We start from the raw sequence: 113,600 nt of genomic DNA, 5'->3' as shown, positions 1-113,600 counted from the left end.
CCCCGCCGAAACCGATGAACACCCAGGCGGGGGCCCCCTGCCAAAGGGCCACCCCGCTCTCGGCGGCGATCTCCACGCCGTACAGGCTAAAGACGCCGTCCTCCACCCGGATCATCCCGTCGGGCCGCCCCTCCCCCACGATCCGCAGCCTGCCGCCGCTCCGGCGCAGGTAGGCCGATTGGTGGGGATTCTCCATCAAAATCTGGTGGGGGCCGCAGTCGATGGTGATCTCCCCCGACAAGTCGGCGGTGTCCAGGTACCACTCCTCCTCCCCCAAGACCAAATCCCTTTGCAGGGCAAAGGTGCCGCCGCTCACCCGGTGCTCCTCATACCACACCTGAAACCGCCCGTACTCCCCCGCAGCCGGCGCGGCGGCCAACGCCGTCACCTCCCCAGCCGAAAGGAGGAGCAACAGGGCCGCCATCAGGCCGGCCAGTCCCCTCTTTTTCATCCCTCTGTCTCCTTCTCCTCAAAAACTCTCAAAGGCGGTGACACCGTGTCCCCTTCTCGCCGCGGCGCCCTCGCAAGCGCCGCCCTTCTGCTGGCCCTGGCGCTGATGGGCGGGCTGTTCGCCCTGGCCTATCGCTTTGACAACAAGTACACCTCTCCCCTGGCCACCGGCAGTGTGCAGGGGGCGCAGCCGCTGGACGCAGCCGCCCTGCAGGCAGGGGAGCTGGCGGTCCTCACCGGCGGGTGGGAGCTCTACGACGGGCTCTACACCCCGCAGGAACTGGCCGCCGGCCAGGGGGGAACGCCGGAGCAGACCTATATCGGCCAGTACCCCGACTTCTCCCGCCGGCAGGCAGAGCGCAGCCCGTACGGCGCGGCCACCTACCGGCTGATCCTCACCGGGGCCCAGTCGCTGCCCGCCCTCTCCCTGCAGGTGCAGGAGGTCTTTTCGGCCAGCCGCATCTGGGTGGACGGGGTGCTGCTCTGGCAGCAGGGGCGGCCCGAGAGGGAGGGCTACCGGCCCGGGCTGCAAAACGCCCTGCTCACCTTCTCCCCGGGGGCGCGCACCGAAATTGTGGTGGAGGCGGCCAATTACAGCCACTATTACAGCGGCCTCTACTACCCGCCCCTGCTGGGGACGCCGGAGGCCGTCTCCTCGGCCCTGGCCGGACAGCTGCTCTTTTACGGGGCGATCTCCCTGGGCGCCGTGACCCTGGCCCTCTTCTCCCTGGCGGTCTGGGCGGTGGACCGGCGGGAACGCCACTTCCTCGCCTTTGGCAGCTTCTGCATCCTTTTCGGTCTGCATGCGGCCTACCCCCTCCTCCACTGGCTGGGTGGGCTGGGCGGCCGCTGGCCCTATGTGTTGGAAGACGCGGCCTTCTTTGGGGCGGCCTTCTGCCTGTGCACTCTGGTGTCCCAGCTGTCCCACCTGGAAAAGAGCCGGGTCCAGCGGTGGTTGGCCGAGCCCCTCACCCTCTTCTTCTCCCTCTTTTCGGCCGTCTGCAACGCCTTCATACTGCCGCGGGCGCCGGGCTTTCTCCCCCTCTACGGCGCGCTGATCGACCTCTGCCGACTCGGGGTGGGAAGTTGTCTCATTATAACATCCTTCCAGGGGGTCCGCAAACAGCGCCCCTCGGGCTGGCTGGTCTACCTCGGCTGCTGTTGTTACGGGGTTTCCCTCTGGCAGAGCGCGGTCCAGGCCAACCGCTTTGAACCCATCCGCGGCGGCTGGCCGGTGGAGTACGGCGGCCTGGGGTTGGTGGTGCTGTTGGCAGCGGCCATGGTGCGGGAAAATGTCCGCATTGCCCGGCAAAACCGCGCCCTCACCGCCCACCTGGAGGAGACGGTGGCCCAGCGCACCCGCCAGCTCACCGAACTGCAAAACCAGCGGCGGCGCTTTCTGGCCGACCTGGCCCACGACATCAAGGGGCCGGCAGCAGCCATCGCCACCTATGTCTCTCTCATCCGCCAGGGCGAGGGGGACAGCGACCGGGAACTGGGGAAATACCTGGACATCATCGGCCAGAAAAGCGGCGAAGTGTCCCAGCGACTGGGGGACCTGCAGCGCTACACCGCCCAGGAACCCCCCTCCGGCGGGCGGCAGCGGGTGGAGTTGGCCCTCTATCTGCGCCAGCTCCACCAGTCCCTGCGGCCGGACACCGACGCCTCGGCCATCCACTTCACCCTCGCCCCACCGCCGGAGGGGGTCTTTGTGCTGGCCTTTCCCGACCGGCTGACCCGGGCGCTGGAAAACCTGGTCTACAACGCCATCGACTTCACCCCGGCAGAGGGGACCATCGCCCTTTGCGCGGGGGTGCGGGGGGAGAGCGCCTGGATCGCGGTGCGCGACAGCGGCCAGGGGGTAAAAAGCGGCGATCTGCCCCATCTCTTTGAGCGGCACTTCTCCACCCGGCAGGACAAGAACAGCCGGGGGCTGGGCCTCTTTATCGCCCGGGAATCCCTCCTCGAGATGGGGGGCGACCTCACCGCCGATTCCCGCCCGGGGGAGGGGACCACCTTCACCCTCACCCTGCCCCTCTGGCAGCCGCCGGAATAGGAGCGTCTCCCTTCCTCCCTGAAAATACCGGTGGCCGTCCCGCCCCCACAGCCGTCTCTCTCACCCGGCCAGGCCACCCCCCTGGGAAATGGGAGGCGGTGACGCGCCAGGGCCCTTCCCCATCTCCCCTCTCCGCCAACCGCCAGCGCCCGTGCAGAGGGACACAAAAGAGACGCCGCCACCCGGCAATCCGGGCAGCGGCGTCTCTTTTTGTTTGGGGTGCTGTTTTCCATTGGGCTGCCGCCCCACCGCCAGGCAATTTTCAGCGGGGGGAAGCCCTTCTGTTTCAAAGGTCGATGCAAGGCCCTTTCCAGAGGGCGGGAGGAATCCTCTCTCCATCGCCCGCGGCGCGGGCCTCGGCCAGCAAACTCCGGTAAAAGGCGGCGGCCGCGGCGCGGCGCTGGGCGGCCATAGCCCGGCCGCACGGGGTGTAGAGCCTGTCGCCAAGCCCCTCCAGCTTGCGGCGGTACTCCCGGAAAAAAGAGGGGGCCTTCTCCCCCTGTCCGTCGGAGACACGGCCGTCCGGCCGCAGGGTGTAGAGGGGCTGGCCCATCTGTCCCTGGCAGAGCAGGGTGCGGGCCACCCCCATGGCCCCGGAACTGTCGATCTTGTCGGCGTCGAAGAGGATTTTGGCCTCCAGGCTCTCAGGCGGGGCGCTGCTGCGAAAGCGGTGGGTGCGGATGCAGTCCCCCACCCGCCCGGCAAAGGCAGGCGGAAAGCCCTTTTCCCGCAAAAAGCGGGCGGCCTGTGCCGCACCGGCGCCGGCGTGGTCGACCCGGCTGTCGGCAAACTGCGCCGGGCGGCCGATGTCGTGTAGCAGGCAGGCAGCCGCCAGCACCTCCCGGTCACAATCCGGCTCGGTGGCGGCGATCTCCAGGGCCAGGTGCAGCACCCGGTAGACGTGCTCCCGGTCGTGGGCGCTGTCCTCCGTGCAGGCGAGCATCTTCCCTTCAATCAGGTCGTACTGTGCGCGCGTCAAACCCTTTTTCCCCCTCTCTCACAGTCCCCGCAGATGGCGGTAGATGGCCTCCTCGCCCCCCAGGTCGTCGTAGTCACCGGTGAGTGCGCCCGGGTGATGATAGCGCATCCCCGCCCGCTCGTCCGCCTCAAGGCGATCCAAAAGGGCCGCCTCCCCCCGGTCCCTCAGGAAGCGGAGAAAGGCCCTGTTGCGGGGTCTCTGCAACATCAACTCCCCGCAGGGAAACTGCTCGCACTGCCAGCAGCCGTCCAGCCCCCTCTCCAGGCAGCACCGGCGAAGGGTGCAGCCCGTCTCCTGCGGACAGCCCTCTCCCCGGCAGCCGCGGCAGTCCCCCACCTCGCAGAGGCAGCAGGCCAGCCCACAGCAGGCAAACGACTTTTCTCTCTCCATCCCTTGCTCTCCCCTCTCCCATTTAAAAGGGGGCACGGCTGCCAAGCCGCACCCCACTCCCCCCTCCCGAGAAGGGGAAGGCCTCCTCTTTGCCGGCTCTTACGCCGCGCTGCCCCTGCTGCGGGGGGCCAACTGGGGCCGAAACGCCCCTCCCGCCTGCCGGGCGGCGGGCTGGGGCCGGCGGGCGGGCCGACGGCGGCGAGCCGGGCGCAGCAGGCTGCTCCAGCAGAGAAGGGCCACCGAGGCCAGGCAGGTGAAGAAGGCCTGTCCCACCGAGAAGAACCCGGCATCGAGGGCGCCGGCAGCAAAGAAGAGGGCGGCGATGGCCAGCCCGGTAAAGATGGATTTATATGATTTCATACGTCTCTCTCCTTCTTGTAAGCAAAGGGAATGTACAAGTTTCTTGTGTGGTCTCAGTGTACCGCAAGAAACTTGTGTTGTCAATAGAAAATTCAAATTTCTTGTACTTTTTCCTTGACCACAGCCGGGGCGCATGTTAGAATATGAACAAAAGGAGGGCTTAACAGTGGGCATTGGCAAACAGATACGGGCCGGGCGGGAACGCCTCGGCCTCACCCAGGGCGAACTGGCCAAACAGCTTGGCATCACCAAATCCGCCGTGGGAAATTACGAAAATGAAGTCAGTCACCCCAAGGAACCTGTACTCTACAAGCTGTTTCAGGTCCTGGGGTGCGACGCCAACTACCTCTTTGCCGGGCACTACCCCGCCGGTCCCGCAGGGGTGCAGGCAGCCCTCACCGCAGAGGAGGAATCCCTGCTCACAGGCTACCGCCAGCTGGACGATTACAGCCGCGAACTGGTGGAGACCATCCTGCAAAAAGAGGTGGCGCGCTGCCGCCGGGCCAAAACCGCCGCCCGCCGGGCCAGCACCAAGGTCATCCCCTTTTACGCCCTGCCGGTCTCGGCCGGCACCGGTGTCTACCTGGACTCCAGCGACACCGAAGATCTGGAGGTCCCCCTGACCCCCGCCTCGGCCCGGGCCGACTTTGCCCTGCGGGTCTGCGGCGACAGCATGATGCCCGACTACCTGGACGGCGACATCCTGCTGGTGCGCCAGCAGGAGGCGGTGCCGGTGGGGGAGCTGGGGGTCTTCACCCTGGACGGCGAGGGCTACTTCAAACGCTTTGGGGGCGACCGGCTGATCTCCCTCAACCCCGACTACCCGGACATCTTCCTGGCCCGGTTCGAGCAGGTCTCCTGCAGCGGCCAGGTGGTGGGAAAACTCTGATTTCTCCCCTCTGCAAAAAGAAAAAACGCCCGCCCTCTTTCCCCTGTCTGGGAAAAAGGGCGGGCGTTTTTTTGCGCTCTCTACCGCCCGTCCCGCCGCACGTAGGGCACCAACTTCTGCAGCCGGGGCCAGGCGTACTCCAAAAACCGGCGGGTGGCGGCGCACCAGCGGTACTCCCCCAAGCCGTCTGGGGTCTCCCGCTCCCGGCGGCAGCCGCCCCCACAGAGGGGCCGCCAGCGACAGCCGCCGCAGCGGGGCGGCAGGGGCAGCGGGGCGGTGAACTCCCCCGAGGGGGGCGAGCGCAACAGGTCTGAAAGATCGTCTCTGCCGATCTCCCCCAGCTTCCACTGGGGGAGGACGTAGAAGTCGCAGGGGTAGACCGACCCGTCGGACTCCACCACCAGCTGGTTGGCGCAGCGCCCGCAGAGGCCGCACTCCTCCGGCGGGCGGCCGGCGGCCAGCCCCAGCAGGTTTTCAAAGTAGCGCACATTGACATACCGCCCCCGCCGCAGGTCGCTGTGCCAGAGGTCGAAGATGCGGCAGAGAAAGTCTCCATACTGCTTTTGGGTCAGGGCCTGGGGGCCGGCAGCCGGCTGGCCCAGGGGGGCCATACAGGGGATAAACTGCAGGTAGTCAAACCCCTGCTCTCGGTAAAAGTCCCAGACCCTGTCGGCCTGGCGGGCCACCGCCGGGGTCACCACCGTCAGGATATTCACCTCGGCCCCCGCCTCGCGCAGCAGCTTGTGGGCGGAAAGCACCCGGCGAAAGGTGCCCTCTCCCCGGCTGTCCCGGCGAAAGGCGTCGTGGCTGGCCCGGGTGCCGTCCAGGGAGAGGCCCACCAAAAACCGCTCCTGGGCCAAAAAGGCCGCCCACTCGGCGTCGATGGAGCAGCCGTTGGTCTGAATGGCGTTCTCCACCCGCAGCCCCTCGCGCGAAAACGCCCTCTGCAGATCCACCGCCCGGCGAAAAAAGTCCAGTCCGGCCAGGGTGGGCTCTCCCCCCTGAAAGGCAAACCGGCAGGCCCCCTCCGCGGCAGCCATCCCCTTTTGGATCACCGCCGCCAGGGTCTCTTCCGACATCCGCTGGCCACTGGGGCAGCCCCCCTTTTCGGCCAGATCGGCGTAAAAGCAGTAGCTGCAGCGCAGGTCGCAGGCGTCGGAGGCGGGCTTGATGAGCATACTCACAGCGGGCACGGCGCACTTCCCCCTCTCTTCTAAAGGGGCCCCGCCAAAGGGCCCCGTCACTCCCGCCGGGCGGGAGGGTTTGTCCTGTCTTGCCGCCGGGCGCCAGGCGCCCTGTTTCCCCGCCCACCGGACAGCCGGTTGCCGCGGGACCGCGGCTTTTTTCATTATAGCGAATTCTCCCCCCGCTGAAAATGACAGCTGTCTATTTTTCTTTTCCAAATTATTTTTGCAAAGTAAGCTTGACATATTTTGCAAAGTAAGCTATACTAAAAATGCAAAGCGAGCTTTGCTAACCAAAAAAGGAGGGCTGCCTGTGAAGAGCATTATCCGCCAGCTGCGCCGGGAGCGCAAACTCTCGCAGGAGGAGTTGGCCGCCGCCGTGGGCACCACCCGGCAGACCATCACCTCCATTGAGGTGGGAAAGTACACCGCCTCTCTGCCGCTGGCCTACAAGATCGCCCACTACTTTGGACTGACCATCGAAGAGGTTTTCGACTTTTCAGACTGGGAGGAGAATTAAAATGGAAAAGAAACTCGAACGGATGCGCGCGACCCTGCGCCGCCGACTGGCCTTTTTTGCCGTGGGCAGCGGCTGCATCGTGCTGCTGGCCGTGCTGGCGGCGACCCGGTCTCTGTCCCCCCTCGTCGGCGACACCCATTACACCGACTTCTTCGCCGGCTTTCAGACGGGCATGCTCCTCGGGCTGGAGGCGGTGGCCATCTTCTTTGTGGTGCGCTACCTCCTCGCCCTGCGCGACGACGCCCGGCTCACCGCCCTGCTGCTGGAAGAGCAGGACGAGCGCACCCAGTACGTGGAGCAGATGGCCGGCCGGTACAGCTGGCGGTGGATGACCATCCTGCTGCTGGCGGCGGCAGTGGTGGCGGGCTATTTCAGCATCGGGGCCTTTGTGGCACTGATCTGCGCCGCCCTGGCCGAGGCCCTGCTCACCGGCATCCTCCGCTTTCACTTCGACCGGCAGACCGGCGGGACCGACTGATTTTTAGCCGCCGCACAAAAAGAGGGGACCGGGGCGAAAAGCCCCGGTCCCCTCTCGCCGTTTCCCCATCTCAAAAGGTCGGCTCTAGTAATTTCCCTGCTCTTTGGCCCGCTCCATCAGCGCGTCGATGCGCTCTTTCGAGTAGCCCGCCCGCTGCAGGATGTCGCGGGTATGGTTGAGGCTCAACTTGACGGTGGGCTCCTTCTCAATGGCCCAGAGCACCTCGTCGAGCATGTCGTTGAGGGCTTCCCTCTCCCCCTCTTTGACCAGCATCTTCACAAAGCTGGGGAAGTTCTCCTCCCAGTAGAGGACCGGCTGGTAGCGGGGGCGCTTCTCAAAATCGCCGTTCACAACACCGCCTTTCAGCCCGTAGCGCGCCTCGTAGCGAATCAGCCGCTGGCGCAGCCGGTCGGCCACCTCCCGCATCTCGGGGGTGCCGCCGCCATACAGCAGGTTCTCGGTCTCCTGCGGGTCGGCTGCCATGTCAAAGAGCTGCTCGTCGTCGCCGTAGGAGTAGACATATTTGTACCGCTCATCCCGCAGCATGCACCAGCGCTTGCTCCCCTGCTGGTGCTCCACGTACTGGTAGCGCCGGTCCTTGACCCCCTCGCCAAAGACGCTCTCCCCCGGCAGGTCGTAGACGTCGGGGTATTCGGCTCCGGCGGCGTCCAGGAAGGTGGGCAGCACGTCGTTGAGATCGACAAAGCGGGGATCTCTCTCTCCCGCCGCCACCTTTTGGGGCCAGTGGACGATGAAGGGGATCTTGCAGGATGCGTCGTAGGGGAGGAACTTCTGGTAGGTGCCCAGGTCCCCCAGCATCTCGCCGTGGTCGCTGGTAAAGAGGATCAGGGTGTCATCGTAGAGGTCCAGCTCCTTGAGTTTCTCCACGATCCGCCCCACCTGAAAGTCCACGTAGGAGATGGCCGCCGCGTACATCTCCCGCATCCGCTGCACCGCCTCAGGGGTGGGCAGGTCGCCCAGGGTCTTGTTCTCCTCGGCCAGCAGGCCCAAGGGGGTCTTGGGGACAGAGGGGGCCGGCAGCTTGCCGGCGTACATCTCGGCCCACTCGTCGGGGATGTGCAGGGGCGGATGAGGGTGGATAAAACCGGTCCAGAGGAGGAAGGGCCGCCGCCCCCGCTGTTCGTCTAAGTACTGGATCGAGCGGTCGGCCACCCAGTGGGAGCCGTGCAGCTCTTCGGGCATGAGGGCCCGCTGGGGCTGCATGTAGAGGCAGTGGCGCACCCCGTTGATGCTCTGCAGGTTGCCGTAGCCCTTCTCCTTCAAAAAGAGCATGTAGTCGTCGGCCTCCCTGTCGGGGGGGACCTCGTCCATGTTGAAGAAGTGGTCAAAGCCGTTCATCCGCCGCTCGGGCTGAAAGTGCATCTTCCCCACGGCGCAGGTGTCGTAGCCGTTGTCCGAGAGGATCTGGGGGAAGGTGGGCAGATAGTAGGGCAGGGGCTTGGCCTCGGCCCCGAAGTAGTTGTCGTCAAAGCCGTGGTGGCGGTCGGTGAGCCCGGTGAGCAGGTTGTGCCGGGCGGGGATGCAGACCGGGTTGGGGGAGTAGGCGTTTTCGTACACCCTCCCCTCGGCGGCCAGGGCGTCGATGTTGGGCGTCTGCATAAAGTCGGCCCCATAGCAGCCCAGGTAGTCGCTGCGCAGCTGATCGCAGGTGATGAGGAGGATGTTGGGACGCCGGTCCTCCTGGTTGACTCGGTAACGCATGGTAACCATCCTTTCCATTGATTCGGATCCGCCGGCCGGGCCGGTTGGGCGCGGAGAGGCGGTCTTCGCGGGAAGCGGGTGGGGGGCGGCATACCTCCCCAGCTTTGTCTCTATTATAACTTCCAGCTCTTGGGTGGAAAACGACACCTGTCATTTTTGCCGCAAAAATTTGCCGGTCGCCCGGGGCAAAGGGCCCAGCAACGACAGGGGGAACTTGTCCGGTATTTCTTGTATAAATCGGTCGCCTGTGCTAATCTGATGGAGAGAGAAATACCTTGATGAAAGGCGGTGAAAGAGATGGGCGAACCGCTGGGGCGCTGGCCTTGGGCGGCCAATCTCTTCTCCCCCCTCCCCCCCGAGGAGAAGGGAAAGATCACCCTGGTGGAGCGGGCCGCCCGCCAGACCCTGATCGAGAAGGACAGCTTTGCCCCGCCCGATCTGTTTCTGGTGGTCAAAGGGGTGTGCGAGCTGTACAGCGCCTTCTCCCTGGCGGGGGACAACGACCTGGGCTACCGCATCTGCGCCAACCAGTTTATCGGCCTGTCGGAGATCGTCAGCCCTGTCCCCATGAAGCGGACAGCGGCGGTGGTGGCCAAGACCCCTCTCTGCGCCCTGCGCATCCGAGGGGAGGACTTCCTCCACTGGAGCCAGGTCTGCCTGCCGGTCTACAACGCCGTGATCTTTGAGAGCCTAGAGCAAAAGCACCGCATGCAGACGCTCTACCGCAACTGCTCGGTCACCAACTCGGTGCTGGCCGGGGCCTACTACCTGGACTACCTCTACGGGGTCTATCTGGGCTGCTATCCCCAGGGCTACCAGGGTCCAGTGCGGCTGTGGGAGACCCAGTCCGAGATCGCCCAGTCCATCCGCCGGGACCCCCGCTCGGTGGCCCGCATCATCCAAAAGCTGCGGGAAACCGGCTGCATAGGGGTGGAGCGGGGAAAGGTGGTCATCACCTCGGCCCAGCGGCAGACCCTGCGCCGCTTCATTGAGGAGCGCTCCCTCTAAAAGGGGAAGCGCTCCCTTTTGCAAAAAAGCCGACAGCTGTCCTATTTTTGGAAGAGCTGTCCTGCTATACTGAAAAAAGCCCGTCTGCGGACGGGAACGCGAAAGGAGCGCGAAGGCAACATGACCCTCTTTGAAGAGATCGCCCAGAGCCGGGGCAAACGGCTGTTGGTGGGGGGCCACCGGGGACACCTCTCCCAGGTGCGGGAAAACACCCTCGAAAACTTTGCGGAAGTGGTGGAACTGGGCCTCTCCCACATCGAAATCGACGTGCAGCTCTCCAAGGACCAGGTGGCCATGGTCTATCACGACCTGGACCTGGGCGAGCGCTCCCCCCTGCGCGGGCGGGTGGCCGACTACACCGCGGCCCAACTGAAAGCGGCCTTCTCCATCAACACCCTAGACGAGTGCCTGGCCTGGTGCCGGCAGCGGGAGCTGCCTGCCGCCCTGGAGATCAAATGCGATCTGCTGCAGATGGCCCCCACCATGCCCCGCCTGGCCGAGGAGATCGCCCGGTCGGTCCGGGCGCACGACTTTGCCGAGTACAGCTTCGTCTTCGGCACCGACTACGCCACCCTGCGCCGGATCAAACGGCTGCTGCCAAAAGTCCACCTGGGGCTGATCGTCCCCTTTGTCCCCGTCGACCCGGTTCGGCTGATGGAGGAAATGGAGGCCGAGATCTACCTCTGCTACATCGACAACCTCTGCCCTCAACTGGTGGCGCAGCTGCACCGGGCGGGCTACCTGGTGGACGGTTCGGTCATCAACAGCGAGGGGCGGCTGCGCCAAGCCCTGGCCCTGGGGGTCGACCTGATCGAGTCGGATCACCCGGAGGAGATACTCCCCCTCTGCCGGCAGCTGGAGGCGCAGGCAAACAGGTAAAAAAGGCGGGCCCGCCGCAAGGGGGGTCCGCTTTTTGGTGTGAGTGGCCCTCCTCTTCCAGAAAGCGGAAAAACCACAAGCATCAAAAGCACACCCTTCCCTTTTTCTTTTTCAAAATAGACATTTGTCATATTTCCCCTCAAAATCGCCGTGCTATACTGAATTTAGTAGCAGCCGGATGCACCCGTTTTCCAGAGGGGATGCCGGCTTTGGATACAACTTTCAAAAGGAGTGTGTATGATGAAAAAGATTGGAGCTGTTTCGCTGGCCTGCCTGTTGGCGGCCTCCGCCCTCCTCTCCGGTTGCGGTAAGTCCGACGACAAGGGGGGCGCCTCCTCCAGCGAGGGGAGCAAGTACAAGAGCATTGGCTACGTCTGCAGCGCGCTGGGTGACAAGTCCTTTACCGACCTGTCCTGGTCGGGCATCCAGCGGACTGCCAGCGATCTGGGAATGACCGCCAAGGCCATCGAGTGGGGAACTGACAAGTCCAAAATGGAACCCTGCATCCGCGATGCCGCCGAGAGCTATGACATCGTCCTCTTCAACGGCAACGAGTACGTGGAGATCCTGCAGCGCATCCACGCCGACTACCCTGACGTGAAGTTCATCGCCACCGACATGACCCCGACTCTGGAGTGGGACATCCCCAACCTCTTCGGCGTCAACTCCAAACAGCACCAGGGCGACTTCCTGGCCGGGGCTCTGGCCCAGAAGATGTCCAAGACCGGCACCATCGGCCTGGTCGCAGGCACCGACACCGTCTCGATCAACGATTTTATCATCGGCTACGTGCAGGGTTCCCTGCAAGCCAATCCCAGCGGCAAGGTGGCGCACTCCTTCATCGGCAGCTACACCGACACCGCTAAAGCCAAGGAGCTGGCCCTGGTGCAGATCAACCAGTCCAAGGCCGACATCATCCACCAGGTGGCCGGCGGCGCTGGGCTGGGCGTCTTTGAGGCCTGCAAGGAGAACGGCATCTGGGGCATCGGCGTGGACGCCGACCAGCGCGAGTTCTTCATCGAAAGCAAGGCCGATCTGGCCGACGTCATCCTCACCTCGATGATGAAGCGCAACGACATGTCCATGGAAAAGGCCATCCGCGACACCGTGGCCGGCACCGCCGAATACGGCAAGCTGAACATGTGGGGCGTGGCCGAGGGCGTCACCGTCCTGGCCAAGAACGACTTCTACAAGGCCAACGTTCCCCAGGAGACCCAGGATTACATCGACGATCTGGAAAAGAAGATCGCCTCGGGCGAGTTGGTGGTCAAGACCGTCTACGGCATGGAACAGGACGAGTTCGTCTCCATCCGCGACAGCGTCAAGCCGTAAATGCCCTCTAAACCCTCCCCTTTTCCATTGAAAAAAGGACTTCGGATTTTTTCCGAAGTCCTTTTTCTCTGTGCGGCGTCAGCCGTTGCCCTGCGCATCGGCCCGCTCCATCAGTGCGTCGATGCGCTCTTTCGAGTAGCCCGCCCGCAACAGGATGTCCCGGGCGTGGGTCTGCGCCGGCTTGGAGGTGGGCTCCTTTTGGATGGCCCAGAGCACCTCGTCGAGCATGTCGTCCAGCTCCTCTCGCTCCCCCTCCCTGACCAGGGAGCGGACAAAGGGCGGGAAGTTCTCCTCCCAGTAGAGGACCGGCTGGTAGCGGGGACGCGTCTCAAAGTCCCCGTTCACAATGCCGCCTCTCAGCCCGTAGCGCGCCTCGTAGCGAATCAGCCGCTGGCGCAGCCGGTCGGCCACCTCCCGCATCTCGGGGGTGCCGCCGCCATACAGCAGGTTCTCGGTCTCCTGCGGGTCGGCTGCCATGTCAAAGAGCTGCTCGTCGTCGCCGTAGGAGTAGACATATTTGTACCGCTCATCCCGCAGCATGCACCAGCGCTTGCTCCCCTGCTGGTGCTCCACGTACTGGTAGCGCCGGTCCTTGACCCCCTCGCCAAAGACGCTCTCCCCCGGCAGGTCGTAGATGTCGGGGTATTCGGCCCCGGCGGCGTCCAGGAAGGTGGGCAGCAAGTCGTAGAGGTCGACAAAGCGGGAATCCCTCTCCCCGGCCCTCACCCGCTGCGGCCAGCGCAGGACAAAGGGAACTTTGCAAGAGGCGTCGTAGGGGAGGAATTTCTGATAGGTGCCCAGGTCCCCCAGCATCTCGCCGTGGTCGCTGGTGAAGAGGATCAGGGTGTCATCGTAGAGGTCCAACTCCTTGAGTTTCTCCACGATCCGCCCCACCTGATGGTCACAGTAGGAGACACAGGCGGCGTAGAGTTCCCGCATCCGCTGCAGGGAGGCCTCGTCGGCCAGGTCTCCCAGGGTCTTGTTCTCCTCGGCCAATCGGCCCAGGGGGGTCTTGGGGACCGCCGGGGCCGGCAGCTTGCCCGCGTACATTTCAGCCCACCCGTCGGGCGCGTCAAAGGGCGGATGGGGGTGGATAAAGCTGGTCCAGAGGAGGAAGGGCCGCCGCCCCCGCTGCTCGTCTAAGTACTGGATCGAGCGGTCGGCCACCCAGTGGGAGCCGTGCAGCGCCTCGGGCAGCAGGCTGCGCTGGGGCTGCATGTAGAGGCAGTGGCGTACCCCGTGAAAACTCTGCACCCGGCCATACCCCTGCTCTTTGAGAAATTGCAGATAGCTGTCGGCCTCCCGGGAGGAGGGGCCCTCCTCCATGGCGAAAAAGTGGTCGAACCCGCTGGATCGCCGCTCGGGCTGAAAGTGCATCTTCCCCACGGCGCAGGTGTCGTAGCCGCTGTCCGAGAGGATCTGGGGGAAGGTGGGCAACTTGTAGGAGAGAGGCGGGGCGTCGGGGGCCCAGCGGTTGTCGTAAAACTGGTGGTGCCGGCAGCCCAGACCGGTGAGCAGCCCCATGCGGGCGGGGATGCAGACCGGGTTGGGGGAGTAGGCGTTTTCGTACACCCGCCCCTCGACGGCCAGGGCGTCGATGTTGGGCGTCTGCATAAAGTCAGCCCCATAGCAGCCCAGGTAGTCGCTGCGCAGCTGATCGCAGGTGATGAGGAGGATGTTGGGACGCCGGTCCTCCCGGTTGGCGCGAAAGCGCATAAACGTTCATCCTTTCCATTGTATTGGCCCACCGCCTGTGCTATCTTAAAAGACAGGAGTACAGGAGAATGGAGGCGGCAAGCGGTGACACATTTGCTGGAGCAGTGGCCCCAGGCGGTCCCCTTTTTTGAGGGGCTGCCCCAGGAGGAGCAGGAGAAGATCGAACTGTGCCAGATCGGCCCGGGGGAACTCCTCATCGAGAAGGACAGCTTTGCCCCGCCCGACCTGTTCTTTCTGGTTCGGGGGGTGTGCGAGCACTTTCGCGCCTTCGCCGAGAGCGGCGACAACGATCTGACGGGCATCCGTCTCTTCGCCGGGCAGTTTATCGGGGTGGCGGAGATTCTCTCCCCCCAACCCATGAAGCGGCGCAACCAGGTGCGCGCCAAAACCCGGGTCTCGGCCCTGCGCATCCGCGGACGGGACTTTCTCCACTGGAGCCAGATCTGCCTGCCGGTCTACAACGCCATCCTCCTCTACATCATCGAGCAAAAGCACGACGACCAGCGCCTCTACCGGGAGTGCAATGTCAACAACTCCCTGCTGGCGGGGGCTCGCTACATCAGCTTTCTCTACTCCATCTACCGCGACTGCTGCGAGCCCGACGAGGAGGGGGCGATCCGCATCCTCGAAACCCGTTCGGAGATTGGCCGCTACATCGGCCGCGATCCCCGCTCGGTGGACCGCATCATCCAAAAGCTGCGGGAAAAGGGATATGTGGGGGGCTCCCACCGCAAGATCACCGTCACCGAGGAGCAGCACCAGCGGCTTCTCGAATTGGTGGAGGAGCTGACCCTCTGACGGGACACCCCCATTATAGCCGCCGCCAGAGAGGGGGGAAACGACAGCTGTCGCATTCCTCTCCCACCGGCAAAGCAGGGGCGGCAAGGGGGGCTCTTTTTCGAATCGGGCAAAGGGGCGGCAGCTGACAGCACCATATCTGGGTGATTTCACTGAAAAATCGAAAATCCGTTTGTTTTTTTGGGGGAAGCGACAATTGTCGTTTCCCCTTTTTGGCGGCCATGCTACACTGATTTCAGCAAATGGGGACACAGAATTCGCCGACAGGGCCCGTCTGGCGAGCGCCCGCCCCCTCCGACAAACCCAACACTTTGAGACATGAGAAAAAGGAGCGACATCGCAATGAAAAAGACTGGAGCCATCGCCCTGGCGTGCCTGTTGACCGCCTCCGCCCTGCTCACCGGCTGCGGCCAGTCCGGCGAGGGGGGAGATACCTCCTCCGCCAGCGGCAGCGAATACAAAAGCGTGGGCTACGTCTGCGCCCAGCTGGGGGACAAATCCTTCAACGACCTCTCCTGGTCGGGAATACAGAAAGCCGCCCAGGAGATCGACCTGAGCGCCAAGTGCATCGAGTACGGAACCGACAAGGCCAAAATGGAGCCGGCTGTCCGCGATGCAGCCGAGAGCTACGACATCGTGGTGATGAACGGAAACGAGTTCTATGAGATCCTCGACCGCATCCACACCGAGTACCCCGACACCAAGTTCATCGTCACCGACCTGACCCCCACCACCGAGATAAACATCCCCAACGTCTTCGCCGTCATGAGCAAGCAGCACGAGGGCGAGTTCCTGGCCGGCGCCCTGGCCCAGAAGATGTCCAAAACTGGCACCGTCGGGCTGGTGGCCGGGGCCGACAACACCCCCATCAACAACTTCATCATCGGCTACATCCAGGGCTCCCTCGAGGCCAACCCCAGCGGCAAGGTGGCCAACTCCTTCATCGGCGGCTTCACCGACACCGCCAAGGCCAAAGAGCTGGCCCTGGTGCAGGCCAACCAGATGAACGCCGACGTGATCCACCAGGTGGCCGGCGGCGCCGGACTGGGCGTCTTTGAGGCCTGCAAGGACGAGGGCATCTGGGGCATTGGCGTGGACGCCGACCAGCGCGAGTTCTTCATCGACACCAAGCCGGAGATCGCCGATGTGATCCTCACCTCCATGACCAAACGCAACGACATCACCATGGCCAAGGCCATCAAAGACACCGTCGACGGCACCGCCGAGTACGGCAAGCTCTACAAGTGGGGCCTCAAGGAGGGGATCACCGTCCTCGCCGAGAACGACTACTACAAGGCCCAGGTCCCCCAGGAGACCCAGGACTACATCGGCGGCCTCTCCGACAAGATCGCCTCGGGCGAGATTGAGGTGAAGATGGTCTACGGAATGGATCAGGACGAATACGTCACCTTCCGCGACAGCGTCAAGCCGTAAGTCCCCTTTTCAACTGCCTCTTCCAAAAAATCCATAGAGGGCGGCGGCGCCCGGCTTCCTCAAGGCCGGGCGCCGCCGCTTGCCGTCTCCCCGGCAAAGGGAGAACGCGAAGCCGCCCCCGGCCGGCGATTGCGGCGGGGGGGAGAATGTGTTAAAATGTCTTTATAAGCGGTCTCGTGCCGCCCCCGGCTGGTGCCCGGGGCCATCTCTCCGCCCCGCGGGCGGACCTTTGGGAGGTGTACCGTGAAACTGCAAGAGTCGGGTGAAAACTACCTGGAGACCATCCTGCTCCTCCGCCAGCGGCAGGGGCATGTCCGCTCCATCGACGTGGCCACCGAACTGGGCTTCTCCAAACCCAGTATCAGCCGGGCCATCGGCATTCTCAAATCCGCCGGCTACGTGCAGGTGGGGGAGGGGGGCAACATCCTTCTCACCGAGGCGGGACAGCAAAAGGCCGAAGCGGTCTATGAGCGCCATCGGCTGATCTCCCGCTATCTGGCCCTCACCCTCGGCGTCCCGGCAGAGATCGCCGACGCCGACGCCTGCCGCATCGAGCACATCATCAGTCAGGAGTCCTTCGATCAGATCAAGGCCTTCGTCGCCCGGGAGGAGGGCGAAGGGCATTGACTTTCCCCTCCATCCCCAGAGAGGGGGCCTTTCCCGCCGGGAAAAGGCCCCCTCTTTTTTTCTATCAGGTCTGACCGGCCCAGCCCCTGGCGCGGTAGAGCGCTCGCAGCGCCCCCACCGCCTGGAGCGTCTCCTCCCGGCCGCCAAAGCCGGTGAGTCGGAAAAAGCCCTCGCCGTTTTTCCCGAACCCTGCACCGGGCACCCCGGCCACCCCCGCCTCGCGCAGGAGCAGGTCAAAAAATTCCCAAGAGCCCATCCCCGCGGGGCAGGCCATCCAGATATAGGGGGAACAGATGCCGCCGGTAAACCAGACCCCCAACTCCCGCAGGGCGGCGGCGATCAGGGCCGCATTCTCCCGGTAAAAGGCGGTGGCCTCGCCAGTCTGCCGCCGCCCCTCGGGGGTAAAGACTGCGGCGGCCCCCCGCTGCACCACATAGGAGACACCGTTAAACTTGGTGGTCTGGCGGCGCAGCCACATCCGGTTGAGGGACATTCCCTCCCGTTCCAGGGCCCGGGGCACCACGGTATAGCCGCAGCGCATCCCGGTGAAGCCGGCGGTCTTGGAAAACGAGCTGATCTCGATGGCGCACTCCTTGGCCCCCTCCACCTCGTAGATGCTGTGGGGCAACTCCCCCACCACAAAGCTCTCATAGGCCGCGTCGAAGAGGAGGACAGCCCCCTGGGCCCGGGCCCAGTTCACCCACTCCTGTAACATCGGGCGGGTGTAGACCGCGCCGGTGGGGTTTCCCGGAGAGCAGAGATAGACGAGATCGGCCCTCAAAGAGGGATCGGGCAGGGGGAGAAAGGCGTTTTCCTCCCGCCCGTCCAATAAGAGGATCTTGCGCCCATCCATGATGTTGGTGTCCAGGTAGACCGGGTAGACCGGGTCGGGGATAAGGGCGGTATTTTCCCTGGAGAAGAGGTCGAGGATGTTCCCCAGGTCGCTGTTGGCCCCGTCGCTTACAAATATCTCCTCCCGATCCAGGTCGACCCCAAATTCGGCGTAGTGCCCCCGAATGCCCTCCCGCAAAAAGTCGTACCCCTGCTCGGGCCCGTACCCGCGAAAGGTCTCGGCCGCCGCCATCTCCTCCACCGCCCTGCCGAGGGCACCGATGACCGCTGGGCAGAGGGGCAGGGTCACGTCCCCCACCCCCAGGCGGTAGATGGGCCTGTTCGGATGGCGCTGCCTCTCCTCCGCCACCTTTTTGGCGACGGTGGAAAAGAGGTAGTTCGGCTGCAATTTGCGATAATTTTCATTGCATTTCAACGGTATCCCCCCTCTGTTTTGGCAAGGTGATCTCTCCCCGGTCTACCGCGCCCCCTCCCCCCGCTCCAGAGCGGCTTTCACAAAGGCGCGGAAGACGGGGTGCGGCCGGTTGGGCCGGCTCTTGAATTCGGGGTGGTACTGCACCCCCACAAAGAAGCGGTTGCGGGGGATCTCCACCGCCTCCACCAACCGCCCGTCGGGCGAGGTGCCGGCGACCCGCATCCCCCCTTCTTCAAAGGCGGCGCGAAAGCGGCTGCCAAACTCATAGCGGTGGCGGTGGCGCTCTGAAACGGCGGCTTCACCGTAAGCGGCCCGCAGGGCCGACCCCTCGGCCAGCAGGCAGGGATAGGCCCCCAGGCGCATGGTCCCCCCTTTGGAGACGACCCCCTGTTGGTCGGGCATCAGGTCGATGACCGGGTAGGGGGTGTCGGGGTCAAACTCGCTGGAGTCAGCCCCCGCCCATCCCAGGGCGTGGCGGGCAAATTCGATGACCGCCACCTGCATCCCCAGGCAGATGCCCAGGTAGGGGACGTCGTTTTCCCGGGCGTACCGGCAGGCGGCGATCTTCCCCTCCACCCCCCGGTCTCCAAACCCGCCGGGCACCAGCACCCCGCGGCAGCCCTTTAACAGGGTGCCGGCAGTGTCGCCGGTCACCTCCTCGGCCTCGATCCAGCGAATCTTCACCCCCACCCCGAGGGCACAGCCCGCATGCCGCAGCGCCTCGGCCACCGAGAGATAGGCGTCGTGCAGCCGAACGTATTTGCCCACCAGGGCGATTTCCACCTCGCCCTCGCAGGCGCCGATCTGCCGCAGCATCGCCTCCCACTCCGCCAGGTTGCAGGGGGGCAATCCCTCCAGTCCCAGCCCCCGCAGCACGATGTCGGAAAAGTGCTGCTCCTCCAACATTCCGGGGGCCTGGTAGAGCACCGGCAGGGTGACATTTTCAATGACGCAGTCGGGCTCCACATTGCAAAAGAGGGCGATCTTCTCCCGCACCTCCTCGCCGATGGGCCCATCGGAGCGGGTGACGATGATGTCGGGGCGGATGCCCAGGCTCATGAGCTCCTTTACCGAGTGCTGGGTCGGCTTGGACTTGTACTCCTCCGACCCGGGGATATAGGGCACCAGGGTCACGTGGATGAAAAGGCAGTTCCCCGGCCCCTGCTCCTGCCCCACCTGGCGGATGGCCTCCAAAAAGGGCAGGCTCTCGATGTCGCCGGCGGTGCCGCCGATTTCGGTGATCACCACGTCGGCGCCGCCGCCCTCCCCCACCGAATAGATAAACTCCTTGATCTCGCCGGTGATGTGGGGGATGACCTGCACCGTCTCGCCCAGGTATTCCCCCCGCCGCTCCTTTTGCAACACGTTCCAGTAGACCTTGCCGGTGGTGAGGTTGGAGAACCGGTTGAGGTTCTCGTCGATAAAGCGCTCGTAGTGGCCCAGGTCCAGGTCGGTCTCGGCCCCGTCCTCGGTGACAAAGACCTCGCCGTGCTGGTAAGGGCTCATGGTTCCCGGGTCCACGTTGATGTAGGGGTCCAGCTTCTGGGCCATGACCTTGAGCCCCCGGCTCTTGAGCAGCCTGCCCAGCGAGGCCGCCGTGATCCCCTTGCCCAGTCCCGACACCACTCCGCCGGTGACAAATACGTATTTTCTCTGTCTCTGACCCATCTCTCTTCCTCCCGTTGACTCTTCAGCCGCTCTCTTTCACCACTCCAGCTGGCCCCCAAACACCGTTTCTGCCGGCCCGCTCAAATAGCATTCCCTCTCTCCCCAACAAACTTGCAACCGGCCCCCGGGCAGCGAGACGGTGATCTCCTCCCCCCGGGGGCAGTGGCCCGCGGCAACGGCAGCCACCGCCGCCGCACAGGCCCCGGTCCCGCAGGACAGGGTCTCGCCGCTGCCCCGCTCGTAAACCCGCATTTTAATGGCGCGCTCGCCCAGCGGCTGCACAAACTCCACATTCACCCCTTCGGGGAAGAGGCCGCTCCCCTCAAACAGGGGGCCCAGGGCCTCCAGGTCCAGCTCCTCCACCCTGTCGACAAAGACCACACAGTGGGGGTTCCCCATGCTCACACAGGTGATCCGCCAGTGCCGCCCCCCGATCTTGACCGGGGCGTTCACCACCCGCTCCCCCTGCAGCAGCACCGGCACCGCCGCCGGGCGCAGATCGGGCGGGCCCATTCCCACAGTGGCCCCGCGCACCGCTCCCCCCGCCACCGCCAGCTGCAGGGACTTGACGCCGCTGCCGGTCTCGATGCGCAGATCGGTCCGTTTGCAGCGCCCGCTGTCATAGAGGTATTTTCCCACACAGCGCACCCCGTTGCCACACATCTTCCCCTCGCTGCCATCGGCGTTGAAGATGCGCATCCTCGCATCGGCCACCCCGCTTGGAAGGATGAGGATGACCCCGTCGCCCCCCACCCCGAAATGCCGGTCGGCAAAGCGGCGGGCCAGCCCCGCCGGGTCGGCGACCGGCTGGGCGAAACAGTCAAAGTAGAGGTAGTCGTTGCCGCACCCCTCCATCTTGACAAACTGGTATTTCATCGGCGGGTCTCTCCTTCCTCATTCTCCCTCGTAGGTCTGCAGCACCCGGCGGGCCACCTCAGCCCGGGTGAGGCGCATGTCCATGGCCTGCTTTTCAAGGTAGCGGTGGGCCTGGGGCTCGCTCATCTGCAAGTACTGAATCAGGGCGCACTTGGCCCGGTCCACCAGCCGGATTTCGTCGATCCTCTTCTGCAGCTGCACATTCTCCCGGCGCAGGGTACAAAGCCGCTGACGGGCGATCTGGGCCATCTGCACCGCCTGGAAAAACAGCGGCTGGCTCATGGGTTTGGGCACGGTGAACACCCCGCAGCGGCCCACCCGTTCCCCCATCTCGCCAGCGCGGTCCCGGCCGACGATCAGCACCACGCCGGCATCGGTTCTGGCGGCGCAGTCGCAGCAAAACCGCTCCCCCGTCTCATCCTGCAAAGGGGCGTTGCAGAGGATCAAATCAAAGGTCTGCCGGGCGATGAGCTGCCGCGCCCTCACCCCCGTCTGGGCGCTCATCACCTGGCTGTAACCCGCCTGTTTCAGCAGTCCCGGCAGCGGGCCGCCCTCGCCGGCGGGCTGTACCAACAGGGCCGTCATCATCCCTCACTCCCCCTCTCCCTCGCGCAAATCGCCTTCTAGCCGGGCTGACGGCTCTCCAACAGGTGACGGATGAGCCCCTGGGGAAGAACCTCCCGCACAAAGGCGCTCTCCCTGGCCGCCCGCACAGCAGCGTCCAGGTCTTGGGGCAGGGGGCGCACCCCCTGTAAAACCTCCGCCGGGGCGGTGTAGAGATTGCAATCGCAGGGGGGACAGAGGGGCTTTCTCTCCCGCACCCCCTCAGCCCCGGCCCGCAGCAACAGCGCAAAGGCCAGATAGGGGTTGCAGGCCGGATCGGGGGAGCGCAGCTCCATGCGGGCATAGGGACCTGCGGCCGCCGGAATGCGGATGAGTTGAGAGCGGTTTTGGTGCGACCAGGAGAGGTAGCCCGGCGCCTCGCAGCAACCCAGCCGCGCGTAGGACTGGGGCAGGGGATTTAAAAAGGCGGTGATCTCCTCCACCCGCTCGAGGATGCCGGCCAAAAAGGCCTCCGCCTCCCAGCTGTGGCCCTGCCCCTGGGCCCGAAAGAGGTTGACCCCGTCCCGGTGCAGCGAGAGGTTGACGTGCAGCCCGCTGCCGCTGGCGCCGGGCAGCGGCTTGGGGTCAAAGCTGGCGCAGAGGCCGTTTTGCGCCGCCACCACCTGCACCACCGAGCGAAAGGTGGTGAGGTCGTCGGCCGCCCGCAGAGGGTCGTCGTATTTGAAGTCCACCTCGTTTTGCCCCGGCCCCTGTTCGTGGTGGGAGCTCTCCGGAAGGATGCCCATTTCCTCCAGCGTCAGACAGATCTCCCGGCGAATGTCCTCCCCCCGGTCGAGGGGGGCCATGTCCAGGTACCCCGCCCGGTCAAAGGGGATGTCGGTGGGCTCGCCGTCCTCCCCCTGCAAAAAGAGGTAGAACTCACATTCGGCCCCCACCTTGGCGGTGTATCCCATCTCGGCCAACACCCCCTCAGCCTGTCGGAGCAGGTGGCGCCCATCCCCGGCGAACGGCCGTCCGTCCGGGTGGCGGATGTCGCAAAAAAACCGCGCCACCCGCCCCTGCTGCGGCCGCCAGGGCAGAACGGCCATGGTCTCCGGGTCGGGGAAGAGGAAGAGGTCTGACTCCTCCACCTGCAAAAACCCCTGCACCGCCGAGGCGTCAAAGGAGATGCCGCAGGAAAAGGCCCTCTCCAGTTGGTTGGCCATGATGGCGATGTTTTTCGGCCTCCCGTAGACATCGCAAAACGCCAGCCGAATAAACTTGACGTCGTTTTCCTCCACAAATTGAAGAATCTCTCCCACGGTGTAATCCACTGCCACGCCGTCCTTTCCCCTGTTTGGCGGCCGGGAATTTCCCCGCCGGCCCTGCACCCGCCCTCGTCCTGGGCGGCGCAAAAGCCGGTGTTCCTCCCCGGTCGCGGCCCCTGTAACCCAAAAAAGCGTCCACCGCAGAAGGGGCCTCGTCCCTTCCACGGTGAACGCCTTTGTTCACTCACTGGTGCAAGTATAGCCGATGAAAAAGCCGGTTGTCAACCCACTTTGCGGGCAGATTGGCCCGAAAGACCCAAAAATTTATGCGCCCCTGCCAAGTTCTCCCTCCCCCGCCAGACCGCCTTTCCCCCTCCCCCGCCGGAAAACACCGCAAATTGGGTGTTGACATCTGCCCCGGTCGGGGGTATACTGACCGGCATGGAGAAACAGCAAAGGCGCTGCGGGCCCCTCGGGGCCGGCGGCGCTTTTTTTGTTTGGTTCTCAAAGTGGCGGGGCAGAGGCCCGGCTCCAACAGCACCCCAATACCCGCGGCCGCACCCGCCAGAGAGGCGCAGCTGCGGGGGAGAAACGGCCGGGCGGTACGACCCGCCCAGATAGGAGGGACTGACTGTGAACACTGTGAAAGAGAGTTTTGGCAGCATGGTCTTTGGCGACGAGGCGATGCGGGATCGGCTCCCCCGGGAGACCTACCTGGCCCTGCGGCGCACCATTCGGGAGGGGCGCAGCTTGGGGCGGGAAAACCGTGCCCTGGCCGACGTGGTGGCCAGCGCCATGAAGGACTGGGCGGTGGAGAAGGGGGCCACCCACTACACCCACTGGTTTCAGCCCATGACCGGCATCACCGCCGAAAAGCACGAGAGCTTTCTCGCCCCCGCCGGCGAGGGGACAGCCATCCTGGAATTTTCGGGCAAGGAACTGATCCGGGGGGAACCCGACGCTTCCAGTTTTCCCTCAGGGGGGCTGCGGGCCACCTTCGAGGCCCGGGGCTACACCGCCTGGGACCCCACCTCGTACGCCTTCATCAAGGACAACACCCTCTGCATTCCCACCGCCTTCTGCTCCTACGGGGGAGAGGCGCTGGACAAAAAGACCCCCCTCCTGCGCTCGATGGAGGCCCTTTGCCGCCAGGCGGTGCGGGTGCTGCGGCTCTTTGGCGACCAGACCACCCAGCGGGTGAGCACCTCGGTGGGGGTGGAGCAGGAGTACTTCCTGGTGGACGAGCGGCTCTATGACCGGCGGCCCGATCTCAAGTACACCGGCCGCACCCTCTTCGGCGCCAAGGCCCCCAAGGGGCAGGAGTTGGACGACCACTACTTCGGCGCCCTCAAGGACCGGGTCAAGGCCTTTATGGCGCAGCTGGACGCCGAACTCTGGAAGTTGGGGGTCTACGCCAAGACCGAGCACAATGAGGTCGCCCCCTCCCAGCACGAGTTGGCGCCGGTCTACACCACCGCCAACCTCGCCGCCGACCACAACCAGCTGACCATGGAGACCATGAAAAAGGTGGCCCGCCGTCACGGCTTTGTCTGCCTGTTGCACGAAAAGCCCTACGCCGGGGTCAACGGTTCGGGCAAGCACAACAACTGGTCCATCCGCACCGACAGCGGGCAAAACCTGCTGGACCCCGGCGACACCCCGCGGGAAAACGCCCAGTTTCTCCTCTTTCTCTGCGCGGTCATCAAGGGGGTGGACGACTATCAGGACCTGCTGCGGGCCTCGGTGGCCACGGCGGGCAACGACCACCGGCTGGGCGCCAGCGAAGCGCCGCCGTCCATCCTCTCCATCTTCCTGGGCGACGAACTCACCGCTGTTTTGCGGGCCATCGAGAGGGGGGAGCACTACGACGGGGCCGGCCGGGGGGAACTGAAGGTGGGGGTGCACGTGCTGCCCAGAATCCCCCTGGACAACACCGATCGCAACCGCACCTCCCCCTTTGCCTTCACCGGCAATAAGTTCGAGTTTCGCATGCCCGGCAGCGCCCTCTCCATCTCGGGGCCAAACACCATCTTAAACGCCATCGTCACCGAGAGTCTCTCCCAGTTCGCCGATGAACTGGAGGGGGCCGGCGACTTTGATTCGGCCCTGTCCAAATTGCTAGCGCGCACCGTCAAAGAGCACCGGCGCATCCTCTTTTCGGGCAATGGGTACAGCGGCGACTGGGTGGAGGAGGCCCGGCGCCGGGGGCTGTCAAACCTCCCTTCGGCAGCCGACGCCATCCCCTGTTTTTTGCGGGAGAAAAACATCGCCCTGTTGTCCAAACACCACATTTACAGCGAGGTGGAACTGCGCGCCCGGGTGGAAATTCTGCTGGAAAACTACGTCAAGGTGCTCTCCATCGAGGCCCAGACCATGTTGGAGATGGCCCGGCGGGACATCCTCCCCGCCGTCAGCCGCTACACCGCCCAGCTCGCCGCCGCAGTGAGCGCCAAGCGCGCCGTCTCCCCCTCCCTCTCCTGCCGGTGCGAGGAGGAGACCATCGGCCAGCTGGCCGCCCTCAGCGACTGCTTTGCGGGTGCCGTCGCCGCCCTGGAGGAGGCGCTGCAAGGGGCCAAAGAGGGGCCCGATCTCACAGCCCGCGCCCACCGCTGCCGGGAGACGGTCTTCCCCGCCATGCAGAAGTTGCGGGCGGTCACCGACGAGATGGAGACCCTCACCGCCGCCGACTGCTGGCCCTATCCCTCGTACGGGCAGCTCCTCTTTTCCGAGTAGCTCTCCCCAGCCCCTCAGCGCAAAAAAACCGCCCCGGCAGGGCCCATTTTCCGCCCTGCCGGGGCGGTTTTTTCCTTTTTTTGTCCAAATGGGCGCTGTGCGGCGGCGGTTGTGCTATACTGAATGGGAAATCAAACCGCCGGGCCCGTGGCCCGGCGCGAAAGGAGTGCTTTGCCGTGTATTCGACCCTGCTCACCCTCTCCCCCCTCACCGGGGACACCACCACTACCCCCACCGGGCTCTACATCGCCCTGGGGGCGGCGGCCGTCCTCCTCATCGCCCTGGGTGTCTTTGCCGTCCTGCGCCGCCGCCGGGACAAATAGGCCTTGACGCCCCCTGTGGGGTGCGGTATAATACTGCCGTATTGTGCATTTGCACAAAATAAATGTTTCAATCACTTTGCCGAAAAGGGGGGGAGCTGCCGTGGCGCGCATCAAGAAGTGCAGAGAGGTCTGCTTCGTCCCCCGGTGCAGCCAGTTCTCCCCGCCCCATCCCCAGGGGAGCGTCCACCTCAGCGTCGAGGAGTTGGAGGCGCTTCGCCTGTCGGATTTGGAAGGGCTCGACCAGCAGCTCGCCGCCGCACAGATGGGCGTCTCCCGCGGCACCTACCAGCGCATCCTCACCGCCGCCAGGCGGCGGGTGGCCGAGGCGGTGGTGGGGGGGAAGGCCCTGCTCATCGGCGGCGGCAGCTACCGGCTGCGCTGTCGGGCGCTGGAGGGCCAGCCCCACCCCTGTTGCAATCTGTGCGGCAACACGGCAAAAGAAGATGGAGAGGAATGATTTGATGGCAGAGCAATGCACCCACGACTGCAGCAGCTGTTCCCAGTCCTGCTCCTCGAGAGAGCAGGCGGGTCCCGCCAGCTTTTTGGAGAAGCCCCACGAGTTGTCCTCGGTCAAACACATAGTGGCGGTGGCCAGCGGCAAGGGGGGCGTGGGCAAGTCCTTCGTCACCTCGATGCTGGCTGTCGGCCTGGCCCGGCGCGGCTACAAGACCGCCGTGCTGGACGCCGACATCACCGGCCCCTCGATCCCCAAGCTCTTTGGCATCCACGAACAGGCCCAGTCCGACGGGCTGGGCATCTACCCCGCCCGCACCGGCGAGGGCACCCAGGTGATCTCCATCAACATGATGCTGGACACCGAGACCACGCCGGTCATCTGGCGGGGGCCGGTCATCGCCGGGGTGGTCAAGCAGTTCTGGACCGACGTCATCTGGCGAGATGTGGACTTTCTCTTTGTGGACATGCCCCCGGGCACCGGCGACGTGCCCCTCACAGTCTTTCAGTCCCTGCCGGTGGACGGCTGCCTGGTGGTCTCCACCCCCCAGGACCTGGTGTCGATGATCGTCTCCAAGGCGGTGAACATGACCTCCGCCATGCACATCCCGGTGCTGGGCCTGTTGGAAAACATGAGCTATCTCGCCTGCCCCGACTGCGGCAAACAGATCGAGCTGTTTGGCCACAGCAAGGCCGAGGCGGTGGCAAACCAGTTCTCCCTGCCCTTCTTGGGCCGGCTGCCCATCGACCCGGCAGTGGCCGCCCTCTGCGACGAGGGCCGCATCGAAGAGGTGCAGCTCCCGGCTCTGGACATCGCCTGCGACGCCGTCGAGGCCCTGATGGGGGGTGAAGAGAAGTGATCATCGCCATCCCCACCCTGGACGGGCAGGTCTCCCACCACTTTGGCAAGACCCGCGACTTCACCCTCTTCACCGTCGAAGATGGAAAGGTCATCTCCACCCGCCAGATCCAAAACCTCATTCACAGCCACGATCTCCTGGGCGACCTGCTCAAGGAAAACGGGGTCGAACTGGTTCTCTGCGGCGGCATGGGCCAGGGGGCCCAAAACAAGCTGACGGCCGAGGGCATCGCCTTCATCGGCGGCTGTGAGGGCCCCATTGAGGCAGTCGTGCAGCGCTACCTCGACGGGCAGCTGCAATATGCCCCCCTCCCCTCCTGCGGCTGCGGCGGCCACCATGAGGGAGACGGCCACCACCACGACAGCTGCCAGGGCGAAGCGGGCGGCTGCCAGGGCGGTTGCCAACACTAGATGATTCTTTTTGCACACAGATAAAAAAAACTCCCCGTGCCCTCTGGCACGGGGAGTTTTATTTTACTCGTATCGAAAAAACTAGATGCCCAGTTCCTTGGCCGCGGCCTGCGCATTCTCGCAGAAGGCGCGCACCTTGTCGATGTCCTTCTTGCCGATGTGGCTCTTTTCGCAGTTGGTCTTGGTCAGAGAATCGACACCCCAAGGCTTGACGGCGCGGACGGCGTCAGCCACGTTGTCCGGCCCCAGGCCGCCGGCGATGATGACCGGGCAGGAGGCCTGCTCGACAATGGCTCTGTCCCAAGCCCAGTCGTGGGTGATACCGGCAGCACCGGTGCCGATGACCCCGGGCACCACCGAGTCGAGAATCAGCATGTCGCAGAACTTGCTGAAGGCGACCGCGCGCGCAATGGCCTCGGGCCCGCTCATGGGAACGGCCTGCATGACCTTCAACCAGGGGTATTTGGCCTTCCAGGCAGCCACCTGCTCAGGGGTGGCGTCGTCCTCGGCGCCGGAGACGTGCAGCACGTCGGGGTGCAGCTTCTCGATGATCTCGATCTGCTCCTCCGGGGTGTCGTCGATGGTCAGGGCAACCTTGACGGCCCGGTCTCCCACGGCGTCAAAGATCGCCTTGCACTTGGCCATGGCCTCGTCTTTGCTCATGCCAGAATTCTTGGCGGTGGGGTTGACACCGATGTGGTCGGCGCCGGCCTCGACACAGGCCAGGGCCTCTTCAGGGGTCTGCATGGAATAAATTTGGGTGATCATAGGGCGTTCCTCCTTCAACTCTCGAACAGATGGCGGTTCTCACTTGTCGCCTCTATTGTACCACCGGGCAAACGGCCTTTGCAATCCGCTTTCTGCCGAAATTGGGGGGCGCAAAGGGGCAAAAAAGGCCGGTCATATCGCCAGTTTCTCCATCTTGCCGGGCAAATCACGGCCTTTTGAGAAAACTGCCAAAAGAGGGGAGTCTTTCCCCCGCAAAATGCAACGGCTGCGCTGCTTGCCCCCTCCTTTTGGGGGATTCGGCCAATTTGTGGGGACAAAATCGTTTTTCCGGTCAAACTGTGGTATAATAACCGCATGGCGGCTATTATACCTGGGGATGGCCAGGCAGATGCGCAAGCTTTGCTTGCTCCCTGCCCCATGGCCAAATACCACTGTGCGTTTTGCGCTTGTGGTATAATAACCGCAAAGCCGCTATGGCCCTGAAGAGGGCCGGGCAGGGGGCGCAACCCTCGTTTGCTCCCTGTCTCATGGCCCCACTGTACGGCTCGCCCCCCTGTGGCATCCCAACTGCAAACGGCCGGGGCGCCGCAGTGGAAAACGGCTTCTGTTCCACCCGCTCCGCCGGCTCTGTCCATCGCCGGCGCCGCCTGTCCCTTGCAAAGGAGGCTCTCTGCTTATGATCTACGCCATAGGATGGCTGGTCGCCATCGTCGTCTTCGCCATTGCCGAGGCGGCAACGGTGGCCCTGGTGTCCATCTGGTTTGCCGCCGGCGCGGTGGCCGGTCTCATCACCTCTCTGTTCACCGAGTCCCTGTGGGTGCAGCTGCTGGTCTTTTTTGTGGTCAGCGGGCTGCTGCTAGCCGCCACCCGCCCCCTGTGCAAAAAATTCTTGAGCGGCCGGGCCCAGCGGACCAACGCCGACATGGTCATCGGCAAAGAGGGAACCATCACCCAGGCCGTGGACAACCTGGCCCCCAGCGGGCGGGTGTTTGTCTGCGGGCAGAGTTGGGCCGCCCGCAGCGAGGGGGGCGAGACCATCCCCCAGGGCGCGGTGGTGCAGGTCTGCCGCCTGGAAGGGGTCCGGCTCTTTGTCCGCCCCGTCGACAGGGAGCCCCAATAACCAAAACGAGGAGGAATCACAATGCAATACATCCTGCTGGCGCTTGTCGCCCTGATCCTGATCATCCTGGTGTCCAACATCCGGGTAGTCCCCCAGGCCAACGCCTATGTCGTCGAGCGCATCGGCGCCTACCGGGAGACCTGGGCCACCGGCCTGCACTTCAAAATCCCCTTTGTGGACCGGGTCGCCAAGAAGGTCTCCCTGAAGGAGAAGGTGGTGGACTTTGCCCCCCAGGCGGTCATCACCAAGGACAACGTCACCATGCAGATCGACACGGTGGTCTTCTTCCAGGTCACCGACCCCAAGCTGTTTACCTACGGTGTCGACAACCCCATGGCCGCCATTGAATTTTTGACCGCCACCACCCTGCGCAACATCATCGGCGATCTGGAGTTGGACAACACCCTCACCTCCCGCGACGTCATCAACACCCGCATCACCACCATCCTCGACGAGGCCACCGACAAATGGGGCATCAAGGTCAACCGGGTGGAGGTCAAAAACATCGTGCCCCCCGCCGAGATTCAGGACGCCATGGAAAAACAGATGAAGGCCGAGCGACAGCGCCGCGAGTCCATCCTGCGGGCCGAGGGCGAGAAGCGCAGCCAGATCCTGGTGGCCGAGGGCGAGAAGGAGTCGGCCATCCTGCGGGCCGAGGCGGTCAAGGAGCAGAAGATTCACGAGGCACAGGGCGAGGCAGAGGCCATCTTGATGGTACAGCGGGCCTACGCCGACAGCCTGCGCCTGCTCAACGAGGCCAATCCCGGCGACAAAGTCATCGCCCTCAAGAGCCTGGAGGCCTTTGAGAAGGTGGCCGATGGGCGGGCCACTAAGATCATCATCCCCTCTGAGATCCAGTCCATGGCCGGGCTGGCCGCCTCTCTGAAAGAACTGGTCATCGACGGCGGGGAGCAGCAGGCCAGATGAGCCGCTGCATCCTGCTGGCCGACGCCACCCGCGGCTGTCACAGCGAGGAGGACGCCCACTTCTTCGTCCGCGCCGCCGCCGAGGCAGGGGTCAACGGCCTGCTCCTTCCCTTTGCCGTCGCCGAACCCCACTACCCCAAACTAAAGGAGGAAGCAGCCGCGCTGGGCATCCTCCTACTGGTGCTCCCCGAAAGGGACGAGCACGCCCAGCGCCTGGCCCAGTTGGGCATGCCCCTCTGGCAGCTGGGGAGAAGCGCCCTGGATGACCTCCCGCTGCTGAAAGCGGCGGGGGCCAGCGGGGCCCCTGTCCTTCTCTGCGCCGAGGACGCCCCCGCCGACCTGCTCCGCCAGGCCCTGGTCGCCCTGCACGGCGCCGGCAGCGGGCCGGTCACTCTGCTGCACGGCTCGCCCGCCTTTCCCGCCCCGCCGGAAGAGGCCAACCTGCGGGCGATGATCGTCCTCAAAGGCCGGTTTCAGGAAGGGGTTGGCTACTACGACGGCACCGGCTACGATGTGGTGCCGGTGATGGCCGCCGCCATGCGGGCCGATGTGGTGGAGTTTCCCCTGGGCCGCCAGTCCGCCCAGGGGATGCGCGACCCCGATCAACTGGCTGCCGCCGTCTATACCCTGCGCCTGGCCGAGCAGGCCCTGGGCAGCGGAGAGCGGTAATTCTCAAAGAGAAAAGAGCTGTTTGAACCGGTTCAAACAGCTCTTTTTTGCACCCTGCAACCAGTCTGCCCTGCCGCCGCCCAACCCCAAAACACAAAAAACGGCCGCCCAACGCGGTCGTTTTTCATTTGACAGACCTGCTGCCGCTATTGTTTGTTTAGGTCCCTGACCGAGCCCTGCTCAATGAGCCGGGTACGCATCACCATCTTCTGTCCCAGGTAACTCTTCTCCGAGGCGATCTTCTCCAAAAGCATCTCGGCTGCCTTCTCCCCCATCTCGTAGGTGGGGCGGGCCACATAGGTAATTTTAGGGGTGGTGTAGTGCACCAGGTCATTTTCGTCAAAACCCAGCAGGGAGATGTCCTCGCCGATGGCCACCTTGGCCTCGTGCAGCACCTCGATACAGCCCTTGCAGATGAGGTTATTGCTGCAGAGAATGGCGGTGATCCCCGCGCCGGCGCGGTTTCTCTCCAATATTTTCTGGGTGGCGCGGCGCCCGTCGGCCACGAACCAGTCTCCCACGTAGACGCTGTCCTCGTCGACGGGGATGCCGTGCTCCTCCATGCAGCTGCGGAATCCCTGCAGCCGTCCCAGGCCGGTGGTGAATTCCAGCGGGCCGGAGATATAGGCGATCTTGCGGTGCCCCTTTTTGATCAGGTAGTCGCAGGCGCGGTGCATCCCGCCCATGTTGTCGATGACCACCTCGTCAAAATCGTCGGCCCCCAGCCCCCTGTCCACCAGCACCACCGGCTTGCGGCCGCCCAGGTAGATGCGCCCATCGGTGCAGGTGATGGCAATGATCCCATCCACCAGAGGGCTGACCACCGAGCGGATGAGCCGCTCTTCATCGGCCACCTTGTCGTCGGTGGAGAAAACACAGATGTTGTACCCCCGGGTCTTGCAGACCTTGTCGACCCCGTAGACGATGGAGGCGTTAAAGGGGTTTTGAATCTCGGGGATGATGACGCCGATCATGTTGGTCTTTCGCTTGACCACCGACACCGCCGCGGCGTTTTGCACATAGTCGTACTCGTCGATGATCTGCTGCACCCGCTGCCGCGTCTCAGGGCTCACCCGATCCTTGCCGTTGAGCACCCGGGAGACGGTGGACACTGCCACCCCCGCCTTCTGTGCGATGTCCTTGATGGTAATCTGCTTGGTCTCCACTCTTCACTCCACCTTTATGGGGCCGAGCCCCTCACATTCCGCCGGCAGCCAACTCCAGAGGCCCGGCAGACAATATCAAAACGTTTCGCCGTCACAAGCGCAAGCGTTTGCTATCTCTTTATACTATACTGTTGGCCGCAAAGATTTGTCAATTCTTTCGCACAAATATTGTATTCTTGCCCGATTTTGCTCTCTCACGGCCCGTATTTTTAGCGGATTGCCCTTGCCTCCTCTTCCCATATCTTGACTTTTTATCTAAAAAGAACTGTGCTTCTTGGCGCATTTTCTGAATTGCGCAAACGCTTCCAACGGGTGTATAATAAAAATGTACCTTACAAACCTCCGTTTGATTCACTAGAAAGGTGTGTTGTGCATGCTCAGCAAAATGATCGTCGGCGACGACGGGAGAACCTACCATATCAAACTCAACGAGGAGGACGTCAAGGGCGCCCAGTACGCCATCCTTCCCGGCGACCCGGGCCGGGTGCCCAAAATTGCCGCCTTTTTGGACAATCCGCGCAAGCTGGGGGAAAACCGGGAATACGTCTCCTACGAGGGCTTTTTAGACGGTGTGAAGGTCATCGTCTGCTCCACCGGCATCGGCGGCCCTTCCGCCGCCATCTGCATCGAAGAGTTGCACCTGTTGGGGGTGCAGAACTTCATTCGCATTGGCACCTGCGGCGGCATCAACCTCGACGTCATGGGCGGCGACGTGGTAGTGGTCACCGGCGCCATCCGCGCCGAGGGCACCTCAAAGGAGTACCTGCCCATCGAATTCCCGGCAGTGGCTGATCTGGACATTGCCTACGCCCTGCGGGAGGGGGCAAAAAAACTGGGCTACCGGGTGCACACCGGGGTGGTGCAGTGCAAAGACTCGTTCTACGGCCAGCACTCCCCTGACAGAATGCCCATCTCCTATGAGCTGCTCAACCGCTGGGAGGCCTGGAAGCGGGCAGGCACCCTGGGCAGCGAGATGGAGTCCGCCGCCCTCTTCACCGTCTGCCAGTCCCTGGGCTGCAAGGCGGGAGCAGTGATGCACGTCATCCAAAACCAGGAGCGGGCCGCCCTGGGGATGGAGAACCCCTATGACCACGACACCGAAAAGGCCATCAAGGCCACCGTCGAGGGCATTCGCTACCTGATTGCCCACCAGTAAATAGCAAAGAGGAGAGCCAGTCGCAAGTCGACTGGCTCTCCTTTTTGCTCCCTGCCCTCCCCCTTCCTCCAGGGAAAAGGGGGCCCGCTCATGATCCTTGACAAAGTAGCGCAGGTTGGTGCGGCCCCTCCGCAAAACGGTGTGCCCCTCCGCTTCAAGGCAGGCGCGCTGCGCCTCGACCCCGCCGGGGTACTTGGGGTTGAGTTCACCTCTGACCTGGAGGGTGTGCCAGTAGGGGGTCTTGTCCCACCGACGCTGAAAACTGGCCCAGGCGGCAATAGAGACAAAGATCCCCGCCGTGACGGGGTCGGTGACGATCTGGGTCCTGGGCACCTCCGCATCCCGGTGCAGCATTGCGTTAAAGTCCCTTTCCTCCTCATTTGCCATCTCATTCTCCCCCTTTGCACCCCCAGCACAGCGCATTCCTCCCCCCTCCGCAATGAGGCGGTTTGAAAATACCCCCTCTTTTTTAGTGCGGCAAAAGGAGGGCGGGCAGCCACTGCCGCCCGCCCTCCTGGTTCACTCGCTTATCTGCACAGAACGCCGGTTTACTCCTGCGCCTGCAGGTCCTTTTCGTCCCGGGTGACCTGCTTGATCCACTTGTCGCCCCGGGTGCGGAAGTAGCCGTAAACGCCCTTGACGGCGTAGTCGCACTTGAGGATAACAAAGACCACCAGGGGGGAGAGCTTGAACCAGAAGGCCCCTGCAAAAGCGATGGGCATGGTGATTCCCCACATGATGATGGTGGTGTAGATGAGGATGTTGGTGGCGTCGCCGCTGCCCACCTGCAATCCAGTGACATAGAGGGACTCATAGGCATAGGCGATCATGAAGATGGCATTGATGACAATCATCTTGTCAGCCATGGCATAGGTCTCGGGGGCAATGTTGTAAAGGGAGAGGATGAAATTTTTGATGACCAGCAGCAGGGCGGTGGTAAATAGGCCCGCCCCCATGGCCAGCACATTGAAGGTTTTTTTCTGCAGCTTGGCCCGCTGGATGTCACCCGAGCCAATGGTCTTGCCAATGATGACCGAAGAGGCGCCCGAGAGCCCGGCAAAGAAGACCGAGCCGATGCGGTGGAGCATCTCGGCCACCGTGTTGGCGGCGATGGTGGTGGTGCCCAGGCGGCCGAAGATGACCGAGTAGGCGGACATGCCGATGGTGAAGATCATCTCGCTGAGGAGGGAGGGGGCAGCGTAGGTCATAAAGTCCTTGAAGAGGAGCTTGTCGCGCTTGACAAAGTCGCTTAGCTTCATCCGCACCTTCTTGTTGATGCAGAGCATGTGTACCAGCACACAGACAAATTCAATCCCGCGGGCCAGCAGGGTGCCGATGGCCACACCGGTGATCCCCATCTCCGGCAGGCCGAACTTGCCGAAGATGAAGCCGTAGTTGAGGAGGATGTTGACCCCGTAGGAGAGCAGGTTGATCAGCAGCGGTGTGCGGGCGTTCTCGGTCGCCCGAACGGAGAGCATATAGCAGTTGCTGACGGCAAACATGGGATAGGTCAGTGCCACGATGCGCAGGTAGTCAATACCCGCGTCAATGACCGCTTTGTCGGTGGAAAACACGCCCATGATAGGGGCCGGGAAGGCAATGACCAAAATGGCCGTCAGCAGAGAGATGAGCACCGAACAGCGAATGCCGATGGCGATGACCCGGCGAATGGCCTTGGTGTCCCCCTTGCCCCAGTACTGGGCAATGAGGATGGCCCCGCCCAGCGTCAGCCCGCGGAAGATACCCGAGACGATGTTAAAGGGCTGGTCGGCAATGGCCGAGGCGGACATGGGAATCTCTCCCAGGGCGCCCAACATGATGCTGTTGAGGGTGGTCACGCTGTACATCAGCGCCGACTGCAGCGCCAGGGGAATGGCCAGGGACAGCACCGAGCCGTAGAAGCCCTGGTCCCGTTCGATCGCGATTTTTCTACTCAAGTTTCTCTCCCTCTCCTATCTCTTCAAAAACTGCCCCGCCCGCCGCCAAGCGGTAAACGGGCAAAAAAAGGGCGCCGGCACCCATTGGGAAACGCGCGCAGGGCCCGTCTCCAGGCCGACATTCATAGTGTACCATATCGGTGAACATTTTCCAACGCCCGCGGACACTCTGTTAAAAGTTTGTACACATTAGTAAAAAAACCAAAAAAATACTGTCATCCTCTCACAAAAATCACCATTGGCCCAGAAAAACCGTTGTGCAAGTTCACTTTCTCGCGGCAGTGCGTCAACGCAGCAGTGCAAAGAAGCGCCTGTTTTCATGCCACGTGCACTGGGCAACAAAAAAACGGCCCTGCGGCCGCCTGGAAATATTTTTTATAAAAGCGCTGTCACACCGCCCGAGCAGCTGAATAGCTGCGCAGCATACCAGTGTAGACTGGGGTGTAGAGAAGCCCCTTTAAATCCGCTGGACGCATCAGGCTAAAGTCCTTTTGAAAGCGCATGGTGCCGCTGTTTTCGAGGACATAGGCCACAAACTGCGAGCAGACAAACCGGCGCTTGCACTGTTTGGCCCAGCCGATGGACATGAAAAACAGCCCCGGATAGTTGTACTTAAAGGTCGACTGGTGGCGCAAAAAGAGGCCGATGATCTCCTGGGCGCGGCGGTACTGCTCCTCGCTCACCTCCAGCCGGTAGACGGTGCAGCGGGTGCCAGGCAGTTCCCGGTAGACGCCGCCGTCCTTCCGTTCGCAGACAAAACCGGCCTCCCAGGGGCGCTCTTTAATGCTGTTGCGGCCAAAGGAGTAGAGGCGGTTCAAACTGGCGTCCATGGCGATGGAGACATGGGTGTATTCCCCCCGGGTGACCGTCTTCAGCACCTTGGAAAAGCGGGTGCCGGTGTGGGTGAACACCAAATAGATGTGGCGTCTGCCCATCGGTGCTTGGTCAGACGGCAGGGCCGGGCGCGCCGGGTAGGCGACAGCCGGGGTGAGATTGACAGACATGGGCATCCCTCTCATGCGTTTTAAAATTGCAACTTGCTCTAAAATACCAGAAACCGCCCCTTCTGACAAGGGGAAAAAGGAATTTTTCACACAATTTTCAGCGGCCCTGCCCCGCCCCCTAGCCCCGCAGCGCAGCCAAGCGGCGGCGGATGGCCGTCAGCGCCTCCTCGGGACCGCGGCAATCCATCACCGAATTTTCGATGGGGCACTGGCCGGTTTTGTCCCGGTTCTCGATAAAGGGGACTTCGGTCTCGCAGTCCAGCTGCATCCCCAGTTCGGCGGCCAGGTCCAGGGCGGGGCGGCTGGCCACAAAGGCGTAGCAGTCCCTCGCGCCGCAGAGGTAGGCCACAAAGACCGCTGCCTTGCCAAAGACCCGGTCGCAGATACAGAGCCCGCCCTCGCCGCCCAGCTGGGCCTCGTAGAGGTCGAGAAGAGGGGCGATCCCGTTTTTGTGGGAGGAGAAGAGCACCCCTTCGCCCTTCCCGCCCACGCACTTGTAATCGCGGTCGATCATCTCCTGTTTGAGCGCTTGCAATATGGTATTCATCCTGCCGCCCGCCTTTCTTTCAACTTTCTTGCGATCGGTGTAAACTGGCCGTACCGCTTTATTGTAATACAACCGCCCTCCCCTTTCAACCGGCAGTTTTCCCCTCATAAAAAGGGGGAGGGGATGGCCGCCCGCCTGAAAAAGGAGTATAATGGACACAAAGACAAGCCGCCGGCCCCGCCGGTGCGCAAATAGAGGGGGACGCCGATTGTGAACCGCAACATCTACAAACAGTACATTGCCATCTTGGAGGGGGAACTGGTACCCGCCCTGGGCTGCACCGAGCCCATTGCCATCGCCCTGGCCGCCGCCAAGGCGCGCCAGGTACTGGGGGAAGAGCCCCAAAAGATCGTGGCCTCCTGCAGCGGCAACATCATCAAAAACGTCAAGGGGGTGGTGGTCCCCAACTCCGGCGGCCTCAAGGGGATCGACACCAGCGCCGTTTTGGGCGCGGTGGGGGGCGATCCCGAGCGGGGGCTGGAGGTGCTGACCGCCGTCACCCCCGCCGACTTGCAGCGGGCCAAAGAACTGCTGGACGCCGGCATCTGCGAGACCGAACTGCTGGAGGGGGTCTCCAACCTACAGATCATCATCGAGGCCAGCGCAGGAGAGCACACCGCAGTGGTGGAAATCTGCTACTCCCACACCAACATCGTCCGGGTCGAGCGCGACGGCGAGGTGCTGGTGGGCGGCGCCGACACCCCGGTGGAAGACCACTTGAGCGAGGCCTACGAACTGCTGGACCTGGCCGACATCTACACCTTTGCCGAGACGGTGGACTTGGACGACGTGCGCAAGGTGATCTCCCGCCAGATCGAATACAACTACGCCATCGCCAAGGAGGGGCTCACCCACCCCTACGGCGCCCAGGTGGGGCGCACCCTGCTCAGCGAATACGGCGATGACGTCAAGGTTCGGGCCCGCGCCTGGGCCGCCGCCGGCAGCGATGCGCGGATGAGCGGCTGCGCCCTGCCGGTGGTCACCAACTCCGGCAGTGGCAACCAGGGAATGACCGTCTGCCTGCCGGTGTTGGCCTACGCCCAGGAGCTGGGCGCCAGCGAGGAAAAGGCTTACCGGGCCCTGGTCCTCTCCAACCTGATCGCCATCTACCAGAAAAAGGGACTGGGCAAGCTCAGCGCCTACTGCGGGGCGGTGTCTGCCGCGGCTGCCGCCGGGGCCGCCATCACCTACCTCTGCGGCGGCGATTTTGAGGCTGTCTGCCGCACGGTGGTCAACACCCTGGCCGACGTGTCGGGGGTGGTCTGCGACGGGGCCAAACCCTCCTGCGCAGCCAAGATCGCCTCGGCGGTGGACGCGGCCATCCTCAGCCACTGCATGTCCCTGCAAAACCGCACCTTTGGCGCCGGTGAGGGGCTGGTGATGAGCACCCCGGAGGAGACGGTGCAAGCCATCGGTCGAATGGGCCGGGTGGGGATGAAATCCACCGACGTGGAGATCCTCAACATCATGATCGGCAAATAGGGGACCCATTCCCCACTGTGTAAAGAGCGGCCCGCCCCGGACTGGGGCGGGCCGCTCTCCCGTCTTCAAGACTCGCTTGTCAGAGGGGTTTCCCCTTTCGCGGCCTTCCCTTGGGGCGAAGCACCTCCCCAGCTGCCAGCCGCGCCTGTTTGCGGTTGTAGCGGGTCACCCACCAGCGGATCTGGTCCAGATCCAGACCGAAAAAGTCGGCGATCTCCCGCCGGGTCATCCCCTCCTTGCGCATGGCGATGATCTCGGTCTCGATCGCCTCCAAATTGGCGTTTTTCCTCTTTTCCATTGGCTCTCCCCCCGTCTGGTTCTATTTTCCTACAATGGAAAGGGCTTGTCTATTGACTGTTTGACCGGCTCTGTCCCCCTTTGTCCGCACAAATTCGACAATAATCGCCAAATTTCGAGAAGGGCATATCCACCTCCCTCCTCTCATCCCCCAACTGCCCGGGGGATGGGTTTGTCCCCCTCCATCCGCCCTGCCGGTGTGGGGAAGTGGAAAACGAGGCGTCTTGTCTCCACCCCTTCACACCCCCTCTTTTTCCCCCTCGCTCCCTGTTTCGCCAACCCAGTCGGCCTTTGGTGCCGCTCCCCTTTGACCGGGTGGCGGCAGAGATGGCGCCCCCCTCTTTTGAGCCGGTGTCGCGGCGCCCCTCTGCACGCCCGCTCCGAAACAAACAAAACGCCCCCTGAAAAGCCGCCTCCAAAGCGCCCCATGTCGCCCCCCTCTCCCGCCCCCGGGTATCGCGCCCGCCCAGGCCGCCAAGTGGGTTGTATCCATTCGCGAAATGGCCCATCCTCCCAAGAGCAGAGACTCGGTCCGCCAAACACCGCTTACCCCATCCCCTTTCAAAAAGGGCCCCGCGCCGCGTGCCAGTTTGTCCTCTCTCCTGAAAAGCATAAAATAATTTTCTTTTAGTAAAATATACTTGACTTTATGTCCAATAAGTTATATGTTAATAACAGGAGAGAGGTGAGCAGATGGGGAAGAATGTAAAGATCAAGGCGGCCCGCGCCCTGCTGGGGCTGTCGCAAAAAGACCTGGCAGAAAAGGTAGGGGTCACCCGACAGACCATCGTCGCCATTGAAAAAGGGGATTACAACCCCACCATCAACCTCTGCCGCGCCATCTGCCGGGCGCTGGGGCAGACGCTGGACCAACTGTTTTGGGAGGAAGAACAATGAGCAAATCATTTCTCTGCGAGGGGCAGTACGATGAGCGGCAGCTGCGGGAACGGGACCGCACCGGCATGCAGACCCTGATCGCCGTCTTTCTCGCCGTGCTGGCCGACGGCCTGGTGCGGGAGGCGGGCCTTAACTGGACCAGTCCCCAGCACTCCGCCTTTTTGATCGTGGTGGGGGGCCAGTCCCTCTTTGGCTGCCTCTGCGCCCTGCGCCAGGTGCTGCCCAAACACCCCGGCTACCACCGCCTGTTCTACTGCGTCATCCCCGTTTTTGTGCTGGGAGCGCTGGCCTTTTTTGCCTGCGACGCCATCTGGGGCAACTTCACCCTCACCGAGGGCGGGCAGCTCGACGGCGGCGCCACCCTGTTGATGGTGTTGTTCTTGGGGGCGCAGTCCCTGCTCTACCGCATCCAGTGGAAGCGGGCCCAGGTCGAGGAAGAGGGGGGAGAACAGTGAGCGGGCGGGAATACGATGAGTACCAGCTGCACTGGCGGCAAAAAATCGCCATGCAGTCCCTTCTCTTGACCCTCTTTCTCATCCTAGCTGACGGCATCGTCCGCACCGGCTGGGGCGAGTGGGCCGAACCGATGGTGGAGGCCCTTCTCCTCATCGTGCTGCCGACCCTCTACTTCCTCACCCTAGCCATCTGCAAAAACGCCTATTTCGGGCGCAGTGGCAGTTGGCTCTCCTGGGTCTACCTGGCCCTGGGGGCCCTCTTCTGGGGGGAGTTTCTCTTCTCCTGGGCCGCCGGGCGGGTCGCCTTTGTTGAAGACGGCCTCCTCTCCATCTCGATCCAACCGCTGGTGATGGGGCTCTTCTTCTGCTATATTGCCGTGCTCGGGCTCATTCGGCGGGGGATCGAGCGGCGGCGGGAACAGCGGGAGGAGTGACCTCCTCTTTCATCAAACCAACAGATCCGGGGCGGAAAACAGCCGTTGTTTTCCGCCCCGGATCTTCTTTTCCCCCTATGTGGGCCACTCCACCGCCTTTAGCCGCAGCCCGCGAAAGGCGGCGTACCGCTCCAGCCAGGCGGCAGTTCCCTCCCTCTCCCCCGGGGAGAGGGGCGAGCCCTTCAACTGGACCGACCAGTTCTTGCCCGACGCCTTTCCCCGCCACCAGCCCACGGCAACGCCGTCTCGCAGCAGGGCCCCGGGATTGCCCACCGTCTTCCAGAGCTGCCCCGCCAGCCCCTCTTCGCAGAGCCAACGGCGTCCCCCGTAGAGGTAGGGGTCGTAGGGGGGCAGCAGCTGTACCCCCCGCGGCGGGGAGGGGCAGTCCCCCGCCGCCAGGGCCAGGGCCGGCCTCCCCAAAAAGGAGACCGGTTCCCCCACCTGTTTTGCCAGGGCCCAGAGCCGTTTTCCCTGCCGGGGGCAGCAGCCCAAAAAGGCCGCAAACTCCCCCTCGGTGGCCGGGCCGTAAAGGGCGAGGAAGCGGCGCGTCAACTCCCTCTGCCCCCCCTCGCCCAAAAGGGTGGAGTCGGCGGGGGGCAGCCGTTTCCGCCCCCAGTCCCCCGGCCAAAAAAGGGGGGACCGCCCCCGTCGGGGCCCCAGCACCAGGTGTCCCTGCAGGGCGCAGGCCCGCAGCAAAAAGGAGACCGCCGCCTCCCCCAGCCGCTGGTTGGGGCCGTAGAGGGAGGGGCTCTCCCACCGCTCCCCCACATCGCCGGGCAGGCGAGGGGCCAACCAATCCGCCAGCTGCCGGTCCAGTTCGGCCTTGCCGGTCACCGGGCCAGGCAGTTCCTCCGCCGCCTGGCAGAGCAGGGGCAGCAGCCGGTCCGCCCCCAGCCCCAGCCGCGCGGCCACCGGGGCAAAGCCGGGGTAGGCATAAATCCACTCCTCCCCTTCCCGGGCACAGAGTGCGCCGAGAAAGAGGCCCCGCTGGGCCGCGGGGAAGAGGTAGGGCGCACCGCGAAAGCTCCAGCAGCGGCAGAGCGTGCCGGAGGCCACCGCCTCCTCCACCCAGCCGGGGGCCAAATCCCCCACCCGGCAGAAGAGGGCGGCCTCCCCCATCCCCGGCGGGCTGTCCTGCACCCCCAGGGGAAGGGCCTGTTCCACCGCCCCCTCCCCAGAAAGGGGCGCGGTCAGGTGGTGGGCGGCCAGCCGCCGGGCCACCGCCTCCGCCCGGGTGATCTCCCTCATCTCTCCGCCCCCTTTCTGCGCCGCAGGGCGCCCAGCCGCGCCTTCTCCTCCGGTGCCACCAGGCGGGAGTCGCGCAGCTTGGAGAGGGTTTGGTTGTGGGTGAAGTCGTCCAGCCGCCCTTCGGTGAGCAGGGGCTCCACCAGCGCGGGAAAGCGGGGCCAGGCGGTGCAAAAAAGCCAGGCCCGGGCCATGTCCACGTAGTATTCCCCCGCAGGGGCGGACGCCGCCAGTTCCACCGCCAGCGGGGCCCACTCCCCCCGCAGCAGATAGGTCATGGCCAGCACCAGTCCCACCCGCACCTCCCAGGGGATGCAGCCGCCCTGCACCAGCCTTTGGCAGAGGGACCAGGTGTACTCCGGCTGGCCGGCCAATCCCTTGCAGGCGGTGCAGAAGCTGTCGCAGAGGGACCAGTTGTGCACCCGGGGGATATACCCCTCCACCGCAGATACCCCTTCGGGCCAGGGCAGGGAGGAGGCGCGGCCCGCCACCAGGGCGGCCACCATCCCCTCCTCGTGGCTGTCGTCCCGGGAGAGGGCGAGAAAGCCCCGCCAGTCCCCCTTTGCGATGGCGCGGGCGCAGGCCTGCAGCACCGGCATCCGCACCCCCAGCAGGGGACACTGGGGGTCGTTTACGATGCGGGCGTTAAAGTCCCGGTAGCCCGGCTCAGCCCGCTCCCTCAAATAGGCCACAAAGGCCCGGTAGTCCTGCGGCTGCCAGCAGTTTCGCGCAAAGGGCGGCTTCTCCACGAACGGTCACTCCCCTCTCATTTTCCCCATTATCCCCCGGTGGGCAGTTGTTGTCAATTCACCCGCAAACAATCGGCAGGGCAACCATCTGACGACACACCCCCATTTGCTTGACCGCTCAGCCACATCGCACGGGGCGGCAAACCAAAAGGGCATACTGCCGGAAAGGGCCCACAAGGTCAACCCCTGCTAGAAATCGGTCCCCCCTTTCGCGCAGGACTGGCTGGCATCGACCGGCGTCACCCCATCTTGGGACTGCGCAAAAATCAACTGCCCCTCTCACTCCGGCGGCCGAACACCCGGTTGGCGTCCCGGGGGGCTGGCCACCCTGACGCCGGTGGCCCCCCCTCCCCCAGCGCGCAAAAAGAGAGCCGGAGGCCGGAAATTTCCGGTCTCCGGCTCTCGCCGTACAGAAGCGCTCTCTATTTGCCTTCCAGCACCTGGGCCATCCGCTCCATGCACTCCTTGACAATGGAGCGGGGGCAGGCCACATTGATGCGCTCCCAGCCAATGCCCTCTTCGCCGAACATGTAACCCTCGTCCAGGGCGACCTTGGCCCGGCGCAGCATCAGCTCCTCCAGCTCCTCCTTGTCCTTGCAGTACTCTCTCAAGTCCAGCCAGACCAGGTAGGTGCCCTCGCAGTCGACCATGGTGGCTTTGGGAAGCCGCTCGGCCACAAACGCTTTGCAGAAGGCGATGTTGCCGTCGATGTAGGCGTTGACCTGGTTGAGCCAATCCTCGCTCTCGTTGTAGGCGGCGATCATGGCGGTGATGCCGAAGGGATTGGCAAATCCCACCGAGTTCTTGTCGCCGATGGTGTGCAGCCACTTCTCCTGGTACTCGGGGTTTTCGATGACGATGTTGGACAGCTGCATCCCCGCCAGGTTGAAGGTCTTGCTGGGGGCGGTGCAGACGATGATCCGGTCTTTGTACTCGGGGCAGGCCTTGAGCAGGGGGATGTGGGTGACCCCCTCCCGCACCAAGTCAAAGTGAATCTCGTCGGAGATGATCCACTTGTCGTACTTCTTGGCGATCTCCACCACCTGTTTCAGCTCGTCCAGGGTCCAGACCCGGCCCACCGGGTTGTGGGGGCTGCAGAGGATCATCCCCTTGACGCCGGGGTCGGCCATCTTCTTGTCCAGGTCCTCGTAGTCCATGGTGTAGCGGCCATCCTGATAGATCAGGGGGTTGTTGACCACCTTGCGGCCGTTGCCGAGGATGCTGTTGGTGAAGGGGTAGTAGACCGGGCGCTGAATGACAATGCCGTCCCCCTCTTCAGACAGGGCCTGGATCAGGTAACAGATGGCGGGCACCACGCCGGGGGAGAAGAAGACGTCCTCGGCCTTGACATCCCACCCGTGGCGGCGCTTGTACCAGCCGGTGACCGCCTCTTTATAGGTGGGGTTGTTGTAGACGGTATAGCCGAAGATCTTGCGGTCGATGCGCTTGTGCAGCGCGTCGATGATGGGGTCGGCGCAGGGGAAATCCATGTCCGCCACCCAGAGGGGCAGGGCGGACTGGTCGTCGCCGGGCATAAACTCCCACTTGGAGCTAAAGGTACCCTTGCGGTCAACGAGCTGGTCCAGATCGTACTTTCTCATCGCACACGTCTCCTTTTTTAGACGGCCGGGCCGCGCCGCCCCCATCTCGAGTGGGGGTGGTTCAGCACCGACAACGTTTAAGCTGCTTAAGTATTACCTGTTTCCATCCTATCGCCGCGGAAAGCGTTTGTCAATCGGTGCAGAGAGAAAACTCATTTTTCGGGGATTTCGCTAAAATCCCGGCGGCTTCTTTCCACATCCTGACGGAAGGAGGCGTTGAGGTGCTCCTGTATCGCCAGGTAGATCCGTAGCTCCCCGTCGGTAAAGTCCGCCAGATTGCGGCAGCTGCGCTGGTAACACTCCCTGTCAAAGCGCTCGTGATTTTCAAAGATGACCCAGCCGTGCTCGGTGAGCCCCAGATTTTGCTCCCGGTTGTTGCGGGCGTTTTTGGCCTGGGTCACCCATCCCTTCTCCCGCAGCCGGCGCACCATCTGCGAGCAGGCACTGGGAGTCTTTTGCAGCCTTGCCGCCAAATCGGTGACGGTGATGCCCGGACTGCGGCCGATGAGGGCGATGGTGTGGCTCTCGGCCTGGTAGAGGGTCTCGCCGCCGTAGCGGTGGGGCATGGCGTCGTACAGTTCCATCAGCTGGCAGCCCTCGTCCAGGGCGTCCAAAAGCTGCAAAAACAGGGCGTAGCGCCCCTCTTCGATCGGCGCCTCCATCCCGCCGCTCATGCCTCGGCCACCAGGGCGGGCAGCTCTTCGAGGCGGGTGATCTCATAGGTCACCGGCACCCCCAGGGAATTGGGCTTGCCCCCAGGGTTATACCAACAGGTGTCGATGCCGGCGTTTTGCCCCCCCATCATGTCGGAGGTGAGGGAGTCCCCCACCAGAAGGGCTGCCGAGCGGTCAAAGCCGGGGATGTGGGCGGCCACGTAGTCAAAGTACTCCCTCTGTGGTTTTTGGTAGCCGGTGTCCTCGGAGACAAAGATGTCGGCGATGTAGGGGGTGATGTCGCTGCCCTGCAACCGGCGGCGCTGGGTGCGGCTGACCCCGTTGGTCACCAGGTAGAGGGGGCAGTGCTGGGAAAGCCGGCGGCAGACGTCGGCCGCCCCGGGGATCGAGCAGCCCTGCTCCCCCAGGGCGTCCATGTAGGTGCGGTTGAAGTCCGCCCCCGAGTGGGGCAGCCCCAGTTCGGCGAAAAGCGCGTCAAATCGCTGGGACTGGAGTTTCTCCTTGCTGACCTCCCCCCGCTCAAACTGCTCCCACAGCCGGCTGTTGATGGCCTGATAGCGCGCCCGCACCGCCTCTGTCAGGGGCACTTCCCACCGCGCAAAGGCGCTCTGCAGGGCAATCTCCTCAGCCCGGTCGAAATCCAGCAGGGTGTTGTCGGCATCCAGCAGAAGAAAGCGGTATTTTGACAATGTTGGTTCCTCCCTTTTCCCCTCGCGGGGCGTCCTTTTTCTCGCACCCATTATACGGGATTTTCTCCCCTCACACAAGCGCGGGGGAAGGAGGGCGGTTAAACCGCCCGAAAACCAGTTCAAATTTTATTCATATTTCATCGTTTTGACCGCCCCTTTCCCTTTTCTTTGCCGCGGCGGCGCAGTATACTAAAAGGCAGAAATCGTCCGGCCGCGAACCGGCGGGGAGAGATCCCCGCCGGGGAACGCGGCCTTTTTGCGGCAGAAGAAAAACGGAGGGGGAAATGGCCATGTCAGAACAACAAGGGGAAGGAGCCGTCGCCAAAACGGTCAAGCGGGTACGGGGGTACCGCTACTCCCTGGTGCTGGAGGGGATCGCCGTGGGCGCCGTCGCCGGGCTGGTGGCCATTCTCTTCCGGCTGGCCATCCAGGGGGCCGACAGTCTGCGGGGCCAGGCCATCGCCTTTTGCCGGGGGCTGGGCGTCTGGGGGACGGCCCTCTGGCTTTTGGCCCTGGCCGGGGCGGCAGGGCTGGTGACCCTCCTTCTGCGGTGGGAGCCCTATATCTCCGGCTCGGGCATCCCCCAGGTGGAGGGGGAGATGGTCGGCCAGCTGCACCAGCGCTGGTGGCGGGTACTGCTGGCCAAGTTTGCCGGCGGGCTGCTCAGCCTGGGGGCCGGCCTCTCCCTGGGGCGGGAGGGCCCCTCCATCCAGCTGGGGGCCATGGCGGGCAAGGGCTTTTCCCGGCTGACCGCCCGCATCCGCACCGAGGAGAAGCTGCTCATGACCTGCGGCGCTTCGGCGGGTCTGGCCGCGGCCTTCAACGCCCCCTTTGCCGGGGTCCTCTTCTCCCTGGAGGAGGTGCACAAGAACTTCTCGCTGGACGTGCTGCTGCCGGCCATGTCCGCCTCCATCACCGCCGACTTCCTGTCCAAAAACATCTTCGGCCTAGAGCCGGTCTTTGACCTGTCGGTGCGGCAGATGCTCCCCATCCGCCACTATTGGGCGGTAGCTTTGCTGGGGGTCGCCCTGGGGCTGCTGGGGGTTCTCTACAACCGCTGCACCTCCCTGGCACAGGACCTCTACGCCCGCGTCCGGCCCGCCTACCTGCGCACCCTGATCCCCTTCTTGCTGGCCGGGGTGCTGGCCTTTGTCGCCCCCCAGCTGCTAGGGGGCGGCCACGCCCTGGTGGAGGGGATCGACCCCACCGCGACCCTGGGGGCGGTGGCCCTCCTCTTTTGCTGCAAATTTCTCTTCTCCATGGCCAGTTTCGGCGCGGGGGTACCGGGGGGCATCTTCCTTCCGCTGTTGGTCCTGGGCTCCCTGGTGGGGGCGGGCTTCTTCGCCGGGCTGGCCCCCTCCCTGGGATTGTCCCCCGAGATGGTGGACAACTTCGTCATCCTGGGGATGGCCGGGTACTTTGCCGCCATCGTCCGCGCGCCGGTGACCGGCATCCTCCTCATCAGCGAGATGACCGGCAGCTTTACCCACCTGCTCACCCTCTCCCTGGTCTCCCTGGTGGCCTACGCCACCGCCGACTTGCTGGGTTGCAAGCCGGTCTATGACCAGCTGCTGGAGCGGCTGCTCAAAAACCGGGGCCGCCCCCTGGAACCCACCGGCGAAAAGGTGCTGGTGGAAGCTCCCGTCTGCATGGGCTCCCCCGCCTGCGGCCGCACCCTCAGCCAGATCGACTGGCCCGCCGGCAGCCTGGTGGTCTCGGTTCGCCGGGGGGAGAGGGAGCTGGTGCCCGGCGGGGCCACCCTCCTCCTGCAGGGGGATCAGCTCTCCCTCCTCTGCGACGAGTCGGACATCCCCGCCGTGCGGGAGGCCATGGCCCGCTGGTGCGAGACCGCCGTCCGGGAGCACTGACCTCCCCCCACGAAGAGAGCCCCCCGACCGGCAAACACCTGCTGGTCGGGGGGCTCTCTTTTTCGGTCATGCCAGGCCCAACCGGTCCCAGACATTCCACCGCTCCAGATCGGCCAGGATGGAGGTGGGAAGCAGTTCCCCCATCTCCTCCCGGGTGGCCCAGCGGGCCTCCTGGTGCTCCTTTGACAGGGCCACCTCGCCCCCCGTCCAGTAGCAGGCGTAACCGAGAAGCACGATCTGCCGGTGGGGGGCCGGGTGGAAGGTGGTGGCGTAGAGCAGCTCTCCCGGCTCGACGGCCAGGCCGCTCTCCTCCTCGATCTCCCGCAGGAGAGCCTCCTCCAACTCCTCTCCAAAGCGAATTTTTCCGCCGGGAAACTCCCAGTTCCCCGGCCCGATCTCATCGCTGTCCGAGCGCCGGAGGATCAGGATCCTCTCCCCCCGGCGCACCATCCCCTTCAGCGCGGTGCGAATCTCCCATTCCACAGCCAGTTCCTCCCTTCTCTCCTCTATCGCGGCGTTCAGCCGCCAAATTCTGCCCGTTTGCAGCGGACACGGGGGAAGCGGTCATACGTCCCCTTCCCCGCCCGGCGTCAAAAACAGTTCACAGAGATGCCGCCTGCCCGCCTCTCCCGAAGGCGCGCTTTGGTTTTGCCGGCCGCGGCCCTCTTCACAAGATGGCTTCCAGCAGTCGCGCCTTCATGGCGGGGATGTGGATGGCCCGCACCACCGCGGCGTTGGCAGGGCGCCCGGCGGCGCCGGTCCAGTCAAACACCAACTGGCCCCTGTCCAGCCCCTCGCCGGTGTTGACATAGGAAAAACAGGGCAGGCTCTCCTTGACCAGTTCCGGCCAGAGGGCCACCGCCATGGCCACCGGGTCGGCCATGTCCAAACAGGGGGAGCCGAAGCGGCGGGCGTTGAGCGCCATCAAGCAGCGATTGCAGCGGATACACAGCCGGGCGCAGGGGCTGCCCTCCGCCAGCACCTTCTCGATCTCCTCCTCGGTGAGGACCGCCTCGCCGCAGCAGAGGTCCCACCCGGCGTAGAGCTGGGGGATGCCCGCGCGCAGCACCACGGCACAGGCCTCCGGGTCGGCCCAGATGTTGAACTCGGCCGTGGGGGTGACATTGCCCGGGCCAAAGCCGGATGAGCCCATCACCGTCAGCTGTTTGACCCAGCCGGCCACCCGCGGCTCCCGCAGCAGGGCCAGGGCCAGGTTGGTCAGCGGCCCCAGGGCCACAATCTCCAACTCCCCGGCAAAGCGCCGGGCCAGCTCGATGATGACATCGGCCCCGTGACCGGCGGCCAGGGGCATCTGCGGGTCGGGGACGCCCATGTCCCCCATCCCATCGCGGCCGTGGGTCTCATAGGCGTAGGTCAGCTCCCGCAGCATCGGCCCGCCGCAGCCCAGGTAGACCGGCGGTCGGGCGGGGCCCGCCCACTCGACGGCGATGCGGGCGTTGCGCCCGGCCTGTTCCAGCGGGACATTGCCCGCCACGGCGGTGATCGCCTCGACCCGGACCCCTGGGCAGTGCAGGGCCATGACAATGGCCACCGCATCGTCGGAGCCGGTGTCGGTGTCAATGAGGATATGTCGCACGGCATTTCCCTCCTCGCCTGTTTTTTCCATCATAGCATCCCCGGGGAAATCCTGCAATCGGCCCGCCGAAAAGGCGGCAAATCTGCCCCCCCTCTGCAAATTGCCGCGCTTTTTCTGCCCGATACACCTTTCTTGTCCCCTCAAATTCTGCTATAATAACAAATTAGACACACATCAAATCCATTACACATCTAAAGGAGGATATAAAATGAGTCAGAAGAACACATTTTATATTACAACGCCCATCTACTACCCGTCCGACAAGCTGCATATCGGACACAGCTACTGCACCGTCGCCACCGACGTCATGGCGCGGTACAAGCGAATGCAGGGGTTTGATGTGATGTTTTTGACCGGCACCGACGAGCACGGCCTGAAAATCGAGCAGAAGGCCAAGGCCGCCGGGGTCACCCCCCAGCAGTATGTGGACGAGATCGTCGCCGGGATTCAGGATCTGTGGAAGCTGATGAACATCTCCAACGACCGCTTCATCCGCACCACCGACGACTACCACGTGGAGTCGGTACAGAAGATCTTCCGCAAGCTCTACGACCAGGGCGACATCTACAAGTCGGTCTACAAGGGCAAGTACTGCACCCCCTGTGAGTCCTTCTGGACCGAGAGCCAGCTGGTGGACGGCAAGTGCCCCGACTGCGGCCGGGAGGTGGTGGACGCCGAGGAGGAGGCCTACTTCTTCAAGCTGTCCAAGTACGCCGACCGGCTGGTGAAATACTACGAGGAACACCCCGACTTCATCTCCCCCGAGTCCCGCCTCAACGAGATGGTCAACAACTTTATAAAGCCCGGGCTGGAGGACACCTGTGTCTCCCGCACCACCTTCAACTGGGGCGTCCCGGTAGACTTTGACCCGGGGCACGTGGTCTACGTCTGGATCGACGCCCTCTCCAACTACATCACCGCCCTGGGCTACGGCAACGACCGCTACCACGACTTTGACAAGTACTGGCCCGCCGACGTGCAGTTTGTGGGCAAGGAGATCACCCGCTTTCACACCATCATCTGGCCGGCCATGCTGATGGCGCTGGACCTGCCCCTGCCCAAAAAGGTGTACGGCCACGGCTGGCTGCTCATCGACGGCGGGAAGATGAGCAAGTCCTTCGGCAATGTGGTGGACCCGGAGATCCTCTGCAACCGCTACGGGGTCGACGCCCTGCGCTACTTCTTAATGCGGGAATTCCCCTTCGGCTCGGACGGCAACTTCACCAATGAGCTGCTCATCAGCCGCATCAACGCCGACCTGGCCAACGACCTGGGCAACCTGGTCAGCCGCACCGTGGCCATGGTCGAAAAGTACTTTGGCGGCAAACTTCCCGCCGGGCGGCAGGCCGATCCCCTGGACGACGAGCTCATCTCCCTGGCCACCGGCCTGAAGGCCGCCTACGAGGAGCAGATGGAGCAGTATGCCTTCCAGTCGGCCCTGATCGAGGTCTTCAAGGTGGTCAGCCGCACCAACAAGTACATCGACGAGACCGCCCCCTGGGTGCTCTGCAAGGACGAGGCCAACCGGGACCGGCTGGCGACCGTCCTCTACAACCTCTTGGAGGGCATCCGCATCTGCGCCCAGCTGCTGACCCCCTTCATGCCCCAGACGGTGGAGAAGATCTTTGCCCAGATCGGCGCGGGCGAGGCCGAGACCGGCTACGACAACGCCGGCGTCTTCGGGGTGCTGCCCGCCGAGGTGCAGGTGCACAAGGGCGAGACCCTCTTTCCCCGCATCGACGCCAAAAAGGAGCTGGCCGCCCTCGAGGCCGAGCAGAAGGCCAAACAGGCCGCCGCCCCGGCGGAGAAGCCCGCCGCGGAAAAAGAGGAGAAGGTCCCCGGCGTCATCACCATCGACGACTTTGGCAAGGTGCAGCTGCTGCCCTGCAAGGTGCTGGACTGCCAGCCGGTAAAGGGGAGCGACAAGCTGCTGAAATTCCAGCTGGACGACGGCGGCAAGGGCCGCCAGGTGGTCTCGGGGATCGCCAAGTGGTACCGGCCCGAAGAGCTCGTCGGCAAGACGGTGTTGGTGGTTGCCAACCTCAAACCGGTCAAGCTGCGGGGCGAACTCAGCGAGGGGATGATCCTCTCGGCGGAAAAGGGCGACTCGATCCAGATTCTCCTGCTGGGCGACAACATCGCCCCCGGCAGCAGCGTCTGCTAGCAAAAAAACACCCGGGAAGGGGGCGGGCGAGAGAGCCCGCCCCCTTCTCTTGCGACAACTGTCTGGAGGATTGACTGTGCAACCGATCTTTGACTCACATGCCCACTACGACGACGAGCGCTTTGACCCCGACCGGGAGGAGCTGATCGCCGCCCTGGCCAGCAGCGGGGTGGAACTGGTGCTCAACGCCGCCTGTGACCTGCCCTCCTGTGAGAGTTCCCTCGCCCTGACCCGCCGCTACCCCTTTTTCTACTGCAGCGTGGGGGTGCACCCCCACGCCGCGCAGGAGGTGGCGGGGAGCGACTATCTGCGCTATCTGGAACGCGCCGCCCGGAAAAACGAAAAGGCGGTGGCCATCGGGGAGATCGGGCTGGACTACCACTACGACTTCTCCCCCCGGGAGGTGCAGAAGGCAGTCTTTGAGGAGCAGATGGCCCTGGCCGAGGCGCTGGACCTGCCGGTGATCATCCACAGCCGGGAGGCGTCGGCCGACACCCTGGAGATCGTTCGCCGCCACCGCTGCCGCGGGGTGGTGCACTGCTTCTCCGGCTCGGCCGAGACTGCCCGGGAGTACCTGAAACTGGGCTATCACATCGGCTTCACCGGCTCGGTGACCTTCAAAAACGCCAAGAAGCCGGTGGAGGCGGCCGCTCAGGTGCCCCTGGAGAGGCTCCTCATCGAGACCGACTGCCCCTACATGGCCCCGGTGCCCCTGCGGGGAAAGCGCTGTGACTCCCGGATGATCCCCCACACCGCCGCCCGGCTGGCCGAGATCAAGGGGGTGGAGGCAGACGACATTCTGCGGCTCACCAATGAAAACGCCCGCCGCCTCTTTGCCATTCCCAATCAGTAGTATAATTATTTTAATTTAATACAATTAGTATTATTTTGCTGTCAAAAAGAGCAGGGCCCGCCCAGTGCGGGTCCTGCTCTCTTTCTCTTTTATTAGGCAGCGGCGGGGGCGGCTGCGTCCCCGCTGGTGGTGTCTTCCTGGGGGGTGTTCTCGGTGCCGGGGGCGGGAGTGGTCGTGCCGTCCCCTGCGGCGGGAGTGCTGGAAGAGGCGCTGCTGCCCCCCTTCTTCTGCTCTCTCTTCACCACCTCGTCCTCGGCCGCCTCGGCGATGGAGTGGATGACGTAGTTGCCGTCACTGGTCTTGGAGAGGGTGTAGATCATGGTCTTGTCGACCTCGGGCTGGTAGATATTCCCGTCGGCGTCACCGGTCCAGCCGCTGCCCGCAGCCACATAGCCCACCGTCAGGCGGATGGTCTTCCCCTTCTTCTCCATCTTGGAGACCAGGGGGGTGTAGTAGCCCATCAGGCCGGTTGCAGGCAGCCGGTAGCACTGGGTGGCGGTGTCGTACTGAAACTTCATGGTGTCATCGCCAAAGCTCTTGTGCTCCAACTTGATGTCGTTGCCGTAGAGCTTGGCGCCGTATAGGTCGACATCGGCCGCCGGCAGCAGCACCGCGCCGGTCTGGTCGGTGGCGTAGCGGCTGGTGTCCTCGTTTTTCAGCACCGCCCAGACCGCCGACTGCAGCAAAAAGTCGGGGTTTGCCTGGTCGGGGGCGTCAAAGGGGACCGGGTCAAGCATGACCACCGGCTCAATAAACCTCTGGTACTCCAGCCGCTTGTCGCTGTCGTCCAGGAGAAGCTGCACCCCTTTGGTGCCCAAAAACACCAAAAAGGCAACCCCTAAGACCGCCAGCCCCAGAATGGTGTATCCCGCCAGGCGGGCCTTTCCCTTCTTGGAAAGCTTGTGTTTGCGTGCAGACAAAAGATCAGCTCCTATCGAATTTGGCCGTCACCCTGCAGGATGTATTTGTGGGTGGTCAGTTGTTCCAGTCCCATGGGGCCCCGGGCGTGCAGCTTCTGGGTGGAGATGCCGATCTCCGCCCCCATGCCAAACTCCCCGCCGTCGGTAAAGCGGGTCGAGGCGTTGACATAGACCGCCGCCGCGTCGATCCGGCGGCAGAAGGCGCGGCTCTTCTCGTAGTCCCGGGTGACAATGCACTCGCTGTGGCCGGTGGTGTAGCGCTGAATGTGGGCGACGGCCTCTTCAAAGCCGTCCACCACCTTGATGGCGACGACGTAGTCCAAAAACTCGTTCTCCCAGTCGTCCTCGGCGGCGGGAACGGCCCGCCCGCCCAGGATGGCACAGGTCTCAGGGCAGCCGCGAATCTCCACCCGGGGGGCGGCGTCCATCCGCTCGGCGATCATGGGCAGCCATTGGGCGGCCACCGACCGGTCCACCAAAAAGGTCTCGGCCGCGTTGCAGACCGAGGGGCGGGAGACCTTGGCGTTGTAAGCAATGTCGGCAGCCATCTCCAGGTCGGCCGTGCCCTCCACATAGATGTGGCAGTTGCCGGTGCCGGTCTCAATGACCGGGACGGTGGCGTTTTCCACCACGGCCCGAATCAGCCCCGCGCCGCCGCGGGGGATCAGCACGTCCAGGTAGCCGTTTAACTTCATAAAGGCGCCGGTGGTCTCGCGGGCGCTGTCCTCGATGAGCTGAACGAAATCGGGATTTTGCCCGGCGGCGGCCAGGGCCGCCCGCACCGAGGCGACGACGGCCCGGTTGGAGCGAAGGGCTTCCTTGCCGCCCTTGAGGATGACCGCGTTGGAGGACTTGAGACAGAGGGCCGCCGCGTCCAGGGTGACGTTGGGCCGCGCCTCGTAGATGATGCCGCAGACCCCCAGGGGGGTGGAGACCTTGGTCATCTCCAACCCGCTGGGCAGCCGCTGGCCCCCCAGCACCCGGCCCACCGGGTCGGGCAGGGCCGCCACCTGTTCAGCGGCGTCGGCCATGGCCAGCACCCGCTGCTCATTCAAAAGCAGCCGGTCGATGAGGGACTCGCTGATCCCCGCCTCCCGGGCAGCGGCCACGTCCTCGCCATTGGCCTGCAGGATGGCCGCGCAGTCGTCGCGCACCCCCTGGGCCACGGCGGCCAGCAGCCGGTTTTTCTCCCCGCTGTCCAGCAGGGCCAATTGGCGGGCCGCCGCCTTGGCGCGGCTGCCGAGGGCTGTCAAATCGGTCATTTCTCTCCCTCCTGTCCCACAAAGGTGGTCCCCACCGGCTTGCCGTCAAAGACGTCGTAGAGGAGCCGGGGGTCCCCGCCGTTGATGATGACCATGTCGCCGCCGGTGGCGGTGAAGATTTCGGCGGCGTGGATCTTGGTGACCATGCCGCCGGTGCCCCGGCGGCTGCCGGCCCCGCCGGCCATGGCCCGCACCCGCTCGTCGATTTTCTCGACCCGGCGGATGATCTGGGCAGTGGGATCCTGTCGGGGATCCTTGTCAAAGAGTCCGTCGATGTCGGACATGATGATCAGCTTGTCGGCGCCCACCAACTCCCCCACCATGGCCGAGAGGGCGTCGTTGTCGCCAAACTTGATCTCGTCGGTGGAGATGGTGTCGTTTTCGTTGATGATGGGGATGACGTCCAGTTCCAACAGCCGGTTCAGGGTGTTGCGGGCGTTGTGCCGGCGCTCGTCCTGGTCGATGATGTCCCGGGTCAAAAGCACCTGGGAGACCACGTGGTTGTAGACCGAAAAGCGCTTGTCGTACATGTACATCAGCTCGCACTGCCCCACTGCGGCCGCCGCCTGCTTGGAGGGGATGTCGGTGGGCCGGTCGCGCATCTGCAGCTTGCTCATCCCCACGCCGATGGCGCCGGAGGAGACCAGGATCACCTGCTTGCCCGAATTTTTGATGTCGGAAATGGCCTCGACCAGGGCCTCGATGCGGCGGATGTTCAGGTGGCCGGTACTGTATGTAAGGGTGGAGGTCCCCACCTTGATGACCACGCGGTCGGGAATGCGCTGCACGAAAACTCCTCCTTTTCACAGAGAGCGGTGGTTGTTCGGAGACAGGCCGTCCCTCCCGGCCCGCGCTCAGGCGGAGGGAAACGGCAGCCCCTGCCAGTAAATTGCCATCATTATAGCATACCCCCTGCCAAAAAGCAAAGCGCCGCCGGCCGGGATGGGGCCGCCTAAGGCCGTTTCCTAGAGGGGAGAGCCAAGGGTGCAGCCCACGGGAGAACCCCTGGATATAGACCGCACTCCGGGGCTTTTAAAGGCGGGCACCCCCCTCCCCTGAAAGGGGAAACAAGCCCCTTTGCCGCAGTGGCCCGCTGGGTGCAGCATCCCCCGAGGGCAAACGGGGTTCCTCGGGCCGATGGGAGGGGGAACTTTGTCGGGGCTCCCCCTTGCCCTGCCCCAAGGCGCCCCTCTTCGGCTTTCGGCGCCCTGTCGAAAGAGCCCCCCACCGCCTGCTTCCAGAACGGATGGACTCCCACACCGCAGATTTTCCCCAGTGCCCATACGGAAAAATCCCCCTGCCAGTATGCAGCAGGGGGATTTCGGTTTACCGCTCGTATTTTTTCTTTCTGCTGTAAAGGGCAGTGCCGGTCAGGGCAGCACCGGCAGCCAGCATAACCGCAAGCCAAAGGGTGATATTGCTGTTCTCTCCGGTCTGCGGGTCGCCCGTGCCATCGTTCGGCTGGGAGGGCGTTGTCGGGTCCGGCTGGTAATTCGGATCGGCCGCACCACAGACTGTACATCTGCCGTCCGCATAGGTATGGGCGAGCTTGGCGAGCTTCAGCTCCTCTGCGGTCTTTTCCTCCCCGTCGATGAAGTCTTTCCCGCACACACTGCAGTGCTGGTGGGCTTTTGTTCCCTCTTCCGCACAGGTGGCTTCCCGCGCTGCAACGTCTTCCAGCTTGTGGGCGGCAGGAATGATCTGCACATCCTTTTTTTCTGTACAGCCAGGGGTGGTGCAGTGTATCGACTTGCTCCCATCTTCCGTACAGGTGGCTTCCTGGTCGATCGTGTACTCGGTATCCCACACGTGGGCGGTTGCAGTTTCGCCAACTTCAACGGTATCGCCGTTGACGGTCATATCTTTTCCAGTGCTGTTGGTTATCTCTACGCCCTCGGGGACCGCGATAACTACATCGTCCGCCACTTTTGTGAATGCTATTTTGTCACCGGCTTCCAGCGCTTTAACGGCATTCTCCACAGCTGTTTTCCCGATAATAAATGCTGTTTTGCCGCCGGCAGCCACGGTTGCCCGCGTATCGCTATTAACGATATTTTCTGCAATGTCGGAGGAGAAGCTCCCACCGGTCACCTCAACCACATTGCCCGCTTCAGCCCATTCATCCTCCGTCTTATTTGTATTGTTAAACGAATACGCCTTGACTGCCTCCACATCTGCTGCGGAATTGAAAACGCCGTTTTCTATGTTGACAGTACCCAATTCCTTATATCCGTCGCGATTGACAATCGATACGGCCGCCCCGTCTGCGATGGGGCCGTCGCCGTCTGTCTTTGCCTGCGGCCGGCCCGTCACTGCAATTGCAGTCTCGCCTGCCACTGTGAGACTGCCCGAACAAACCTGCACGCCTGCGTGCTTGGCATTGATAACCGAATTGTCGATCGTCACCTCGCCGTCCGACGGGAAGTAGATACCAAAACCGTTTTTCACATTGAGTGTAGCGTTTTTAAGCGTCACTTTATTGCCGGTTTCAGTGCCATTCGTAACGATACCGCATGCATCTCCCGGCACCGTCAGCTCTACTCCGTCAAGCACAAGCCCTCTGTTGTTCATATTGCTTGCAGTTGGCGCGCCGATCAAATGAGCGCCGTCGGCCGCTTCATTGGCAACAACAACTTTACCGTTTTTTACAGTAAATGTTACATTGGGATGGTTCACATCAATGGCAGCGGTGTCAGCGGTATACGTGTAGGTGTGACCGTCTAAATCGAGAACCGCGTCTTTAGAGCCGGAATGGATTTTGTCAGGTCCTTTGTAATCGTGCAGCAAGGTTATGTTGCCGTCTGCCGACTTGTTTGCCGCATTTGCATAGTCGCCGTAAATATACCTGTTTCCATCCGCCTCTTTTACTGAAAACCCGCCGTTTGGCACCAACTTGCGGGCGCTCTCTGTATCCAACAATTTGGCGCCTGTTCCCAAGTCAATTCCAAGGGGATCCGTACCGGCAGTTAGATTCTTAAAAGCAATATCCCCCTCCAACTTGACTACTTGCAAATACCTGCTATCGCCGCTACCTGTTCTGATCTGCTCATAAGAACTGGTTAAGACAGACTGTTTACCTCCACTGTTTTTTATCGTCACAGTGCAATCGCGCGCACCAGAATAGCCCGCACTTACACTCAATGCAAATCCGTTTGAAGAATCTGTTTTATGGCATGTGACGCTACACCCATTCAAATCCACTGTAATATCGCGTGCAGTTTTGGGTATCGTTATGCCCCAATCACCGCTGTAGTCCTTCAAAAGTTTGAATGTATAACCATCCTTCATGGCCTTTTGTGCGTCAGTTTTTACCGCATACTGTGTTGCGTTTCCCTCTGTGTCAATCACCTCAAACGCAGCGTCATCCGCCGCAAAGGCCGTTATCGGCACGAGCATGAGCGCCATGCAGATCGCCAGCAAGATACCCAAACACTTCTGCTTTGTTTTCATTGGCTTTCCCTTCCTTGTTTAAACTTGATTATAAAATTTCTACAGCATAAAAAAGCATACCCTACCTGCTGCAAGCAGACGGAGTACACCCTTTAAAATCAATTAACATGTTAAGAAAAACCGCTTGACAAGGGGGGCAGACCGGGTTGGACTGCCGATCGCCGCTCCTGCCCTCTGCTGTCATTTTTGTCAAGCCTCCTTTCAAATCTCAACAAATACACACTACCACAGCCACCCGCTTTTTTCAAGAGATTCCGCAAACTTGTCCCCCCTGCAAAGCATTGCCAAAGCAGACGCCCGTTCCGGCGCAGGCGCAAAAAAACACACCACACAAAGTGAGATGTGCAACTTGAAAGCGGCAACCCGCCGCTGGGTTGGGGTGACAAAATAGATACCAACCACAAGTGGGAAAGTAGACCCATAAACAAAGAAAAAACCCCGAACGCAGCTTGCGCGTCGAGGTTCTCGACTGGCGCGCTTGAAGGGATTCGAACCCCCGGCTTCATCCTTAGGAGGGATGCACTCTATCCAGCTGAGTTACAAGCGCAGAGCAAAAGGGTCTCCCCGGCCCGCGCTGCGGAATGGGGGACTGTATATTATTATAGCAGACTCACCACCCAAAAGCAATGCCCGCCCCACAGGAGGCGTTAAGAAAGCGTTAAGAGAAGAAAAAGAAGCCTAAACTTGTTGTAAAGAAAATGGGGATTTGCTATACTGATAGGCAGTTCGCTCCGGCGGGGAAGCCCATTTTCCCCCGCCCCGAGCGCCGTTTCAGCGATTCGATAGGCAAATTTTTGAAAGAGAAGAGAGATTGCTGTCATGTCGGAACAAACGGTCGAAAAAAAGGTCAAGAAACCGCTCTCCCCCACCCAGATCATCGTCGCCAGCTTCCTGTTGGTCATCACCGTGGGGGGGTTGCTTCTCTGCCTGCCCCTCTCCTCGCGCAGCGGGGAGTTCACCCCCTTTTTGGACGCCCTGTTCACCGCCACCTCGGCCACCTGCGTCACCGGGCTGATCGTGGTGGACACCTACCTGCACTTCAGCTTTTTCGGGCAGCTGGTCATCCTCTGCCTGATTCAGATCGGCGGCCTGGGGCTCATCACCTTTGTCACCTTTTTCAGTGTGGCGGTGGGCAAAAAGATGCGCTTCAAAAACATGTCCTTGGCGCAGGAGTCCATCAGCGCCTCCTCGGTCAGCGGACTGCCCCACCTGGTGCGAATGGTGGTCAAGGCCTCCCTGCTCATCGAGGGCTGCGGCACCCTGCTGCTCTGTCTCAGCTTCATCCCCCGCTATGGCTTTTTCCAGGGGCTGTGGACCTCCTTTTTCCTGGCGGTGTCGGCCTTCTGCAACGCGGGTTTTGACATTTTGGGCCACGAGGGGGCTTACAGCAGCCTGATTCACTACACCGGCGACCCCATCGTCATCGGCACCATCAGCGCCCTGATCGTCATCGGCGGCCTGGGCTTTCTGGTCTGGGCAGACCTCTACGGTCTCCGCCACACCAAAAAGCTGCGGCTGCACACCAAAATTGTCCTCTTCATCACCGCCCTCCTCATCCTGTTGGGCACCCTTCTCTTCTGCGTGCTGGAGTGGAACAACCCCGCCACCATGGGGCCCCTCTCCATCCCCGAAAAGCTGGGGGCCGGGCTCTTTCAGTCCATCTCCTGCCGGACGGCGGGCTTTAACTCCATCGATCTGGGTGCCATGTCGGGCTTTACCAAATTGGTGGCCAGCATCCTGATGTTCATCGGCGCGGGCCCCGCCTCCACCGGCGGCGGCATCAAGGTCACCACCTTCGCCGTCATCGTCATGACCATCCTGAGTTTTTCCTCCGGGCGGGAGAACACCGTCATTCTCAAGCGGCGAATCGACCACAAGACCGTCTACAAGGCCCTCACCATCTCCGCACTGGCCCTGGTGGTGGTCTTCATCACCTCCTCGGTGATGTTCTACTCCATCCCCCGCAGCGAGTTCAACACCCCCATCAACGCCATCTTCGAGGCCTGCTCGGCCTTTGGCACCGTGGGCCTCTCCGACGGGCTCACCGGCGAGGGCAACGCCCTCACCCACATCATCACCATGCTCGCCATGTTCATCGGCCGGGTCGGGCCCGCCTCCCTCGCCATCTCCCTGGCCTCCGGCCGGGGCGGGCGCAAGAAAAACCAGGTCATGCCCGAGGGCAAGGTCTTGGTGGGCTAATTTCTCAAAAGAAGCCAAAAAGCGGCGAGCGCATGCTCGCCGCTTTTTTCGCAATTTTTACCCCTTCAAGCTTCCCTCTTCTTTTGGGGGATGGGACCGAGGGCAGCCACCCAATCACACCAGGCGGGAACAGAAAAAGCCAACTGACTTTTTTGCATCTGCCGCAGCAATTTTCCCCTTTTCGCCGGGAACTGTGTTATACTAGAGGGGAATTTGCGGCGCGGAAGAGGTGACCCCGCCGCTTCAAAATCGCGCAAAGGGGGATTTTGCCCTGTGAAGATCACCGCCGTTTTGCAGGACTCCATGCCGGTCTTCGACATGCTGCCCGCCGTCTATCCCACCGACTTTCCCCAGGAAAAGGGCTCTTTCAAGCCCTTTATGCACACCCGCTTGGCCGCGGTTGCGGGGTCCGGCCTCTACGTCAACCACACCGTCTTTGAAAACCCTGACCTGATCCCCATCCAGAGAGACGAGGGGGACATCTTCCAAAACTGCTGCGCCTCCCTCTCCCTCAACCCCTTCCCCCAGTCCAGCCGCTACTACATCAACGTCACCTGCGACATCTACGGCGGGTTCCTCGCCACCCTCTGCGACGGGGCCGAGATCGTAGACGACCTGACCCGGGAGATTGGCGCCGACTTCACCCCCCTCACCCAGGGCGGCTACAACGAGATCGGGGTCTACTGGGGGTGCACCTTCCTCCTCTCCGAGCGGCTCTTCCAGCGCCTTTATGGCGCCCACCAGCTGAACGAGGAAACGGTGATGAAGGGGAACTTGTACATCTGCTGCCAAAACCCCCAAATGGCCCATTTCGGCGCTGTCTCCCCGGTGGAGGAGCGGGGAAACTCCTCGGTCTACCGCACCGACGGCTTCTGCGATATTGAATTTCTGCGCCTCTAGGGTGTATACTGAACCAAACGCCGCCAACACAACCGCCCCGGGGCACACAGCCACCGGGGCCAAAAGGGAGGACACATCTGTGAAAGGCCTGCTCAAACTGCTCATCGTCATCGCCCTGGCGGCTGTCGCCATCGGTCTGATCAACGACCGGGAAAACGACAGCTACCGCGACCTGTACCGCCACTACGTCAAGCTGGACCTGGACGGAGAGGACGAGCCCGAAACCGTCTGATCCCTCCCCACAAACAGACAGCCAGCCCCCGCTCCCTCCGAGCGGGGGCTTTTTCCCTGTCCAAAACCGGCTGTTTTTTCTCCGAAAATGACGAAGTGATGAAGTTTGTTTTGCGCCCCTCTAACGATTGCCCCCTCCCCCTTGTCGGCTGCTCCCCGCCCGGGTATGATAGAGGTGAACAGAAGACTTTGCCCGCTTTGGGGCCAACTCCGTAAAGGAGGGATTTTTATGGTGCTCGCCGCCCGCTCTGTCTCCGCCCTGTCTGTCCTGGGCTTTATCGGCCTGGCGGCTGTCCTCATCGCCCTGTTGAGTGTGATCTCCTTTCTCTTCTACCGAAAGAAAAAGTAGTCGCCGGCCAAATTTTCCAAAAAAGGGGAGCGCCCTCCAAGCGCTCCCCTTTCTATTTGTCGTCCTTCTCTCTTTGCTCCTTTGCCCTTTGCCCTTTGCCCCCTCCGGTCAAAGCGACCTGCCAAAGGCATAGGCCTCCTCCAGGTGACCGGTCCCCTCGATCTGCGGCGCCCCCTCGGTGGGGCCGCACCCGCCGGCCAGCACCATTCCCCGGTCGCGAAAGCCGATGTAGTTGACCAGGGCAAAGCGGTAGTAGGACACCGCCTGCTCAAACGTCCAAAAAAAGTTGTCCGCCGCCGTCATCAGCAGGGCGCACTCCTTGTCCGGGTACCGCTCATACCGGCCCAGGGGCGGGTTGTCGTCGGCCTTTGCAAGGGAGTAAAACCGCTCGATCAGGGCCTTGATGCGGGAGGACAGGGTCCAAAAGTAGAGGGGCGAGGCAAAGACAATCAGATCGGCCCCCTCTATTTTGGGGACGAGGTCGGCAAACCCGTCCCGGATCACGCAGGGGACCCCGCGTCGGCAGGCGTTGCAGCCGAGGCAGCCCTTCACCTCGGTCTGCAGCAGGGAGACCTGCTCCACCCGGTGTCCGGCCTCCTGGGCCCCCTGTGCAAAGGCGTCCACCAGCTGGGCGGTATTTCCGCCGGGCCGCCCGCCGCCGACAACGATCAAAATCCGCTTCACCTGCTCTCCCCCCTCATTTCCCGCCAATGATGTCACCCCTCTGCCAGCGCCCGGTCCAGCTCCGCCGCCGTCTGCCGGATCTGTTCCTGGTAGGCCAGCAGCCGGGCCTTGGCCGCGCCAAAATCCATGCTGCGCAGCTGGCGGCGGTGCATGACCAGCTCGCCGTCGACGATGGTGCTCTCCACATTGCCCGGATTGGCACTGTAAACGATGACCGAATAGGGGTCGTAGACCGGGTTCATGTTGACGCTGTCGGTCTCGAAGATGGCGATGTCCGCCTTCTTCCCCACCTCCAGAGAGCCGATCTCCCCCTCCATCCCCAGGGCGCGGGCCCCGCCGATGGTGGCCAGCTGCAAAATCTCCCGCGCGGGGAAGAGGGTGCGGTCGCCGTTAAAGAGCTTTTGAATCTTCCCCACCAGAGAGAGCTGGGTCACAATGTCGATGGTGTTTCCGCTCATGGCCCCGTCGGTCCCCAAAGAGACGGGGATCCCCCGGTCCAGCATCTGCCGGATTTTGGCCACCCCTTTGGCGGACTTGGCGTTGGATCCGGCGTTGTAGGAGACCTTGACCCCCCGGCGCTGGTAGATGTCCAGGTCGGCCTCGTCCATGAGGATGGAGTGGGCGGCCAGGAAGTGCTCGTCCAGAACGCCGATGGAGTCCAGGTAGGCCACCGGGCTCAAGCCGTAGCGCTCCAGACAGCCGGCCTGCTCATAGGCCATCTCCGCCACGTGCATGCTCATCAGCAGCCCCTCCCGCCGGGCCAGGTCGTGGGCGGCCACCAGGTGTTCGGTGTCGTTGGAATAGGGGGCGTGGCAGTTGATGGAGGGGGTGATGCGGGGGTGCCCCTTCCACTTCTCCACAAACCACTTGGTGTACGCCCACTCGCCATAGGGTTCCTTGGCGCTGGGGCTGGGCCCCTCTAAAATGGTCTCTGCCAGTACCGCGCGGATGCCGCAGGCCTCGGCCGCCTGGGCCACCTCGTCCTCAAAATAGTAGGCGTCATAGCAGGTGGTCACCCCGCCGAAGAGCAGTTCGGCAAAGGCATAGTCGGCCCCGGCGCGGACCATGGGGGCGTCCAGCGACTCATTTTCCAGCGGAAAGAGGTAGCGCTTGAGCCGGTCGGCCACGTCGTCCCCCAGGCTGCGAAAAAGGATCATGGGCAGGTGGTTGTGGGTGTTGATCATCCCCGGGATGACGATCTTCCCACTGCAGTCCAGCACCTGGTACCCCTCTTCGGAAAAGGGCGGCTCCCCCTCGCCCAGGGCGGCGATGCGATCGCCGCTGATTTGCAGGTATCCCCTCTGCACGGTTGTCAGCGCCTCGTCCATGGTGAGGATCAGGGCGTTTTTCAGCAGTAGATTGGCCACGGCAAATTCCCCCGTTTTTTGTAGACTCGCCCGGCGGGGCGCACCTGCCGCCGGGCTGCTTTTTTCCAGTATAGCACGGCGGAGCCCCGTTGCCTACCGCCCCCGTCGGAAAAGCTGCCGCTCCCGCCCCACAAAAAAGCGGAGCACTCCGTCCCCGCCAAAATCGCCCCCTATTTTTGCAGCAGGGCCTTTAGGTTGCCCACCTCTTTTTGTGCGATCTCGCCGCCGTCGGTCAGGTTTTGGTAGCGAAAGAGGATGAATCCCCCATAGGCCGATTTTTTGCGGGCGTCGGCCACCATCCGCGCCATGTCGTCGCCGTTTTGGGAGAAGCCGGTGGCCTCGTCCCCCATCCGGTAGGCCGCCAGCCCGATGTAGAGCTTGACCGACGGCTCTTTGCAGTAGCTGTTCCACTCGCTGATCTTCACATCGTAGCGGGCAGACGCCTGGGGATGGCTGTACCCCCAGTAAATCTGGGGGGCTATGTAGTCCACATACCCCGGCTGCGAGGCCCACTTCTTCACGTCAGCGTACATGGACCGGTAGCAGTTGTCCACATTCCCCTGGGGGCTGATGCCAAAGACCAGGGCGGGGTTCTCATCCTTCACCGCCCGGTAGACCCGCTGCACCAGGGCGTCCACATTGGCGCGGCGAAAATCGCCCAGGGAGAGCTGTCCGCCCCCGTCCCGGTAGCGCTGGTAGGCCGCCGCGTCAAAGCTGTCGTCGGCGTCGGAGGGGTAGAAGTAGTCGTCAAAGTGGATGCCGTCAACGGCGTAATTTTGCAAAATCTCCTCCACCCCGGAGACGATCAGGTCCTGCACCTGGGGAATGGCCGGGTTGTAGTAGAGCCCCTCGCCCACCTGTACCACCCAGTCGCCCCTGGTGGCGCCGTCGGCAAACCACTTGGCCCCGGGGTTCTCGGCGCAGGGGGCTGAATCGGCCGCCGAACTGATGCGGTAGGGGTTGATCCAGGCCTCGATCTTCAGCCCCTTCTGGTGGGATAACTCCACCATGATCTTAAGCGGGTCAAACCCCGGGTCCTGCCCCTGCTTCCCCGCCGCGTACTTGGAGTAGGGGAACAGCTTGGAGGGGTAGAGGGCGTCGCTGTATGGCCGCACCTGGACGATGACGGTGTTGAGCCCCATCTCCTTACAGTTTTGAAACTCTCTATTTATACTGTCTGTAAACTCCACCTCGTCTTTCCCGGTGAGAATATCCGCCAAATCCAGGTAGGAAAACCAGACGGCCCGGTACTCCCCATCCGGGGCCTCGCTGCCCTTCAGGGCGTTCCCGTCGCTGCTGCCGCTGGAAGAGCCCACGGGGGAGGGCAGCTCTCCCTCGCCCTTGCCCCCGCCCGAAAGGCGGGGAAGCAGCCAAAAGGCGCCCCCCAGTAGGGCAGCGGCCAGCAGCACCGCCAAAAAGCGGGTGCCGCCACCGCCCGCCTCTCTGCGCCGGCCGCCCCGGTATGGCCGGCGGTAAGAAGACCTCGCCACCACTTGCCACCCTCCCTTCTCTCTGCAGAGTAAAAAAGGGCCGCCCCGTCCCCAGGGGGGACTGGGCGGCCCGCTTGTCCCAGTATTGATTCTATGAGCTAGAGGGAGAAGATATAACTGCCGGCCATAACAGCCGCCACCGCGCCGTCGGCCGCCGCCGTCACCAGCTGGCGCACCAGCTTCTGGCGGGTGTCCCCCGCGGCAAAGACGCCGGGGATGTTGGTCTTGGTGTCCTCGCCGGCGGCGACAAAACCGCTCTCGTCCATCTCCACCGCCCCGCGAAAGAGCTCGTTTTGCGGGATCTGGCCCACAGCCACAAAGACCCCGTCCACCGCCAGCTCGCCCTCTTCGCCCGTCTTTTTGTTCTGCACCTTCAGGCCGGTGACCTGCTGGTCCCCCAGCACCTCCAGGGGGATGGTGTCATAGAGGATGCGGATGTTCTCCCGCGCCAGCACCGCCTTGACGTTGTGGGCGTCGCCCCGGAACTCATCCCGCCGGTGGATCAGGGTCACCTCTTGGCAGAGGTTGGCCAGGAAGAGGGCGTCTTCCAGCGCGGTGTTTCCCCCGCCCACCACCGCCGTCCTCTTGCCGCGGAAGAAACCGCCGTCGCAGGTGGCGCAGTAGGAGACCCCCCGGCCCTGAAATTTCTCTTCCCCGGGCACCTCGAGCTTGCGCTTGACCACCCCGTTGGCCAGGATGACCGCCTTGCACTCATAGCGGCCCTCGTCGGTCTCCACCACCTTCACCGGGCCGGAAAAGTCAAAGCCGGTGACCTTTTCATAGCGGATGTCCGCCCCGTGGGAGGTGGCCTGCTCGTAGAGGTTGCCGGCAAACTCCACCCCGGAGATGCTGAGGATGGCGGGGTAATTCTCCACCTCGCCGGTGTTGACGATCTGCCCGCCGTGGACATTCTGCTCCAGCACGATGGCGCTGTTGCCTCCCCGCGCGGCGTAGACGGCGGCGGTCATCCCCGCAGCGCCCGCGCCGATGATGACGATGTCGGTCTTGGTGGTCTCACCCATGCCCTTGTCCCCCTATAACAGTTTGTATATTATGCACAAATAAACACAATTCGTATTTTCTCATTGTCAGCCACCAGCGTTTGGAAGCCTTTTATTTCAGTGTATCCAAATTTTCAAAAGAATGCAAGGGGAAAGGGCATTCCATCGTCTCCCCTCCAAAGCCGGCACTACAACAATCTAGATGCCGCTTCCTCCAGCCGTCTGCTCTCCCCCTCTCCGATCCATATCTTCCCCCCTGCCCGCCGGATCAGCCCCTCTTTCTCCACTGCGTCGAGCTGCCGGTAGAGGGTGCGCAGATTCATCGCCAACTCTTCCGCCAAGGCCCGCTTGCTCTTTCGAAAGACAAAGGGAAGGGGCTGTCCCCGGCTGTACCGGTAGAGGCAGAGCAGCACGTTCTCCCGGTTGGTGTACTGGGCCAACTCGTTGACCCGGTTGATGCTGCCCCCGGCAAAGGCAGCTAAAAAGCGGAGAATCTTTCGCGTCAACTCCCGGTCAGAGAGTACCGCCTCCAAAAACAATTCCCCCGGAAAGGCGAGGTACCAGCATTCCTCCAACGCCGAAACGGTGGCCAGCACCGCCGGCTGTCCCCCCAGGTACTCCAACAACCCCAGCAGGATGGCCTCCTCGTGGACCGCGTAGGAGAGGTTGTCCCCCTCCGCGCTGTACCGGCTGACCGCGCACCGCCCGCAGAGGAAAAGTACCACCTGGTCTGCTGGGTCGCCGTTTAACAGCAGCACCTCTCCCCTCTTGGCCCGCCGCAAAAAGGCGGTCTGCCCACAGAGGGGCGCCAGTTCCCGCCGGACCGAGCCCTCTGTGTGCTGGTGCGCCATCCCCTCTGTCACAATGGCGGCGACCCGACGCTCCTCCCCCTCGCTGTACTTCCCGGCCATCTCCACAAAACCTCCTCAAATAGTGACAACTGTCATTGTTTTTAGTATACACCCGGCGCTACAATAAGGCCATAGACAAACTGCGAAGGGGCGCCCTCCCCGCCAAATCGGACCGCCCCCGCCATAAGGAGGATACCGCCGTGGAAGAAAACGCCAAGTACAGACAGTTTCAAGAGGCCGTCCTGCGGGTGGTCAGTGACCCCCACCTGACCCACGAGCAGGCCATGATGCAGCTCTCCCGCCTGGCCGAGAGCTATACCGAGGGCTTTCCCATGCCCGAGGGCTTTTTAGAGCTGCAGGACGAACTGAACGAGATGAGCGCCATGGGGGAGGGCTTTGTCCCCTATGTGCCCCGCTACATCCTCCCCGACTACGACAAGCTGATGAGGGAGGGCTGCCAGTTCCTCCGCCTCGATCCCCCCACCAACCTGCGGGAGGCCATCAACACCCTGGAAATCTTCTATCACCACGTCCCCTCCACCACCCACTTCCCCGTCTTTATCGGCAAGCTGGATCGCCTGCTGGACCCCTTCATCGAGGACGAGGCAGAGGCCAAAGTCCTGATCAAGGACTTCATGCGCTTTATCGACCGCACCATCTCCGATTCCTTCTGCCACGGCGATCTGGGCCCTGAGGCCACCACCGCCGGCCGCCTCATCCTGGAGGCGGAGCGGGAACTGCAGGACTCCACCCCCAACATCACCCTCCTCTACGACCCCGACAAGACGCCGGACGACTTCGCCTGTCTCTGCGTGCAGACGGCGCTGGACTGCGCCAAACCCTCCTTCGCCAACCACAAAATGTTCTCCGCCGACCTGGGCGAAAACGAGTACGGCATCGCCAGCTGCTACAACGGGCTGCTGCTGGGCGGCGGCTCCTACACCCTGGCCCGGCTGCTGCTCAACAACATCGCCTTCCACTCCGAGGACAAGGAGGACTTCTTCCAGAACCGGCTGCCCCGGGCCATCGACGTGCAGTGCGCCATCATGGACGCCAAGATCGACTTTTTGGTCAATAAGTCCGCTTTCTTCCGCTCCAACTTCCTGGTCACCGAGGGCTTTGTCCACCCCGACCGCTTCACCGGCATGTTCGGGATGGTGGGGATGTGCGAGTGCGTCAACGACCTGCTGAAAAAGGAGGGGGTGGAGGGCCGCTACGGCCACGACGAGGTGGCCAACGCCCTGGGCGACGAGATCATGGCCTTCATCGACGGGCGGGTCAAGGCCCACCACAACCCCTACTGCCCCCAGACCGGCGGCCACTTCCTCCTGCACGCCCAGGTGGGGGTGGACAGCGACAGCCAGTGCTCCCCCGGCGTGCGCATCGCCGTCGGCGACGAGCCCGCGCTCTACGACCACCTGCGCCACTGCGGCCGCTACGAGAAGTACTTTGTCTCCGGCGCCGGCGACATCTTCCCCTTCGAGTCCACCGCGGCCCGCAATCCCGAAAGTGTGCTGGACGTCATCAAGGGCGGATTTGCCGCGGGGATGCGATACTTCTCCACCTACTCCAGCGACAGCGACGTCATCCGCATCACCGGCTACCTGGTCAAGCGGAGCGACATGGAGAAGTACGACAGCGGCAAGGCTGTACAGCACGACACGGTGGCCCTGGGCGCCAACTCCATGCGGTTGCGCCACTTTGACAACCGAAAGCTGAGGAGCTTATGTTAAGAGCGCCCGTCAACAAGATCATCCCCCAGAGCAGTGTGGACGGTCCCGGCAACCGGACGGCCGTCTTCTTTCAGGGGTGCAACTTCAGCTGCCACTACTGCCACAACCCAGAGACCATCCGCCTCTGCCAAAATTGCGGGGCCTGCGTGGCAGACTGCCCGGTGGGCGCCCTGCAACAGGATGAAAAGGGGACCGTCTGCTGGGACCCCGCCCTCTGCGTCGGCTGCGACACCTGTATCAAGGTCTGCCCCCACCTCTCCTCCCCCAAGGTGCGGCTGCTCTCAGTGGAGGAGGTGCTGGCCGAGGTGGAAAAGGGGATGCCCTTTATTCGGGGGATCACCGTCTCCGGCGGGGAGTGCACCCTCTACCGCGATTTTGTCATCTCTCTCTTCGGGCAGGTCCACGCCCTGGGGCTGACTGCCCTTCTGGACTCCAATGGAAGCCGCGACTTCTCCGCCGACCCTGAACTGCTGGAGGCCTGCGACGGGGTGATGCTGGACATCAAGTGCTTTGACAGCGCCATCCATCAAAAACTCACCGGCCAGCCCAGCGAACAGGTGCGAGAAAACGCCGTCTTTTTGGCAAAAAGGGGGAAACTCACCGAAATCCGCACGGTGATCATCCCCGATTACCTCCCCAACGAGGGGACGGTGCGGGGCTACTGCGAACTGTTGGCCCCCCATCTGTCCACAGGGCCCATCCGCTACAAGCTGATCCGCTTTCGCCCCTTCGGGGTGCGGGAGCCCTACAACCAGCTGGAGACCCCGTCAGAAGCGTATATGGAACAGCTGGCGGAGATCGCGAAGGGATATGGGTTTGGGGATGTCGTAACGGTATAAGGCAACAGGCACAAGACCGCGCCAATGTATGTTTGGCGCGGTCTTGTATTCTTGTCGGTGGCTATTGATCCGTAATTGTGCTACAATAAAAAACGTCAAATTGATATTGGAGGAAAAAATATGGACTCTATGACAAAACGGCGAGTAGTTTTGTGGCCTTATTTACTTATCCTTTTATTGGCGTCGTTTGCCCTTTGTCTCGCTGCTCCTTTTTCATGGACAGACAAAATGCCTCTTTCTGACTCAACTATTTTTCTCTATATTGGAAAATCTATGAACAGCGGTCTGACTCTTTATCAAAGCCTATTTGACCACAAGGGGCCCCTTCTCTTTCTGATTAACGCGGTGGGGCTCCGGATCGGGGGAGAATTTGGCGTTTGGCTTTTAGGTGTGGCCTCAATTTTCATTTCTTTTTGGTTTTCTTTTAAGACATGTCTGTTGTTCGCAAAAAGAATTCCTTCTCTTTTGGCCGTTCTCTCTCTCATCCCTGCTCTCATCAATTGTTTTGAGGGGGGAAATTATTCTGAAGAATATGCTCTTCCCTTTATCTCCATTTCCCTTTTTATTTTCACAAAGTATTTTCTAGACTCCGCTGCAATTAAAAAAGCAGAAATCGTTATAACTGGTTTCTGTTTAGGTGCTGTATTTCTTTTGCGAGCCAATATGATTGCCCTGTGGATTTGTTTTTGCATTTCTATCTTCTTACAACTTTGCTTTAAGAAGGAGGGGAAACGACTTCTCTCATTTGTCCTCCTCTTTCTCTCCGGCTTTCTTTTATGTCTTCTTCCCTTCACTGTGTATTTCCTTTTTAAAGGGTGTCTAAGCGATGCAATCTACCAATCTTTGACCTTTAACTTTCTATATAGCGGAGAAAAAGGTGCCCGTCTTCTCTCAATGGCCAAATGGGTATACAGCTTTTTAGCTGATAACTATCTCCTGCTTGTTCTGCTGGCCTATCTGGGTATCCTCTTCTTTGGAAAATCAGACAGCAATCGTCCTGTTCTTCTTCATCTGACGAATGGAGCGTTTATTTTCCTTACTCTTGTGTTGGTCTGTATTTCGAGGCGGATGTATCTTCACTATTTTTTGGTGTTTATCCCGTGTGCTGTTATTCCCTCCTGCTATGTCTTTCAGGGTCTCTGGCAGTTACTCAGCCAGATAAATAGGAAAAACGCTGCCATTTATAGCACTATTTTTCTTGGCGTTCTGCTCTGCTCCCTTCATTTTAGAACTGCCTATAATTATGTTTCCACCTGCCGTCAAATGCATCGGGCTAGCCAAGACGACGAATACAAAGTTATCTCTCGCCTCATTCAAGAAAACTCTCAAGAGGGCGATACCATTTACACCCACCGGCTCAATGGTGTTCTGTATTTAACCTCTTCCCGCGAAAGTGCCACCAAATACTTCTCTTTACCCGCTGCTGACTTGAACTATTTCCCCAAAATTGAAACGGAATTCATAGACGATTTGGAGAAAAACCAGCCTATTTTTATAGCTGTCAGAAAAGACGCCCTAAACTTACACGCGACAACAGACCAAAAGATGCTTGCCATTATTGATTCCTCATACCATTTATATTATTCCACTGACAACATCGACCTGTATCAGTTAACTCCACAGGTCTAAAAGGTATTTTTTAATGAGTACAGAGAAGGAGTATGTCAATATGTTTCAAACTGCTGTTATCCCGTCTTTTGGCCTCTTTAGCCCCGCTCAAAAAGAGCGGTTAAAAACGGCCCACCCCCGCCAGGAAGTTCGCTTCTTTGATCATCTGCCCACTCCCGCCGAACTCGCCGGGTTTGATTGTATCATCGGCAATCCCCCGGTTTCCCTCATAAAAGAACTCCCCGATCTCAAGTTGTTGCAGCTCTGCTCGGCCGGTGTGGACGCCTATGTCAACGATCCCGACTACCCCCGCCAGGTAATTCTGGCCAACGCCAGCGGCGCCTACGGCGAAATCATCGCCGAATTCACCATTGGCATGCACCTCTACCTGCTCAAACAGCTCGGCCAGTACCGGGATGCCATGGCAGAGGGCAGATGGGAGATGCTCGGCCAGGTGAGCCAGCTGTCTGGAAGTACGGTGGTCTGCCTGGGCACCGGCGATCTGGGTGCCAGCTACGCCAAAAAAGCCCAGCTGCTGGGCGCCCATACCATCGGCGTCAAGCGCACCCCCGCCGCCGGTCTGCCCGGTTTTGACCGGGTGGCAATGATGGATCAGTTGGAGGAACTTCTGCCCCAGGCCGACGCCCTGGTCCTCTCCCTGCCCGACACCCCTGAAACGCGCCAAATCCTCAACGACCATACCCTCTCTCGATGCAAAGACGGCGTTTTGATCATTAACATCGGGCGTGGAACCGCCGTCGACACCGAGGCCCTCTGCCGGGCGCTGGACTCCGGCAAAGTCGGCGCCGCCGGACTGGATGTCACCGACCCGGAACCCCTGCCCAAAGAGCACCGCCTCTGGAAATACCCCAACGTGCTGATCACCCCCCACGTCACCGGCGGCTCCTGCAACGCCGTCAGTAGGGAGCGAATTGTAGAGATCGCCAACCGCAACATCTCTTCTTTCATCGAGACAGGAGCCATCCCCCACGCGATCGATATTGACCGGAAGTACTAAAGCCGTTTGCCCACCGTGAACGGTCGAAAAAGGAGCAAGCCGTCAAAGCAATTCCGTATAGGCTCTTGCCTTTCGTAGAGCGATTTGTTATAATAATTGGGCTGTGAGGTAATCACAGCCCAATTGAATAGGGAGCGGTATCGAAGTGGTCATAACGGGACTGACTCGAAATCAGTTGAGCCGCAAGGCTCCGTGGGTTCGAATCCCACCCGCTCCGCCAGGGGAAAAAGCTTTGTCATATGATAAAGCTTTTCTTTTTTGTCAATCCCTGCGCCGAATAGGTCTAGGATCTAACAGCATTTTTAGCAGTTTCCCAAGAGAGACTTCCTTAATCCCTAAACTACCTATGTGGATTTTACTCAGTCAGCCCAATCGCCTAACATGTTAGGTTCTATGACTGTATCTTCCTCAATATCTAGTCTTGCCACTTTTCCAAGTATCGACTGCATTTTATCCGGAGAAATACCCGTACCTGGTCTTTTGTATGTTAACAGATTCTCAGTAATGATAGTCCCTTTGGGGATTCTGCATGAACTAACCAAAGAGCGACGTGCATTTGCTCTCGCCATGCTTTCTGAACTTAAGCAACACAGTTCTTCACTACCCCTTATTTCTTCAATAAACTCAATGCCTTCCAAAAGGCGTTTTGCATCACTTGGATCCATACCATGATAATGGTCGTTGCCAACTAGCGATTTGTCAAGGGTAAAATGTTTTTCAATTATCACTGCACCCAAATTGTATGCTGTTTTACATACGTCCATATCAGGCGTTGGTTTTGTATGATCAGAGTATCCAACAATTATATCAGGAAACTCTTTTTTTAGTGAAAGTATTTTATTTAAATTAGCATCCACAAATGGGGTAGGGTACTGCAAAACACAATGAAGCAAAACGAGTGGTTGGCTATTATAATGACGTATTGTTTCAACTGCTTCGACTATTTCATCCAAATTAGATGCTCCAGTTGACAAAAGGATTGGCTTATTTTTTTTTGCTTGATACGCTAAGAACGGTTTATTATTTAAATCTGACGAAGATATTTTATAAACATGCATTAAATCATACAAATAGTCTGCTGATTCTATATCAAACGGAGTAGACAAAAACTCTATGCCTACTTGACTACAGAAATGAGATAGTTCTTTATATTCGTCATAGCCGAAAAAGTCAAACTTTTTAAAAAGCTCATATTGTGATTTTGTCTGCTCTTCTTTTAAGTCCCAATAAGCCGGCGAATTCTTAGACGCTAGTGTATCAGCTTTATAAGACTGAAACTTAACCGCATGAATACCAGCATTTTTTGCCTCTGCAACCATAAGCTTTGCTGCATCTATAAGCGATAGATTTAATTTTTCAGCTATATCGTAATAGTTGACACCTATCTCCGCAATCAAACTAAACTGTCCCTTTTTTGCACGGCTTATTATATTGCTATTCATCGTCTTTTCCCCCTTCAAAGATAATTCTTAAAGTGCGCTGGAGCCCCTTTTTTAAGTCTAACCTTAGCATCTGATTCCGTATTTGGGCTCGTATTTGTTTACTGTTAATTAGCCATTTAAGTGTTTCAACTATTGTTCCCTTTTCAACCTCCTCTCCTAATCCCAAGTTTAAAAATCCATTTTTCAAATAACCAAACTCATGATTTTGTTCGCGTTCATTCTGGGCTAACAAAATCGTCGGCACTGCCATAGACGCTAATTCTAACATGGTTCTTCCCTGCGAACATATTGCAATATCAGCTTTTTTCATATAGTCCGTCATATAGGACACATTGCTTACTATATCCACGTTGGGTGGTATACAATCGCTTTTCAAACTTAAATGGTTATTCTCAGAATATCCCATACCTAAGATAAAAGTAAAGTGGACGTTGGACGAAACTTGTGGAACACATTCCAATACTTTTGCCGTTAAATTACTAGGATCTGTTCCACCAAAAGAAACGAGTATTTCTTTTACCTCATCACGAAACTCTGACGGTTCTGAAAGCAGAAACTCATCTTTGATACAGTAGTATTCACTGCCCCAAAAGTAGTTTTTATAAGAGTTTTGTTTTTCATATAGATCATTTATAACTGCATCTGCGTACCTTCCACCCTCACCCAAATCCTCAAAATTAACAACTCTTACATTTCTTTTTTTACACTGCTTTATATATTCCTCTGTAGTATTTAGCATATCGTTTATCAAAATATCGCAATGCAGATCTTCCAATAAATGGTACATCTCTTGATCAGTTTCTATGACCGAATACGGGAAATGGCTTTCTTCTATTTTTGCAATACCAATATCAGATTTGCTGCTAAGAACATAGTGAACATTGTGGTCGATCAAATTGTACCCTAAAAGAAGTCCCCGTTGAATATGCCCTGTGCCAATTTCTTTATATCCCTCAATTCTTATTATAATATTTTTCTTTAGCAGTTCTTTTTCGGCAATCCACCAATCATGGGGAGTATCAATATCTACTGATTCATTTTCTGGAATGGGGTAAACAGATACCCGCGTACCAAATCGAGAATTTTCTTTGACACAGTCTCTTCGGGATATAAAGAATGCTCCCGTTTCTCTTAAATGCAATGGCAAATACTGCCGATTCAGTCTTTTCGCATATAGAGGAACAACTATTGAATTTTTCTCGCCCCATGCTAAATGCGGGTCATTCACTCCACTTAACACTGTATCAAAATTATTTGAAAAGAAATAATCTAAGGCATTGTCAAAAGTAGCTACACTCAATAGTGGGGAAGTGGGTTGCATCGTAATAACCACATCATATTGTTCTTTCAGAATTTTTTCTTTTTCTTGAACTGCATGATATACAACTGGGTCCAGAGTCACTTCATCTGTTGCAAGGTGAGCTGGCCTAGGCATCACTTCTGCACCATAACGGGAAGAAATCCTACCAATTTCATCATCATCAGTCGATACCACTACATCAACAGAGTATTTGCTTCTTTTGGCTGTAAGTATAGAGTATGCTATTAGAGGCGTTCCTGCCATTAATCTTATATTTTTTTTGGGAATTCCTTTTGACCCTCCTCTAGCCGGAATTACAACAAGTATTCTTTTTAACATTTCCTAAATCCCCCATACAGCTTTTAGATCGATGCCAATAACAAATCTCTTTGAGAATGCGTCAGTTCGCTTGAATGAATACACGCATTTACAGCCTTTGGAATAGCATTTATTTGCCCTTTTGCTTTTTTTAAAATGCAGCAATTGACCTGTAAAATATCTCGTATCTCAAGAGGAGACTTTATCTCTTTACTTCCCCAAAACTGCTCACATAGCAAAGTTTGTTTATCCTTATTGATCTCTCTTCCAAAGGCGTTCATAAATAATTGCAAGTTATTTTGATACACAACATTACCAGTATCTAGTTCTGTATCATGTAGACTTAACTCAACATCATTCTCAATAAGATAGACATCTTTTCCCAAAAAAAATCCATATCCAACAAATGTACCCAAATCATTTCCAATAACAGTATCAGCCAACAAAAGCAATGTTTTTAGCCGCGAAATAAAATTGGGGTCTCCACGAAATCCAGCACTTACAACCTTGGCCCCAGCTTTCTGAAATAAGCTATATAAATCGTATTTTAAGTCAGCCCAGTACGCCAAAACCATTATGGTATCGTAATAAGGCGAGCATCTCTGCATAACAGTATCTACAAACTTTTCCATATCATAGCTCTGCTCAGCCATTTCATGCGTGTGCGCTGGTACAATTAAAAGTGTTTTTCCATTCTTCCGTTTAAGTTCACTGATTTCTTCCTCTGAGTAAGCACTCTGGGCATAGTAAATATATGGGCCTATATAAAATGACGGTATCCCTTTGTTTAAATCGCGCCATTTATCATGTAAATATCTCCCTTGAAAAACCCGTGGATAGCTTGGTTTTTTTACCATCTCCCAAAAGTCAACACCGTGCTCCATGATTGGGAAATAGCGTATATCTTCATCACTTAATTTTGCGTACTCTGCTATGGCATGTAAATGACCATAGAGCAAGCTTTCACCAAACGCCCTTTTTATCGAAAAAATAAATTTTTTGTTTGTATATAGTCTCTCCATTTCCTTCATGGCAATTTCAAAGGAGGGATAGTCACCAATACTATCTACTTGAGAAATAAAAGAAATAAATTCTGCAACTTTTTGGTTTTCCTTTTTTAACAGTTTATCTCTAAAAAAGTCACTTAGAAAATAATTGGAATCGATGACGTTCATAGCTGTTTTTTCCTTTGCTGCAATTCATTTAAACACAGTCGATAAGAATACCCTAAAGCTATCCAAAAAGCAATGGATTGAAGTGCATTAGAAAATATTACGGCATCTGTAAACATAGTCGTTATCCCTATTACAACAGATATAGACAGCAGTGGCCATATTGCTTTAATCAACTCAGGCGATCTTCTATTTGTCCAAAGTCCAGTCAAAATAGTTTTTAGGATGGGTATAATCGACAGCAAAAAAAGAGCCAACCCTATAACTCCAGTACAAACTAGTAAGGAAAAAAAATCGTTTTCTAATGTCGGGTAACTGTTTTGAATTCTCCAAGAATCATCATAGTTCTTCACGATAACACTATACTTTCGCATCGAGGTGCCAAATAACGGATAATCTTTAAACACTTTTAAAGAAACTTTCCAATTATAAACTCTTCCATTCCCCAACTCGCCATTTCCGTAATCTTTTCGCTCTAAATCGAAGGGCTTCCCTTCAGATGGAACACTCGTCGGCTCTTTTTTCTCTATTGGAGCACCTGCACTATCTGGTATTTCAATTTTAGCAGTACTTGATGATTGCAAATTTTGACTACATGATACATCATGATCTTGCTGCTTACTCACATTTGCTCCTGCTGCCAGAGAATTCATAATATCAACCGTTAAAGATTTTGTTATGTCAATACAAAACAGCACTAAAACTGCCGAGACTACACAGAGAAGACCATTTATAACTCTCTTCTTTATTGCATTCCCAAAAACTATGCCATACCCAAAGTACATAACCAAGCAGGCAACCAGCGCCACCTTGCCTGTATTGGATCCAGAATAAACTATATATAAAAACTGACAAATCACATTGAAAATTAAATATGCAGATTTTTTTCGACTACAAGCACCCCAACGCAATAAATAGAGAGCTATTGTCAAAGAAACCGAGGAGTATACCGCTCCGTAATTAGGACTTCTATATAACCCAAATAGTCTATTGGCATAGAATCCCCAAGTATAGGTATCAGACCCACCGGTATTTGTAAAAACAAAAATCAACGAGCCCGCAGCAAAAACAAAGGACAGTCCAAGAAATATGTTAAATATTTTGCAGCTCTCAGCTATTTCTTCTGTTTTATCTCCTGTTGGGAATGCCACAAAAAGAAATATAGTAATAAAAAACCATATAGCATCCCGAATATTGCTAAAAAAGGCAATGTCTCTATTAAGCACAATAGTAATACAATACGATGCAAAAAAAGCTATAAACATTTTCCAGTATTTAAACTGAAGTAGCATTTTTTTACCAATCATATCTTTAATAATAATAGCGAGGCCCCAACCAATAAGGAATATCGTCAAAAACTTGACTATCAGACTACTATTTAAACAATTATTAGCCTTACAAAAGAACACAATTACACAAGTAATCTTAAAATTAGTTGCAGAAAGGAGCTTCTTAAATATCCTTTCAACAACTTTCTTATTACCCATCAAAATCCTCACCAACCGTAAACTTGGGAGTCCATTCTCCCGCACTGTTCTTCTGAAATAAATCTTTATTGACATATTGGTCAGCAATATCCCAAAATTGGTCTTCTGATATCCCCAGGTAGTTGCAGGCATTCAAAATATACCGTCTTGCGCACAAACCATCATACTCTTTTACATACCAAACTGCATCTTCGCGAGTAAGGCGACCTTCCCGAATATCATAGCAAGCATCATCAGTGGCACACCCAAAACCAAACTTGAGATATTTGAGCATTTGATTGACAATCTGCAAATCGCTATCGAGTGCCGCGTACCTTCTATATCTTCCTATATCGTGTAAATCTTCGCTCGTTCTTCCCAAAAGCCCTCTTGCAATCGAAAAATCTGCATTGTAGACCTGTGACCACTCTTTTGTATAGTACTGTAAAAAAATTGCTTTTATATCTTTGCTTATTAAACTTTCAATAGAGGGAAAGTCGTACAATGAAACATGCTCCAGCTTAATTTCTTCATCGATCCAATCGGACGCATGGCATCCCTTTAAAGTGTTGATTTGGACGATTGAATAGGCATCATCTGTCGCCTCTTGCTGAAGGACTGTTCCTAGAGTAATCGCTGCATTTTCTCCCTGGATAATAAGCGGAATATTAAATTTATCGGCAATGATATAGGCAGAGGCCCACAAAGCATACTCGGATGCTTTCAAAATATTTCCGTACTCCACGAATCCTTTTAGCGCCAGTTTTTTTGCAATCTTTGGGTTGGCAGTCAAATGAATTACATCAAAACCCATTCCAGCCAAATTTTCCATATTCTTTCGCCCAACTTCTGTTATATTGTCAGGTACGCAGTTGACAAGCAAACAGTTAAGGCCCAGTTTTTCTTTAGCATAGACAGCTTGAAAAGTTGAATCTTTGCCGCCACTAACCCCAATTACACAATCATAGGCAACCTTTCGTTCTCTGGCTTTGCGTTTGGCCTCTTCCGCTATCTCGTGCAATTCCCGCTCTCTGGCCGCCCAATCTATTTTCTTTTTTTGTTCCTCATATTTACACGCATAACAAATTTGGTTCTCGTCAAATAGCACCCCTGGTCTTGTATCAGGTTGAAGACATTTCTTGCAGTATCGCATTTTGCTAGCCATTACTTATTTTCCTCCCAGTTATCTAGTAATTTTTTGTCCACATGCGTTGTAAAAAGAATCCGCCGTTCTTTTATTCATCACTCCATTCATGCCAATGCAGCCTTAAACTTATATGCTTTGCAGGTACTTTCGCAACAATTTGATAAGGGCCTAATCTTTTGTAACTATAGTTTCATCTCTAATCGCTGCGCTCTCATCAACTGTGGCACCCGATAATTATAATAATCACACACCCTATTCGAACATCATTTCCAATCACTTTTAATCCATTATCGCTAAATAAATCCCATGCTGCTTTCTTGCAAACAGTGTGATTGTAGTCAAATATCGATAATCATATAGCACCATCCTAGCTACATCCTATGAAATGAGCAGCACCTTTCAGCTCCAACACCCCTTATTTTGCTATTCTAATACTTTTTACACAAACTATACAAAGCAATAGTGTTTGTAAAATGCACGGTGTCCAGCCATAAAGCACTTTAACTCATTCAACATGGTTTCATAATCAGCCGATACATAATTAATATCTTTGCGCTCACTCAAACAGCAAAAAGAATTACAAGGTCGATTATCTGACAGCAGATTAACCTCATCCATTCCAAACGTTACTTTTATCTGGTTTAAAAGTTGAAACTTAGAGGAAAACTCGGGGGCAGCTAAATTATAGCGGCCACTCCAGCCCTTTTTCATAGCCGCATCGCAAAACTTTGCGAACTCCAGTGAACTCACACCAGAAAACCCCGCGTTTGTATATCCGTGTATATCGCCTTTGCTCATAAGGAACCAGTTAAATAACCCCTTCCCTTCCGCATTCATATCAGGGCCAAAAAAGTCGGAACGAACAGTAAGACTACTGCTACTTGAAAGCTCTCCCAGCATCTTTGTTTTGGCATAAAAGAGGGGGTTAGCAGGTAAAGAATACTCGGTAAAAGACCCATTACACCCATCAAATATTCCAAATGTGCTAACATGTATCACTCTTGTCCCAATATGTGCACAAACTTCTTCCAACCAATGCGGAAAATAACTGTTAATCCAAATTGCATTAGCTTGGTTCAACTCACTATCTTTTACTAGCAAAGCGATACAATTTATAATATAGTCAAACTTTTCCGTCTCCAAAAGCAATTTTAACCTGTCTACATCGCGCACATCCATTACTCTACTATCTGGAAAAGCTCGTCTAGGGTAGGACAAATTTACTGTAGAGTAATCTTGTGCTCTATCCTTAAGGAACAATGTAACAAGATGCCCCAACATACCCCCAGAGCCTAGAATCAAAACACGTTTCAACTTTATTCCTCCAACTATCTTAAAAAAGAGACTTTTGTTTCACAATTTTTAGCAATAATAAAATCCCTATTAAAGCTGCAATAGACCAGCGGATAAGCCACATGTCTTTGCAGAGATAAAATATAGCTGTGCAGCACAAAACTGGGGCCAATCCCCCCAAATAATACTTAAATGTATAATTATAAGAGCCAGAATACTTATTCAGTGACAAATGATGGAACAAAAAGAGCAACCCATATGAAGTCAGGGACGCGAGAGCAGCCCCTATCATCCCCAAGGTGGGAATCATAATGAGATTCAACAGAATATTACAAAGTGTTGCAGCAACTGTACTGACTGCAATGGAAACCGTATTGCCCTTTACTATCTTATAATTTACAGCAAAAGAGTAAAGAAAAATAAAGTAAACGTTTAAATAAAGTATCGGTATAACATCAATACTGCTCCAAAAACCACTGCCGCCCATTATTTTTACGAACTCCGGGATAATTAAATAAAAACCACAATATAAGGATGTAAACAAAAACATATATCGGTTGCTTCTCTTTTCAATTACATCAAACTGCTGGTTTTTTAACAAATCATAGTAGTATGGAGACCACGCATTGTTCAACGCCGCCCATAAAATAGAGCCTCCACCTGTTATCGTATGTGCAAATCCATATAAGCCAGCCAACGAGACTCCGTTTTCTAACATCATCTGCATCATAATTTTGTCGCTTTGCCCAAGAACAATTTGTGAAGTAGAATGAAAAATTATTGGCAAACATATCGGCAAAGCCATTTTCCAAACATCGATACGAACGATTTTTTTGCCCTTCCTAAGCAAAATAAGCAACGCTAACAAACCTGCTAAAAAATACGGAATTGCAAAGCCAATGATTTGACATAAATATTTCTGTTCTGGACGTGCAATAAACTGGAGCAAAAACAGGGTCGATAAACAGGTGGCAAAAGAGACAACTATTGTAAAGGCAAACTGTCTTAATGTTTTTTGGTACTGTATATAGTATGAAACGATAAATTTGACAAGGGTTAGCCCAAACCCATGAATCACCAACATTGCTAAAACAATGGGTTCCAATCCTATTGTCTTTGAGATAAATGAGGAAAACAGCAACGCTACGCACCCAAAAAGTACGAATGAGACCGTCGAAAGCCCTGCAAGCGAACTAATATAAGACGGTTGCTCTTCTTCAGGGATAGACATTTTTATTCGCGGGATGACGATTTCCGTACTTAAACCAATAATCGAATATATAAAATTCACCCACGTATTGTAAATAGTAATAATGCCATAATCATAGGAGCCCAAAGCTCGTGTTAAAATGGGAGTCAGCAAAAAACTAATGCCTTGATAAGCAAGTGTTCCTATAATATTGAGAATGGTTATTCTATTGATTTTCTTGTCAGAGACTGTATTTGTCGATTGCATCACAGTATAATTATTTCCTCATCTCATCTTCTACCTGTCAGAGTTGGCGCAGTTCTTCTTGTATATACGGGATCTCTAACAGCTTGGATTTGATTTCTTCCACAGAAAGCAATTTAGTATTGTGGGAAGTATATGGCTCAACAGTTTCTAGCTTTGTATCTCCTTGCTCAATATACTTCTCGTAATTAAGGCTTCGTGCATCCATTGGAACTCTGTAGTAATCCCCCATGTCACATGCTCGAATCTTTTCTTCAGTCGTTAACAGAGTCTCATATAGTTTTTCTCCATGCCTCGTTCCAATAAATTTAATTGGATTTTTGGCATGAAACAGTTCTAATAACGCCGTTGCGAGGTCTCCTACTGTACTTGCTGGAGATTTCTGTATAAACATATCCGCCGGCTTCGCATTCTCAAACGCAAAAAGAACCAACTCCACTGCCTCGTCGAGACTCATCAAAAAGCGCGTCATCTTAGGGTCAGTAATGGTAAGCGGCAAATTTCCCTTAATCTGCTCAACAAAAAGCGGTATTACACTTCCTCTAGAACACATTACATTTCCATATCTCGTGCAGGATATGACAGTATTTCCCCCGCCTACTGCTCTACCTTTAGCGACAATCACCTTCTCCATCATTGCCTTGGAAATTCCCATTGCATTAATTGGATACGCCGCCTTATCAGTAGATAGACAAACTACATTCTTCACGCCCTCTTGGATTGCCGTTGTCAAAACATTTTCAGTTCCTAAAACATTTGTTTTTACAGCCTCCAAAGGATAAAACTCACAACTCGGCACCTGTTTTAAAGCTGCCGCGTGAAAAATATAGTCTACCCCATAAATTGCATTTCGCAAACTCTGGACATCCCTCACATCGCCAATATGAAATTGAATTTTATCGCTTTTATACTTCTTCCGCATGTCATCTTGTTTTTTTTCATCCCTAGAAAAAATACGTATTTCTCCAATATCAGTTTTCAAAAACCGATCGAGTACCGCATTTCCAAAGCTACCCGTTCCTCCGGTAATAAGAAGTTTTTTGCCTGTAAAAATACTCATTTTAGTAAGCCCCCTATTTCCATATTTTTTACTTTCTTAAAAAGCAGCAGTAAACCCATTTTCTAAACGAACTAGGCATCAATACAACAAGACCATTCGCTGCAAGTAAATAAGCATATTCAAATATGGACAAAAAGCCCTGGTCTTTCATCCATCTTTTAAAGCATTTCATGTTTTCAAAGTATTTTTTTCCTCCTCTACGTCTGTATAAGTCATCGCCAGCTCTCATTAAATAAAGTGGCTCCTGTATATTATCTATGACATATCCTTTTTTTATCATTTTCATCCAAAGCTGATAGTCCTCATATTGAGAAAAGTTCTCATATCCCCCTACTTCAAGCACCGCACTCTTTTTATAAATTACCGTTGCATGGTTAAGAGGACACCGATATTTTGCAAAATGTGCAAGGCCTTGACTCTTTGTAGGCAGAATCCTGTTGGACAGAATGCAGGAGGGATCATCATTCCCAAACTCTGCAATTCCAACACTAATAACAGCAGTGTCGGGGTTTTTAGCCATCCACTTTAATTGTTTTTCACAGCGCGTTTCCAAAGAAATATCATCACTATCCATTCGAGCCACCAATTCATTTTTACACATTGCAAGGCCATCATTTAAGACAGCTGCCCAATTGTCTCTCTTTGGAAAGCGAAAAACGTTAAAAACACCTGGGTGCATTTTTACATATTTTTCAATGATCATATCTAAATCTGTGGTCAATTCCCCATCGCAAACAATGACAAAATCATCGGTTACAATTGTCTGCTTTAGCATACTTTGTATCGCAACATCTAAATTAGAAGCTTTTTCCCCTTTATACACCGTCATTAGAACCGAGTAACTCACAATATTCCCCCACTTTTATATTTTAATCATAGTACTACACCCAGCTATTTTTTTCAATAGTCGCCGAGCTTTTCGCCAGCTGCCAACTGTAGGAACACCATACATATTGGACAATTAAAACAACGGCAATAAAGAAAGCAGCCCTCACGTCTAAAACCGAGCTACTATACCTAACCAGACCGAGAGAAGGCCACATCGTTCATGAGCAAAGCACAACGAAAGGCGTGGCATACCGTCAATCTCTGATAAAATATGCCGAGAAGTATAGCAAAAGCCGCGCCTGCATGAAATACAATAAATATAGCTCTTATACCTTACTTCTAGAAAGCGCAGTGAGATATAATGGTGAAGATTCTGGCGTATCGGTCCTACAGACCGCTGACAAGCAGTTCACTTACTCTTTCGTTGGCTTCCTAAAATATCCGGCCAAATGATACAAATGCCAGGGAATTACTATGGAATGCCTCCAGACCGACTACTGTTTCGAGGTTACCAACCATTTCTTTACTCCAAAAAAGATGTGTCTGCTTTGTTCAAAACCACCGCCGCTAAGTTCGGTATCCGCCTCAAGCTCATCCGTCCCTATACTCCGCGTCACAACAGCAAGATTGGCACAGTCACCGCAAGGGCCAAAGGCGTTTCTACGACTCCCACCGCTTCTCTTCCCTCAACGGCTTTGCTGCTCAGCTCACTGTGCACCAAATGTGCTCAATAGACCGATGATGTCTCTTTCCTGGCTCTCCCCCCGTAAATCTCTTGCTTCCCTTTCTGTCCAACTTGTTTGGCAATCCTTCACCGGCCGTATTTCTCTTTCCTTTTCCATTGGGAATTCTGCCTTTTTCTCCTTGCTTTTCAAATGATCGGGCCCTGCTCCTTGCTTTTTGTTCCAACCACTTCTATAATAAAGGCAGCAAACGGGGAGCTCACCGCAGTGGGCTGAGAGGGCGCTGGCGCGGCGCCGACCCTAAACCTGATTTGGACAATGCCAACGCAGGGAATACGCCGCAGCCCAGATGGGGCGGGTCCTGCTTGGCCCGCTCCATCTCTATTTTACCCGGAAAGGAAGTCTTTCTCTTGCAATCGTCCCACTCCCACATCCGCAAATTGGCCCTGGCCGGGCTGTTGGTGGCTGTCGCCGTCGTCTGCTCTCCCCTCTCCATCCCGGTGGGGGCCTCCAAGTGCTTTCCCGTGCAGCACCTGGTCAACATCCTCGCCGGCGTTTTTCTCGGTCCCTGGTACGGGGCCGGCATGGCCTTTTGCACCAGCCTGGTGCGGGTAATGCTGGGCACCGGCAGCCTTCTCGCCTTTCCCGGCAGCATGTGCGGCGCCCTGCTCTGCGGCCTGCTCTACCGAGCCGGTCAAAAGCTCTCCCTGGCCTATTTGGGCGAACTGGTCGGCACCGGCCTATTGGGTGCGCTGGCCGCCTATCCAATGGCCACCCTCGTCATGGCCAAGGAAACGGCCCTGTTTGCCTACGTCCTCCCCTTTGGCATCTCCAGTCTGGGGGGGACCGTCATTGCCGTTTTGCTCATCGGCGCTCTACAGCGCGCGGGGGTGCTCGCCCGGCTGCAAAAGGGCGTAGAGGGCTAAAGGCCCCGCAAACCCATTTTCTCTCTTTGCCTGTACCCGTCGCAAAAGCGGGGGGCCGGACGGACTTTTCCATCCGGCCCCCCGCTTTTCTATTTCAAAAAGGCTTCCCTTTTTCCCCTCCAAACACCCCCCTCCCCCTCCGCTCATAACCTGGTGGTGTGCGCCGACTGCGCACCTCACCTTACACCAAATGGGAGGGATCAACCGTGTTTGACCGCCCTTTTCGCAAATGGGCTGTCGCCCTGCTCGCCGCCCTGCTCTGTCTGGGCTGCGCGCTGCCCGCCTTTGCCCTGGACCCGGCCCCCGGCCGGGAATACCGCGGCATTGACGTGAGCGAGTGGCAGGGAGACATCGACTTTTCCGCCGTCCGCGCCGCCGGCGTCGAGATGGTCTATATCCGCGCCGGGGTGGGGGGCGACTACCAGGACCCCCTCTACCGGCAAAACTACCGCCGCGCCAAGGACGCGGGGCTGCTGGTGGGGCTCTACCACTACGTGACCGCCCGCACCGCCGACCAGGCCCGGCAGGAGGCCCGCTTCTTCGCCTCGCTGGCGGGCGGCACCCAGCCGGACTGCCTGCTGGCCATGGACTTTGAGGCCTTTGGCTCCTTGAGCCGGGGGGAGATCGGCGACGTCGGCCTGGCCTTTCTAGAGGAACTGGAGGCGGTCACCGGCAACCCCTGCGCCATCTATGCCGACGCCTCCAACGCCCGAGACGTCTTCGACAGCCGCTTCTCCTCCTACCCCCTGTGGGTCGCCGCGTACGGGGTCGACCAGCCCAGCGCCGGAAATGCCTGGTCCAGCTGGGCCGGTTGGCAGTACGCCGACGACGGCCAGCTGCCCGGCATCTCCGGCCGGGTGGACCTGGACCGCTTCACCCAGGCCCTGCTGCGCAGCGACAGCGACCCTCTGCCCCCCGTCGCCGCCCCTGCGCCGGTGTCCGCCGGCGGCAGCTATACCGTGCAGCGGGGAGATACCCTCTGGTCCATCGCCCGTCGCTTCGGCACCACTGTGGGGAGGCTGGCCTCCCTCAACGGCATCCAAAACCCCAGCCTCATCTATCCCGGGCAGGTGCTGCGCCTGCCCGGCCATGCCGGCAGCGGCACCGTCGGCGCCTCCGGCGGGCCCATCACCTACACCGTGCGGCGAGGGGACACCCTTTGGGCCATCGCCCGCCGCTTTGGCACCACCGTCTCGGCCCTTGCCGCTGAAAACGGCATCCAAAATCCCAGTCTCATCTACCCCGGGCAGGTTCTTCGGGTAGGGGCCGCCTCCTCCGGTGCGGCGGTCGACCGCTCCTCTGTGTCCGCCGCCACCTATACTGTGCGGCGGGGGGACACCCTCTGGTCCATCGCCACCCGCTTTGACACCACCGTCTCATCGATCGCCGCCGAAAACGGCATTCAAAACCCCAGCCTCATCTACCCCGGGCAGGTGCTGCAAATCTCCGCCGGCCAGGCGAGCGCCGCCAGCAGCGGGGCCATCACCTACACCGTGCAGCGGGGGGACACCCTCTGGTCCATCGCCACCCGCTTCGGCACCACCGTCAACCGCCTCGCGGGAATCAACGAACTGCAAAACCCCCGCCTCATCTACCCCGGACAGGTGCTCAAACTCAACTGACCCGGCGGCAAAGACAGGCCGTCAGGGGGGCGGGCCCTCGCCCCCCTACATACCCCACCGCCCCCCAAAAAATAGCGCAAAAACAGCCAGAGCCCTGAGCCGCCCTCACAAAAAGCGGTTCAAGGCTCCGGCCCTCAAATCACCAGATCACTAGTCGTTGTTGTTCTGACGCTGGTTCTGCTGATTCTGCTGGTTCTGCTGCTGCTTTTTCTGCTGCTGGTTCTGCTGGTTCTGGCGCTGCTGTCTCTGCTGCTGGTTCTGCTGATTCTGCTCGTACATGAATTGACCCCCCTTTCCGTTCAAAAGTACGCTGTTAGTATCCGCCCATCGCCGCCTTTTTATGCAGCCGGCGCCGCATAAAAGAGGGGGAAAAAGCCATGCTAATACTGCCAAAACAAGGAATCACTGAAGGGCGGCGAAAGCGTGCTGATCATTGAAAACGGGCGGGTCTTTCCCATGTGTGAAGGCCCCATCGAAAACGGCTGTGTCCTTATTGAGGAGGGCAAAATTTTGCGGGTGGACACCCACTGCACCCCAAAAGAGCGGGCGGGGGCCACCGTGCTGGACGCCGGCGGCGGCTGGATCCTGCCGGGCATCATCGAGGCCCACTGCCACCTGGGCATCAGCGAGGAGAAGACCGGCCTGCAGGGGGACGACTGCAACGAGACCACCGACCCCATCACCCCCTACCTGCGGGCCGTCGACGCCATCAACCCCATGGACGCGGCCTTTCACAACGCCGTGCGGGCGGGCATCACCGGCGCCATGATCGGCCCGGGCAGCTCCAATGTGGTGGGGGGCCAGTTCGCCTTTTTAAAGACCGACGGCCGCAGCGTGGACGAGATGGTGGTGTTGGCCCCGGCGGCCATAAAGGTCGCCTTCGGCGAAAACCCCAAGACCAATTACAGCGGCCAGGGCAAGATGCCGGCCACCCGCATGAGCATTGCCGGAATGCTGCGGGAAGAGCTCACCGCCGCCCGCGCCTACCTGGCCAAAAAGGAGGCCGCCCGGCAAAACGGCGACCCCTTTGAGGAGGATTTTCGCAAGGAGTGCTGGCTGCCAGTGCTCCGCCGGGAGATCCCCCTCAAGGCCCACGCGCACCGGGCCGACGACATCCTCACCGCCATCCGCATCGCGCGGGAGTTCGATCTCCGCCTCACCCTGGACCACTGCACCGAGGGCCACCTGATCGCCCGGCAGGTCAAGGAGTCGGGCTTCCCCGCCATCGTCGGGCCCTCCATCGCCTCTCGCAACAAGGTGGAGGTGCAGTACGCCGATTTCAAGACCGCGGGCGTCCTGGCCGACGAGGGGGTGACAGTGGCCATCACCACCGACCACCCGGTCTCCCTGCTCCAGTACCTGCCCATCTGCGCGGGGATCGCCGCCCGGGAGGGGCTGGGGGTCATGGGGGCCCTGCGGGCCATCACCTGCGACGCCGCCGCCATCTGCGGGGTGGACGACCGGCTGGGCACCCTGGAGCCGGGGAAGGACGCCGACATCGCCGTCTTCTCCGGCAACCCCATGGAGGTGTTCACCCAAACCCTCTACACCCTCATCGGGGGCGAGGTGCTCTACGACCACCGGCAGGAGCGCCAGAACAAAATGCAAGGAGGACAAAAAAATGGATGAAAAATCTGGTTTCCCCACCGCCATCTCCGCCGTGAGCGGCCGGCAGGTCTTTGACTCCCGGGCCAACCCCACCGTCGCCGCCCGGGTGCGGCTGCGCTGCGGCGCAGTGGGCGAGGCGATGGTTCCCTCCGGCGCCTCCACCGGTGCCTTTGAGGCGCAGGAACTGCGGGACGGCGGACAGCCCTTTGGCGGCAAGGGGGTGACCCGGGCCGTCTCCCACGTCAACGGCGCGCTGGCCCAGGCCCTCGCCGGCCTGGACGCCGACGACCAGCTGGCGGTGGACCGGGCCATGCTCGACGCCGACGGCACCGAGAACAAGTCCCGCCTGGGGGCCAACGCCATTCTGGCCCTCTCCCTGGCCAGCGCCAAGGCCGCCGCTGCCGCCCGGGAACTGCCCCTCTACCGCTGGCTGGGCGGGGCGGCCGCCTGCACCCTGCCCCTGCCGATGATGAACATCCTAAACGGCGGCGCCCACGCCGGCAACAACCTGGACGTGCAGGAATTCATGATCGTGCCGGTGGGGGCAAAGCGGTTTTCCCAGGCAATGGAGATGGGCGTCGCGGTCTACCACAGCCTGGGCCGCCTGTTGCGGGAGCGGGGCCTCTCCACCGCCGTGGGGGACGAGGGGGGCTTTGCCCCCGACCTGCCGGGAGATGAGGAGGCCCTCGCCCTGCTCTGCCAGGCCATCGAGGCCGCCGGCTACCGCCCGGGGGCGGACCTGGCCATCGCCCTGGACGCGGCGGCCAGCGAGTGGAGCCAGGGCGAGGGGTACCGGCTGCCCAAGCGGGGCCAGCCCCTCACCCCCGGGGAGCTGGCCGAGTACTGGTGCGGCCTCTGCGGGCGCTGGCCCATCGTCTCCCTGGAAGACCCGCTGGGGGAGAGCGACTTCGCCGGTTTCGCCGCCCTCACCGCCCGCCTGGGCGGCCGGGTGCAGATCGTGGGGGACGACCTCTTCGTCACCAATCCCGTCCGGCTGCACCAGGGCATTGAGGCGGGGGCCGCCAACGCGGTGCTGGTCAAGCCCAACCAGATCGGCACCCTCAGCGAGACGGCGGAGGCGGTGTCCCTGGCCCGCCAGAACGGCTACCGGGCCATCCTCTCCCACCGCAGCGGCGAGACCGAGGACACCTCGATCGCCGATCTCGCCGTGGGCCTCTCGGCCGGGCAGATCAAGACCGGCGCCCCCGCCCGCAGCGAGCGGGTCTGCAAGTACAACCGCCTGCTCGCCATCGAGGAGGAGCTGGGCCGCCGGGCGGCCTTTGGCCGCCTGAACCCCTAAGCGCCCTTCTCTCCCGCCAGCGGGGGGCCGGCAGAGCGGGCCGTCCCCCCATTTAAAAAAAGCTGCGCCCCTGGCGCCAAAGGAGGAAGAAACGTTGTTTAAACACGAGAAAAAGTTGCTTCACGAGGTAAAGGTGGACAGGCCCAACCCCAACTACGCCGCCATGCTGCAAGAGCAGTTGGGCGGACCCCAGGGCGAGCTGAAGGCCGCCATGCAGTACCTGTCCCAGAGCATGCGCATCAAGGACCCGGAGATCAAGGACCTGTTTTTGGACGTGGCCGCCGAGGAGCTCTGCCACATGGAGATGGTGGCCACCGCAGTCAACCTGCTCAACGGCCACGACCTGGACGCCGCCCACGCCGCCGTGGGGAATGTGGAGGCCCACGTCCTCACCGGGCTGACCCCCATGCTGGCCAACGCCTCCGGCTACCTCTGGACGGCCGCCTACGTCAACGAGACCGGCGACCTGGCGGCCGACATCCTCTCGGACATCGCCGCCGAGCAGCGGGCCAAGGTGGTCTACCAGTACCTCTACCGCCAGATCGACGACAAGGGGGTACGGGACACCATCGACTTCCTCCTCAACCGGGAGGAGGCCCACAACACCATGTTCCGCGAGGCCTTCAACCGCATTCAGGACACCGGCAGCCAGAAAAACTGGGGCACCATGGTGGATTCCCGCATCTACTTTGACCTGTCCTACCCCGGCGGCCAGTCCTTTGACCCAGCCAAAAAGCAGCCGCCCAGCTTCAATATCTAGTCCCCGCGAAGGGGCAGCGGAGACCCACAAAAAATTCTCTCCTCTGCCCCAAAACGGCATCGCCTTGGCGGTGTCGTTTTTCTTTTTCCGCCGCCCGGCACCCTTTGCCCCCTCTCTTCTCCCTGCAAACAGCGGGTGAAGGTGCAGAGCAAAGTAAGGCAAGGCAAGGCGGGGCAAACAGGCCAAACTTCATACGCTTTTTTCCCTTTTTCCTTGCATTTCCCTGCCGGTCAGCCCTATCATATTCAGCCCTATCATATAAGGAGTAGGGGGATAAAAAATGAAGCGTGCGGGAAGATGCCCCAAATGCGGTTCACAAACCATTGTCCGCATCCCGGACAATCCAAGCCGCCATGCCAGCGGCAACAACATCTGCACCTCGACCATGGCCCTGATGGGGGAAATCCCCGCCATCCGCTATCTCCGCTGCGACTGCAGCTAGATGGAAAACTGGATGGGGACTGGGGAGGAACTCAAAAAAATCCGGGACCCCTTTGGCCAATAGCCAATCCCCTGCGGGCGGCGGTTTTCCGCCGCCGGGAAAGGCCGGCAGCACTGCTTGCCGGCAAAAGCGCGGTGAGCCCGCCTTGCAGCGGGAGATCCCCCCACCTCCGCCTTTTCAGCACACAAAAAAGGCGGGAGAGAAAGCCTTCGCCTCCTCCCGCCTTCTGCCGCCGCCCCTCTGCCCGGCCCCGGCGGCCCCTCTTTGCCGAGCGCCGCCCTGTTTTCCCGGCCGGGTCACAGGATCATGACAAAGGTCCCCGCCGTGATCAGCACCCCGCCCAGGGCGGTCTTCAGGGTGATCTTCTCGTGCAAAAACACAAAGGCCAGCACCATGGTGATGACCACGCTAAACTTGTCGATGGGCACCACCCGGGAGACCTCCCCCATCTGGATGGCCTTGTAGTAAAACAGCCAGGAGGCCCCGGTGGCCAGCCCCGACAGCACCAAAAACACCAGGCTGCGCCCGCCGATCTGCCGCAACCCCGCCTGGGCGCCGGTGAGAAAAACGATTCCCCAGGCCATCACCAGCACCACCGCCGTGCGGATGGCGGTGGCCAGGTTGGAGTCGATCTTCTCAATGCCCACCTTGGCCAAAATCGAAGTGAGGGCGGCAAACACCGCCGACAACACCGCGTACAAAATCCACACCCGCTTCTCCCCCCTTGCCTCTCTCATCTCGCGCCTCCCCCTTCTCCTCTTAAAATACCACCTTTTCCGCCCGTGCACAACGCCCTTTTTGAAAAATTGCCCCCGCCCTGTCGAAGGGGGAGAAAGGGGAATTTTTTTGCAATTTCTCGCCTGGGGCTTGACGTTTGGGGCCAAGCCGTACTATAATAGTAGAGCACTTACAGGTGCAGGCGTAGTTTAGTGGTAAAACATCAGCTTCCCAAGCTGAGGTTGTGGGTTCGATTCCCATCGCCTGCTCCAAACCAAAAGGTTCCGGCGCAACCTGCGCCGGGGCTTTTTTCTTTTTCTCCTCCCCCGCTCTTTTCCCCACCCCCTCTGCCGGGGGCAGGGCGGGGCTCCACCCCCGCCAAAAGGCGGTGCAGCCCCGGTTGCCCTCCAGGTTGAAGCGGATGATCGCCGCCAGCAGCACAAAGCGCATCGCCTGTCCCCAGGGGATGCGGAGCTCCTTGCTGCGGCGGCAGCCCGCCCCTTCCATTGCGCCGGAGAGGGCCGCTCCAAATACGCTGCAAAGAGGTCCAACCCTCTTCCTCCCCCCTATTTTTTGCAGCCGCGCCGCCGTTATCCCGTCAACGGCCATCTCGGCCTGCCCCGCCGGGGACAAAATCGGCCGGGCGCGCGCCCGCTGCAAAATTTCTTCCCCAATTGACTTGCGGGCCCGGGCCGTGGTATAGTGGTCTCATCAAAATAAAATGGTTTGTTGTGGTCGCCCCCTTCGGGGTCGAGCAAGAGGGAACACGGTGAAAATCCGTGACAGTCGCCGCTACTGTGAGGATGGCGAAATCCAACGGCAGCTTCGCTGCCGCCACTGGGTCCTTTGAACCTGGGAAGGCGCGTTGGAGAGTAGGGAGACATCCGAGTCAGGAGACCTGCCGCAACAGGGTGTATGAGTAGTTCCGGCCGAGGACAAAAGTGCCAAAACAGGCCGGGCCGCCCTGCGCCCCGTCCCTTTTTGCACGAAGGACCGTCGGACGACGGTCTTTTTTGTCGTCCTCCCCCGGCTGCCCTTCCCCGCGACCATCGAGAGGAAGAGAAAAATGGGAAACATCTCTGTAAAAAAGCGGGCGGCAGCGGCGTTGCTGGCGCTCTGCCTGTGCGCCTCCAGCAGCCTGCCCGCCCTGGCGGCAGAACCGGCCGTCCAACTGGGCTGGCCCCAGTTTCTAGGAACCGATGGGCTCAAGGGCGTCTCCGACGCCAAGGCCCCCACCACCGCCGGCGAGATCGAGCTCAAGTGGGAAAAGCAGGTGGGCCCGTCCAGCGGGTGGAGCGACTCCTCTGGCACCCCGGTGGTGGTGGGAAACTACGTCTACAATTACAGCTTCCAGCACCTGCGCAAATACGAGCTGGACAGCGGCAGGGAGGTGGCCAGCGCGCCGGTCTTCGGCGCGGACCACAACCAGTTTGTCATGACCCTGGGCGCGGGGGACGGCAAGATCTTCGTCCCCTGCGAGGTCAACAACCTGGACGCCGACGCCACCGGGGTGCAGAAAAACTTCCTGCGGGTCTTTGACGCCGAGACCCTCGAGCAGCTCTACGTCACCGAGGAGCTGCCGGGCACGGCCATGCAGAGCCCGGTCATCTGCCACGACGGGCGGGTCTTCACCGGCTCCTACCGCACCGGTGGGGTCTACGCCTGCTTTGACACCGCCGACCAAGACCCCGCCAGCGCCACCGAGGTCAAGGCCGCCAATTGGACCGTCGCCTCCCCCTCCGACGCCGGCTTCAACGCAAACGGCGCGGCCTTTGCCGGGGACTACGTCGTCTTTACCGACGCCAACTACACCGGCTCCAGCGCCGTCTGGTCGGTCAACTACAAGACCGGCGCGGTGGCCGACACCTTCTCGCTGCCCAGCGGCTACAATGCCCGCTCCACCCCCTTTTACTACGAAAAGGACGGCCGCGTCTACCTCTCCTCCGGCCACCCCACAGCGGGGGCGGCGGTGCGCAGCTACAAGCTGCTCCCCGACGGCAAATTGGATCAGGCCAGCCTGCGGGAGTGGACGGCCGGCATCTCGGGGGGCGACACCCAGTCCTCTCCGGTCATCTACAACGACCGGCTCTACCTGGCCGGCCAGGTCTTTGGCGCCGCAATGCCGGTCTTTGTCGTGGACGTCAACACCATGACCACCATCTATCAGACCGCCGCCGTCAACAGCGCCGGCTCCGCCGCCCTGACCACCGCCTACGCCACCGCCGAAAACGGCAACCAGGTCTATCTCTACTTTGTGGCCAACGAGTCCTCCGACAACCTCTTTATTTTAAAGGATAGGGAGGGGCAGACCGCCCCCCAGATGGAGGTGGTCCCGGGCATCGGCCGCCGCCAGTACTGCAACCAGAGCATCGCCATCGCCCCCAACGGCTCCCTCATCTGGTACAACGACGCCAGCTACCTCTACTGCTACGGCAACACGGGGGACACCGCCATCACCGCCGCCGACGTGCAGCGCCAGATCGAGCGGCTGCCCGACGCCAATTCCTACCGCTACATCAACCTGGCGGAGGCCCGGCGGATCGACGCCCGCTACCGCGCCCTCCCCGCCGGGGAACAAGCCAAGGTGACAAACCGCGACAAGTTGGAGGAGATTTTGGCCCTCTCCACCGCCGACCCCATCGCCCGCATCAACCAGGGGATCGCCTCCCTGGACCTCTCGGCCCTCACCCTGCAAGACGCGGACAAGGTGAGCGCCCTGCTGTCAGCCTATGAGGCCCTCTCCCCCCAGGAGCAGTCCCAGATTGCCGGCGCCGACACCCTGCAAAAGGCGGCCGAAGCCATCGAGGCCCTGCGCCAGGAAGAGACCGTCCAGAAGCTGGACGCAGACATTGCCGCCCTTCCCGCCCTCGACGCCCTCACCTCCGGCGACCGGGCCGCGGTGGACAGTCTGCAATCGCGCTATGAGGCCCTCGCCCCTGCGCAGCAGGAGCGGCTTGCCAACCGGCAGCAGCTGGCCGACAGCCGCGCCCGGGTGGCGGCCATCGAGGAGCAGATGGCCGCTGCCGGCCAGTTGATTGCCGAATCCCTCGGCGGGGTGGAGATCACCCTGGAAAGCCGCACCCTCATCCGGGAATTGGACCGGGCGCTGGAGGGGCTGCTCCCCGCCGACCTGGCCAAAATTTCTGCGATCGAGCAGTACTTGAGCCCGGCCAAGGTGGACCTGGTCAACCTGATGACCGCCCAACTGCTGATGAAGGACGGCCAGCCCATCCCCGTCACCGCCGAAAATGCCGCCTCGCTGCTGGCGATCGCCCAGGAGATCCAGGGGTACCGCAGCGGCATCTTGGAGGGAGACCTGAAGTACCTGCAAAACGGCCAACTGGCCGACGAGGTCGCCCAGCAGGCCGCCGCCCTGTTGGATGAACCCGGTGCAGAAGAGGGCGAAAAGGGAGACGCCAGCGCCAACACCGCCGACGCCTCTGCCCCGGCCGCTCTGCTGGCCGCCGCATTGGCCTCCGTCTCGCTGGCTCTCGCCTGCAAACGCCGCCGGACCTGACCGGCGCATCTGTTCGCACCCACCCGCCAGAAAGGGCGACCGGCCCCGTCGCCGGTCGCCCTTTGCGCGCACGGAACCAACCAAGGGGGAGACGCCGATGAGCACCTGGAAGAAAAGGGCCCGCCTCTGGGCCGTTGTGGGCATTTTTGCCCTCCTCGCCGCGGCGGGGATTTACAAGTTGACCACCATCGAACCGGCCGGGCGCGGCGGGGAGCTGGGAGCGCAGATCGAGGCCGCCCAGACCCTGCTGGACAGCGCCCGGAAGGGGAACGCCGCCGGGGAATACTCCTGGAACGCCCTGGGCGCTCTGCGCCGCCAGGTGGAGCGCGCCCAGGCCCTGGACCAGAGCGACAGCGCCACCGAGGAGGAGCGGGCGGCCGCCGCCCAGGCCCTGGCGGAAGAGCGCGCCCGCTTTGCCGGGGGCGCCAACCAAAACTGCCTGGCCTCGCAGGAACTGCAGGCCGCCGCCGGGAGCGGCGCGCCCCTGACCCGCTCCCTCGCCGTCGAGGGGGTGGGGGAGCTGACCTGGTCTCTCCCCTGCGACCAGCTGGAAACGGCGGCCCCCGTCAACTTGCAGGTGGTCTCCGGCGGGTCGGAGGGCGACGAGATCGCCCAGCTGCTGGCGGCGCAGGGGGAAGGGACTCCCGCTCCCGCCCTTGTCCTCGCTTTCTGCCACAACGGGGCCCTGCCGGTGCGGGCCGATCTCTCCCTGAAAACGGGGGGGGAGACGGCCTACGCCGCCCTCTACCGCTACACCGGCGGCGCGCTGGAGTACGCCGGCCCGGTGGAGACAGAGGGGGAAACCCTCTCCTTTTCTGTGAGCGAGGGGGGGAGCTGGGTCCTCCTCCCCGCAGAGGGGGCGGAGACCCCCGATCAGCCCAGCGGGGAGGAGGCGCAGTCCTCCGCCCCCTCGACAGCCCCCGGGGGCGGCGGTTCCAACGCCCCCGCCGCCCCGTCGGGCTCCGGCAGCGCCGGCCATTCCGCCAGCTCGCCGCAGGGCGCTTCGTCCGGGGAGAGCAGCGCCAGCTCCCCCCAGGCCTCCACCGTCACCGTCTCCATCGTCTGCACCACCCTGCTGGACAGGTGGGACCAGTTGGACGACAACCTGCGCCCCTACATCCCCCAAAACGGGGTCATCCTCCCCCCCACCGAGGTGGAGATTCAGGAGGGGGAGAGCGCCTTTGAGGTGCTCAAGCGGGTGACCCGCAGCCACCGCATCCAGATGGAGTTTCAGAGCCAATCGGGCTACGGCAGCGCCTATATCGAGGGGATCGGCCACCTCTACGAAAAGCAGGTGGGCAGCGGCAGCGGGTGGATGTACAAGGTGAACGGCGTCTTCCCCAACTACGGGTGCAGCCAGTACCCCCTCAAAGACGGGGACACCCTGGTCTGGTGCTACACCTGCGACTTCGGCAAGGACGTGGGGGGCAGATGAGGGCCCCCCCGCGGGAGAGCAGCTTTGCCCGCTGCCACCCCCTGGTCACCTTTTCCTACTTTGCCGCCCTGCTTGTCGCCTCGGTCTTCTCCCTCCACCCGCTGCTGCTGGGGCTGACCTTCTGCTCGGCCCTCCTCTACGCCCTCTCCCAGCGGGGGGCGGCCGCCCTGCGGCTGGCCCTCCTCTTTCTCCTGCCGGCGGTGGCGCTGACGGCGCTGGTCAACCCCCTCTTCAACCACCGGGGGGCCACCGTCCTCTTCTACCTGGCCGACAACCCCATGACTGCCGAGGCCTTTCTCTACGGGCTGGCCACCGGTGTGCTGATGGGGGGCATTCTCCTCTGGTTTTCCTGCATGGGGCCCCTCTTTCGCTCCGACAAGATCGTCTACCTCTTCGGGCGGGTCTCCCCCTCCCTCGCCCTCACCCTCTCCATCTGTCTCCGCTTTGTCCCCCTGCTCAAGGCCCGGTTTGCAGAGGTGTCCATGGGACAGCGCTGCCTGGGCAGAGGGGGGCAGGGCGGCCCTCTGGCCCGGCTGCAGGTCTTTGGGCGGGAACTGTCCATCCTCCTCTCCTGGTCGCTGGAGGCGGCCATCGCCACCTCCGACTCGATGGAGGCCCGCGGCTACGGCCTCAAAGGGCGAACCAGCTTTCACACCTTCCGCTTCACCCGGGAGGACGGCGTCCTGCTGGGGCTGATCGGGGGGCTCTTCGCCATGGCCTGCGCCGGCATCTTCAGCGGCGCCTGGGAGATGGCCTTCTACCCCAGAGTTGTCTTCCCCCCCGCAACCCCCCTCTTTCTCTGTTCTGCCGCCGCCTACGGGGCGCTGCTTTTTCTGCCCCCCCTGATCGACTGGAAAGGAGAGCGCCAATGGAAGAAATCCGCTGTGACCGATTGAGCTTTTGCTATCCCGACCGGGAGGAGGACGCCCTGCGGGAGGTGAGCTTCGCCCTCTCCCCCGCCTCCTTCGTCGTCCTCTGCGGCCGCTCGGGCTGCGGCAAATCCACCCTGCTGCGCCACCTCAAGGCCAGCATGGCCCCCTACGGCGACCGCCGGGGGGAGGTCCTCTACCGCGGCACCCCCATCGACCGGCTCGACCCCCGCACCGCCGCCTGCGCCATCGGCTTTGTACAGCAGGACCCCGACGCCCAGCTGGTGACCGACAAGGTGTGGCACGAACTGGCCTTCGGGCTGGAAAACCTGGGGCTGCCCACCCCCGACATCCGCCGCCGGGTGGCGGAGATGGCCCATTTTTTCGGCATTCAGGACTGGTTTCACCGGGATGTCTACGCCCTCTCCGGCGGGCAAAAGCAGCTGCTGAACCTGGCCGCGGTGATGGCCATGCAGCCGCAGGTGCTGGTGCTCGACGAGCCCACCTCCCAGCTCGACCCCATCGCCGCCTCGGAGTTTCTCGCCACCCTCGCCAAGATCAACCGGGAACTGGGCACCACCGTTTTTCTCTCCGAGCACCGGCTGGAAGAGGCCTTTCCCCTGGCCGACCGGGTGATGGTGATGGAGGGGGGGCGGATCGCCGCCTTCGACACCCCCCAGGCCGTGAGCGCCCAGTTGAGCCGGGCCGGAAAGGCGCACCCCATGTACCTGGGACTGCCGGCGGCGGTGCGCATCTGCGCCGGGGTGCAGCACCAGGGGCCCTGCCCCGTCACCGTGCGGGAGGGGCGGCTCTGGCTGAGCGGCCTCTTTCCCCAGGGGGTCGCCCAGCCCGCCCTGCCCAAAAAAGAGGCTGTCCTCCCCCCGGCGGAACCCGCCCTCACCCTGGAAAACGTCTGGTTTCGCTACCGGCGGGGGGAGGACGAGGTGGTGCGGGGGCTCTCCCTGACGGTGCGCCGGGGGGAGTGGTACTGCCTGTTGGGGGGCAACGGGGCGGGCAAGAGCACCGCCCTCAAGCTGATTGCCGGGCTGCTCAAGCCGCTCCGCGGCCGGGTCAGGGTGGCCGACGGTCTGGCCCTGGGGGTGCTGCCCCAGAATCCCCAGGCCCTCTTTACCGAATTGAGCGCCGAGGAGGAGCTCTTTGACGCCCTGGCAGACCTCCCCGGCACCGATCGCGCCCGCCGGGAGGCGGTGGAGGAGATGCTCTCCCTGCTGGAACTGACCGGCCGGCGCGCCGCCCACCCCTACGACTTGAGCGGGGGGGAACAACAGCGCCTGGCCCTGGGCAAGATCCTCCTGCGCCGCCCCCAAATCCTGCTGCTGGACGAGCCCACCAAGGGCCTCGACCCCTTCTTCAAGGCCTCCCTGGCCAAGCTGCTCAAATCGCTGCTGGCCCAAGGGCTCACCCTCTTCATGGTCTCCCACGACATCGAGTTCTGCGCCGAATACGGGGACACCTGCGCCCTCTTCTTCGACGGCTCCATCGCCTCGCAGGACCCGCCCCGCCGCTTTTTCGGCGGCAACAGCTTCTACACCACCTCCGCCAACCGGATGTCCCGCCACCTGTTTGCAGAGGCCGTCACCTGTCAGGATGTGATCTCACTGTGCGCAATGAATTTGACCAACAACAGCTCCGGGCCAGAAGGCGGCGCACCCTCCTCTCCGCCGCCATCATCTTTCTGCTGATCCCCCTCACCATCTTTGCGGGGGCTGCCCTGCTGGACGACCAGCGCTACCTCCTGGTCAGTTTGCTGATCGTCTTTTACACCTCCCTGCCCTTCTTCCTCGTCTACGAAAAGCGGCGGCCCAAGGCGCGGGAGATCGTGATGATCGCCATGATGGCGGCCCTGGCCGTCTGCGGCAACCTGCTGGGCTACCTGGCGGGCCCCCTGCAGCCGGGCACCGCCCTGGTCCTCATCGCCGGCATCGCCTTTGGTCCCGAGGCGGGGTTTCTCACCGGCGCCCTGGCCCGGCTCTGCGCCAACCTCTTTTCCATGCAGGGGCCCTGGACCCCCTGGCAGATGTTTAGCTGGGGGCTGCTGGGCTTTTTGGCGGGACTGGTCTTCAACCGCGCCGCGGCCAACCGCACCAACGCCCGCCGGTTCCAGCTGGTGCAGGGGCCGGTGGCCTGCACCCTCCTCTCGGTGGCGGCGGCCCTGGCGGTCCGCCTGCTGGGCGCGGGCCCCCTCTCCGGCATCCGCCCGGCGCTGCTGGCAGCGGCCCTCACCGCCGTCGCCGCCGCCCTGGGTTTGGGCCTTTGGCAGTGGCGGCGGGCGAGGGACGCCCGCCCCCTCCTCGCCGCCCTCCTCTGCCTGGGACTGGCCGTCCCCCTGGCCCTCCTGGCCGAGCGCTGGGACGGCGGGGGCGGCTTTCTCGGCTGGCGGCTCTACGCCTTTGGCGCCCTGGGCCTCCTCTGCGGCCTGGCCGCCCAGCGCAAGCGGCTGCCGCTGGACGGACTCACCCTCGCCTCCTTCGGCTTTCTCACCACCTTTGTGGTCTACGGGGGGATTATGAACGCCGCCGCCCTGGTGATGGCCAGCGCCCTTCCCGCCTCGGGCATGGGGCTCACCCTCCCCTCCCTGGAGCTCCTCTACCTCTCCGGCGTCCCCTACGACGCCCTCCACGGGGCGGGGACCGCCCTCTTCCTCTTCCTCTTCGGCCCCTCTCTCATCCAAAAGCTGGAGCGCATCAAGGTCAAATACGGCTTCTACCGCTAAACCGGCACAAAGGGGAGCCCCGGGACAGACGATCTGTCCCGGGGCTCCCTTTTTTGGCTCAATCCCGCTTCCAGCGCTTTAGCTGGGGGAAAACCGCCTCCATCTGCCGCCTGGCCTGGCCGGCGTCCACCCCCGACTGGGCCATGAGGGGGACACAGAAGTCGATCATCTCCTCCATGGTGCAGTCGGCCAGAAACCGGCCCTTTTCGTAACAGTATTTGCAGTAGTCACAGCTGGGGCTGCCGTCGGCCTCGCTCCCCCGCATCTCTCCGCCTTCGCCCAGCGGCATCCCGCAGGACTGGCAGTACTCTTCGCTCATTTGACCCACTCCTCTCTCAAAGGGTTTTCCCCTTTGCCGCTCCCATCCTACCGCAAAAAAGCTGACAACAGTCTGTCCACAATAAAAAATCGTCCCTCTTTTTCTCCCTCGCTGCCGCCTACCTCGCCCCAAGCGCCCCGGCCAGTCGGGAACTTCCCACCTCCCCCGCACAATCAAGAGCGGGCCGCCGGCACAACTGCCGGCGGCCCGCCTTCCCGTTCTCTCAAACCACCCGCAGGCGGTCCCTCACTTAAATGCGCAGCTTTTCCTCCAGCTCCCCCGCCTCTCTCTTCCCCGCAAAGGCGGCGTCGGCCTCCTTCAGCCAGTCCTCTAAGGCGGCGCGCCCCTCCTCATCAAGGGGGAAGGACTGCTCTCCCTCCACCGCGCTCTTGGCCCGGCAGAAATACCCGTACCAGGTCTCGGCCAGCAGCCGGCCCGCCTGGGGCCAGATCCGGTAGTTAAACCCCCTGTGGCTGCCCACGTAGTCGTTTCCGCTCTCAAAGTAGTCCAGGTTGGGGACTTCCAGCACCCGCTCTTCCACCGCTCGTTTCCTCCCTTTTCCCCGGGGGCGGCCGATCCCTTCCCCCGCGATCTCCTGCCAGACAGTATAGCAGATTTTCGCCGTTCCCGGTAGCCCTCTCCCCCTGCTCGCCCTTTTGTTTTTCTCCCTTTTCGACAAAAAATCAGGGCGGGATTTATATAAAGATTTCGTTAATTTCATTCGCCTTCTTGTTAATAACGTGTTAAGATATATCCATCGCGACAAATGTTTTCTTTTCCCGAAAGAGGAGAGGTGTTGAAATGAAAATCGTCATTGTCGGCGACGGCAAGGTCGGTCTGGCCCTCACCGCCCGCCTGTCCCGCGCCGGGCACGACGTAGTGGTCATCGACCGCGATCCCCGGGTGCTGGAAGAGAGTTTGCAGACCTACGACGTGATGGTGGTACAGGGCAACGGCGCCTGCAAGTCGGTGCTGGAGGAGGCGGGCATCGACACCGCCGACCTCCTCATCGCCGCCACCAGCAGCGATGAGATCAACCTCCTGTGCTGCATGGTGGCCAATAAAATGGCCAACGTCCACACCATCGCCCGGGTGCGCAGCCCCGAATACGCCGGCCAGCTCAACTTCCTCAAGGACGAGCTGGGCCTCTCCATGACCATCAACCCCGAGATGGCCGCCGCCCGGGAGATCGACCACCTGCTCCAGTTTCCCTCCTTCCTCAAGCGCGACCGCTTCGCCAAGGGTCGGGTGGAGATCGTAGAGCTGAAAATCAGCGCCGACTCCCCCCTGCGGGGCAAGCCCCTCTCCCAGCTCTACAAGCTCATCCGGGTCAAGGTGCTGGTCTGCGCCGTGGAGCGGCGGGGGATGGTCTACATCCCCTCCGGCGCCTTCACCCTCGAAGAGGGGGACAAGATCTCGGTCACCGCCGACAGCAAGGACCTGGTGAGCCTGCTCAAAAACCTGGGGCTCACCGCCGAGCGCACCCGCAGCGCCCTCATCGTCGGCGGCAGCCGCATCGCCTACTACCTGGCGCGCCGCCTCCTCTCCAGCGGCATCGCCGTCAAGATCATCGAGCAGGACATCGCCCGCTGTGAAGAGCTGGCCGCCCTGCTGCCCAAGGCCACCATCATCAACGCCGACGGCAGCCGTCAGGACATCCTGCGGGCCGAGGGGATCGCCTCTACCGACGCGGTGGTCACCCTCACCGACATGGACGAGGAAAACCTCATCATCTCGATGTACGCCACCCACGTGGGGGTCCCCAAAAGCATCACCAAGATCAACCGGGCCGAGTATGTGGACACCTTTTCCGACCTGGGCATCGACACGGTCATCAGCCCCAAAGACCTCTGCTGCACCGACATCGCCCGCTATGTGCGCGCCATGGAAAACACCACCGGCGGCGCGGTGCAGACCCTGCACTACATCGTCGAGGGGAAGGCAGAGGCGCTGGAATTTGTGGCCACCTCCGCCACCCGCCACCTGGACGAACCCCTGGCCCAGGTGCCCATCAAGCCCAACATCCTCCTCTCCTGCATCCTGCGCGGGGGAAAGACCATCATTCCCCAGGGCTCCGACTGCATCCGCCTGGGGGACACCGTCATCGTCGTCACCACCGCCGAGCAGACCATCCGGGACCTGGGCGACATCTTCGCGGGATAGACAGGGGAGGAAGCTATGAACTGCGCAATCATCAGCCGCTATCTGGGCAATCTCCTGCTGCTGGAAGCGGCCTTCCTCGTCCCCCCGGCGGCCATCTCCGCCTCCCTGGGGGAGGAGGCCGCCCGCCGCGCCCTCCTCCTGACGGTCGGCATCCTCGTGGCGCTGGGGCTTTCCCTGCGGCGGGCAGGGCGAAAGTCCGGCCCCACCTTCTACGCCAAAGAGGGATTTGTGCTGGTGGCCCTGGCCTGGGTGGTCATGTCCTTTCTGGGCAGCCTCCCCTTCTACTTCAGCGGGGAGATCCCCAGCCTGGTGGACTGCTTTTTTGAGACGGTATCCGGCTTCACCACCACCGGCGCCTCCATTCTCACCGATGTGGAGGCCATGAGCAAGGGGCTGCTCTTCTGGCGCAGCTTCACCCATTGGCTGGGCGGCATGGGGATGCTGGTCTTCCTGCTGGCCGTCGCCCCCGGGCAAAAGGGGCAGGGCTTCACCCTGCACCTGATGCGCGCCGAGAGCCCCGGCCCCTCGGTGGGAAAGCTGGTGCCCAAGATGCGCCAGACCGCCAAAATCCTCTACCTCCTCTACGTCGGGCTGACGGTCATCTGCGTCCTCTTCCTGCTGGCGGGGGGGATGCCCCTCTTCGACAGCCTCTGCACCGCCTTCGGCACCGCCGGCACCGGGGGATTCGGCATCAAAAACGACAGCATGGCCGGCTACTCCCTCTACCTGCAGGGTGTCTGCACCGTCTTTATGTCCCTCTTCGGGGTCAACTTCAGCGTCTATTACCTCCTCTTTCGCAACTGGCGCGCCGCCATCAAGGACGAGGAGGTGCGGCTCTACTTCGCCATCATGCTCTGCGTCTCGGCGGTCATCGCCTGCAACATCTACCCCCAGATGGGCTCGGTGGGAATGAGCATCCACGAGGCCACCTTCCACACCAGCAGCATCATGACCACCACCGGCTTTGTCATCTCCAACTTCGACCTCTGGCCGGAACTCTCCCGGGTTCTCCTCCTGGTGCTGATGATTGCCGGGGCCTGCGCCGGCTCCACCGGCGGCGGCGTCAAGACCATCCGCCTGCTCCTCATCCTCAAAAACATGAAGGCGGGCTTTCGCAAGCTGCTGCACCCCAACAGCGTGGAGACCGTCAAGCTCAACGGCCGCCCGGTCAGCCGCTCGGTGCTCGACGGGATCAACACCTACATGTCGGCCTACTGCCTGATTGCCATCGCCTCCCTGCTGATTGTCTCCCTGGACAACTTCAGCCTGGTGACCAACTTGAGCGCCGTCCTCTCCTGTTTCAACAACATCGGCCCCGGGCTCGACATCGTGGGGCCCATCCACAACTACTCCACCTACTCCGACCTCTCAAAGATTGTCCTCAGCCTGGACATGCTCTTGGGCCGGCTGGAGATTTTCCCCATGCTCATCCTCCTGCGCCCCGCCACCTATCGGCGGCAGGGGTGAGCGCGCCGCTTCTCCACACCAAAGGGAGAGGCCCGACCGGCAATCCGGTCGGGCCTCTCCCTCTCTGTAAAGCCTTGCCGCTACTGGATCTCGGGGATCTGCGCGTCCCGCGGGTCGACCCAGTCCCGGCCGTAGCCGGCGGCAATGGCCTGCCAGTCGGGGCCGGATGCCTTGCAGTGGGTCACCCGCATGGGGTCCACCGTGGTGTCCCTTGCCCCCCACAACCCCCTTTTGAGCAAATTGGAATGCCCTGTCAGGGTGGGGGTGTAGGCCGGGTAGCGGGTGTCGGTGTCAAACTCGACATGCAGGTGGGGGCCGGTGGTCAATTTCCCGGTGTTTCCCACGGTGCCGATACGGGTGTCCTTATTGACCCGCTGCCCCTCTTGCACCCGCACGTCCGCCATGTGGTAGTACCGCCCCACTAGGGGGCGGTGCCCGCCGTCAAAGTGGTTGACGCAGTCATCATAGACGATCCCCACCACATAGCCGCAGACGTTGTCCCAGCCGGCAAAGGCCACCCTGCCCTCGCCCTGGGCGTAGACGATGGGGCCGCCGGTCATGTCCTGCCCGTAGTGCGGGGCCCCAAATTCCCGCTGATAGGCGCCGCCCCACTTGTAAGACGCGGTCACCCGCGCCCGGTTGAGGGGCTGGATCAGTCTCTGTGCCATCTCTCACTCCCCCTTCTTGCCGCCGGACGGCTGTTTTGCGAAATAGAAGGTGATTACCGCTGTGGCCACCGTCATAAAGCTCTGGATGTCGATCCTCCCCGCCGCCGACAGCGCGCAGAAGACCCCCATCACCATCAGGGTGATGATGCTCTTGACATCGATGAGCCGCGCCAATTTTTCCTTCACCTGCACTTCCACTTGCACTCCTCCTTCAAAGCGTCTGGACATACCAGATAAAAAAGCCCAGCAGGACCGAGACAATGGCCCCGCTCATCCCCCAAAGCGCCTTGGTCAGCCCCTGTAGGGAGTGGGTCAAACTGTCGAACTTCTCCTCGAGGCGGGCGAGCTGCACCGCGTGGTGGTCCAGTTCCTGGCTCTTTTGGTCCACCCGCCCCTCCAGCCTCGAAAAGCGCTCGCTGCAGTACTCGTTGGGACAGGTCGACATCACTGCCCCCCTCTGTTTTCGCTGACGGTAGGCGCCTCTCCCCAGACGTTGGGGATCAGCCAATCCCGCACCTGCTTGGGATAGCTCATCAGCCGCAGCCGCCCCTCCTCCGAGTTTTTCAGCGCCTCGCTGTGGCTTTCGGGAATGGTGTACGAAACCCCTCCCAAGTCCACCGTCAGCTGCGCTTTGATCTGACAGCCGTCCCGGTCGACCGAGTCCAGCCGAAACGACAGCCGCTCATCCTGCAAATCAACCATCTGCCCTGCAATATAGATCTGTTCCATCTTTCTTTCCTCCTAAGCAATTCGGTAGACAAAGCCACCAGAAATGAGAGCTCCTCCACTGCCCGAGACTTCATGGGAACTCAGTGTCCAAGGACGACCGTCCCAGAACCCCATCAATTTAAAATGAGTATTACTAGCATAACAACCAGGGAAAACCGAAGGAGATGGATTACTTGTAACACCATTTGCATAAAAGCACACATTTGTGTAGAACAAGTTGCCAATGCCAATTGAGTCGCTCATAAAAGGAAGGCCGTATAGATCCAATTCAACGCCACTGGTGTTTTTACTAGAGATACAAATTTCAAATTGTACATACACCAGTTTACCTACCCTAACATAGCGCCCGCTCTTAGATGAGATGTTGAGCTGCGCGCAGTTCGGCGTCCAACTGCCCACCTCGTAATCCCCCACCGGTTTCCCGTTGTTCTGAAACATCTGGTAGGTGGCGTAGACATTCTGGTTTGGCAGATAGGTGTTCCCGTCTTTCCCGTAGATGATCTCGGTCTGGGTAGCCGCGTCCTTTTGATAGCGCAGTCCCTGGCTGTTGCTGGCACAAAAATAGTGAGCACGTACAATCCCCCCAGCGGTCAATCCACCAGAGATACTGGCGTTTCCGCCCGACAGGGGCACCGCCCCCACTTGGGCCGCTGTGTGGGTGTGTCCCGAGGGGGATGCCCCCACCTGGGCCGCCGTCACCCCGTGGGGGTTTTGCCGGTTGCCGGTGTGGCTGCCCAGCGCCGACTGCACCGCCGCCGCACTGCCGGCCGCGTCGGCCCCCACATCGCCGGCCGTCGGCATCTGCGCCAGCTTTCCCGCGCCGTCCAGGGTGGCGATTCCGCCCGCCTGTCCCCGGCTGTCCGCCAGCGCCTGCAGATCGTCCTGCCCGGCAATGCCCCCGGGCTGCCCTTTGCTCTCGGCGATCTGGTTGATCTGCGCCTGCAGAGACCCCGCCACGTTGTCTGTCAGCTGGTTCTTGATGGTGTCAAACCAGCCCTGAAACTCCTCGTTCTTGCCGCTGCGGTACTCCTCCGCCCAGGCATCCAGTTGCGCCATCAGCTGGCTGAAATCCATCTGGTCAAAGCCCTGGGTGTACCCGCAGACTGCCCTGTCCGTCCGGGTGTCCTGTACCGCCGACTGGGTCAGGGCAATCGCCCCTGTCTCCACCTTCACCAGCGCCAGCTGCAGGTCGTACACCTGGCTGTCCCGGCGCAGGGCAGGGGGCTGCGGGTTGTTGGCCGGCGTCCCCTCGACCACCTGCACCCCCATCACCTTTTCCGGCAGATTCCACCGCAGCACCACCGCGTCCTTGCGGGGCAGCGAGGGGTGCGCCGTGGGCACGGCGACCTCGACCGCCTTGTCGCTGCGGTAAAAATACCCGTTGATCCAGGCCCGTCCCGGCGTCACCTGCAGTTTCATCGACCCGTCGGCCAGCACCTGCGACCCGTTTTGGTAGACCCCGTTTGGCACCAGAGCCGCGATCCGCTGGGCCGGAAAGTCCTCGTCGTAGGCCAGCCCGTTAAAATACCCGTATTGTTCCGCCATCTGCAAATCCCTCCTTTTACAACTGCAACGTCTCTGGCAGGGGGTTGCCCAGCACCGGGATCACCTGGCGCACCCCGCCCTCAAAGACCTCTTCTATCTCGGTGACCCGGGCGTCCAGCCGGATTCCCCACCGGGAATCGCAGACGCTCACCACATCGCCCAGCGCCCAGTCCTCCCCGTACACAAAGGGGGCAGCGGGCAGGATGGAGGAGTCGAAATTTTCCGCCACCTGGTTCTCCGCCAGCTTCTGCAGCCCCTCCTGGCGCAAGAGCGCCCGGTACGCTTCCTCTGTGCGCTCCTCCCGCCGCAAACTGCCGGCGTCGACGTAGAGCATCCGCCTCTCGCCCCCGCCGCTCTGGTCCACCTCTGCCACCATCCGCTCGCCGTTTTCATCCTCCTCCCCGGCCACCAGGGCCACGTTTTTGTAGCCGGTGGCCGAATAGGTGTAGACCGGGGCGAGCAGGTTGTCGTACAGGTCGCTGAAGATCACCTGGGCATTCTCCGTCTGCTCCAATGTCCGAACGACCCCCTGATAGATGGCCAGCTGAAGGGCGCCGTCGCCCAGCACCTCCAGATAAAAGCCCAGGTTGTAGGCCTTTGCCAGGGCGGAGACGATCTGCAAATCGCTCTTAAACCGCGCCTGCAGCTCAATGGTCTCCTCCGCTCCCCCGCCCCTGACAGAGGCGTCTGCCAGCGCCTTTATCCCCCCTGCCGCCACCGCCTTGCGCATGGCCTCGGCCGCACTGCAGGAACAGGTGAACAGCGGTTGAATGTGGTGGTCCAGCCGGGCGGAGAGCATGCGGCCGGTCACCGACATCTCCTCCCCCTCCAGCTTGATCCCCGAAATCTCCCCCTGTTCCCGGCAGTCCAGCCGCTGCAGCCGGGCCCCCGGCCGAAGGAGGGCGACATTCTCTCTGCTGGCGGGGAGATGCAGTTGAAACTCCCCCGGCTCGGTGTACTTCCGGCGCCAGCGCAGGGAGCCGAATTGGTCGATCACCCCCTGCCACGCCAGCCCTTGGCCGATGGGCGGGTACACATACAGTTCCATCTCTCAAGCCCCCCAGTATTCCAGGGTGTACTCCAGCTTCACGTCCAGGTGTTCCACCCCCTGTTTCGCGCCGTACTGATAGGTGTTTTTCCCCGGGTACAGCTGAATCCAGTCGTTTGCCAGGGGCCAGATCTCCGGGTGGGAAACCCCGTTGAGCAGCGTCCGCTTCTGGCCGCGCCCGGTTGTCACCACCGCCGTGTCCCCCTCTGCCATCTCCAGCTCGAGGGCCAACTTCCCCCCGCTGCCCAACTCGGCGAGGGAGGGGTTTCGGACCGGCCCCCGGGCCGCAAAGGTGATGGTCAGGCCGCAGGCCACATTCTGGTCGTTTTGCACCTCCACGATCCGCTCCGCGATCCGCCGGGCGGTCATGACAGGGGTGCCGTACACAAAGGGGAAGCGCACCAGCGGTTCCCAATAGGCCATCTTCACCACCGACCGCTCCGGCGCGCGAAACAGCGGGTAGGGGCAGATCAGGGAGATGCTCACGTCCCTGGTCTTTCCCTGCAGCGCAAACTCCACGCCCTCCACCTGGTAGTCGATGGCCTTCTCCCGGCCCCCCTGTTCCCAGTAGAAGAGGGTGCCCCTCTCCCGGGGCTGAAAGAAGCCGAAAAGCCGCTCCCTCTGGGCCGCGTACTCCCCTTTGATCGCCGCGGTGATGACGATGTTTCTCTTCTGGGCGCAGCTGCTCTGCCAGCTCTCCCCGTCCATTCCGTCCTGCCGCTGGGTGCTCACCTCATAGGCGGCCGAGGTCAGCCCGGTGGCGTCTTTGAGCCAGAAGGGGAGAAAATACCCAAAGGAGATTTTCTCCCCCCTACTGTTTTCACAGGTAATTTTCTTCTGTGTAATCAAGCGAATTTCACCCCCATCACCATCTGGCGCATCGCATTGCGGTTGAGCCGCGCCGTCTCCGCCGGCGAAAGGGCCTTGGGGCTGTAATTGTTCACCGTCTGGTTGAGAACCACCCCGCCGGCCGCCCCGGCAGAGGCAGCGGCCAGCGCACCGGGGGAGATTCCCCCCTCCAGCGCGATTCCGCCGAACCGGGTGGGGATGGCGTTTTTCATCTGCTCACCCACCCGGCCCATCTCCCCCAAAAAGCCGATGCCCAGCCCCTTGGCCAGGTTCATTCCCACCTGGTCCCGGAACACTTTGGACGGGGAGTGGATGCCGAAAAAGCCCTTGATCTTTTTGAGCACATTGGCGCAGGCCTCTTTGGCCATGTCCCAGAGAATTCCCCCCGCATTGGCAAGCCCTTTCCCGATTCCCTTGATCAGGTCGGCGCCCACCTGCAACCAGTCGGTGTTGGCGAAGGCGCTGATGATCTTTCCGATGATTTCCGGGAGCTTGCCCACCAACTGCGGAATGGCCTGCACCAGCCCACTCGCCACAGCGATCAGGATCTGTATCCCCGCCTGGATGATCTGGGGCAGGTTGTCCATAATCAGTTTCACGATCATGGGGATCATGGCCATAACCGAATTGATCAGCATTGGAAGGGCCTGTACAATGCCCGCCACCAAGCTCAAAAGAATTTCCAATCCCGCAGAGATGATGGCCGGCAGATTCTGCATCAAAGTCTCCACAAAGACGGGGATAAGCGCTATGACCTGTTCGACCAAGACGGGAATCGTCTGCACAATTCCCGCGATCAGTCCCAGCAGAATCTGCATCCCCGCCATGACAAGCGCCGGCAAGTTGGCAATCAAGGAGGCCACCACCGTCGGTATCAGCAGCAAAATCTCCCCCACGAGCAGGGGGACAGACTGGGCGATTCCCGCCACCAATCCCGTCAGCAGCTGAATTCCCGCCGAGATGATCAGCGGAATGTTTTCAAGCAAGACCGTGCTCATATTGGCAATGATCAAGGGGAGTTGTTCCATGAGCAGGGGAACCACCTGGTTGAGCCCCTGTATCAGCCCCAAAAACAGTTGTAGCCCCGCGTTTAACAGCGCCGGCAGGAGGGTGGGCAGCTGCCCGATCAGCGCACTGACAAGGTCCACCAGCGCCGTCATGACCGCTGGCAGAAGGGTCTGTGTCAGGTTGGGGAGAACGGTCGCCAAAGCCGACAGGAGGCTGGTCAGCGCTCCCGATAAACCGTTTAAAAAGGTCGGCAGCTGTTGGGTCAAGCCCCCCGCCATCCTGTCAAACATCCCTGTCAGAGAGCTCGTCAACGCGTCGCCGCTCACCTCGTTGCCCGAAAAAAGCCCGTTGATCGCCTGGCTGATTGCAGGTTTGGCCGCGTCCATGCTGGACGAAAACACCTCGGCAATGGGCGCGGCCTGATCGCCCAAAACGCGAAACAGCTCCTGCTTTTTCCCGTTTAGCTCCGCGATCACCTCCGCATCCATAAAGTTTTCGGCAAATTTTTTCGACACCCCGGCAATTCCCTGGAAGGCGCCCCCCACGGCGCCCGCGATCCCCGAGACCGCCTTCCCCGCCACCTTTAGCCCCGCGGAGATGTTCTTGGCCCCAACGACAAACTTGCCGAGGGTCGTCTCGCCGTTTCTCGCCTGGTCGGCAACGTGGCGGATGGCGGTTTGAAAGGCCCCCAGCCCGGTTGTCTGCCCTTCCACCTGCGCCGCTTCGGCGGACATCTTCTCAATGTTGGTCGAAACGCCATACAGCTGATCTCGCAGCGCCGACACCGCGGCGCTCTGTTTCCAGTAGGCCTCTTCCGCCCTGTTGACGGCGGCGGCGCTCTCGTCAGAGCCGGCGGCAACCGCCGCCGAGAGTTCCGAGTATTTCTTTTTTTGCTCTTCCAGCTTCTTTGTCTGCCGCTGATACTCCTCCCGCAGGGCCTCCTGCGCCGTCTGCTCCACCGCGATCGAATTGCGCAGCATCTGCTTTTTCACCAGCAGGTCCTGTACCGAAGCCGCATTTTTCCCCATGGAAGCCGCATTTTCAGCCAGCACGGAGGAAAACATCTTGAGCTGCTTATTCAAAAACGCCATCTTCGCCGCAAAGGTCTCGCTCTCGCTGATCTGAACGTCTGCGCTCCAATCACTTGCCAATTCCTCTCCTCCTTTCTCTCTTTAAAAAGGGCGGGCGGCCAACGACCGCCCACCCCTTCTCTCTTTTCCCTACGGGAGGTCGGGGATCATCTCCTCATCCAGCGGCCGCACCGGCCGCTCCTTTGCCCCTTGGGCGATCTGCCAGCAGGCGATCAAGTCGCACAGCTCCCCCATCGGCATCGCGCACAGCTCCCGGCGGGGGATCCCCAACATCCTCCCGTAAAACCAGTACCACGCAGTGCTTACCGGCCCTGCGCGGCCGCCCCGTTTTTTGGGTCGGCCTGCACCTCGACCTCTCTGCCCTGGCCCAGCTGCATCGCCTCGGTCAGGGCCTCTGTGATCCGCCCGGCGTCCTGTGCGCCCAGCAGGCACTTCAGCTGCTCTTCGGTGAAGGGCTCTTCCTCCCTCCCCTCCATCACCCGGCAGTACTCGGCGCCCTGCCGCAGCAGGACCGCCAAAATCCAGAGGATGTCGCCCAGCGCCTCGTGAATCGGCTTCTGGTCAAAGGCCGCAAAGGCCTCCTGCATCCCCTCCAGACTGCCGTAGCGCCTGCCGATCTCCTCCACCGCGCCCAGCGAGAAATTCAGCGGGCACTGTCGGCCGCCCAGCTCAATGTAACACAATCGCTCCATCGGCTCTCCCCCTTACGCCTGGGGCTCGGGAGAGGGGGCCGCGATCTGCAGCACCTGCTTGATGTAGGCCTCCGCCTTCTCCTCGCTGTCCAGGGTGGCCTCCCTCTTCCAGACGTGGGTGGCGCTGTCGTCCCGGAAGATGGCCCCCTCGATGGCCGGGGTCTGCCACTCCACCGCCTCGCCCTGGGTGGTGGCGCTGTCCTCCGGCACCTTGAACTGCACCTTGGTGAAGATGATGGCGCGGTAGGCATAGCTGCCGCCCCGCTTCTTCTTGATGATGATCCCCACCCCCAGATAGGGGGCGACGGACTCGTCGTCGTACACCAGCTCGGTGACCTTCTCCTCGCCCACGGTCACCTCGTTGGTCTTCAGCCCCAGCAGGGCCTTGCTCGCCTCCTGCAGCAGGTCGTCGGTGGTAATGGTCAGGGTGCCGCCGGCAAACGAGCTGTCGCTCTCCACCACCATGTTGTCGGCGTACAGGTTGTTCTCCTCGCCGGCCTCGATGCTGGCCGACAGTTCCACCGCCTTGCCCATCAGGCCGCCGCCCTGGTAGCTGACGGTGCCGCCCTCACTCTGATACAGGGCATAATACGGTTTGCTCACGCCAATAGTCGCCATCTCAATTCGCTCCTTTTAAAAATGTATTTGCAAACGCCTCTCTCGGCGGTCTGCACCCTCTCAAAAGCCCTCACAGGCTGAGCCAGCGCCAGCGGTGCTTGACCAGCCCCGCGTCCCGGTCATAGCCGCTGCTCTCCCAGTAAAACGGCAGCTGTGCCGCCTGCAGCGCCTCTTCCACCGCGGCAAACAGGGGGTCTTCCTCCAGGGCGGTGTAGAGTTCCACCATCCCCTTCATCCCCCGCTCCTCCGGGCGGTTGTCGGCGGCCGGCGACCCGGCCGGCCCGGTCTCCCCCCACACCAGGCAGCGCCCTGTGCCGCTGGGTGAAAACTGCCAGTACAGCGCCACCCCATCCTGCAGCGCGCTGGTCAAAACAGCCTTGATCTCCGCTTTTGTCAACGTCTGTTCCCCCTTTATCTCCTGGGCTCGCCGCCCTGGTTTTCCTGCACCGCCGGCCCCTTCCCCTGCCGCTTCGCTGCGGTGTTCTTTCCACACCTGGGGAGTGTCCTCCCCTCTCACAATTTCAGTATACCGCCCTCCGGCCGTCCTTTTCGTCAGATGCGTCCCTCCTCCTTTGCCCAGAACCGGCGGCACTTCTTGCGGGGATACTGCTCGTCGTACTCGCCGATGGCAAAGGCCACCCGCTGCCAACTCATCCCCTCGAGGTAGCGCAAATTCAAAATCTGCCGCATCTGGCTGTCCTCCACCTCGCCCAAAAACCCATAGCCCTCTTCCACCCGCAACAGGTATCCGCGAACGGCAGCCTGCAGGCGGCGCTCCAGCTCCCGCATCTCAGCGCCGATCTCCTCCTGTGCCATCTCCCCCTCGCACGGCCGCCGCACCGCCCATCTCTCCTGCGCCCTGCGCAGCCGCTCCAACTGCCCCTGCAACAGCTTGACCTCCCGCTGCAGATGGGGCAGCTCCCGCCATTCTCTCTCTGTCATTTTTTCGCCCTCCTGTATTCTTTGCCCCCGCTGGGAAACACTGAAATCAAATCACTCATTCTTCCCAAAGGAGGTTTTTTCATGTCCGCCAACGCCAACTTCTACCTCAACGACCCCACCCTCTCCCCCTACTTCAACTCCCTCCCCGTCGCCGTCCGCAAAATCATCCTCGACTCGGGCGTCCAGGTCTCCACCTTAGGTGAACTGCAGCAGATCGCCGAGCACTACCGCGGCAACCTGGTCTCCGAATAGATTGTTTCTTTTTAGAAACGATAAAGGCGCACTACTCCCTTGGTGCAGCGCCTTTTTACCTGTTTCTTTCCTTTGCCCTGTCCGCAGATAACTTCTGTGCTAAAAAGAGAGTTGTAGGACCATTCACCCGGCAGTTATTGTCCGAATCAGGGCAACATCTGCCATTTCTTTTTCGCAACTCTGTAAACACAGTATACCGCGTTTGTTTCTAATTTGCAACTATTTTTTACCGTTTTGTTTCTTTTTTCTTCTGTCCTTCACCAGCTGACAGCACGCCCAGTTGTCTTTGTGTGGAATACATCTGCATTTTTATTGTAGACAACCGCCTCTTTCTCTGGTATACTGCCAAACGTGTGACAAAAGAAAAAAGGGGCGTTATCATGTCATTTTTAGAATCTCTCGTATCGGTTGCCAACGACTATCTCTGGAACTACTTCCTCCTCTTTCTGCTCTGTGGGGCCGGCATTTACTTCACCCTTCGCCTGCGGTTTGTACAGGTGCGCCGCTTCGGCCAGAGCTGTAAAGAGGTCTTCGGCAAGATCCGCTTCAGCGGGAAAAAGGCCGGCGCCGACGGCATGAGTTCCTTTCAGTCCCTGGCTACCGCCGTGGCCGCCCAGGTGGGCACCGGCAACCTGGCGGGGGCCGCCACCGCCATCGTCATGGGCGGGCCCGGCGCCATCTTCTGGATGTGGCTCTCCGCCTTCTTCGGCATGGCCACCATCTTTGCCGAGGC

108 protein-coding genes, 3 tRNA genes, 1 pseudogene and 1 riboswitch (2 of these 113 only partly in view) are annotated in these 113,600 nt (G+C 60.5%); of the genes and pseudogenes, 50 read left to right on the top strand and 62 right to left on the bottom strand.

What is annotated here, in order from left to right:
* Positions 1-451: the 5' end (the start) of a hypothetical protein gene (locus HJY11_RS05950; protein ID WP_208075065.1), read on the bottom strand. The gene continues 1,259 nt to the left of window position 1, outside the view; 451 of the gene's 1,710 nt are visible here — the first part of the coding sequence; its start codon is at positions 449-451; its stop codon lies beyond the left edge, outside the window.
* A gap of 45 nt (positions 452-496) precedes the next feature.
* Between HJY11_RS05950 and HJY11_RS15645 the strand changes: the two genes are divergently transcribed.
* Positions 497-2,506: a sensor histidine kinase gene (locus HJY11_RS15645; RefSeq protein ID WP_208075064.1), complete on the top strand. Its 2,010-nt coding sequence runs from the start codon at positions 497-499 to the stop codon at positions 2,504-2,506.
* 286 nt (positions 2,507-2,792) lie between these two features.
* Here HJY11_RS15645 and HJY11_RS05940 read toward each other — a convergent pair whose 3' ends face one another.
* The 3 genes from HJY11_RS05940 to HJY11_RS05930 form a co-directional block, all read right to left on the bottom strand.
* Entirely contained in the window at positions 2,793-3,485 is a 693-nt protein-coding gene (locus HJY11_RS05940; protein ID WP_243764216.1) for an HD domain-containing protein, read from the bottom strand.
* An 18-nt stretch (positions 3,486-3,503) separates the two neighbouring features.
* Complete coding sequence (locus HJY11_RS05935; RefSeq protein ID WP_208075063.1) at positions 3,504-3,875, bottom strand: DUF3795 domain-containing protein; 372 nt, start codon at positions 3,873-3,875, stop codon at positions 3,504-3,506.
* 99 nt (positions 3,876-3,974) lie between these two features.
* The gene (locus HJY11_RS05930; RefSeq protein ID WP_208075062.1) at positions 3,975-4,235 is read right to left on the bottom strand and encodes a hypothetical protein; all 261 of its coding nucleotides are present in this window, start codon (positions 4,233-4,235) and stop codon (positions 3,975-3,977) included.
* Positions 4,236-4,401: 166 nt separating this feature from the next.
* Between HJY11_RS05930 and HJY11_RS05925 the strand changes: the two genes are divergently transcribed.
* On the top strand, positions 4,402-5,124 hold the full coding sequence (locus tag HJY11_RS05925) for a helix-turn-helix domain-containing protein (RefSeq protein WP_208075061.1): 723 nt from the start codon (positions 4,402-4,404) through the stop codon (positions 5,122-5,124).
* A gap of 80 nt (positions 5,125-5,204) precedes the next feature.
* Here HJY11_RS05925 and HJY11_RS05920 read toward each other — a convergent pair whose 3' ends face one another.
* Positions 5,205-6,317, bottom strand: a complete 1,113-nt coding sequence (locus HJY11_RS05920; RefSeq protein WP_208075060.1) for a radical SAM/SPASM domain-containing protein — start codon at positions 6,315-6,317, stop codon at positions 5,205-5,207.
* Positions 6,318-6,621: 304 nt separating this feature from the next.
* Between HJY11_RS05920 and HJY11_RS05915 the strand changes: the two genes are divergently transcribed.
* A complete protein-coding gene (locus HJY11_RS05915) occupies positions 6,622-6,828 on the top strand; it encodes a helix-turn-helix transcriptional regulator (RefSeq protein WP_021658022.1) in 207 nt (68 codons plus the stop codon).
* A gap of 1 nt (position 6,829) precedes the next feature.
* The gene (locus tag HJY11_RS05910; protein ID WP_208075059.1) at positions 6,830-7,306 is read left to right on the top strand and encodes a hypothetical protein; all 477 of its coding nucleotides are present in this window, start codon (positions 6,830-6,832) and stop codon (positions 7,304-7,306) included.
* Between the two features lie 84 nt (positions 7,307-7,390).
* Here the strand turns inward: HJY11_RS05910 and HJY11_RS05905 are convergent, their stop codons facing one another.
* A complete protein-coding gene (locus tag HJY11_RS05905) occupies positions 7,391-9,028 on the bottom strand; it encodes a sulfatase family protein (RefSeq protein ID WP_208075058.1) in 1,638 nt (545 codons plus the stop codon).
* A gap of 297 nt (positions 9,029-9,325) precedes the next feature.
* Between HJY11_RS05905 and HJY11_RS05900 the strand changes: the two genes are divergently transcribed.
* The 3 genes from HJY11_RS05900 (at position 9,326) to HJY11_RS05890 (ending at position 12,247) form a co-directional block, all read left to right on the top strand.
* Positions 9,326-10,036 (top strand): Crp/Fnr family transcriptional regulator, encoded by a 711-nt coding sequence (locus HJY11_RS05900; protein WP_208075057.1) that lies wholly within the window; start codon positions 9,326-9,328, stop codon positions 10,034-10,036.
* Positions 10,037-10,156: 120 nt separating this feature from the next.
* On the top strand, positions 10,157-10,915 hold the full coding sequence (locus HJY11_RS05895) for a glycerophosphodiester phosphodiesterase (RefSeq protein ID WP_208075056.1): 759 nt from the start codon (positions 10,157-10,159) through the stop codon (positions 10,913-10,915).
* A gap of 240 nt (positions 10,916-11,155) precedes the next feature.
* Complete coding sequence (locus HJY11_RS05890; protein ID WP_208075055.1) at positions 11,156-12,247, top strand: BMP family lipoprotein; 1,092 nt, start codon at positions 11,156-11,158, stop codon at positions 12,245-12,247.
* 78 nt (positions 12,248-12,325) lie between these two features.
* Here the strand turns inward: HJY11_RS05890 and HJY11_RS05885 are convergent, their stop codons facing one another.
* On the bottom strand, positions 12,326-13,963 hold the full coding sequence (locus HJY11_RS05885) for a sulfatase family protein (protein ID WP_208075054.1): 1,638 nt from the start codon (positions 13,961-13,963) through the stop codon (positions 12,326-12,328).
* An 84-nt stretch (positions 13,964-14,047) separates the two neighbouring features.
* On the opposite strand from HJY11_RS05885, the gene HJY11_RS05880 reads away from it, so the two are divergent.
* The 3 genes from HJY11_RS05880 (at position 14,048) to HJY11_RS05870 (ending at position 16,822) form a co-directional block, all read left to right on the top strand.
* On the top strand, positions 14,048-14,761 hold the full coding sequence (locus HJY11_RS05880; RefSeq protein WP_208075053.1) for a Crp/Fnr family transcriptional regulator: 714 nt from the start codon (positions 14,048-14,050) through the stop codon (positions 14,759-14,761).
* A 342-nt stretch (positions 14,762-15,103) separates the two neighbouring features.
* Entirely contained in the window at positions 15,104-16,195 is a 1,092-nt protein-coding gene (locus HJY11_RS05875; RefSeq protein WP_208075052.1) for a BMP family lipoprotein, read from the top strand.
* 243 nt (positions 16,196-16,438) lie between these two features.
* On the top strand, positions 16,439-16,822 hold the full coding sequence (locus HJY11_RS05870) for a metal-dependent transcriptional regulator (protein ID WP_368041545.1): 384 nt from the start codon (positions 16,439-16,441) through the stop codon (positions 16,820-16,822).
* Positions 16,823-16,886: 64 nt separating this feature from the next.
* On the opposite strand, the gene HJY11_RS05865 is transcribed toward HJY11_RS05870, so the two are convergent.
* The 5 genes from HJY11_RS05865 to HJY11_RS05845 are packed head-to-tail and all read right to left on the bottom strand — an operon-like array spanning position 16,887 to position 22,516.
* Positions 16,887-18,089: an LL-diaminopimelate aminotransferase gene (locus tag HJY11_RS05865; protein WP_208075051.1), complete on the bottom strand. Its 1,203-nt coding sequence runs from the start codon at positions 18,087-18,089 to the stop codon at positions 16,887-16,889.
* 42 nt (positions 18,090-18,131) lie between these two features.
* Positions 18,132-19,757 (bottom strand): CTP synthase, encoded by a 1,626-nt coding sequence (locus HJY11_RS05860; protein WP_208075050.1) that lies wholly within the window; start codon positions 19,755-19,757, stop codon positions 18,132-18,134.
* A 36-nt stretch (positions 19,758-19,793) separates the two neighbouring features.
* A complete protein-coding gene (gene dapF / locus HJY11_RS05855; RefSeq protein WP_208075049.1) occupies positions 19,794-20,633 on the bottom strand; it encodes a diaminopimelate epimerase in 840 nt (279 codons plus the stop codon).
* Between the two features lie 18 nt (positions 20,634-20,651).
* The gene (locus HJY11_RS05850) at positions 20,652-21,221 is read right to left on the bottom strand and encodes an ANTAR domain-containing response regulator (protein ID WP_208075048.1); all 570 of its coding nucleotides are present in this window, start codon (positions 21,219-21,221) and stop codon (positions 20,652-20,654) included.
* A 35-nt stretch (positions 21,222-21,256) separates the two neighbouring features.
* Positions 21,257-22,516 (bottom strand): glutamine synthetase family protein, encoded by a 1,260-nt coding sequence (locus HJY11_RS05845; RefSeq protein WP_208075047.1) that lies wholly within the window; start codon positions 22,514-22,516, stop codon positions 21,257-21,259.
* Between the two features lie 561 nt (positions 22,517-23,077).
* Between HJY11_RS05845 and HJY11_RS05840 the strand changes: the two genes are divergently transcribed.
* The 5 genes from HJY11_RS05840 (at position 23,078) to HJY11_RS05820 (ending at position 27,223) form a co-directional block, all read left to right on the top strand.
* Positions 23,078-25,177 carry a glutamine synthetase III family protein gene (locus tag HJY11_RS05840; protein ID WP_208075046.1) on the top strand — a complete coding sequence of 700 codons (2,100 nt, stop codon included), beginning with the start codon at positions 23,078-23,080 and terminating at the stop codon, positions 25,175-25,177.
* Between the two features lie 176 nt (positions 25,178-25,353).
* Positions 25,354-25,500 carry a hypothetical protein gene (locus HJY11_RS05835; RefSeq protein WP_208075045.1) on the top strand — a complete coding sequence of 49 codons (147 nt, stop codon included), beginning with the start codon at positions 25,354-25,356 and terminating at the stop codon, positions 25,498-25,500.
* A 100-nt stretch (positions 25,501-25,600) separates the two neighbouring features.
* Positions 25,601-25,957: a DUF134 domain-containing protein gene (locus HJY11_RS05830; protein ID WP_208075044.1), complete on the top strand. Its 357-nt coding sequence runs from the start codon at positions 25,601-25,603 to the stop codon at positions 25,955-25,957.
* A 4-nt stretch (positions 25,958-25,961) separates the two neighbouring features.
* The gene (locus HJY11_RS05825; RefSeq protein WP_208075043.1) at positions 25,962-26,813 is read left to right on the top strand and encodes an Mrp/NBP35 family ATP-binding protein; all 852 of its coding nucleotides are present in this window, start codon (positions 25,962-25,964) and stop codon (positions 26,811-26,813) included.
* On the top strand, positions 26,810-27,223 hold the full coding sequence (locus HJY11_RS05820) for a NifB/NifX family molybdenum-iron cluster-binding protein (RefSeq protein WP_208075042.1): 414 nt from the start codon (positions 26,810-26,812) through the stop codon (positions 27,221-27,223). Before HJY11_RS05825 ends, HJY11_RS05820 begins: the two co-directional genes overlap by 4 nt.
* An 81-nt stretch (positions 27,224-27,304) precedes the next feature.
* Here the strand turns inward: HJY11_RS05820 and HJY11_RS05815 are convergent, their stop codons facing one another.
* Positions 27,305-27,991 carry a phosphoribosylanthranilate isomerase gene (locus HJY11_RS05815; protein WP_208075041.1) on the bottom strand — a complete coding sequence of 229 codons (687 nt, stop codon included), beginning with the start codon at positions 27,989-27,991 and terminating at the stop codon, positions 27,305-27,307.
* A 637-nt stretch (positions 27,992-28,628) separates the two neighbouring features.
* On the opposite strand from HJY11_RS05815, the gene HJY11_RS05810 reads away from it, so the two are divergent.
* From HJY11_RS05810 to HJY11_RS05800, 3 genes are read left to right on the top strand one after another with little or no spacing between them, the layout of a single operon-like run.
* Positions 28,629-29,072, top strand: a complete 444-nt coding sequence (locus HJY11_RS05810; protein WP_208075040.1) for an NfeD family protein — start codon at positions 28,629-28,631, stop codon at positions 29,070-29,072.
* 21 nt (positions 29,073-29,093) lie between these two features.
* Positions 29,094-29,999, top strand: coding sequence for an SPFH domain-containing protein (locus tag HJY11_RS05805; protein ID WP_208075039.1), 906 nt, complete (start codon positions 29,094-29,096; stop codon positions 29,997-29,999).
* Positions 29,996-30,667 (top strand): N-acetylneuraminate synthase family protein, encoded by a 672-nt coding sequence (locus HJY11_RS05800; RefSeq protein WP_208075038.1) that lies wholly within the window; start codon positions 29,996-29,998, stop codon positions 30,665-30,667. The genes HJY11_RS05805 and HJY11_RS05800 overlap by 4 nt, the downstream gene beginning before the upstream one ends.
* Before the next feature lie 146 nt (positions 30,668-30,813).
* Here the strand turns inward: HJY11_RS05800 and HJY11_RS05795 are convergent, their stop codons facing one another.
* Positions 30,814-31,833 carry a LacI family DNA-binding transcriptional regulator gene (locus HJY11_RS05795; RefSeq protein WP_208075037.1) on the bottom strand — a complete coding sequence of 340 codons (1,020 nt, stop codon included), beginning with the start codon at positions 31,831-31,833 and terminating at the stop codon, positions 30,814-30,816.
* Positions 31,834-32,206: 373 nt separating this feature from the next.
* On the opposite strand from HJY11_RS05795, the gene udp reads away from it, so the two are divergent.
* On the top strand, positions 32,207-32,989 hold the full coding sequence (udp, locus tag HJY11_RS05790; RefSeq protein ID WP_243764213.1) for a uridine phosphorylase: 783 nt from the start codon (positions 32,207-32,209) through the stop codon (positions 32,987-32,989).
* Between the two features lie 66 nt (positions 32,990-33,055).
* Here udp and HJY11_RS15120 read toward each other — a convergent pair.
* The 4 genes and pseudogenes from HJY11_RS15120 to HJY11_RS05775 form a co-directional block, all read right to left on the bottom strand.
* A pseudogene (locus HJY11_RS15120) lies at positions 33,056-33,376 on the bottom strand (methylated DNA-protein cysteine methyltransferase); the annotation flags it as partial.
* A 161-nt stretch (positions 33,377-33,537) separates the two neighbouring features.
* Positions 33,538-34,926: an MATE family efflux transporter gene (locus HJY11_RS05785; protein WP_208075036.1), complete on the bottom strand. Its 1,389-nt coding sequence runs from the start codon at positions 34,924-34,926 to the stop codon at positions 33,538-33,540.
* 389 nt (positions 34,927-35,315) lie between these two features.
* A complete protein-coding gene (locus HJY11_RS05780; RefSeq protein ID WP_208075035.1) occupies positions 35,316-35,930 on the bottom strand; it encodes a hypothetical protein in 615 nt (204 codons plus the stop codon).
* Between the two features lie 118 nt (positions 35,931-36,048).
* Positions 36,049-36,477 carry a DUF1893 domain-containing protein gene (locus HJY11_RS05775; RefSeq protein ID WP_208075034.1) on the bottom strand — a complete coding sequence of 143 codons (429 nt, stop codon included), beginning with the start codon at positions 36,475-36,477 and terminating at the stop codon, positions 36,049-36,051.
* Positions 36,478-36,687: 210 nt separating this feature from the next.
* Here HJY11_RS05775 and HJY11_RS05770 point away from each other — a divergent pair, with 210 nt between their 5' ends.
* Positions 36,688-37,959: an L-cysteine desulfidase family protein gene (locus HJY11_RS05770; protein ID WP_208075033.1), complete on the top strand. Its 1,272-nt coding sequence runs from the start codon at positions 36,688-36,690 to the stop codon at positions 37,957-37,959.
* Between the two features lie 79 nt (positions 37,960-38,038).
* Here the strand turns inward: HJY11_RS05770 and HJY11_RS05765 are convergent, their stop codons facing one another.
* Positions 38,039-38,257, bottom strand: coding sequence for a helix-turn-helix domain-containing protein (locus tag HJY11_RS05765; RefSeq protein WP_208075032.1), 219 nt, complete (start codon positions 38,255-38,257; stop codon positions 38,039-38,041).
* A 692-nt stretch (positions 38,258-38,949) separates the two neighbouring features.
* Between HJY11_RS05765 and HJY11_RS05760 the strand changes: the two genes are divergently transcribed.
* Genes HJY11_RS05760 through HJY11_RS05750 form a run of 3 tightly spaced genes read left to right on the top strand, consistent with a single transcriptional unit; the run spans position 38,950 to position 40,042 of the window.
* A complete protein-coding gene (locus HJY11_RS05760) occupies positions 38,950-39,153 on the top strand; it encodes a helix-turn-helix transcriptional regulator (RefSeq protein WP_208075031.1) in 204 nt (67 codons plus the stop codon).
* Positions 39,150-39,608 carry a hypothetical protein gene (locus HJY11_RS05755; protein ID WP_208075030.1) on the top strand — a complete coding sequence of 153 codons (459 nt, stop codon included), beginning with the start codon at positions 39,150-39,152 and terminating at the stop codon, positions 39,606-39,608. The genes HJY11_RS05760 and HJY11_RS05755 overlap by 4 nt, the downstream gene beginning before the upstream one ends.
* Positions 39,605-40,042, top strand: coding sequence for a hypothetical protein (locus HJY11_RS05750; protein WP_208075029.1), 438 nt, complete (start codon positions 39,605-39,607; stop codon positions 40,040-40,042). The genes HJY11_RS05755 and HJY11_RS05750 overlap by 4 nt, the downstream gene beginning before the upstream one ends.
* Before the next feature lie 75 nt (positions 40,043-40,117).
* Here the strand turns inward: HJY11_RS05750 and HJY11_RS05745 are convergent, their stop codons facing one another.
* From HJY11_RS05745 to HJY11_RS05725, 5 genes are all read right to left on the bottom strand, one after another.
* Positions 40,118-41,290: a DNA glycosylase AlkZ-like family protein gene (locus tag HJY11_RS05745; protein ID WP_208075028.1), complete on the bottom strand. Its 1,173-nt coding sequence runs from the start codon at positions 41,288-41,290 to the stop codon at positions 40,118-40,120.
* Positions 41,287-42,036 (bottom strand): DNA alkylation repair protein, encoded by a 750-nt coding sequence (locus tag HJY11_RS05740; RefSeq protein WP_208075027.1) that lies wholly within the window; start codon positions 42,034-42,036, stop codon positions 41,287-41,289. Before HJY11_RS05740 ends, HJY11_RS05745 begins: the two co-directional genes overlap by 4 nt.
* Before the next feature lie 422 nt (positions 42,037-42,458).
* The gene (locus tag HJY11_RS05735) at positions 42,459-43,637 is read right to left on the bottom strand and encodes a MalY/PatB family protein (protein ID WP_208075026.1); all 1,179 of its coding nucleotides are present in this window, start codon (positions 43,635-43,637) and stop codon (positions 42,459-42,461) included.
* 152 nt (positions 43,638-43,789) lie between these two features.
* The gene (locus HJY11_RS05730; protein ID WP_243764212.1) at positions 43,790-44,311 is read right to left on the bottom strand and encodes a MarR family winged helix-turn-helix transcriptional regulator; all 522 of its coding nucleotides are present in this window, start codon (positions 44,309-44,311) and stop codon (positions 43,790-43,792) included.
* A complete protein-coding gene (locus tag HJY11_RS05725; protein ID WP_208075025.1) occupies positions 44,308-45,000 on the bottom strand; it encodes a YjjG family noncanonical pyrimidine nucleotidase in 693 nt (230 codons plus the stop codon). The genes HJY11_RS05730 and HJY11_RS05725 overlap by 4 nt, the downstream gene beginning before the upstream one ends.
* Positions 45,001-45,290: 290 nt before the next feature.
* Here HJY11_RS05725 and HJY11_RS05720 point away from each other — a divergent pair, with 290 nt between their 5' ends.
* Positions 45,291-46,868: a ClC family H(+)/Cl(-) exchange transporter gene (locus HJY11_RS05720; protein WP_208075024.1), complete on the top strand. Its 1,578-nt coding sequence runs from the start codon at positions 45,291-45,293 to the stop codon at positions 46,866-46,868.
* Between the two features lie 66 nt (positions 46,869-46,934).
* Here the strand turns inward: HJY11_RS05720 and HJY11_RS05715 are convergent, their stop codons facing one another.
* Together HJY11_RS05715 and HJY11_RS05710 are read right to left on the bottom strand one after the other, a co-directional pair.
* Positions 46,935-47,351: an NUDIX domain-containing protein gene (locus tag HJY11_RS05715; protein ID WP_208075023.1), complete on the bottom strand. Its 417-nt coding sequence runs from the start codon at positions 47,349-47,351 to the stop codon at positions 46,935-46,937.
* A 184-nt stretch (positions 47,352-47,535) separates the two neighbouring features.
* Positions 47,536-48,465 carry a nucleoside hydrolase gene (locus HJY11_RS05710; RefSeq protein WP_208075022.1) on the bottom strand — a complete coding sequence of 310 codons (930 nt, stop codon included), beginning with the start codon at positions 48,463-48,465 and terminating at the stop codon, positions 47,536-47,538.
* Between the two features lie 208 nt (positions 48,466-48,673).
* Between HJY11_RS05710 and metG the strand changes: the two genes are divergently transcribed.
* Positions 48,674-50,629 carry a methionine--tRNA ligase gene (gene metG, locus HJY11_RS05705; RefSeq protein WP_208075021.1) on the top strand — a complete coding sequence of 652 codons (1,956 nt, stop codon included), beginning with the start codon at positions 48,674-48,676 and terminating at the stop codon, positions 50,627-50,629.
* 76 nt (positions 50,630-50,705) lie between these two features.
* Positions 50,706-51,482: a TatD family hydrolase gene (locus HJY11_RS05700; RefSeq protein ID WP_208075020.1), complete on the top strand. Its 777-nt coding sequence runs from the start codon at positions 50,706-50,708 to the stop codon at positions 51,480-51,482.
* A gap of 92 nt (positions 51,483-51,574) precedes the next feature.
* Here HJY11_RS05700 and HJY11_RS05695 read toward each other — a convergent pair whose 3' ends face one another.
* From HJY11_RS05695 to HJY11_RS05675, 5 genes are all read right to left on the bottom strand, one after another.
* Positions 51,575-52,402: a hypothetical protein gene (locus HJY11_RS05695; RefSeq protein ID WP_208075019.1), complete on the bottom strand. Its 828-nt coding sequence runs from the start codon at positions 52,400-52,402 to the stop codon at positions 51,575-51,577.
* A gap of 11 nt (positions 52,403-52,413) precedes the next feature.
* Positions 52,414-53,664 carry a glutamate-5-semialdehyde dehydrogenase gene (locus HJY11_RS05690; RefSeq protein ID WP_208075018.1) on the bottom strand — a complete coding sequence of 417 codons (1,251 nt, stop codon included), beginning with the start codon at positions 53,662-53,664 and terminating at the stop codon, positions 52,414-52,416.
* The gene (gene proB / locus HJY11_RS05685; protein ID WP_208075017.1) at positions 53,661-54,452 is read right to left on the bottom strand and encodes a glutamate 5-kinase; all 792 of its coding nucleotides are present in this window, start codon (positions 54,450-54,452) and stop codon (positions 53,661-53,663) included. Before proB ends, HJY11_RS05690 begins: the two co-directional genes overlap by 4 nt.
* 538 nt (positions 54,453-54,990) lie before the next feature.
* The gene (locus HJY11_RS05680; RefSeq protein WP_208075016.1) at positions 54,991-57,114 is read right to left on the bottom strand and encodes an LPXTG cell wall anchor domain-containing protein; all 2,124 of its coding nucleotides are present in this window, start codon (positions 57,112-57,114) and stop codon (positions 54,991-54,993) included.
* A 470-nt stretch (positions 57,115-57,584) separates the two neighbouring features.
* A tRNA-Arg gene (locus tag HJY11_RS05675) sits at positions 57,585-57,661 on the bottom strand.
* A gap of 272 nt (positions 57,662-57,933) precedes the next feature.
* Here HJY11_RS05675 and HJY11_RS05670 point away from each other — a divergent pair.
* The 3 genes from HJY11_RS05670 (at position 57,934) to HJY11_RS05660 (ending at position 60,445) form a co-directional block, all read left to right on the top strand.
* A complete protein-coding gene (locus HJY11_RS05670; protein ID WP_208075015.1) occupies positions 57,934-59,313 on the top strand; it encodes a TrkH family potassium uptake protein in 1,380 nt (459 codons plus the stop codon).
* A 273-nt stretch (positions 59,314-59,586) separates the two neighbouring features.
* Positions 59,587-60,213, top strand: a complete 627-nt coding sequence (locus HJY11_RS05665; protein ID WP_208075014.1) for a hypothetical protein — start codon at positions 59,587-59,589, stop codon at positions 60,211-60,213.
* A gap of 79 nt (positions 60,214-60,292) precedes the next feature.
* The gene (locus tag HJY11_RS05660) at positions 60,293-60,445 is read left to right on the top strand and encodes a hypothetical protein (RefSeq protein WP_154668936.1); all 153 of its coding nucleotides are present in this window, start codon (positions 60,293-60,295) and stop codon (positions 60,443-60,445) included.
* Between the two features lie 456 nt (positions 60,446-60,901).
* Here the strand turns inward: HJY11_RS05660 and HJY11_RS05655 are convergent, their stop codons facing one another.
* The 5 genes from HJY11_RS05655 to HJY11_RS05635 all read right to left on the bottom strand — a co-directional run bounded on the left by HJY11_RS05655 (position 60,902) and on the right by HJY11_RS05635 (position 66,246).
* On the bottom strand, positions 60,902-61,477 hold the full coding sequence (locus HJY11_RS05655) for a flavodoxin family protein (RefSeq protein ID WP_208075013.1): 576 nt from the start codon (positions 61,475-61,477) through the stop codon (positions 60,902-60,904).
* A 32-nt stretch (positions 61,478-61,509) separates the two neighbouring features.
* Positions 61,510-62,844: an amidohydrolase gene (locus HJY11_RS05650; RefSeq protein WP_208075012.1), complete on the bottom strand. Its 1,335-nt coding sequence runs from the start codon at positions 62,842-62,844 to the stop codon at positions 61,510-61,512.
* A gap of 170 nt (positions 62,845-63,014) precedes the next feature.
* The gene (locus HJY11_RS05645; RefSeq protein WP_208075011.1) at positions 63,015-64,334 is read right to left on the bottom strand and encodes a glycoside hydrolase family 10 protein; all 1,320 of its coding nucleotides are present in this window, start codon (positions 64,332-64,334) and stop codon (positions 63,015-63,017) included.
* Between the two features lie 98 nt (positions 64,335-64,432).
* Positions 64,433-65,356, bottom strand: a complete 924-nt coding sequence (trxB, locus tag HJY11_RS05640) for a thioredoxin-disulfide reductase (protein ID WP_208075010.1) — start codon at positions 65,354-65,356, stop codon at positions 64,433-64,435.
* A 167-nt stretch (positions 65,357-65,523) separates the two neighbouring features.
* On the bottom strand, positions 65,524-66,246 hold the full coding sequence (locus HJY11_RS05635; RefSeq protein ID WP_208075009.1) for a Crp/Fnr family transcriptional regulator: 723 nt from the start codon (positions 66,244-66,246) through the stop codon (positions 65,524-65,526).
* Positions 66,247-66,386: 140 nt separating this feature from the next.
* On the opposite strand from HJY11_RS05635, the gene HJY11_RS05630 reads away from it, so the two are divergent.
* The 5 genes from HJY11_RS05630 (at position 66,387) to HJY11_RS05610 (ending at position 71,604) form a co-directional block, all read left to right on the top strand.
* Positions 66,387-67,919: a YjjI family glycine radical enzyme gene (locus HJY11_RS05630; RefSeq protein WP_208075008.1), complete on the top strand. Its 1,533-nt coding sequence runs from the start codon at positions 66,387-66,389 to the stop codon at positions 67,917-67,919.
* Positions 67,913-68,758 carry a YjjW family glycine radical enzyme activase gene (locus HJY11_RS05625; RefSeq protein WP_208075007.1) on the top strand — a complete coding sequence of 282 codons (846 nt, stop codon included), beginning with the start codon at positions 67,913-67,915 and terminating at the stop codon, positions 68,756-68,758. The genes HJY11_RS05630 and HJY11_RS05625 overlap by 7 nt, the downstream gene beginning before the upstream one ends.
* A 120-nt stretch (positions 68,759-68,878) precedes the next feature.
* Complete coding sequence (locus HJY11_RS05620; protein WP_208075006.1) at positions 68,879-70,387, top strand: hypothetical protein; 1,509 nt, start codon at positions 68,879-68,881, stop codon at positions 70,385-70,387.
* A 40-nt stretch (positions 70,388-70,427) separates the two neighbouring features.
* Entirely contained in the window at positions 70,428-71,384 is a 957-nt protein-coding gene (locus tag HJY11_RS05615) for a D-2-hydroxyacid dehydrogenase (RefSeq protein WP_208075005.1), read from the top strand.
* Between the two features lie 131 nt (positions 71,385-71,515).
* Positions 71,516-71,604, top strand: a tRNA-Ser gene (locus tag HJY11_RS05610).
* Positions 71,605-71,743: 139 nt separating this feature from the next.
* On the opposite strand, the gene HJY11_RS05605 is transcribed toward HJY11_RS05610, so the two are convergent.
* From HJY11_RS05605 to HJY11_RS05565, 9 genes are all read right to left on the bottom strand, one after another.
* Positions 71,744-72,826, bottom strand: coding sequence for an N-acetylneuraminate synthase family protein (locus tag HJY11_RS05605; protein WP_208075004.1), 1,083 nt, complete (start codon positions 72,824-72,826; stop codon positions 71,744-71,746).
* Positions 72,819-74,465, bottom strand: a complete 1,647-nt coding sequence (locus HJY11_RS05600; protein ID WP_208075003.1) for a cytidylyltransferase domain-containing protein — start codon at positions 74,463-74,465, stop codon at positions 72,819-72,821. The genes HJY11_RS05605 and HJY11_RS05600 overlap by 8 nt, the downstream gene beginning before the upstream one ends.
* Before the next feature lie 23 nt (positions 74,466-74,488).
* Positions 74,489-75,619 (bottom strand): hypothetical protein, encoded by a 1,131-nt coding sequence (locus HJY11_RS05595; RefSeq protein ID WP_208075002.1) that lies wholly within the window; start codon positions 75,617-75,619, stop codon positions 74,489-74,491.
* Complete coding sequence (locus HJY11_RS05590) at positions 75,616-77,103, bottom strand: O-antigen ligase family protein (protein ID WP_208075001.1); 1,488 nt, start codon at positions 77,101-77,103, stop codon at positions 75,616-75,618. Before HJY11_RS05590 ends, HJY11_RS05595 begins: the two co-directional genes overlap by 4 nt.
* The gene (locus tag HJY11_RS05585; protein ID WP_243764210.1) at positions 77,096-78,247 is read right to left on the bottom strand and encodes an N-acetyl sugar amidotransferase; all 1,152 of its coding nucleotides are present in this window, start codon (positions 78,245-78,247) and stop codon (positions 77,096-77,098) included. Before HJY11_RS05585 ends, HJY11_RS05590 begins: the two co-directional genes overlap by 8 nt.
* A gap of 429 nt (positions 78,248-78,676) precedes the next feature.
* Positions 78,677-79,543: a sugar nucleotide-binding protein gene (locus HJY11_RS05580; RefSeq protein WP_208075000.1), complete on the bottom strand. Its 867-nt coding sequence runs from the start codon at positions 79,541-79,543 to the stop codon at positions 78,677-78,679.
* Between the two features lie 19 nt (positions 79,544-79,562).
* Entirely contained in the window at positions 79,563-80,978 is a 1,416-nt protein-coding gene (locus HJY11_RS05575) for a lipopolysaccharide biosynthesis protein (RefSeq protein ID WP_243764258.1), read from the bottom strand.
* 37 nt (positions 80,979-81,015) lie between these two features.
* Positions 81,016-82,029, bottom strand: coding sequence for a polysaccharide biosynthesis protein (locus HJY11_RS05570; RefSeq protein ID WP_208075115.1), 1,014 nt, complete (start codon positions 82,027-82,029; stop codon positions 81,016-81,018).
* A 34-nt stretch (positions 82,030-82,063) separates the two neighbouring features.
* Positions 82,064-82,882: a glycosyltransferase gene (locus tag HJY11_RS05565; protein ID WP_208074998.1), complete on the bottom strand. Its 819-nt coding sequence runs from the start codon at positions 82,880-82,882 to the stop codon at positions 82,064-82,066.
* 1,074 nt (positions 82,883-83,956) lie between these two features.
* Between HJY11_RS05565 and thiW the strand changes: the two genes are divergently transcribed.
* Both thiW and HJY11_RS05555 read left to right on the top strand, forming a co-directional pair.
* The gene (gene thiW, locus HJY11_RS05560) at positions 83,957-84,472 is read left to right on the top strand and encodes an energy coupling factor transporter S component ThiW (protein WP_208074997.1); all 516 of its coding nucleotides are present in this window, start codon (positions 83,957-83,959) and stop codon (positions 84,470-84,472) included.
* Between the two features lie 206 nt (positions 84,473-84,678).
* Entirely contained in the window at positions 84,679-86,094 is a 1,416-nt protein-coding gene (locus HJY11_RS05555; protein WP_208074996.1) for a LysM peptidoglycan-binding domain-containing protein, read from the top strand.
* Positions 86,095-86,244: 150 nt separating this feature from the next.
* Here HJY11_RS05555 and HJY11_RS15450 read toward each other — a convergent pair whose 3' ends face one another.
* Positions 86,245-86,373 (bottom strand): hypothetical protein, encoded by a 129-nt coding sequence (locus HJY11_RS15450; RefSeq protein ID WP_279571033.1) that lies wholly within the window; start codon positions 86,371-86,373, stop codon positions 86,245-86,247.
* Positions 86,374-86,517: 144 nt separating this feature from the next.
* Here HJY11_RS15450 and HJY11_RS05550 point away from each other — a divergent pair, with 144 nt between their 5' ends.
* The 4 genes from HJY11_RS05550 to HJY11_RS05535 all read left to right on the top strand — a co-directional run bounded on the left by HJY11_RS05550 (position 86,518) and on the right by HJY11_RS05535 (position 90,204).
* Positions 86,518-87,723 (top strand): amidohydrolase, encoded by a 1,206-nt coding sequence (locus HJY11_RS05550; protein ID WP_368041544.1) that lies wholly within the window; start codon positions 86,518-86,520, stop codon positions 87,721-87,723.
* Positions 87,716-89,002 carry a phosphopyruvate hydratase gene (gene eno, locus HJY11_RS05545; protein WP_208074995.1) on the top strand — a complete coding sequence of 429 codons (1,287 nt, stop codon included), beginning with the start codon at positions 87,716-87,718 and terminating at the stop codon, positions 89,000-89,002. Before HJY11_RS05550 ends, eno begins: the two co-directional genes overlap by 8 nt.
* A 94-nt stretch (positions 89,003-89,096) precedes the next feature.
* Positions 89,097-89,762, top strand: a complete 666-nt coding sequence (locus HJY11_RS05540) for a manganese catalase family protein (RefSeq protein WP_208074994.1) — start codon at positions 89,097-89,099, stop codon at positions 89,760-89,762.
* 280 nt (positions 89,763-90,042) lie between these two features.
* Entirely contained in the window at positions 90,043-90,204 is a 162-nt protein-coding gene (locus HJY11_RS05535) for a hypothetical protein (protein ID WP_208074993.1), read from the top strand.
* Positions 90,205-90,500: 296 nt separating this feature from the next.
* Here the strand turns inward: HJY11_RS05535 and HJY11_RS05530 are convergent, their stop codons facing one another.
* Positions 90,501-90,941: an EamA family transporter gene (locus HJY11_RS05530; RefSeq protein WP_243764208.1), complete on the bottom strand. Its 441-nt coding sequence runs from the start codon at positions 90,939-90,941 to the stop codon at positions 90,501-90,503.
* A gap of 178 nt (positions 90,942-91,119) precedes the next feature.
* Between HJY11_RS05530 and HJY11_RS05525 the strand changes: the two genes are divergently transcribed.
* The 6 genes from HJY11_RS05525 to HJY11_RS05500 all read left to right on the top strand — a co-directional run bounded on the left by HJY11_RS05525 (position 91,120) and on the right by HJY11_RS05500 (position 99,476).
* Positions 91,120-91,193 (top strand) — tRNA-Gly (locus HJY11_RS05525).
* A 443-nt stretch (positions 91,194-91,636) separates the two neighbouring features.
* Positions 91,637-91,841, top strand: a riboswitch (cobalamin riboswitch).
* Positions 91,842-91,987: 146 nt separating this feature from the next.
* Positions 91,988-94,438 (top strand): hypothetical protein, encoded by a 2,451-nt coding sequence (locus HJY11_RS05520; protein ID WP_208074992.1) that lies wholly within the window; start codon positions 91,988-91,990, stop codon positions 94,436-94,438.
* A 97-nt stretch (positions 94,439-94,535) separates the two neighbouring features.
* Complete coding sequence (locus HJY11_RS05515; RefSeq protein ID WP_208074991.1) at positions 94,536-95,873, top strand: DUF4430 domain-containing protein; 1,338 nt, start codon at positions 94,536-94,538, stop codon at positions 95,871-95,873.
* Positions 95,870-96,769: an energy-coupling factor transporter transmembrane component T family protein gene (locus tag HJY11_RS05510; protein WP_208074990.1), complete on the top strand. Its 900-nt coding sequence runs from the start codon at positions 95,870-95,872 to the stop codon at positions 96,767-96,769. Before HJY11_RS05515 ends, HJY11_RS05510 begins: the two co-directional genes overlap by 4 nt.
* Positions 96,742-98,445, top strand: coding sequence for an ABC transporter ATP-binding protein (locus HJY11_RS05505; protein WP_208074989.1), 1,704 nt, complete (start codon positions 96,742-96,744; stop codon positions 98,443-98,445). Before HJY11_RS05510 ends, HJY11_RS05505 begins: the two co-directional genes overlap by 28 nt.
* Positions 98,364-99,476, top strand: a complete 1,113-nt coding sequence (locus HJY11_RS05500) for an ECF transporter S component (protein ID WP_208074988.1) — start codon at positions 98,364-98,366, stop codon at positions 99,474-99,476. The genes HJY11_RS05505 and HJY11_RS05500 overlap by 82 nt, the downstream gene beginning before the upstream one ends.
* A 58-nt stretch (positions 99,477-99,534) precedes the next feature.
* Here the strand turns inward: HJY11_RS05500 and HJY11_RS05495 are convergent, their stop codons facing one another.
* Together HJY11_RS05495 and HJY11_RS05490 are read right to left on the bottom strand one after the other, a co-directional pair.
* The gene (locus tag HJY11_RS05495) at positions 99,535-99,795 is read right to left on the bottom strand and encodes a zinc ribbon domain-containing protein (protein WP_208074987.1); all 261 of its coding nucleotides are present in this window, start codon (positions 99,793-99,795) and stop codon (positions 99,535-99,537) included.
* Positions 99,796-100,045: 250 nt separating this feature from the next.
* The gene (locus HJY11_RS05490) at positions 100,046-100,336 is read right to left on the bottom strand and encodes a hypothetical protein (RefSeq protein WP_208074986.1); all 291 of its coding nucleotides are present in this window, start codon (positions 100,334-100,336) and stop codon (positions 100,046-100,048) included.
* Positions 100,337-100,596: 260 nt separating this feature from the next.
* Here HJY11_RS05490 and trkA point away from each other — a divergent pair, with 260 nt between their 5' ends.
* Positions 100,597-101,958 (top strand): Trk system potassium transporter TrkA, encoded by a 1,362-nt coding sequence (gene trkA, locus HJY11_RS05485; RefSeq protein WP_208074985.1) that lies wholly within the window; start codon positions 100,597-100,599, stop codon positions 101,956-101,958.
* 15 nt (positions 101,959-101,973) lie between these two features.
* Positions 101,974-103,425: a TrkH family potassium uptake protein gene (locus HJY11_RS05480; protein WP_208074984.1), complete on the top strand. Its 1,452-nt coding sequence runs from the start codon at positions 101,974-101,976 to the stop codon at positions 103,423-103,425.
* Between the two features lie 80 nt (positions 103,426-103,505).
* Here the strand turns inward: HJY11_RS05480 and HJY11_RS05475 are convergent, their stop codons facing one another.
* The 13 genes from HJY11_RS05475 to HJY11_RS05415 form a co-directional block, all read right to left on the bottom strand.
* Positions 103,506-104,093, bottom strand: coding sequence for a M23 family metallopeptidase (locus HJY11_RS05475; protein WP_208074983.1), 588 nt, complete (start codon positions 104,091-104,093; stop codon positions 103,506-103,508).
* A gap of 3 nt (positions 104,094-104,096) precedes the next feature.
* Positions 104,097-104,291, bottom strand: coding sequence for a hypothetical protein (locus HJY11_RS05470; RefSeq protein ID WP_243764278.1), 195 nt, complete (start codon positions 104,289-104,291; stop codon positions 104,097-104,099).
* A gap of 13 nt (positions 104,292-104,304) precedes the next feature.
* Positions 104,305-104,538, bottom strand: a complete 234-nt coding sequence (locus HJY11_RS05465) for a hypothetical protein (protein WP_208074982.1) — start codon at positions 104,536-104,538, stop codon at positions 104,305-104,307.
* On the bottom strand, positions 104,538-104,822 hold the full coding sequence (locus tag HJY11_RS05460) for a hypothetical protein (RefSeq protein WP_208074981.1): 285 nt from the start codon (positions 104,820-104,822) through the stop codon (positions 104,538-104,540). Before HJY11_RS05460 ends, HJY11_RS05465 begins: the two co-directional genes overlap by 1 nt.
* Positions 104,823-104,834: 12 nt before the next feature.
* A complete protein-coding gene (locus HJY11_RS05455; protein WP_208074980.1) occupies positions 104,835-106,367 on the bottom strand; it encodes a hypothetical protein in 1,533 nt (510 codons plus the stop codon).
* Between the two features lie 16 nt (positions 106,368-106,383).
* On the bottom strand, positions 106,384-107,415 hold the full coding sequence (locus tag HJY11_RS05450) for a siphovirus ReqiPepy6 Gp37-like family protein (protein ID WP_208074979.1): 1,032 nt from the start codon (positions 107,413-107,415) through the stop codon (positions 106,384-106,386).
* Between the two features lie 3 nt (positions 107,416-107,418).
* Positions 107,419-108,264: a phage distal tail protein gene (locus tag HJY11_RS05445; protein WP_208074978.1), complete on the bottom strand. Its 846-nt coding sequence runs from the start codon at positions 108,262-108,264 to the stop codon at positions 107,419-107,421.
* Positions 108,261-110,423: a phage tail protein gene (locus HJY11_RS05440; protein ID WP_208074977.1), complete on the bottom strand. Its 2,163-nt coding sequence runs from the start codon at positions 110,421-110,423 to the stop codon at positions 108,261-108,263. Before HJY11_RS05440 ends, HJY11_RS05445 begins: the two co-directional genes overlap by 4 nt.
* 69 nt (positions 110,424-110,492) lie before the next feature.
* Entirely contained in the window at positions 110,493-110,636 is a 144-nt protein-coding gene (locus HJY11_RS05435) for a hypothetical protein (RefSeq protein ID WP_021660962.1), read from the bottom strand.
* A gap of 29 nt (positions 110,637-110,665) precedes the next feature.
* Positions 110,666-111,055 carry a hypothetical protein gene (locus HJY11_RS05430; protein ID WP_208074976.1) on the bottom strand — a complete coding sequence of 130 codons (390 nt, stop codon included), beginning with the start codon at positions 111,053-111,055 and terminating at the stop codon, positions 110,666-110,668.
* 12 nt (positions 111,056-111,067) lie between these two features.
* On the bottom strand, positions 111,068-111,673 hold the full coding sequence (locus HJY11_RS05425; RefSeq protein WP_208074975.1) for a major tail protein: 606 nt from the start codon (positions 111,671-111,673) through the stop codon (positions 111,068-111,070).
* 70 nt (positions 111,674-111,743) lie between these two features.
* A complete protein-coding gene (locus tag HJY11_RS05420) occupies positions 111,744-112,070 on the bottom strand; it encodes a hypothetical protein (protein ID WP_208074974.1) in 327 nt (108 codons plus the stop codon).
* 155 nt (positions 112,071-112,225) lie between these two features.
* The gene (locus HJY11_RS05415; RefSeq protein ID WP_208074973.1) at positions 112,226-112,615 is read right to left on the bottom strand and encodes a hypothetical protein; all 390 of its coding nucleotides are present in this window, start codon (positions 112,613-112,615) and stop codon (positions 112,226-112,228) included.
* A gap of 81 nt (positions 112,616-112,696) precedes the next feature.
* On the opposite strand from HJY11_RS05415, the gene HJY11_RS05410 reads away from it, so the two are divergent.
* Together HJY11_RS05410 and HJY11_RS05405 are read left to right on the top strand one after the other, a co-directional pair.
* The gene (locus HJY11_RS05410) at positions 112,697-112,867 is read left to right on the top strand and encodes a hypothetical protein (RefSeq protein ID WP_208074972.1); all 171 of its coding nucleotides are present in this window, start codon (positions 112,697-112,699) and stop codon (positions 112,865-112,867) included.
* A gap of 380 nt (positions 112,868-113,247) precedes the next feature.
* Positions 113,248-113,600 carry the 5' end (the start) of an alanine/glycine:cation symporter family protein gene (locus tag HJY11_RS05405; RefSeq protein WP_208074971.1) on the top strand. 1,027 nt of this gene lie beyond the right edge of the window, so only the first 353 of its 1,380 coding nucleotides appear in the window; its start codon is at positions 113,248-113,250; its stop codon lies beyond the right edge, outside the window.

It is taken from the genome of Bittarella massiliensis (ex Durand et al. 2017) (assembly GCF_017566145.1).
Classification (GTDB): domain Bacteria; phylum Bacillota; class Clostridia; order Oscillospirales; family Ruminococcaceae; genus Bittarella; species Bittarella massiliensis_A.
Note: the sequence above shows the minus strand (reverse complement) of the source record. Positions and strands in the feature narration are given on the sequence as shown.

What these genes read in the sequence shown, in the direction of transcription:
- HJY11_RS05745 (WP_208075028.1), bottom strand. Translation starts at nt 41,290, where the DNA reads ATGAGGGAGATCACCCGGGCGGAGGCGGTGGCCCGGCGGCTGGCCGCC.
- HJY11_RS05730 (WP_243764212.1), bottom strand. Translation starts at nt 44,311, where the DNA reads ATGAGCGGCGGGATGGAGGCGCCGATCGAAGAGGGGCGCTACGCCCTG.
- HJY11_RS05535 (WP_208074993.1), top strand. Translation starts at nt 90,043, where the DNA reads ATGAAGCGTGCGGGAAGATGCCCCAAATGCGGTTCACAAACCATTGTC.
- HJY11_RS05475 (WP_208074983.1), bottom strand. Translation starts at nt 104,093, where the DNA reads ATGGCACAGAGACTGATCCAGCCCCTCAACCGGGCGCGGGTGACCGCG.
- HJY11_RS05620 (WP_208075006.1), top strand. Translation starts at nt 68,879, where the DNA reads ATGGACTCTATGACAAAACGGCGAGTAGTTTTGTGGCCTTATTTACTT.
- HJY11_RS05780 (WP_208075035.1), bottom strand. Translation starts at nt 35,930, where the DNA reads ATGTCTGTCAATCTCACCCCGGCTGTCGCCTACCCGGCGCGCCCGGCC.
- HJY11_RS05720 (WP_208075024.1), top strand. Translation starts at nt 45,291, where the DNA reads ATGTCAGAACAACAAGGGGAAGGAGCCGTCGCCAAAACGGTCAAGCGG.
- HJY11_RS05875 (WP_208075052.1), top strand. Translation starts at nt 15,104, where the DNA reads ATGAAAAAGACTGGAGCCATCGCCCTGGCGTGCCTGTTGACCGCCTCC.
- HJY11_RS05510 (WP_208074990.1), top strand. Translation starts at nt 95,870, where the DNA reads ATGAGGGCCCCCCCGCGGGAGAGCAGCTTTGCCCGCTGCCACCCCCTG.
- HJY11_RS05520 (WP_208074992.1), top strand. Translation starts at nt 91,988, where the DNA reads ATGGGAAACATCTCTGTAAAAAAGCGGGCGGCAGCGGCGTTGCTGGCG.
- HJY11_RS05600 (WP_208075003.1), bottom strand. Translation starts at nt 74,465, where the DNA reads ATGTTAAAAAGAATACTTGTTGTAATTCCGGCTAGAGGAGGGTCAAAA.
- HJY11_RS05680 (WP_208075016.1), bottom strand. Translation starts at nt 57,114, where the DNA reads ATGAAAACAAAGCAGAAGTGTTTGGGTATCTTGCTGGCGATCTGCATG.
- HJY11_RS05890 (WP_208075055.1), top strand. Translation starts at nt 11,156, where the DNA reads ATGAAAAAGATTGGAGCTGTTTCGCTGGCCTGCCTGTTGGCGGCCTCC.
- HJY11_RS05505 (WP_208074989.1), top strand. Translation starts at nt 96,742, where the DNA reads ATGGAAGAAATCCGCTGTGACCGATTGAGCTTTTGCTATCCCGACCGG.
- HJY11_RS05415 (WP_208074973.1), bottom strand. Translation starts at nt 112,615, where the DNA reads ATGACAGAGAGAGAATGGCGGGAGCTGCCCCATCTGCAGCGGGAGGTC.
- HJY11_RS05815 (WP_208075041.1), bottom strand. Translation starts at nt 27,991, where the DNA reads ATGATCACCCAAATTTATTCCATGCAGACCCCTGAAGAGGCCCTGGCC.
- HJY11_RS05670 (WP_208075015.1), top strand. Translation starts at nt 57,934, where the DNA reads ATGTCGGAACAAACGGTCGAAAAAAAGGTCAAGAAACCGCTCTCCCCC.
- HJY11_RS05595 (WP_208075002.1), bottom strand. Translation starts at nt 75,619, where the DNA reads ATGAACGTCATCGATTCCAATTATTTTCTAAGTGACTTTTTTAGAGAT.
- HJY11_RS05495 (WP_208074987.1), bottom strand. Translation starts at nt 99,795, where the DNA reads ATGAGCGAAGAGTACTGCCAGTCCTGCGGGATGCCGCTGGGCGAAGGC.
- HJY11_RS05735 (WP_208075026.1), bottom strand. Translation starts at nt 43,637, where the DNA reads ATGAGAAAGTACGATCTGGACCAGCTCGTTGACCGCAAGGGTACCTTT.
- HJY11_RS05465 (WP_208074982.1), bottom strand. Translation starts at nt 104,538, where the DNA reads ATGTCGACCTGTCCCAACGAGTACTGCAGCGAGCGCTTTTCGAGGCTG.
- HJY11_RS05895 (WP_208075056.1), top strand. Translation starts at nt 10,157, where the DNA reads ATGACCCTCTTTGAAGAGATCGCCCAGAGCCGGGGCAAACGGCTGTTG.
- HJY11_RS05425 (WP_208074975.1), bottom strand. Translation starts at nt 111,673, where the DNA reads ATGGCGACTATTGGCGTGAGCAAACCGTATTATGCCCTGTATCAGAGT.
- HJY11_RS05905 (WP_208075058.1), bottom strand. Translation starts at nt 9,028, where the DNA reads ATGCGTTACCGAGTCAACCAGGAGGACCGGCGTCCCAACATCCTCCTC.
- HJY11_RS05590 (WP_208075001.1), bottom strand. Translation starts at nt 77,103, where the DNA reads ATGGGTAATAAGAAAGTTGTTGAAAGGATATTTAAGAAGCTCCTTTCT.
- udp (WP_243764213.1), top strand. Translation starts at nt 32,207, where the DNA reads ATGCTCAGCAAAATGATCGTCGGCGACGACGGGAGAACCTACCATATC.
- HJY11_RS05515 (WP_208074991.1), top strand. Translation starts at nt 94,536, where the DNA reads ATGAGCACCTGGAAGAAAAGGGCCCGCCTCTGGGCCGTTGTGGGCATT.
- HJY11_RS05860 (WP_208075050.1), bottom strand. Translation starts at nt 19,757, where the DNA reads ATGGGTCAGAGACAGAGAAAATACGTATTTGTCACCGGCGGAGTGGTG.
- HJY11_RS05430 (WP_208074976.1), bottom strand. Translation starts at nt 111,055, where the DNA reads ATGGAGCGATTGTGTTACATTGAGCTGGGCGGCCGACAGTGCCCGCTG.
- HJY11_RS05635 (WP_208075009.1), bottom strand. Translation starts at nt 66,246, where the DNA reads ATGGCCGGGAAGTACAGCGAGGGGGAGGAGCGTCGGGTCGCCGCCATT.
- HJY11_RS05910 (WP_208075059.1), top strand. Translation starts at nt 6,830, where the DNA reads ATGGAAAAGAAACTCGAACGGATGCGCGCGACCCTGCGCCGCCGACTG.
- HJY11_RS05935 (WP_208075063.1), bottom strand. Translation starts at nt 3,875, where the DNA reads ATGGAGAGAGAAAAGTCGTTTGCCTGCTGTGGGCTGGCCTGCTGCCTC.
- HJY11_RS05825 (WP_208075043.1), top strand. Translation starts at nt 25,962, where the DNA reads ATGGCAGAGCAATGCACCCACGACTGCAGCAGCTGTTCCCAGTCCTGC.
- HJY11_RS05460 (WP_208074981.1), bottom strand. Translation starts at nt 104,822, where the DNA reads ATGGAACAGATCTATATTGCAGGGCAGATGGTTGATTTGCAGGATGAG.
- HJY11_RS05625 (WP_208075007.1), top strand. Translation starts at nt 67,913, where the DNA reads ATGTTAAGAGCGCCCGTCAACAAGATCATCCCCCAGAGCAGTGTGGAC.
- HJY11_RS05435 (WP_021660962.1), bottom strand. Translation starts at nt 110,636, where the DNA reads ATGTTGGGGATCCCCCGCCGGGAGCTGTGCGCGATGCCGATGGGGGAG.
- HJY11_RS05585 (WP_243764210.1), bottom strand. Translation starts at nt 78,247, where the DNA reads ATGGCTAGCAAAATGCGATACTGCAAGAAATGTCTTCAACCTGATACA.
- HJY11_RS05575 (WP_243764258.1), bottom strand. Translation starts at nt 80,978, where the DNA reads ATGCAATCGACAAATACAGTCTCTGACAAGAAAATCAATAGAATAACC.
- HJY11_RS05760 (WP_208075031.1), top strand. Translation starts at nt 38,950, where the DNA reads ATGGGGAAGAATGTAAAGATCAAGGCGGCCCGCGCCCTGCTGGGGCTG.
- HJY11_RS05615 (WP_208075005.1), top strand. Translation starts at nt 70,428, where the DNA reads ATGTTTCAAACTGCTGTTATCCCGTCTTTTGGCCTCTTTAGCCCCGCT.
- dapF (WP_208075049.1), bottom strand. Translation starts at nt 20,633, where the DNA reads ATGAAATACCAGTTTGTCAAGATGGAGGGGTGCGGCAACGACTACCTC.
- metG (WP_208075021.1), top strand. Translation starts at nt 48,674, where the DNA reads ATGAGTCAGAAGAACACATTTTATATTACAACGCCCATCTACTACCCG.
- HJY11_RS05810 (WP_208075040.1), top strand. Translation starts at nt 28,629, where the DNA reads ATGATCTACGCCATAGGATGGCTGGTCGCCATCGTCGTCTTCGCCATT.
- HJY11_RS15450 (WP_279571033.1), bottom strand. Translation starts at nt 86,373, where the DNA reads ATGTACGAGCAGAATCAGCAGAACCAGCAGCAGAGACAGCAGCGCCAG.
- HJY11_RS05480 (WP_208074984.1), top strand. Translation starts at nt 101,974, where the DNA reads ATGAACTGCGCAATCATCAGCCGCTATCTGGGCAATCTCCTGCTGCTG.
- trxB (WP_208075010.1), bottom strand. Translation starts at nt 65,356, where the DNA reads ATGGGTGAGACCACCAAGACCGACATCGTCATCATCGGCGCGGGCGCT.
- HJY11_RS05900 (WP_208075057.1), top strand. Translation starts at nt 9,326, where the DNA reads ATGGGCGAACCGCTGGGGCGCTGGCCTTGGGCGGCCAATCTCTTCTCC.
- HJY11_RS05605 (WP_208075004.1), bottom strand. Translation starts at nt 72,826, where the DNA reads ATGAATAGCAATATAATAAGCCGTGCAAAAAAGGGACAGTTTAGTTTG.
- HJY11_RS05530 (WP_243764208.1), bottom strand. Translation starts at nt 90,941, where the DNA reads ATGAGAGAGGCAAGGGGGGAGAAGCGGGTGTGGATTTTGTACGCGGTG.
- trkA (WP_208074985.1), top strand. Translation starts at nt 100,597, where the DNA reads ATGAAAATCGTCATTGTCGGCGACGGCAAGGTCGGTCTGGCCCTCACC.
- HJY11_RS05885 (WP_208075054.1), bottom strand. Translation starts at nt 13,963, where the DNA reads ATGCGCTTTCGCGCCAACCGGGAGGACCGGCGTCCCAACATCCTCCTC.
- eno (WP_208074995.1), top strand. Translation starts at nt 87,716, where the DNA reads ATGGATGAAAAATCTGGTTTCCCCACCGCCATCTCCGCCGTGAGCGGC.
- HJY11_RS05450 (WP_208074979.1), bottom strand. Translation starts at nt 107,415, where the DNA reads ATGGAACTGTATGTGTACCCGCCCATCGGCCAAGGGCTGGCGTGGCAG.
- HJY11_RS05930 (WP_208075062.1), bottom strand. Translation starts at nt 4,235, where the DNA reads ATGAAATCATATAAATCCATCTTTACCGGGCTGGCCATCGCCGCCCTC.
- HJY11_RS05775 (WP_208075034.1), bottom strand. Translation starts at nt 36,477, where the DNA reads ATGAATACCATATTGCAAGCGCTCAAACAGGAGATGATCGACCGCGAT.
- HJY11_RS05410 (WP_208074972.1), top strand. Translation starts at nt 112,697, where the DNA reads ATGTCCGCCAACGCCAACTTCTACCTCAACGACCCCACCCTCTCCCCC.
- HJY11_RS05850 (WP_208075048.1), bottom strand. Translation starts at nt 21,221, where the DNA reads ATGATGACGGCCCTGTTGGTACAGCCCGCCGGCGAGGGCGGCCCGCTG.
- HJY11_RS05800 (WP_208075038.1), top strand. Translation starts at nt 29,996, where the DNA reads ATGAGCCGCTGCATCCTGCTGGCCGACGCCACCCGCGGCTGTCACAGC.
- HJY11_RS05690 (WP_208075018.1), bottom strand. Translation starts at nt 53,664, where the DNA reads ATGACCGATTTGACAGCCCTCGGCAGCCGCGCCAAGGCGGCGGCCCGC.
- HJY11_RS05455 (WP_208074980.1), bottom strand. Translation starts at nt 106,367, where the DNA reads ATGGCGGAACAATACGGGTATTTTAACGGGCTGGCCTACGACGAGGAC.
- HJY11_RS05805 (WP_208075039.1), top strand. Translation starts at nt 29,094, where the DNA reads ATGCAATACATCCTGCTGGCGCTTGTCGCCCTGATCCTGATCATCCTG.
- HJY11_RS05765 (WP_208075032.1), bottom strand. Translation starts at nt 38,257, where the DNA reads ATGGAAAAGAGGAAAAACGCCAATTTGGAGGCGATCGAGACCGAGATC.
- HJY11_RS05755 (WP_208075030.1), top strand. Translation starts at nt 39,150, where the DNA reads ATGAGCAAATCATTTCTCTGCGAGGGGCAGTACGATGAGCGGCAGCTG.